Origin of the sequence: Saccharopolyspora sp. 6M (assembly GCF_020176775.1) — a bacterium.
Taxonomy (GTDB): Bacteria; Actinomycetota; Actinomycetes; order Mycobacteriales; family Pseudonocardiaceae; genus Saccharopolyspora_C; species Saccharopolyspora_C gregorii.
The window spans coordinates 1-87,239 of record NZ_JAIUJZ010000038.1 but is presented as its reverse complement, the minus strand read 5'-3'; the positions used below and the strand labels follow the sequence as shown (position 1 = coordinate 87,239).

78 protein-coding genes, 3 pseudogenes and 1 riboswitch are annotated in these 87,239 nt (G+C 74.4%); of the genes and pseudogenes, 48 read left to right on the top strand and 33 right to left on the bottom strand.

Features of this window, described 5'->3' with window-relative positions; genetic code table 11:
- The 5 genes from LCD31_RS07225 to LCD31_RS07205 all read right to left on the bottom strand — a co-directional run.
- A partial coding sequence (locus LCD31_RS07225; RefSeq protein WP_224956800.1) for a phosphatidylserine/phosphatidylglycerophosphate/cardiolipin synthase family protein occupies positions 1 to 1,454 on the bottom strand: 1,454 nt, incomplete at its 3' end.
- Positions 1,455 to 1,458: 4 nt separating this feature from the next.
- Entirely contained in the window at positions 1,459 to 2,793 is a 1,335-nt protein-coding gene (locus tag LCD31_RS07220; RefSeq protein WP_224956798.1) for a cytochrome P450, read from the bottom strand.
- 61 nt (positions 2,794 to 2,854) lie between these two features.
- Complete coding sequence (locus tag LCD31_RS07215; RefSeq protein WP_224956797.1) at positions 2,855 to 3,718, bottom strand: SDR family oxidoreductase; 864 nt, start codon at positions 3,716 to 3,718, stop codon at positions 2,855 to 2,857.
- 31 nt (positions 3,719 to 3,749) lie between these two features.
- Positions 3,750 to 5,771, bottom strand: coding sequence for a CocE/NonD family hydrolase (locus LCD31_RS07210; RefSeq protein ID WP_224956795.1), 2,022 nt, complete (start codon positions 5,769 to 5,771; stop codon positions 3,750 to 3,752).
- Positions 5,768 to 7,054, bottom strand: a complete 1,287-nt coding sequence (locus LCD31_RS07205) for an acetyl-CoA carboxylase biotin carboxylase subunit family protein (protein WP_224956793.1) — start codon at positions 7,052 to 7,054, stop codon at positions 5,768 to 5,770. The genes LCD31_RS07210 and LCD31_RS07205 overlap by 4 nt, the downstream gene beginning before the upstream one ends.
- Positions 7,055 to 7,382: 328 nt before the next feature.
- Here LCD31_RS07205 and LCD31_RS07200 point away from each other — a divergent pair, with 328 nt between their 5' ends.
- Entirely contained in the window at positions 7,383 to 8,282 is a 900-nt protein-coding gene (locus LCD31_RS07200; RefSeq protein WP_224956792.1) for a glycosyltransferase, read from the top strand.
- Positions 8,283 to 8,304: 22 nt separating this feature from the next.
- On the opposite strand, the gene LCD31_RS07195 is transcribed toward LCD31_RS07200, so the two are convergent.
- Genes LCD31_RS07195 through LCD31_RS07185 form a run of 3 tightly spaced genes read right to left on the bottom strand, consistent with a single transcriptional unit; the run spans position 8,305 to position 10,547 of the window.
- Positions 8,305 to 9,171, bottom strand: a complete 867-nt coding sequence (locus LCD31_RS07195; protein WP_224956791.1) for a glycosyltransferase family 2 protein — start codon at positions 9,169 to 9,171, stop codon at positions 8,305 to 8,307.
- Positions 9,168 to 9,626 carry a GAF domain-containing protein gene (locus LCD31_RS07190; protein WP_224956790.1) on the bottom strand — a complete coding sequence of 153 codons (459 nt, stop codon included), beginning with the start codon at positions 9,624 to 9,626 and terminating at the stop codon, positions 9,168 to 9,170. Before LCD31_RS07190 ends, LCD31_RS07195 begins: the two co-directional genes overlap by 4 nt.
- 3 nt (positions 9,627 to 9,629) lie before the next feature.
- A complete protein-coding gene (locus tag LCD31_RS07185) occupies positions 9,630 to 10,547 on the bottom strand; it encodes a polysaccharide pyruvyl transferase family protein (RefSeq protein ID WP_224956789.1) in 918 nt (305 codons plus the stop codon).
- Positions 10,548 to 10,760: 213 nt separating this feature from the next.
- Between LCD31_RS07185 and LCD31_RS07180 the strand changes: the two genes are divergently transcribed.
- The 14 genes from LCD31_RS07180 (at position 10,761) to LCD31_RS07115 (ending at position 26,562) form a co-directional block, all read left to right on the top strand.
- Positions 10,761 to 11,750: an NAD-dependent epimerase/dehydratase family protein gene (locus LCD31_RS07180; protein WP_224956788.1), complete on the top strand. Its 990-nt coding sequence runs from the start codon at positions 10,761 to 10,763 to the stop codon at positions 11,748 to 11,750.
- A gap of 118 nt (positions 11,751 to 11,868) precedes the next feature.
- On the top strand, positions 11,869 to 12,777 hold the full coding sequence (locus tag LCD31_RS07175; protein WP_224956787.1) for an alpha/beta hydrolase: 909 nt from the start codon (positions 11,869 to 11,871) through the stop codon (positions 12,775 to 12,777).
- Positions 12,778 to 12,976: 199 nt separating this feature from the next.
- Positions 12,977 to 14,608 carry a carbamoyltransferase C-terminal domain-containing protein gene (locus LCD31_RS07170; RefSeq protein ID WP_224956786.1) on the top strand — a complete coding sequence of 544 codons (1,632 nt, stop codon included), beginning with the start codon at positions 12,977 to 12,979 and terminating at the stop codon, positions 14,606 to 14,608.
- Positions 14,605 to 16,095, top strand: coding sequence for an HAD-IIIA family hydrolase (locus LCD31_RS07165; RefSeq protein WP_224956785.1), 1,491 nt, complete (start codon positions 14,605 to 14,607; stop codon positions 16,093 to 16,095). Before LCD31_RS07170 ends, LCD31_RS07165 begins: the two co-directional genes overlap by 4 nt.
- Entirely contained in the window at positions 16,092 to 17,117 is a 1,026-nt protein-coding gene (locus LCD31_RS07160; protein WP_224956784.1) for a glycosyltransferase family 9 protein, read from the top strand. Before LCD31_RS07165 ends, LCD31_RS07160 begins: the two co-directional genes overlap by 4 nt.
- Complete coding sequence (locus tag LCD31_RS07155) at positions 17,105 to 18,070, top strand: glycosyltransferase (RefSeq protein ID WP_224956783.1); 966 nt, start codon at positions 17,105 to 17,107, stop codon at positions 18,068 to 18,070. The genes LCD31_RS07160 and LCD31_RS07155 overlap by 13 nt, the downstream gene beginning before the upstream one ends.
- On the top strand, positions 18,067 to 19,284 hold the full coding sequence (locus LCD31_RS07150) for a glycosyltransferase (protein ID WP_224956782.1): 1,218 nt from the start codon (positions 18,067 to 18,069) through the stop codon (positions 19,282 to 19,284). Before LCD31_RS07155 ends, LCD31_RS07150 begins: the two co-directional genes overlap by 4 nt.
- Complete coding sequence (locus LCD31_RS07145) at positions 19,281 to 19,856, top strand: SIS domain-containing protein (RefSeq protein ID WP_224956781.1); 576 nt, start codon at positions 19,281 to 19,283, stop codon at positions 19,854 to 19,856. Before LCD31_RS07150 ends, LCD31_RS07145 begins: the two co-directional genes overlap by 4 nt.
- Before the next feature lie 2 nt (positions 19,857 to 19,858).
- Entirely contained in the window at positions 19,859 to 21,220 is a 1,362-nt protein-coding gene (locus tag LCD31_RS07140) for a PfkB family carbohydrate kinase (protein ID WP_224956780.1), read from the top strand.
- A gap of 18 nt (positions 21,221 to 21,238) precedes the next feature.
- A complete protein-coding gene (locus tag LCD31_RS07135; RefSeq protein WP_224956779.1) occupies positions 21,239 to 21,928 on the top strand; it encodes an SDR family oxidoreductase in 690 nt (229 codons plus the stop codon).
- A complete protein-coding gene (locus tag LCD31_RS07130) occupies positions 21,925 to 22,869 on the top strand; it encodes a glycosyltransferase family 9 protein (RefSeq protein ID WP_224956802.1) in 945 nt (314 codons plus the stop codon). The genes LCD31_RS07135 and LCD31_RS07130 overlap by 4 nt, the downstream gene beginning before the upstream one ends.
- Positions 22,866 to 23,513 (top strand): UDP-glucose 6-dehydrogenase, encoded by a 648-nt coding sequence (locus tag LCD31_RS07125; RefSeq protein ID WP_224956778.1) that lies wholly within the window; start codon positions 22,866 to 22,868, stop codon positions 23,511 to 23,513. Before LCD31_RS07130 ends, LCD31_RS07125 begins: the two co-directional genes overlap by 4 nt.
- A 15-nt stretch (positions 23,514 to 23,528) precedes the next feature.
- Positions 23,529 to 24,845, top strand: a complete 1,317-nt coding sequence (locus LCD31_RS07120) for a UDP-glucose/GDP-mannose dehydrogenase family protein (RefSeq protein WP_224956777.1) — start codon at positions 23,529 to 23,531, stop codon at positions 24,843 to 24,845.
- 286 nt (positions 24,846 to 25,131) lie between these two features.
- Positions 25,132 to 26,562 carry an MFS transporter gene (locus LCD31_RS07115; protein ID WP_224956774.1) on the top strand — a complete coding sequence of 477 codons (1,431 nt, stop codon included), beginning with the start codon at positions 25,132 to 25,134 and terminating at the stop codon, positions 26,560 to 26,562.
- Between the two features lie 3 nt (positions 26,563 to 26,565).
- Here the strand turns inward: LCD31_RS07115 and LCD31_RS07110 are convergent, their stop codons facing one another.
- The 3 genes from LCD31_RS07110 to LCD31_RS07100 all read right to left on the bottom strand — a co-directional run bounded on the left by LCD31_RS07110 (position 26,566) and on the right by LCD31_RS07100 (position 28,189).
- The gene (locus tag LCD31_RS07110) at positions 26,566 to 26,814 is read right to left on the bottom strand and encodes a DUF6480 family protein (RefSeq protein ID WP_224956772.1); all 249 of its coding nucleotides are present in this window, start codon (positions 26,812 to 26,814) and stop codon (positions 26,566 to 26,568) included.
- 44 nt (positions 26,815 to 26,858) lie between these two features.
- Complete coding sequence (locus LCD31_RS07105; protein ID WP_224956769.1) at positions 26,859 to 27,056, bottom strand: DUF2188 domain-containing protein; 198 nt, start codon at positions 27,054 to 27,056, stop codon at positions 26,859 to 26,861.
- Positions 27,057 to 27,118: 62 nt separating this feature from the next.
- Positions 27,119 to 28,189 carry an NAD-dependent epimerase/dehydratase family protein gene (locus tag LCD31_RS07100; protein ID WP_224956768.1) on the bottom strand — a complete coding sequence of 357 codons (1,071 nt, stop codon included), beginning with the start codon at positions 28,187 to 28,189 and terminating at the stop codon, positions 27,119 to 27,121.
- Positions 28,190 to 28,327: 138 nt separating this feature from the next.
- Between LCD31_RS07100 and LCD31_RS07095 the strand changes: the two genes are divergently transcribed.
- From LCD31_RS07095 to LCD31_RS07085, 3 genes are all read left to right on the top strand, one after another.
- Positions 28,328 to 29,212, top strand: coding sequence for an MBL fold metallo-hydrolase (locus tag LCD31_RS07095; RefSeq protein ID WP_224956767.1), 885 nt, complete (start codon positions 28,328 to 28,330; stop codon positions 29,210 to 29,212).
- 87 nt (positions 29,213 to 29,299) lie between these two features.
- Positions 29,300 to 30,451 (top strand): glutamate--cysteine ligase, encoded by a 1,152-nt coding sequence (locus LCD31_RS07090; RefSeq protein ID WP_224956766.1) that lies wholly within the window; start codon positions 29,300 to 29,302, stop codon positions 30,449 to 30,451.
- Entirely contained in the window at positions 30,448 to 31,464 is a 1,017-nt protein-coding gene (locus tag LCD31_RS07085; protein WP_224956765.1) for an iron-containing redox enzyme family protein, read from the top strand. The genes LCD31_RS07090 and LCD31_RS07085 overlap by 4 nt, the downstream gene beginning before the upstream one ends.
- A gap of 167 nt (positions 31,465 to 31,631) precedes the next feature.
- Here LCD31_RS07085 and LCD31_RS07080 read toward each other — a convergent pair whose 3' ends face one another.
- From LCD31_RS07080 to LCD31_RS07060, 5 genes are all read right to left on the bottom strand, one after another.
- A complete protein-coding gene (locus LCD31_RS07080; protein WP_224956764.1) occupies positions 31,632 to 31,838 on the bottom strand; it encodes a CDGSH iron-sulfur domain-containing protein in 207 nt (68 codons plus the stop codon).
- Positions 31,825 to 32,511 (bottom strand): HemK2/MTQ2 family protein methyltransferase, encoded by a 687-nt coding sequence (locus LCD31_RS07075; RefSeq protein ID WP_224956763.1) that lies wholly within the window; start codon positions 32,509 to 32,511, stop codon positions 31,825 to 31,827. The genes LCD31_RS07080 and LCD31_RS07075 overlap by 14 nt, the downstream gene beginning before the upstream one ends.
- Entirely contained in the window at positions 32,508 to 32,960 is a 453-nt protein-coding gene (locus LCD31_RS07070) for an SPW repeat protein (protein ID WP_224956762.1), read from the bottom strand. The genes LCD31_RS07075 and LCD31_RS07070 overlap by 4 nt, the downstream gene beginning before the upstream one ends.
- A gap of 134 nt (positions 32,961 to 33,094) precedes the next feature.
- The gene (locus tag LCD31_RS07065) at positions 33,095 to 33,793 is read right to left on the bottom strand and encodes a TetR/AcrR family transcriptional regulator (protein ID WP_224956760.1); all 699 of its coding nucleotides are present in this window, start codon (positions 33,791 to 33,793) and stop codon (positions 33,095 to 33,097) included.
- Positions 33,786 to 35,045, bottom strand: coding sequence for an FAD-dependent monooxygenase (locus LCD31_RS07060; RefSeq protein WP_224956758.1), 1,260 nt, complete (start codon positions 35,043 to 35,045; stop codon positions 33,786 to 33,788). The genes LCD31_RS07065 and LCD31_RS07060 overlap by 8 nt, the downstream gene beginning before the upstream one ends.
- A gap of 139 nt (positions 35,046 to 35,184) precedes the next feature.
- Between LCD31_RS07060 and LCD31_RS07055 the strand changes: the two genes are divergently transcribed.
- Both LCD31_RS07055 and LCD31_RS07050 read left to right on the top strand, forming a co-directional pair.
- A complete protein-coding gene (locus tag LCD31_RS07055; RefSeq protein WP_224956757.1) occupies positions 35,185 to 36,363 on the top strand; it encodes an aromatic acid exporter family protein in 1,179 nt (392 codons plus the stop codon).
- Between the two features lie 3 nt (positions 36,364 to 36,366).
- Positions 36,367 to 36,541: pseudogene (locus tag LCD31_RS07050) on the top strand (manganese catalase family protein); the annotation flags it as partial.
- 269 nt (positions 36,542 to 36,810) lie between these two features.
- Here the strand turns inward: LCD31_RS07050 and LCD31_RS07045 are convergent.
- Positions 36,811 to 37,704, bottom strand: coding sequence for a hypothetical protein (locus LCD31_RS07045; RefSeq protein WP_224956756.1), 894 nt, complete (start codon positions 37,702 to 37,704; stop codon positions 36,811 to 36,813).
- 196 nt (positions 37,705 to 37,900) lie between these two features.
- Between LCD31_RS07045 and LCD31_RS07040 the strand changes: the two genes are divergently transcribed.
- The 10 genes from LCD31_RS07040 to LCD31_RS06995 all read left to right on the top strand — a co-directional run bounded on the left by LCD31_RS07040 (position 37,901) and on the right by LCD31_RS06995 (position 48,328).
- Positions 37,901 to 39,235, top strand: a complete 1,335-nt coding sequence (locus LCD31_RS07040; protein WP_224956755.1) for an MFS transporter — start codon at positions 37,901 to 37,903, stop codon at positions 39,233 to 39,235.
- Entirely contained in the window at positions 39,232 to 40,272 is a 1,041-nt protein-coding gene (locus LCD31_RS07035; RefSeq protein WP_224956754.1) for an Ldh family oxidoreductase, read from the top strand. Before LCD31_RS07040 ends, LCD31_RS07035 begins: the two co-directional genes overlap by 4 nt.
- Positions 40,273 to 40,295: 23 nt before the next feature.
- On the top strand, positions 40,296 to 41,171 hold the full coding sequence (locus LCD31_RS07030; RefSeq protein WP_224956753.1) for a dihydrodipicolinate synthase family protein: 876 nt from the start codon (positions 40,296 to 40,298) through the stop codon (positions 41,169 to 41,171).
- The gene (locus LCD31_RS07025; RefSeq protein WP_224956752.1) at positions 41,164 to 42,072 is read left to right on the top strand and encodes a ribokinase; all 909 of its coding nucleotides are present in this window, start codon (positions 41,164 to 41,166) and stop codon (positions 42,070 to 42,072) included. The genes LCD31_RS07030 and LCD31_RS07025 overlap by 8 nt, the downstream gene beginning before the upstream one ends.
- Positions 42,073 to 42,094: 22 nt before the next feature.
- Positions 42,095 to 42,766, top strand: coding sequence for a GntR family transcriptional regulator (locus tag LCD31_RS07020; RefSeq protein WP_224956751.1), 672 nt, complete (start codon positions 42,095 to 42,097; stop codon positions 42,764 to 42,766).
- 76 nt (positions 42,767 to 42,842) lie between these two features.
- The gene (locus LCD31_RS07015; RefSeq protein WP_224956749.1) at positions 42,843 to 43,817 is read left to right on the top strand and encodes a 2-hydroxyacid dehydrogenase; all 975 of its coding nucleotides are present in this window, start codon (positions 42,843 to 42,845) and stop codon (positions 43,815 to 43,817) included.
- A 242-nt stretch (positions 43,818 to 44,059) separates the two neighbouring features.
- Positions 44,060 to 44,584 carry a DUF3558 family protein gene (locus tag LCD31_RS07010; RefSeq protein WP_224956747.1) on the top strand — a complete coding sequence of 175 codons (525 nt, stop codon included), beginning with the start codon at positions 44,060 to 44,062 and terminating at the stop codon, positions 44,582 to 44,584.
- 194 nt (positions 44,585 to 44,778) lie between these two features.
- Positions 44,779 to 44,964: riboswitch (cobalamin riboswitch) on the top strand.
- Between the two features lie 153 nt (positions 44,965 to 45,117).
- Entirely contained in the window at positions 45,118 to 45,975 is an 858-nt protein-coding gene (locus LCD31_RS07005; protein WP_224956746.1) for a hypothetical protein, read from the top strand.
- Positions 45,972 to 47,075 (top strand): PLP-dependent cysteine synthase family protein, encoded by a 1,104-nt coding sequence (locus LCD31_RS07000; RefSeq protein WP_224956745.1) that lies wholly within the window; start codon positions 45,972 to 45,974, stop codon positions 47,073 to 47,075. Before LCD31_RS07005 ends, LCD31_RS07000 begins: the two co-directional genes overlap by 4 nt.
- On the top strand, positions 47,072 to 48,328 hold the full coding sequence (locus LCD31_RS06995; RefSeq protein WP_224956744.1) for an MFS transporter: 1,257 nt from the start codon (positions 47,072 to 47,074) through the stop codon (positions 48,326 to 48,328). The genes LCD31_RS07000 and LCD31_RS06995 overlap by 4 nt, the downstream gene beginning before the upstream one ends.
- Before the next feature lie 128 nt (positions 48,329 to 48,456).
- On the opposite strand, the gene LCD31_RS06990 is transcribed toward LCD31_RS06995, so the two are convergent.
- The 5 genes and pseudogenes from LCD31_RS06990 to LCD31_RS06975 all read right to left on the bottom strand — a co-directional run bounded on the left by LCD31_RS06990 (position 48,457) and on the right by LCD31_RS06975 (position 53,599).
- Positions 48,457 to 49,938 (bottom strand): CoA transferase, encoded by a 1,482-nt coding sequence (locus LCD31_RS06990; RefSeq protein WP_224956743.1) that lies wholly within the window; start codon positions 49,936 to 49,938, stop codon positions 48,457 to 48,459.
- Positions 49,925 to 51,718, bottom strand: coding sequence for an acyclic terpene utilization AtuA family protein (locus LCD31_RS06985; RefSeq protein WP_224956742.1), 1,794 nt, complete (start codon positions 51,716 to 51,718; stop codon positions 49,925 to 49,927). Before LCD31_RS06985 ends, LCD31_RS06990 begins: the two co-directional genes overlap by 14 nt.
- 272 nt (positions 51,719 to 51,990) lie before the next feature.
- Positions 51,991 to 52,407, bottom strand: a complete 417-nt coding sequence (locus LCD31_RS28940; RefSeq protein ID WP_308015825.1) for an SMP-30/gluconolactonase/LRE family protein — start codon at positions 52,405 to 52,407, stop codon at positions 51,991 to 51,993.
- A 109-nt stretch (positions 52,408 to 52,516) separates the two neighbouring features.
- Positions 52,517 to 52,894, bottom strand: a pseudogene (locus LCD31_RS28935) (SMP-30/gluconolactonase/LRE family protein); the annotation flags it as partial.
- Between the two features lie 150 nt (positions 52,895 to 53,044).
- The gene (locus tag LCD31_RS06975) at positions 53,045 to 53,599 is read right to left on the bottom strand and encodes an ABATE domain-containing protein (RefSeq protein WP_224956741.1); all 555 of its coding nucleotides are present in this window, start codon (positions 53,597 to 53,599) and stop codon (positions 53,045 to 53,047) included.
- An 83-nt stretch (positions 53,600 to 53,682) separates the two neighbouring features.
- Between LCD31_RS06975 and LCD31_RS06970 the strand changes: the two genes are divergently transcribed.
- The 3 genes from LCD31_RS06970 (at position 53,683) to LCD31_RS06960 (ending at position 57,396) form a co-directional block, all read left to right on the top strand.
- A complete protein-coding gene (locus LCD31_RS06970; protein ID WP_224956740.1) occupies positions 53,683 to 54,804 on the top strand; it encodes an epoxide hydrolase family protein in 1,122 nt (373 codons plus the stop codon).
- Between the two features lie 189 nt (positions 54,805 to 54,993).
- Positions 54,994 to 56,205 carry an AGE family epimerase/isomerase gene (locus tag LCD31_RS06965; RefSeq protein WP_224956738.1) on the top strand — a complete coding sequence of 404 codons (1,212 nt, stop codon included), beginning with the start codon at positions 54,994 to 54,996 and terminating at the stop codon, positions 56,203 to 56,205.
- Between the two features lie 174 nt (positions 56,206 to 56,379).
- The gene (locus LCD31_RS06960) at positions 56,380 to 57,396 is read left to right on the top strand and encodes an NAD-dependent formate dehydrogenase (protein ID WP_224956736.1); all 1,017 of its coding nucleotides are present in this window, start codon (positions 56,380 to 56,382) and stop codon (positions 57,394 to 57,396) included.
- Positions 57,397 to 57,436: 40 nt separating this feature from the next.
- On the opposite strand, the gene LCD31_RS06955 is transcribed toward LCD31_RS06960, so the two are convergent.
- The 3 genes from LCD31_RS06955 to LCD31_RS06945 all read right to left on the bottom strand — a co-directional run bounded on the left by LCD31_RS06955 (position 57,437) and on the right by LCD31_RS06945 (position 61,476).
- A complete protein-coding gene (locus LCD31_RS06955; RefSeq protein ID WP_224956734.1) occupies positions 57,437 to 58,912 on the bottom strand; it encodes an aldehyde dehydrogenase family protein in 1,476 nt (491 codons plus the stop codon).
- 6 nt (positions 58,913 to 58,918) lie between these two features.
- Positions 58,919 to 60,061: an acyl-CoA dehydrogenase family protein gene (locus LCD31_RS06950; RefSeq protein WP_224956733.1), complete on the bottom strand. Its 1,143-nt coding sequence runs from the start codon at positions 60,059 to 60,061 to the stop codon at positions 58,919 to 58,921.
- Between the two features lie 215 nt (positions 60,062 to 60,276).
- Positions 60,277 to 61,476: a TetR/AcrR family transcriptional regulator gene (locus LCD31_RS06945; RefSeq protein ID WP_224956732.1), complete on the bottom strand. Its 1,200-nt coding sequence runs from the start codon at positions 61,474 to 61,476 to the stop codon at positions 60,277 to 60,279.
- Positions 61,477 to 61,537: 61 nt separating this feature from the next.
- On the opposite strand from LCD31_RS06945, the gene LCD31_RS06940 reads away from it, so the two are divergent.
- Positions 61,538 to 62,371, top strand: a complete 834-nt coding sequence (locus LCD31_RS06940) for an RNA polymerase sigma factor (protein WP_224956731.1) — start codon at positions 61,538 to 61,540, stop codon at positions 62,369 to 62,371.
- 405 nt (positions 62,372 to 62,776) lie between these two features.
- Here LCD31_RS06940 and LCD31_RS06935 read toward each other — a convergent pair whose 3' ends face one another.
- Together LCD31_RS06935 and LCD31_RS06930 are read right to left on the bottom strand one after the other, a co-directional pair.
- On the bottom strand, positions 62,777 to 63,817 hold the full coding sequence (locus LCD31_RS06935; RefSeq protein WP_224956730.1) for an aldo/keto reductase: 1,041 nt from the start codon (positions 63,815 to 63,817) through the stop codon (positions 62,777 to 62,779).
- Positions 63,818 to 63,920: 103 nt separating this feature from the next.
- Positions 63,921 to 64,146, bottom strand: a pseudogene (locus tag LCD31_RS06930) (Atu4866 domain-containing protein).
- A 261-nt stretch (positions 64,147 to 64,407) separates the two neighbouring features.
- Here LCD31_RS06930 and hpnC point away from each other — a divergent pair.
- The 8 genes from hpnC to LCD31_RS06890 all read left to right on the top strand — a co-directional run bounded on the left by hpnC (position 64,408) and on the right by LCD31_RS06890 (position 72,900).
- Positions 64,408 to 65,307, top strand: a complete 900-nt coding sequence (gene hpnC, locus LCD31_RS06925) for a squalene synthase HpnC (protein ID WP_224956729.1) — start codon at positions 64,408 to 64,410, stop codon at positions 65,305 to 65,307.
- Positions 65,304 to 66,167, top strand: coding sequence for a presqualene diphosphate synthase HpnD (gene hpnD / locus LCD31_RS06920; RefSeq protein ID WP_224956728.1), 864 nt, complete (start codon positions 65,304 to 65,306; stop codon positions 66,165 to 66,167). Before hpnC ends, hpnD begins: the two co-directional genes overlap by 4 nt.
- Positions 66,164 to 67,528, top strand: coding sequence for a hydroxysqualene dehydroxylase HpnE (gene hpnE / locus LCD31_RS06915; protein WP_224956727.1), 1,365 nt, complete (start codon positions 66,164 to 66,166; stop codon positions 67,526 to 67,528). The genes hpnD and hpnE overlap by 4 nt, the downstream gene beginning before the upstream one ends.
- Positions 67,525 to 68,538, top strand: a complete 1,014-nt coding sequence (locus tag LCD31_RS06910; protein ID WP_224956726.1) for a polyprenyl synthetase family protein — start codon at positions 67,525 to 67,527, stop codon at positions 68,536 to 68,538. Before hpnE ends, LCD31_RS06910 begins: the two co-directional genes overlap by 4 nt.
- Positions 68,532 to 70,469 carry a squalene--hopene cyclase gene (shc, locus tag LCD31_RS06905; RefSeq protein WP_374201644.1) on the top strand — a complete coding sequence of 646 codons (1,938 nt, stop codon included), beginning with the start codon at positions 68,532 to 68,534 and terminating at the stop codon, positions 70,467 to 70,469. The genes LCD31_RS06910 and shc overlap by 7 nt, the downstream gene beginning before the upstream one ends.
- A 13-nt stretch (positions 70,470 to 70,482) precedes the next feature.
- The gene (locus LCD31_RS06900) at positions 70,483 to 71,124 is read left to right on the top strand and encodes a hypothetical protein (RefSeq protein ID WP_224956724.1); all 642 of its coding nucleotides are present in this window, start codon (positions 70,483 to 70,485) and stop codon (positions 71,122 to 71,124) included.
- 41 nt (positions 71,125 to 71,165) lie between these two features.
- A complete protein-coding gene (gene hpnH, locus LCD31_RS06895) occupies positions 71,166 to 72,167 on the top strand; it encodes an adenosyl-hopene transferase HpnH (RefSeq protein ID WP_224956723.1) in 1,002 nt (333 codons plus the stop codon).
- 82 nt (positions 72,168 to 72,249) lie between these two features.
- The gene (locus LCD31_RS06890) at positions 72,250 to 72,900 is read left to right on the top strand and encodes a VC0807 family protein (protein WP_224956722.1); all 651 of its coding nucleotides are present in this window, start codon (positions 72,250 to 72,252) and stop codon (positions 72,898 to 72,900) included.
- Positions 72,901 to 72,967: 67 nt separating this feature from the next.
- On the opposite strand, the gene LCD31_RS06885 is transcribed toward LCD31_RS06890, so the two are convergent.
- Genes LCD31_RS06885 through LCD31_RS06875 form a run of 3 tightly spaced genes read right to left on the bottom strand, consistent with a single transcriptional unit; the run spans position 72,968 to position 76,949 of the window.
- A complete protein-coding gene (locus LCD31_RS06885) occupies positions 72,968 to 73,681 on the bottom strand; it encodes an SDR family oxidoreductase (RefSeq protein ID WP_224956721.1) in 714 nt (237 codons plus the stop codon).
- Entirely contained in the window at positions 73,678 to 74,577 is a 900-nt protein-coding gene (locus tag LCD31_RS06880) for a DMT family transporter (RefSeq protein WP_224956720.1), read from the bottom strand. The genes LCD31_RS06885 and LCD31_RS06880 overlap by 4 nt, the downstream gene beginning before the upstream one ends.
- Positions 74,574 to 76,949 carry a WS/DGAT domain-containing protein gene (locus LCD31_RS06875; RefSeq protein WP_224956719.1) on the bottom strand — a complete coding sequence of 792 codons (2,376 nt, stop codon included), beginning with the start codon at positions 76,947 to 76,949 and terminating at the stop codon, positions 74,574 to 74,576. The genes LCD31_RS06880 and LCD31_RS06875 overlap by 4 nt, the downstream gene beginning before the upstream one ends.
- Positions 76,950 to 77,124: 175 nt before the next feature.
- Here LCD31_RS06875 and cynS point away from each other — a divergent pair, with 175 nt between their 5' ends.
- Entirely contained in the window at positions 77,125 to 77,568 is a 444-nt protein-coding gene (gene cynS, locus LCD31_RS06870) for a cyanase (RefSeq protein WP_224956718.1), read from the top strand.
- Positions 77,569 to 77,593: 25 nt separating this feature from the next.
- On the opposite strand, the gene LCD31_RS06865 is transcribed toward cynS, so the two are convergent.
- From LCD31_RS06865 to LCD31_RS06855, 3 genes are all read right to left on the bottom strand, one after another.
- On the bottom strand, positions 77,594 to 78,466 hold the full coding sequence (locus LCD31_RS06865) for a LysR substrate-binding domain-containing protein (protein ID WP_224956717.1): 873 nt from the start codon (positions 78,464 to 78,466) through the stop codon (positions 77,594 to 77,596).
- A gap of 108 nt (positions 78,467 to 78,574) precedes the next feature.
- A complete protein-coding gene (locus LCD31_RS06860) occupies positions 78,575 to 79,330 on the bottom strand; it encodes an SDR family oxidoreductase (protein WP_224956715.1) in 756 nt (251 codons plus the stop codon).
- A gap of 148 nt (positions 79,331 to 79,478) precedes the next feature.
- Entirely contained in the window at positions 79,479 to 80,060 is a 582-nt protein-coding gene (locus LCD31_RS06855; protein ID WP_224956713.1) for a chorismate mutase, read from the bottom strand.
- Positions 80,061 to 80,494: 434 nt separating this feature from the next.
- Here LCD31_RS06855 and LCD31_RS06850 point away from each other — a divergent pair, with 434 nt between their 5' ends.
- From LCD31_RS06850 to LCD31_RS06830, 5 genes are all read left to right on the top strand, one after another.
- On the top strand, positions 80,495 to 82,129 hold the full coding sequence (locus LCD31_RS06850; protein WP_224956711.1) for an AMP-binding protein: 1,635 nt from the start codon (positions 80,495 to 80,497) through the stop codon (positions 82,127 to 82,129).
- A 149-nt stretch (positions 82,130 to 82,278) separates the two neighbouring features.
- Positions 82,279 to 83,751: an NAD(P)/FAD-dependent oxidoreductase gene (locus tag LCD31_RS06845; protein WP_224956709.1), complete on the top strand. Its 1,473-nt coding sequence runs from the start codon at positions 82,279 to 82,281 to the stop codon at positions 83,749 to 83,751.
- 73 nt (positions 83,752 to 83,824) lie between these two features.
- Positions 83,825 to 85,513, top strand: coding sequence for a GMC family oxidoreductase N-terminal domain-containing protein (locus LCD31_RS06840; RefSeq protein WP_224956707.1), 1,689 nt, complete (start codon positions 83,825 to 83,827; stop codon positions 85,511 to 85,513).
- Positions 85,514 to 85,568: 55 nt separating this feature from the next.
- Positions 85,569 to 86,174: an acetoacetate decarboxylase family protein gene (locus LCD31_RS06835; RefSeq protein ID WP_224956706.1), complete on the top strand. Its 606-nt coding sequence runs from the start codon at positions 85,569 to 85,571 to the stop codon at positions 86,172 to 86,174.
- A gap of 80 nt (positions 86,175 to 86,254) precedes the next feature.
- The gene (locus LCD31_RS06830; protein ID WP_224956705.1) at positions 86,255 to 86,935 is read left to right on the top strand and encodes a transcriptional regulator; all 681 of its coding nucleotides are present in this window, start codon (positions 86,255 to 86,257) and stop codon (positions 86,933 to 86,935) included.
- Positions 86,936 to 87,239: the final 304 nt, after the last annotated feature.

Genomic DNA, 87,239 nt, shown 5'->3' with positions numbered 1-87,239 from the left:
GTCGCCCGGCCCTGCGCGTGCCAGCGGTCGAGCGCGGCGGCTGACTCGCGCAGCACGGCGGCGCCGCGCACCGAGTCGGCGAGCTCCGCGGTGTCGCCGGGGGAGCGGCCGAGGTGTTCGGACCACAGGCGCACCCGCAGGTCCCGGGCGAACCCGGGGTGCGCGCCCTCGTCCACGACGGCCGCGGTCAGCTCCGAGTCGTAGGCCCAGGAGCGGCGGTTGAGGTTCGCCGAGCCGACCGCCGCCCAGCGGTCGTCGATGACGCAGACCTTCGAGTGCAGGTAGATCGGCAGCCCGGCGGTGTTCTCCAGGTCGTGCACGTCGACCCGGTCACCGCCGGCCGCGCGCAGCAGGTCCAGCGCCTCGCGGTGCGCCACGTCGTTGGTCGCCGCCTCCACGACGCCGCCGTTCTCCGGGCGGTGCGGCACCACCGCGACCAGGCGCAGCCGGGGTTCCCGGCGCAGTGCCGCCGCGAACGCCTCGGCCACCACCGGGGACCACAGGAACTGGTCCTCGACGTGGACGAGCCGCCGGGCGTGGCGCAGCGCCTTCGCGTAGCCGCGCGCGACGCTGCGCTCGCCGTCCGGCGCGAACGGGTAGCGCGGGCGCTTCGCCGGGTAGGTGCGCAGCAGCTGGACCGCCTGCTCCCCGGACCGCGGTGGCGGCGGGAGCCGGTCGGGCAGCGGGTCGGCGCGCCGGGCGAACAACCGGCGCGTCCGCGAGATCGGGCCGCGCCGGGACGCGGTGGCGTCGGCCCACCGCTCCCGGAAGCAGTGCTCCACGTCCTGCACCGCCGGGCCGCGCACCTCCAGGTGGGCGTCGTGCCAGGCCGGTCGCGCGCCGTAGCGGTCGTCGATGGAGGTCTGCACGTCCGGGTCGCCGTGGTGCTCGTGGTCGTCGCGGCGGCTCGCGCACGGGTCGATCCCGCCGAGGAAGGCCACGTCGGTGTCCGGCCGCTCGGGACGGCGGACCACCAGGAACTTCTGGTGGTGGCAGCCGATCGGCCGCACCCGCTGGTCCAGCAGCGCGGCCCCGCCGTGGCGGCGCAGCGCGGTGGCGAACCGGCGGTTGTCCGGCACCAGGTCCCGCCGCAGCGTCAGGAACGGCCACCAGAACAGCGCGTGCACCGAGGCGCCGCGGCGCAGCGCCCGCAGCAGCAGCTCGCCGAGGGTGATGCCCTCGGCGTCGAGCGGCTTGCCCCGGGTGCCGATCCAGGCGGAGAAGAAGATCCGGTCCCCGGCACCGACGTCGCGCAGCGCGGGGACGAGCCGGTCGAAGTACTCGGTGCCGTCGACCAGCGGGCGCACCGAGTTGCCGGTGGACCACGCGATCCCGCCGGGGTGCCGTTCGTCGAGGCCGGTGGCCGGGTTGCCGCGTTCGGCCGCGGTCAGCAGCCAGTGCGCGGGCAGGTCCGCGCGGCTGCGGGGCGCCGCGGTCGCGCTCTCCTCCAGCACCGGCTCACCGCGTCCCGGAGGCCGCGCGGGCCGCGACGCGGAACTCCAGCTCGAAGTTGTCCAGCGTGTGCGGCAGCGGCCCGTCGGGTCCCAGCTCGTGCTCGCCGTCCAGCCGGAACTCGTGGCCGCGCAGCAGGGCGGCGAGCAGGGTGCTCGCGGTGAGCAGCACCAGGTTCTCCCCGGGGCAGCGGCCGGGGCCCGCGCTGAACGGGACGAGACCCGGGTGCTGCTGGGCGGCACCGTCCAACCAGGACTCGGGGGCGAACCGGTCCGCGTCGGGGACGGTGCGCCGGTCCCGGTGGAACAGCGGGGTGTAGATGAACAGGCCGCTGCCGCGGGGGATCGTGCGGCCGCCCCAGCTCGCCTCGGTGACGGCGTCGCGCAGCAGCGCGGGCGTGGTCGGCCACAGCCGCACCGATTCGAGCACGCAGGACCGCAGCAGCGGCAGCATCGGCGAGTCCGCGCCGTCGACCTCCTCGCGCACGGCGCGCAGCCGCTCCGGCTGCGCGGTGAGCACCGCCAGCGCGCGGTACGCCACCATGGCGGCGGCGTCGAAGGCGAACAGCCAGTGCGGCACCTGATCCGCTCCGTCCACATCGGACGAATCACGGGCGATCACCCCGGCGAGGCTGCCGGGTTCCGCCCGGGACAGGTGCGCGCGCAGCCGCCGGTCGAACTCGCGGCGGCGGGCGGTGCGGCGCGGGTGCAGGAACCCCCAGTTCGCGTCCGAGCGCAGGCCGTTGAGCAGCTCGATCAGCCGCCGGTCGTCCCGGGCGCCGGCACCGAGCACGATGCGGCGCACGGCGCGCCACCACCCGGCGGCGAACGCGTCCCAGTCGAGCCGCCCGCCCGCCTGCTCGGCGAGCCGAGCGCCTTCCTCCGCGGTGATCTCCACGATGCGCGGGCCCAGTTCGTGCACCGGCCGGTCGATCTCCAGCACGTCCTCGTTGAACTCGCGCCGCCGCGCCCGCGCCCGCCCGCGCGAGATCAGCACCGCGTGCGGCTGGAAGTGCCGCAGCGCGGTGCGCTTCTCCAGGTTCGCGGGGGTGAATCGGTCCGCCGAGTCGCGCAGCACGTCCCGCACCTGGGCGGGATCGAGCACCACGGCGAACTCCCGGCCGGGGATCGGCAGCCGCAGCGGGCCGTCCCCGTACCGGGAGCGGAGTTCGGCGAGCAGCCGGATCGCGGACCGGTCGAGCCGCCTGCGCTCCGCGAACGCCATCACCCGCGGCCTGCGGACGATCACACCGGCGGCCAAGGTCGGCAGCAGCACGCGGGCGGCGATCCGGGCGGTGTCCGGGACCGACGCCCGCGGTGCACGGGATGCGGGATCGAGCACGATCTCCCTCCTGTCCTGTGCGGGGCCACCCGGATACCCGCCGCAAGATCGGCTCACACGTTCACCCAGGGTGCGTTTCCCCGCCCACCGGGGCGAGGACCTCCCCGGTGTAGTAGCTGGAGAGCTGGTCGGCGGCGAAGAAGACGTACGACGGGGCGATCTCGTCCGGCTGGCCCATCCGCCCCATCGGCACGTGCTCGCCGAAGCCCTCCACCGACTCCTCCGGCAGCGTGGACGGGATCAGCGGTGTCCACACCGGACCGGGCGCCACGCAGTTCACCCGGATTCCCTGCTGCGCCAAGGATTGCGCGAGGGACATGGTGAGCACGTGCACCGCGCCCTTGCTCGCCGCGTAGTCGATGAGGGTCTTGTTGCCGCGCAACCCGTTGACCGATCCGGTGTTCACGATCGCCGACCCCGCCGGCAGGTGCGCGAGGGCGGCGCGGGTGAGCCAGAACGGCGCGTAGACGTTCACCTTGAAGGTGCGGTCGAACTGCTCGGTGGTGGTGTCGGTGAACCGCTCCACCGGCGCCTGCGTCCCGGCGTGGTTGACGAGCACGTCGAGCCCGCCGAGCTCGGCGGCGACCTCGTCGACGAGCCGCTGGCAGGCCGCTTCGTCACCGAGGTCGGTCTTGTGCAGCTCGCACTGCCGCTGCTGGGCGCGGACGAGTTCGGCGGTGTGCTCGGCGTCGGCGTCCTCCAGATCGGCGTGGTAGGCGATGGCCACGTCGGCGCCCTCCTTGGCGAACGCCACCGAAACCGCCCGTCCGATGCCGGAATCGCCACCGGTGACCAGGGCCCGCTTGCCGTCGAGCAACCCGCGTCCGCGGTACTCGGTCATCTCGTCGCGGGGAGCGGGAACCATCCCCTCGGTCGCCCCGGGCGCGGTCTGCTGCTGGGCCGGGGGAGAGTTGCGTGCGGACATGGTGCTCCTCCTTCGTCGTGCGTTCGCGTGCTCACACGTGGTCGCGGGGGATGGAGTGCCGCCAGTTCTTCGACAGCACCCGCTCGTCGTCCTCGTAGGCGTCGAGCTGGGCGTGCAGCTGGAACTCCTCCGGCGTGGAGGTGAGCACGGTGCGGGTCACGGTCCGCACGTCCCAGCCGTCGCGCCGGAAACCCATCCGCCACACGTTCTCGCCGCGCACCGAGTCGAAGTCGTCGCCGGTCCAGCTGTAGCGCTCCCACGCGTCGCGGGCCAGTTCGAGGTCGATGTCGTCGAGCCGGACCACGCCGAGGTCCTTGACCACCTCCAACGCCGACTCGTAGCCGACGAGGTCGCGGGACACCGTCCAGCGCTCCTCCCCGGGTGACAGCGGGGTGGAGGAGACCGGTGGCGCCCCTTCCGGTTCCTCGAACGGCCGCACCTCCGGTTCGTCGGCGCCGCCGGGCCGCCACGGCAGCAGCACGCTGCTGCGTCCGGTGTGGACGGTGAGCCGCACCGGACGCGGCGGCGGCCAGGCCAGCGGCCAGTAGGACGTGGACAGCGAGATCCGCAGCCGGTGCCCGGGCGGGAAGGCCTGCGCCACCCCGTTGAGCGCCACCGACACCCGGTACCGCCGCCCCGGCACCAGTTCCGCCGGTTCGTCGTGCGAATCGCGGTGGGTGAGGTTCAGCAGGCCGTAGGTGACGCGGGTCGCCGAACCGTCCGGCCGCACGTCGGAGAGCCGGGCGGCGAGCATCGCGACCGGTTCGCTCACCTCCACGTCCAGGTCCAGCACCGGTGCGCCGAGGAGTTCGGCGCGCTCGGTGAACTCGTCGGTGTCGAACACCAGCGAGCCGCCGTCCTCCTCCCGCTGGTCGTAGGGCAGGTCCGGGGGAGCGTTGTAGGAGCACCACTTCCCGGCGAACTGGCCCACCGACAGCGGCGACTGCACCACCAGCTCGGCCTCCTCCGGTTCCGCGCCGGGCAGCCCGACGTGGTGCGGGCGCAGCGGGTGCCGCGCCGGTTCCACCAGCGGCGACGGCCATTCCGGGTCGCCCACCCACCGGCCGGGCCGTTCGGCGTAGGCGGTGGACGGCGGCACGCTGTCCTGCATCCAGGTGGTGAGCATCGGCCCGTCCAGCACGTCGTTGTCGACGTCCTTGAGCCAGCGGTCCCACCAGCGCACCAGTTCCTGCAGGAAGCCGACGGCGGGGCCGGGCTGGCCCAGGTGCGGGTACTTGTGCGACCACGGGCCGATCAGGCCCTTGCGCGGGACGTCGAGGTTCTCCAGCGTGCGGAACACCGCGTTCGAATATCCGTCGGCCCAGCCGCTGACCGCGAGCACCGGGCACCGCACCGACGAGTAGTCCTCGCACACCGAGCCGTGCCGCCAGTAGTCGTCGCGGCGCTGGTGCTCCAGCCACTCCCGCAGCCACAGGCCGCTGCCCTCCAGCCGCTCGTGCCACATCTCCCGCCAGCGGTCGCCGACCAGCGCCGGGTCGGGCGGGCAGGAGTTGTAGGCGAACATCGTCGACGCCCAGGACAGGTTGTCGCTGAGCAGGCAACCGCCCATGTAGTGCACGTCGTCGGCGTAGCGGTCGTCGGTGAAGCACACCGCGGCGATCGCGCCGAGGCTCTCCGGCCCGCGCGCGGCCAGCTGCAGCGCGTTGAAGCCGCCCCAGGAGATGCCCATCATCCCGGTGCGGCCGGTGCACCAGGGCTGCTTCGCGATCCACGCGAGCACGTCCTCGCCGTCGCGCAGCTCCTGCTCCAGGTACTCGTCGGTGAGCACGCCCTCGGATTCACCGCTGCCGCGCAGGTCCACGCGCAGGCACGCGTAGCCGTGCCCGGCCAGGTACGGGTGGTGAATCGAGTCGCGCAGCGCGGTCAGGTCGCGCTTGCGGTACGGGATGAACTCCAGCACGGCGGGGCACGGCTCGTCGTCGGAGGACACCGGCCGCCAGATCTTCGCGGCCAGCCGGGTCCCGTCCGGCAACGGGATCCACACGTGCTCCTCGGCGCGGACCTCGTGCGGGAGGTTCGTCACCGCCCTCATGCGGTTCCTCCTGTTCGATCGATGTCGAAGGGCAGGTCGTGGACGCAGCGCTCGTACTTCTTCCGGAGCTCCTGCGGGTCGGCGGCACCGATGTAGAGGTGGGCCAGTTCGTAGCTGTAGCTGTCCTGGTCGGGCAGCTCGGACAGCCGGACGCCCTGCTCGGCCATCAGGTGCACCCGGACGCCGGGGTGGTCGCGCTCCACCGCGGCGACCTCCTCGGCGGTGGGGGCGCGGCGCACCACGCCGTCCTCGAACGTCCGGTAGAACCACTTGCCGGCGACCGCGTGCTCCCCGCGGCGGTGCGGGAAGTCCGGGTCCCGGCCGAGGCCGAGCTGCACCAGGATCTGGTGGTTCGGCGCACCGTCCACGTCCTCGAACAGCGGCGCGTGCGACTGGGAGTGCCGGGCGTTGATCTCCAGCAGGTGCACGGCGCCGGACTCCTCGTCCCAGAAGAACTCCACGTTGAACGGGACGTGGCGGAGTCCGATGTGCTCGATGACGCGCCTGGTGGCGTCGGTGATCCGCCGGATCACCTCGTCCGGCAGCGAGGACGGGTACTGGTAGCGCAGGAAGCTCGACGTGCCGGGGTACTGCACGGAGTCGATGACGCCGTGGACCCGCACCCCGTCGCCCGGGTCGTAGCCCTCCACGGTGACCTGCCGCCCGCTGACCGCCTCCTCCGCGACGCAGGAGCGCCCGCCCGCGTCGGCGATCTCGGCCGGGAGGTCGATGCGGGCCAGGACGTCCTCGAAGGGCTTGCCGACCTTGTCGATGCCCTCCCGGATCTCGCCGAGCGCGGCGCGGAACTCCTCGTCGTCGGTGACGCGGTAGGCCATCTGCGAGGAGAAGGACTTCACCGGCTTGACCCACATCGGGTAGCGCACGCCCGCCGGGGGCGCGGTGTCCTCGTCGACGTCGACGAGGCCGAAGCGCGGCACCTCGTCGATGACCTCCGACTGCACCACGCGGCTCCAGTACTTGTGCTCGCACTGCACGACGGCCCGCAGGTCGGCGCCGGGCAGGCCGCGCCGTTCGCACAGCATCGGCACCAGCGAGCTGACCGGGAAGTCCCAGTAGCCGACGATCGCGTCCACCGGCCCGCCGGAGGCGTCCAGTTCGCGATCGGCCTCCTCCAGCAGCGCGGGCAGGTCGATCTCGTCGACGTGCACGAGCCGGTCGACGTCCAGCAGCGGGTGCAATCGGCAGTCGGAGAGTGCGGGCAGGCCGCGCAACGTGTCCAGGTTGCGCTCGTCGAGACCGAGTACGAAGACGTGGGAGACCATGCTTTCCTCACCGTGCGGGGACTTCGCACCCGCCTACCCCGCGTGGTCCGCCCGCAATCATCGCGGGCGTCCAGCGGTGATCGTCGGCACCGGCCGGTGTGCGCGACCGGGCGCGCGGGTAGTCCTCGGCTCCGAGCGGACGCCGAGCGATCGGAGAGGCGATGCTGCAGCAGGTCCCGCGACGCGAACCCCCGCCCGCCGAAGAACCCGACGCCCCCGAGGTCCCGGACCCGCCGACCGCTCCCGCACCGGAACCACCCCGGGAGCCGGCGAAACCGGACGCGCCGGAGACGCCCGCGAAACCGGAACTTCCCGACCCGCCGGTCGGGTGAGCACCGGAGCCCGCTCGACGGTCGTGGTGATCACCCACGACCGCCGGGAAGAACTGCTGCGGACGCTGGAACACATGACCGCGCTGCCCGAACGGGCGCCCGTGATCGTCGTCGACAACGCCTCCGGCGACGGCAGCGCGGAAGCCGTCCGGGCCCGCTTCCCCGAGGTGACCGTGCTGGTGGAGCCGGTCAACGCCGGTGCGGTCGCGCGCAACCACGCGGTGCGCTGCGCGACCACCCCGTACGTGACGTTCTGCGACGACGACGTGCGCTGGCAGCCGGGGGCGATCCGCACCGCGGTCGACCTGCTGGACCGGCACCCGGACATCGGCGCGGTGATGGGCCGCTGCCTGGTGGAACCCGATCTCGTCGAGGATCCGCTGACCCCGGAGCTGCGCGACTCGCCGGTGCCCGCGCCGCCGTGGCTGCCGGGCACCGCGCTGCTGAGCGTGATGGCCGGGCTGACCACCGTGCGGGTGAGCGCGTTCCGCGCGGCGGGCGGGTTCTCGGAGCGGTTGTGGCTGGGCGGCGAGGAGGAGCTGCTGGCGATCGACCTGGTGCGCACCGGTTGGTGGCTGTGCTGGGCCGAGGAGGTCGTGGTGCACCACCGCCCGTCCGGGCGCCGCGACTCGCGCGGGCGGCGCAGGCTCGGCATCCGCAACACCCTGCTGACGACCTGGGCGCGGCGACCGCTCGGCGCGGCGCTGCGGCGCAGCGCGAGCGTGCTGGCCGGCTGCCCGAAGGACCGGCACACGATCGCGGCGGTCGGCGGGGTGCTGCGGGCGCTGCCGTGGCTGCTGCGGGAACGGCGGTGCGTCCCACCGGAGCTGGAAGCGCAGCTGCGGCTGCTGGAAGAACCGCAGCGCACCTCGGTGGCGCGCCGCTACGTCGGCTGAGCCGCCAACCCGCGAGCAGGGCTCAGTGGCCGAGCAGGCGGACGGCCGCTTCGACTCGACGGGGCAGCCGCTGCCGCCGGGCCAGCGCTTCCGGCAGGCGCCGCAGCGCGCCGGGCAGCGCCGCCCGCGCCACCGGGTCGCGCACCGCGTCGCGCAGCAATCGGACCGACTCCGCGGCGGCCGTCCGAAGTGGACGGCGCAACCAGCTGATCAGCACCCCGTTCCGCCGCTCGGTGGCGTCCCGCCGGTGCGAGCTCTGCCGGTGCGGCGACGGGTGGTGGTGGGCCACGACCGACGCCACGAACGCCAGGTCCCAGCCCGCGGCGGCCAGGTCGTAGGACAGCAGCTTCTCCTCGCCGACGAAGAACAGCAGCGGGCTGAACCCGCCCACCGCCGCGAACGCCTCCCGGCGCACCACCGCCGAGCAGGCCGTGAACCCGAGCAGCGCCGGGCCGGGCACCGGGTGCGCGCCGCGCAGCGGGCTGCGCGCCATCTCGGCGACCACCGGGTCCGGCCGCTCTTCCGGGCCCACCAGGGTCGTGGCCGCCACCAGCGCCAGGTGCGGGTGCGCGTCGAGCACGTCCTCGGCGGCGGCCAGCGCGCCCGGCGCCCACCACGAGTCGTCGTCGCTGAACGCCACGTACGTCGTGCCCGCGTGTCGCACGCCGAAGTTCCGCGCCACCGGGCCCAGGTTGCGCGGCGAGGTCAGCACCCGGACGTCCGGGAACTCGCGGTGCACCGCGGGGGCCAGCGGCACCGCGGATCCGTTGTCCACCACGACGACCGGGGTGCCCGGGTGGGACCGCGCGTGCGCGCCGAGCGTGCGCAGCAGTTCCCGCTCCCGGTCCCGGGTGGCGATCACGATCGTCGTGTCCGTCGCGGTGCTCATCGGAGCGTTCTCCGCCGCCGCGGCGGTGCGAGGGGAGCGGCACCGCGGCGCAACGCGGCGGTGGCGGCCCCGGCCAGCCCGGCCATCCGGTGCTCGTCGATCCGGTCGAACGCGTACGAGCGGTCGCCGTAGAGGTCGAGCGTGGCGACCACCTCGTCGTCGAGCAGCAGCGGCGCGCACAGAAAGCTGTGCACGTGCAGGGTGCGCGCGCACAGCGCGAAATCCGGCCAGTGCGTGCGGATCTCGGTGGTGTTGGCGCGGGCGGTGCGGCCCCGCGCCGCCTCGACGCACGGCCCGCTGCCGAGCAGGAACTGCACCAGGTCCAGCTGGCGCGCCCGCCGATCGGTGCAGCACCGCAGGTCCGGCTCCCCGCCGGTCACGACCACGACCCCGGCGCTGGCCGCCTCGGGCGCGGCGGCGCGCAGCAGCGCCGAGCAGTCGACGACGGCCGCCACCGCTCAGCGCCCGGCGCTCGGCGCGGGCACCGCCGGGGCGGCGGCCCGCAGCTCGTCCAGCACGGCGGCGATCCCCGCGCGCCGAACCCCGGTGGCGAGTTCGCCCGCGCGTCGCGCACCGTCCGCGGAGGTGCACCACGCCCACCGCGCGTCGAGCACGCCACCGTCGGCGAGCACCTCCTCGGCAACGGCCACCGCGGGCCATCCCCAGGCGGCCGCCTGCGCCGCCACCTTCCCGCCGCCGCGCACCGGATCGACCGCCAGCGCGGGCACCCCGGCGCCGAGCGCGAACACCAGGCCGTGCAACCGGGTCGTGACCACCACGTCGGTGCGCGCCACGAGCGCCGCGAACCGCTCCGGAGTGCCGCAGTGGCGCCACGAACCCGGATCCAGCCGGGTGTCCAGCTCGACCGGCGCGCACGCGACCCCGGCCAGCCAGGACCGCAGCACCCGGTGCACGTCCTCGTGCCGACCGCGCCCGCCGTACTCCGGTTGGCCACCGGCGAGCACGATCCCCGCCACCGGGACCTCGGCGCGCCCCACCTCCGCGGCCAGGTCGACCACGGGCGGGCTGCCGGGTGCGTCGCGCGGCAGCACCCGGTGGAAGCCGGTCACGACCGGGTCCGACCAGTCGAGCACGGACGCGCCCACCGCGATGCGCCGGGCGCGCGGGAACAGCCGGTGGACCTCGCGCACCTGCGCGCCGTGCAGCGGTCCGCACGCGAACACCACGACCTCGTAGTCGCGCCGCGCCGCCTCCGCCACGGTCAGCTCCCCGGGCCGGAAACCGGGGCTCCAGGCGACGTCGCAGCGGAACCCGGCCGAGGCGGCGGCACCGGCAACCGCCTCGGCGGCGGCGACATCACCCGCAGTCGCCTCCCCGTGCAGGAAGCTCGCCCAGCCGAGGACCAGGACCCGCATGCGCACTCCCTCCGGTTCGACCCCCACGTGGGCCTACCCGGTCGCGGGCGGCGCTACCCCCGGGTTTCGTCGCGGCGCGCGCGGGGGTACTCGGCTCATCGGGTCGGGGCTCATCGGGTCGGGGCTCATCGGGTCGGGCTCACTGGGCTGGGGGCTCACCGGGTCGAGGACTCATCGGGCTCGGTTCGCACCCGGCCCGGGGAGGAGGAACCGTTGTCCCACAGGCACTTCCGCCGCGCGGTGGTCACCGGCGGCGCGGGATTCCTCGGCGCGCACCTGTGCCGATCACTGGTCGAGACCGGCACCGACGTGCTCTGCGTGGACGACTTCAGCACCGGCGACCCGCGCAACGTCGCCGACCTCGCCGGGTCCGACCGCTTCCGGGCGGTGCGCCACGACGTCACCGAGCCGTGGGAGGTCCCCGGCCCGGTGGACCTGGTGGCGCACCTGGCCTCGCTCGCCTCACCCGAGCACTACCAGCGCCTGCCGGTCGAGACCATCCTCGTCGGCGGCAGCGGATGCCGGAACGCGCTGGAACTGGCGGCGGCCAAGGGGGCGCGCTTCGTGCTCACCTCCACCAGCGAGGTCTACGGCGACCCGCGCGAGCACCCGCAGCGGGAGAGCTACTGGGGCAACGTCAACCCGATCGGCCCGCGCGCGGTGTACGACGAGGGCAAGCGCTACGCCGAGGCGTTGACGCTCGCGTTCGCGCGGCAGCGCGGCGTGGACGCCGGGATCGTGCGCCTGTTCAACACCTACGGGCCGGGCATGGCCGAGGACGACGGGCGCATGGTGCCGTCGTTCATCCGCAGCGCCCTGCGCGGCGATCCGCTGGTGGTCCTCGGTTCCGGCGAGCAGACCCGATCGCTGTGCTGGGTCGGCGACACCGTGCGCGGCATCCTCGACCTCGCGCGCCACGGCGGCACCGGCCCGATCAACATCGGCAACCCGGACGAGCGGACCGTTCTCGACGTCGCCGAGCTCGTCCGCGAGCTCACCGGAACCCGCTCGGCGATCGAGCACCGCAGCGCCGCCACCGACGACCCGGCACGCCGCTGCCCGGACATCGCACTGGCCGCGACGCTGCTGGGCTGGACGCCGCGCGTCGAGCTGCGCACCGGTCTGCGGTGGGCCGTCGAGGGGCTCGCCGCGGAGTGGGGGCTACCGCTGCCCGCCGCCGGACGCAGCGCGGTCGGCCGGTGACGCGGCCGTCGACCGGACCGCCCGGCGACCGGGTGCGGCCGGCCGGTTTTGCCGCGGCTCGGCCGGGAAACCCCGCGCGGCGGACGGTTCCACGACCACGACCGGAGGAAGTTCGGCGATGGTGAGCTGGCAGAGCAGGCTGACGATCGGCAAGTACCGGCTGACCCGGCGCAAGCGCGTGTTCGCCGACCCGGCACTGCTGCGCCGCAGCGCCGAGAGCCACGAATCCGAGCACGCGCAGCTGCCGGCGTCGTTCCGCGACCGGTTCGAGGTCACCGAGCTCGACGTGGACGGCCACTCCTGCTACACGATCGCGCCGCTGGAACCCCGCAGCCCGCGGCACGTGCTGTACCTGCACGGCGGCGCCTACGTGCACCAGATCGAGGGCGCCCACTGGGATTTCATCGATCGCCTGATCGCCCGCACCGGCGCGACGGTGTCGGTGCCGATCTACCCGCTCGCACCGGCGCACCGGTACTCGGAGACCCTGCCGATGGTGTGGTCGTCGTTCCAGCGCACCGCCGCCACCGCCGCGCCGGAGGACCAGGTGGTGATGGGCGATTCGGTCGGCGGCGCGCTGAGCCTGCACCTCGCGCAGCGCTGCGCCGAGCTCGGTCTCCCCCAACCCGGTCGCCTCGTGCTCATCTCGCCGTGGCTGGACATCGCGGTGAGTCACCCGTCGATGCCCGCGCTCGACCGACAGGACCCGTACCTGGCCATCGCCGGGCTGCGCGAGGCCGGGCTGCTCTACGCGGGAGATCTCGACCCGCACGACCCGCGGGTGAGCCCGCTGTACGGGCGGCTCGGCGGCCTGGCGCCGATGCGGGTGCTCAGCGGCACCCGGGATGTGCTGCTGTCCGACGCGCGGCGGCTGGAGGCCCTCGCCCGCGCGAACGGTGCCGCGATCGACTACGAGGAGTACGAGGGCATGTTCCACGGCTGGATCCTGCAACGGCTTCCGGAGGCGCGGCACGCCCTCGACCGGACCGTGGACTTCCTGCGCGACGGGGCGGCGAACTCCCGCTGATCCCGGCTCCGCGCCTGGTCGGGACGCGACGCCGCGGATCCGGAACGCGGCATTTCCGCTCTGTGCGGGGAAAAATGGCGGTGCCGGGCCGGAGGCCGCGGTTTGGGAGAGCCGCTTCGTTGGGTAGCGATGTGGTGCGGGTCCTTCGACTTCCGGAGGAACGCGGCAGGAATCCTTCCGAAGTCCCGGAGGTCCGATCGTGCGCGTCCTCGGCATCAACGCGGTCTTCCACGACCCGTCCGCCGCGCTCGTGGTGGACGGGGAAGTCGTCGCGGCGGCGGAGGAGGAGCGCTTCTCCCGCCGCAAGCACGGGAAGGAACCGGTGCCGTTCGCGGCCTGGGAACAACCGGTGCGGGCCGCCGCCTGGTGCCTGCGGGACGCGGGCCTCGAACCCGGTGAGCTCGACGCGGTCGCGTGCTCCTACGACCCGTCGCTGGTCGACCGGGACGCGCCGGACATCTACCCGGCCTGGGAGTGGCTGCGCACGACCTACGCCGAGCACGCGCCCCGGTTCCTCGCGACGGCGCTGCCCGGGTTGCCGCCCGAGCGGGTGCGGTTCGTGCTGCACCACGTGGCGCACGCCGCGTCCGCCGGACTCGCCGCGCCGTGGCCGGACTGCGCGGTGCTCACCGTCGACGGCAGGGGCGAGAGCACGTCGATGCTCGCCGGGCACTACCGCGGCGGTCGGCTGGAAGTGCTGGCGCAGCAACGACTTCCGCACTCGCTCGGCCTGATGTACGAGGACCTGACCGAACACCTCGGGTTCCGCCGCTCCAGCGACGAGTACAAGGTGATGGCGCTGGCCGCCTACGCCGAACCCGAGTTCCTCCCCGAACTCACCGAGCGGATCCGTTGCGGCGGCGGAGGTTTCGAGGTCGACCCCGTCGACTGGAACCGCTGGGCGCCGCGCCGCGCACCGGGGGCCGAACTGTCCGAAGTGCACGCGAAGCTCGCCGCCAGCGCGCAGGCCCGCGTCGAGGAAGTGCTGCTGGACCTGGCGAACTGGCTGGGGGAGCGCACCGGTGCCGACGCCCTCGCGCTCGCCGGTGGGGTGGCGCTGAACTGCGTGGCGAACACCCGGATCGCCGCCGACGGACCGTTCGAGCACGTGTGGGTGCAGCCCGCCGCCGGGGACGCGGGCACCGCGCTCGGCGCCGCGCTGCACGTCGCCGCCGAACGCGGACCGGTCGCGCCGATGGCCGGCGCCGACCTCGGCCGCGGCTTCACCGACGCCGAACTGCAGGCCTGCCTGGAGGCGGCGCGGCTGCCGTACGAGAAGCCCGACGACGTCGGGGCCGAAGTCGCCGCCGCGTTGGCGCGCAACGAGGTCGTCGCCTGGTTCCAGGGGCGGTCGGAGTTCGGACCGCGCGCGCTGGGCCACCGCTCGCTGCTGGCGCACCCGGGCCACGCGGACAACCTCGAACGGCTCAACGAGATCAAGGGGCGCGAGCAGTTCCGGCCGGTCGCCCCGATGGTCCGGGCCGAACGGGCCGGGGAGCTGTTCGCCCGCGGGCCGATCCCCAGTCCGCACATGCTGTTCGTGCACGACGTCGTCGAGCGCTGGCGGGACCGCATCCCGGCCGTGGTGCACGTGGACGGCACCGCGCGGATCCAGACCGTCGACGGCGACCGGGAACCGCTGCTCGCGCGGATGCTGAGCGCGTTCGAGGCCGAGACCGGGCTGCCGGTGGTGGTCAACACCAGCTTCAACACGGCGGGCCGCCCGATGGTGGACGGCCCGGTGGACGCGCTGGAGTGCTTCGGTTCCTCGCCGATCGACGTGCTCGCGCTCGGCCCGTTCGTGGTGCACCGCGGGAGGTGGGCGCGATGAGCGAGGCGGTGTACTCCGTGGTCGTCCCCACCGTGGGGCGGCCGAGCCTGCGCACCCTGCTGCACGCGTTGGAAGCCGCCGACGGCGTCCCACCGCGGGAGATCGTCGTCGTCGACGACCGCGCGAACCCCGCGCCACCGCTGGCGCAGGGCGTGGGCGTCACCACGCTGCGGGTCGTCCGCACCGGCGGTCGGGGGCCGGCCGGGGCCCGCAACGCGGGATGGCGGGCGACCGGCACCGAATGGGTGGTGTTCCTGGACGACGACGTCGTGCCGGACGAGGACTGGAAGCGGCGGTTGCAGCACGACCTCGCCGCGCTGCCCCCGGAGGTCGCGGCCTCGCAGGCGCGCATCGAGGTCCCGCTCCCGCGGGACCGGCGGCCGACGGACTGGGAGCGCAACGTCGCGGGGCTCGCCGGGGCGTGGTGGATCACCGCGGACATGGCCTACCGCCGGGACGCGCTGGTGCGGTCCGGCGGGTTCGACGAGGACTTCCCGCGCGCCTACCGGGAGGACGCCGATCTGGCGCTGCGGGTGCGCGCCACCGGCAGGCGGCTGGTCGCCGGGAGCCGCACCACCCGCCACCCGGTCCCGCCCGCCGGGTTCACCGCCAGCGTGCGGGCGCAGCGCGGCAACGCCGACGACGTGCTGATGCGGCGCAAGCACGGGCGCGGCTGGCGCACCAGGATCGGTGAAGGACCCGGCAGGTTGCCCGCGCACCTGCTGACCACGGGCGCCGCGGTGCTGGCGCTGCTCACCGCCAAGCACCCGCTGCCGAGCCGCACCGCCGCCGCCGTCTGGGCGCTGGCGACCGCCGAGTTCGCGCTGCGGCGCATCCTCCCCGGGCCGCGCACCGCGGCGGAGATCACCCGCATGGTGGTGACGAGCGCGCTGATCCCGCCGGTCGCGGTCCGGCACCGCGCCCGCGGCGAGCTGGCGCGGTCGCGGCCCCGGCGGAGCACGCCCGCCGCGGTGCTGTTCGACCGCGACGACACCCTCATCCGGGACGTGCCGTACAACGGTGAACCCGCGCTGGTCGAACCGGTGGCCGGGGCGGAGGCGGCGCTGCGGCGGCTGCGCGAGCGGGGGCTGCGGATCGGCGTGATCAGCAACCAGTCCGGCATCGCCCGGGGCCTGCTGGACGAGGCGCAGGTCGCCGCCGTCAACGACGCGGTGGAGCGGCGCCTCGGCCCGTTCGGCACCTGGCAGGTGTGCCCGCACGACGACGCGGCGCGCTGCACCTGCCGCAAACCGGAGCCGGGCATGGTCGAAGAAGCCGCTGCGGCGATCGACGTGGCGCCCGCGGACTGCGTCGTCGTCGGTGACACGGGAGCCGACGTGGAAGCGGCGCTCGCCGCCGGGGCCCGCGCCATCCTGGTGCCGACCGCGCGCACCCTGCCCGCCGAGATCCGCTCCGCCCACCGGCGCGCCGAGGTCGCCGCCACCCTCGGCGAGGCCGTGGACCGGGTCCTGGGGGCCGCGCGATGAGCGCCCCCGTCCTGCTCGTGCGCTCCGACAACGTCGGCGACGTGCTGCTGGCCGGACCCGCCGTGCGGGCCGTGGCCGCGCACGAACGGGAGGTCGTGCTGCTCGCCGGGCCGCGCGGCCGGGCCGGCGCCGAACTGCTGCCCGGCGTGGACCGGGTGGTCGAGTGGTGCGTCCCGTGGATCGACCCGGAGCCCGGCGCGGTCGACCCGGCGCAGGTGCGGCGGTTCGTCGAGCTGATCGGTTCCATCGGTCCGCGCGCCGCGCTCGTGTTCACCTCCTTCCACCAGTCGGCGCTGCCGCTGGCGCTGCTGCTGCGGATGGCGGGCGTCGGCTGGATCGGCGCGATCAGCGAGGACTACCCGGGTTCGCTGCTGGACCTGCGCCACCGCGTCGAGGGCGATCCGCCGGAGTCCGAGCGGGCCCTGTCGCTGGCGCGGGCCGCCGGGTACGCGCCGCCGCCCGGCGACGACGGCGGGCTCGCGGTGCGGCGGCCGCTGCCGGACGTCTCCGGGCTGGTGGGCGAACCGGGCTACGTGGTGCTGCACCCCGGCGCGACCGCGCCCGCGCGGCAGTGGCCCACCGAGCACTGCGCCGCCGCCGTGCGCGCGCTGGCCGCCGCCGGGCACCGGGTCGTGGTGACCGGGGCGCCGCAGGAGAAAGCCCGCACCGCGCTGGTGGCGGGCGAGGACGGGCTGGACCTGGGCGGTCGCACCGACCTCGCCGGGTTGGGCGCGGTGCTGGACGGCGCCGACGTCGTGGTCGCGCCCAACACCGGGCCCGCGCACCTGGCGGCCGCGGTCGGCACGCCGGTGGTGTCCCTGTTCGCGCCCGTGGTGCCCGCCGAGCGCTGGGCGCCGCACGGGGTGCCGGTGGAGCTGCTCGGCGACCAGGGCGCGCCGTGCCGCGGCACCCGGGCCCGGGACTGCCCGGTGCCCGGGCACCCCTGCCTGTCCGGGGTCGGCCCCGACGAGGTGCTGCGGGCCGTGGAGCGGTTGCGGGGGGCGGTGCGGTGCGAATCCTGATCTGGCACGTGCACGGCGCGTGGACCACGTCGTTCGTGCAGGGCGACCACACCTACCTGGTGCCGGTGACGCCGCGGCGGGACGCCGACGGCCGCGGCCGCGCGCGGACCTACCGGTGGCCGGAGCGGGCCGTCGAGGTCGCCCCGGAGCAGCTGCGCACCGCCGAGGTCGACGTGGTGGTGCTGCAACGGCCCCGCGACCTGGAGCTCACCGAGCGGTGGCTCGGGCGCAAGCCCGGCGTGGACGTCCCGGCGGTGTACGTGGAGCACGACACCCCGCGCGGCGCCCCCGTCGACTCCGCGCACCCGGTGGCCGGGCGCGCGGACATCCCGCTCGTGCACGTCACCCACTTCAACTCGGTGTTCTGGGACAACGGCCGCGCACCCACCACCGTCATCGAGCACGGCGTCGTCGACCCCGGACCCCGCTACACCGGCGAGGAACCGCGGGCGGGCGTCGTCGTCAACGACCCGGTGCGGCGGGCCCGGATCACCGGCGCCGACCTGCTGCCGCGGTTCGCGGCGGCCGCACCGCTCGACGTGTTCGGCATGCGCGTCACCGAGCTCCCCGGGCACCTGGGCCTGGACCCGGAGCGCGTGCGCGCGCACGAGGACCCGCCGCAGCGGGAGATGCACCGCGCGCTGGCCCGCCGCCGCCTCTACCTGCACCCGTACCGGTGGACGTCGCTCGGGCTGGCGCTGGTCGAAGCGATGCACCTCGGCATGCCGGTCGTCGCGCTGGCCACCACCGAGGCGGTCGAGGCGGTCCCGGCCGACGCCGGGGTGCTCTCCACCGATCCGGGGGCGCTCGTGGTCGCGGTGCGGGCGTTGCTCGCGGACGCGGACCTGGCGCGCGAGATGGGCGGGGCCGCCCGCCGCGCGGCGCTCCGCCGCTACCCGCTCAGCCGGTTCCTGGCCGACTGGGACGTGCTCCTCAAGGAGGTGACGGCATGAGGTTCGACCTGGTCTCCGAGCACGCGAGCCCGCTGGCCGCGCTCGGCGGCGCCGACGCGGGCGGGCAGAACGTGCAGGTGGCGGCGCTCGCCGCGGAACTGGGGCGCCGCGGCCACGAGGTCGTGGTGCACACCAGGCGGGACTCCCCGGAGCAGCCGCCGAACGTGCGCGCCGCCGCCGGGGTGACCGTCGCGCACGTGGACGCCGGCCCGCCCCGCCCGCTGCCGAAGGACGAACTCCTGCCGCACATGGCCGAGTTCGGCGACCGTCTCGCCGACCGCTGGGCGGTGCGGCCACCGGACCTGGTGCACGCGCACTTCTGGATGAGCGGGGTGGCGGCGCACCGCGGTGCCGCCGGGCTCGACGTCCCGGTGCTGCAGACCTTCCACGCGCTGGGCTGGGTCAAGCGCGCCCACCAGGGTGCCGAGGACACCAGCCCCCCGGAGCGGGAGGCCGTCGAGGCCCGGCTCGCCCGGGACGCGGACCTGGTGCTGGCGACCTGCTCGGACGAGGTCCGGGAGCTGGTGGCGATGGGCGCGCCGCGGCACCGGCTGCGGGTGGTGCCCTGCGGCATCGACCTGGACGTGTTCGCCCCCGGCCCGCGGCCCGAGCGCGGCGGGCGCCCCCGCATCCTCAGCATCGGCCGCCTGGTGGAGCGCAAGGGCGTGGACACCGCGATCCGCGCGCTCGCCGAGATCCCCGACGCCGAGCTCGTCGTCGTCGGCGGGCCGGGCGCCGCCGAGTGGGACGCCGACCCGGAGGTGGCGCGGCTGCGCGACGTCGCCGCGCGGCACGGGGTGCGCGACCGGGTCCGCTTCGCCGGTCAGGTGCCGCACGACGAGACGCCGGACTGGTACCGCTCGGCGGACGTGGTGGTCAGCGTCCCCTGGTACGAGCCGTTCGGGACGGTGCCGCTGGAGGCGATGGCCTGCGGCACGCCGATCGTGGTCACCTCGGTCGGCGGGCACCTGGACACCGTGGTGCAGGACGGCACCGGCCTGTTCGTCCCACCGCGCGACCACCACGGGCTGGCGCGCGAGCTGCGGTCCCTGCTCGCCGACCGGGGTCGCCGGGACCGGCTCGGCGCGGCCGGTGCGGCGCGGGTCCGGGAACGCTACGGCTGGGCGGGCCTCGCCGACGAGGTGGAGACCGCCTATCGGGGGGCGGTGCGCCGCCGGGCGCCGCTGCCCGCGCGGACGGGAGGCGCGCGATGATCGAACGGCACTTCGCGGACCTGGCCGACGCCGCTGCGCGCACCAGCGCCTCGGCGGCCACGATCGAGCAGTGGGGGCGGCGGCTCGCCGACGTCCTCGGCTCCGGCGGCAGGCTGCTCGCCTGCGGGAACGGGGGCAGCGCCGCCGAGGCCCAGCACCTCACCGGCGAGTTCGTGGGCCGGTTCCTGCACGAGCGCAGGCCGTACTCGGCGATCTCGCTGCACGCCGAGACCTCCGCGCTCACCGCCGTGCTCAACGACTACGGCGAGCAGGAGATGTTCGCCCGCGGGGTCCGGGCGCACGGCCGCCGCGGTGACGTGCTCATCGCGCTGTCCACCAGCGGCCGCAGCCAGAACGTGCTGGCCGCGGTCAAGAGCGCGCACGAGATCGGCATGACCACCTGGGCGTTGACCGGGCCCGCGCCGAACACGCTCGCCGCGATCTGCGACGGGGCCGTGGCGGTGGAGTCGCCGAGCACCGCCACCGTGCAGGAGCTGCACCTGGCCCTGGTCCACGCGCTGTGCTCGGTGTTCGACGAGGTGACCGGGGTGACCGCGGGAGGGGGGCGTTGACCGTGCGGCGAGGACCTCTGGTGGTGGTCGGCGACGTGCTGCTGGACGTCGACGTGCACGGCAGCGCCCGGCGCACCTGCCCGGACGCGTCCGCGCCGGTCGTCGACGTGGCGAGCCGCGAGCGGCGTCCGGGCGGTGCCGGGCTGGCGGCCTCGATCGCCGCCCGCGCGAACGCGGAGGTCGTGCTGGTCACCGGCGTCGGCGGGCAGGCGGGTGCGGACGTGGTGCGGCTGCTCGGGGACCGGGTGCGGCTGGCCGGTCTGCCGTTCTCCGGGGAGACCCCGGGCAAGACCCGCATCCGCTCCGGCGGGCGGACGTTGCTGCGCGCCGATTCCGGCGACGGGCGGGTCCTGGACGGGCCGCTGGACCCGGAGCTGCCGGGGCTGCTCCGCTCCGCGGGCGCGGTGCTGGTCTCCGACTACGGGCGCGGTGCCACCGCGAACCCGTTCCTGCGGCGGGCGCTGCGGCAGCTGCCCGCGGACGTCCCGCTGGTGTGGGACCCGCACCCGCGCGGTGGCGTGCCGGTCGGCCGCGCCGACCTCGTCGTACCGGACCTGGCCGAGGCCGTCGCGTTCACCGGCGGGTCCGATGTGGACGATCCCGCGCTGCTCGCCCGCGCCCTGCTGCGGCGGTGGGGGTGCGGCGGGGTCGCGGTCACGCTCGGCGCCGCCGGAGCGGTGGTGGTGCCGCAGGCGGTCACCGGCCGGATCCCGGTGCAGCCGGCCCCGCCCGGCGCGGACGCGTGCGGCTCGGGGGACTGCTTCGCGGTGATCACCGCGCTCGCCCTCGCCGACGGGGCCGATCCGGTGGAGGCGGTGACCGAGGGGGTGCGGCGGGCCGGCCGGTTCGTCGCCTCCGGCGGTGCCGCGCAGCTGTCCGAACCGGAACCGCGCCCCGGCAACGGCGGCACCGGCACCGCGTTCGAGGTGGCGGAGCGGGTGCGGCGCGACGGCGGGCGGCTCGTCGTCACCGGCGGCTGCTTCGACCTGCTGCACCCGGGGCACGTGCGGCTGCTGGAACGCGCGCGGGAGCTCGGCGACGCGCTGGTGGTCTGCCTCAACTCGGACGACTCGGTGCGGCGGATCAAAGGGGCGCACCGCCCGCTGGTCGGCCACGCCGACCGCAAACGGCTGCTGGAGGCGCTCGAATCGGTCACCGCGGTCGTCGTGTTCGACGAGAGCTCGCCGTGCGCGCTGCTGGAACGGCTGCGGCCCGACGTGTGGGTCAAGGGCGACGACTACGACGTGGCGACGCTGCCCGAAGCCGAGGTGGTGCACCGCCACGGCGGGCGCACGGTCCTGGTGCCGCAGATCGCCGGGTATTCGACGAGCCGGCTGCTGACCTCGCTGCGGTCGGCCGGGTGAACGACGGGAGGAGGATCGATGGAACCGGTGGGGAACGTGCTCATCACCGGTGGGGCGTCCGGCTTGGGCGCCGCCACCGCGCAGGAGGTCCGTGACCAGGGCGGCACGCCGCTCGTGCTCGACCGCGTCGAGCCGGAGCTGGACGTGCCGCACGTCCGGGCCGACCTCGCCGACCGGGCGGCGACCGAACGGGCCGTGCACCGGCTGGTGGAACTCGCCGGGGGCCGCCTGGACGGGGTGTTCACCGCCGCGGGCATCGACTCGTGCGGCGCGCTGGACGCGGTGCCCGCCGCGGAGTGGGAGCGCGTCGTCCAGGTCAACCTGCTGGGCACGGTCGCGGTGGTGCGCTGCGCGCTGCCGCACCTGAAGGAGAGCGCGGGCCGGGTGGTCACCTGCTCGTCGACGCTCGGGCTCAAGGCGGTGCCGGACGCGACGGCGTACTGCGCCTCGAAGTTCGGCGTGCTCGGGTTCTCGCGGGCGTTGGCCGCGGAGACCGCGGGCGCGGTCGGGGTCACCACGCTGGTGCCGGGCGGGATGCACACCTCGTTCTTCGACGGACGCGACGAGCAGTACAAGCCGCCGCCGGACGCGAAGCTCAACCGGCCGGAGGACGTGGCCCGCACCGTGCTGTTCGCGCTGCGCCAACCGGCCGGCTGCGAGGTGCGGGAGCTGGTGGTGTGCTCCTCGGAGGAGGGCTCGTGGCCGTGACGGGGACCGCGCTGGTGCTGCGCGCGCTGGGGCTCGGCGACCTGCTCACCGCCGTCCCCGCGCTGCGCGCGCTGCGCCGGGCCCACCCCGGCCACCACCTGGTGCTGGCGGCACCGCGCTGGCTGGCCGGGCTGGCGCACCGCACCGGAGCCGTCGACGAGGTGCACCCGACCGGTTCCCCGGAGGCGTTCTGCTGGGGCCGGCCGCCGCCGGACCTCGCGGTGAACCTGCACGGCCACGGGCCGGGGAGCATCGACGCGCTGCTGTCCAGCGGAGCCCGCCGGGTGCTGACCCACCGGCACCGCGCGCACCCGGAACTGGACGGCCCCCGCTGGCTGGACGAGCAGCACGAGGTGCACCGGTGGTGCCGGTTGCTGCGCCACGGCGGTGTGCCCGCCGACCCGGACGACCTGCTGCTGCCGGTCCCCGGCGGGGCGCGGCGCGACGTCGTGCTCGTGCACCCCGGGGCCTCCCACGGCGCCCGCCGCTCGCCGCCGGAGCGGTTCAGCGCGGTCGCGGGCGAACTGGCCGGGCGGGTGCCGGAAGTGCTGATCACCGGCAGCGGGGCGGAGCGGTCGCTGGCGCTGGAGGTCGCCCGCCGCGCCGGGCTCCCGGACTCCGCGGCCGTCGCCGGGCGGACCGACCTGCTCGAACTGGCCGCGCTGGTGGGCCGCGCCCGGCTCGTGGTGTGCGGCGACACCGGGATGGCGCACCTGGCCACCGCGTCCGGCACGCCCTCGGTGGTGCTGTTCGGCCCGGTCCCGCCGCGCCGCTGGGGCCCGCCCGAGCAGGGGCCGCACACGGCGCTGTGGGCCGGGACGACGGGGGACACGTTCGCGGAGCAACCCGACCCCGGCCTGCTCCGGATCCCGGTGGGCGAGGTGCTGGCGGCCGCGGACGCGCGCCTGGCTCCCGCTCCCGTCGCGGAGGCCGGCCGATGAGCGCCCGCGTCCTGCTGGCGGGCGGCGGCGCGCCAGCCGCAGCCACCGCAGACGCCCTGACCGCCCTCGGCCACCACGTCACCGGTCCGTTCGACGCGGACCCGCCGCCGGAGGGACCGGCGCCGGACCTCGGAGTGGTGTGCGGCGCACGGGCGGGCATCGACGTGCTGCGGCGGCGCCTGCCGCGCGGCGCGGTCGTGCTGAACTGCTGCGCCCCGCCGTGGGAATCGACCGCCCGGCTGGCGTCCCGGCTGGGCCGGGCGGACCTGCTCGCCGTGAGCAACCCGCCCCGCGCCGCCGAATCGGCCGCCGAGTTCCTGCACCCGGAGCTGGTGGTGCTCGGCGCCGCCACCGCGGCCGCGGCCGATGTGGCCGACGAGCTGTACCGGGGCGTGGCCGCGCCGCGGTTGCGCACCGACGCGGCCACCGCGGACCTGCTGCCGCAGGCGGTGGACGGGTACCTCGCGGTCCGGCGAGCCTTCACCGACGAGCTCACCGCGCTCTGCTCGGCGCTCGGCGCCGACATCGGCAGCGTCGCGGAGGCGTTGTCCTACGACGCCCGCACCGGCCGGGCGCCCTTGACGCCCGCGGTGGACGACGGCGCTGCGCTCGCCGAGCGCGCGTACCGCCGCCCGGCGAGCTGAGCGGGGCGGGAACCGTTGCGCGGCAAGCGGATCCTCGTCGTCGGCACCGGTTACGTCGGGCTGACCACCGGCGCGTGCCTGGCCTCGCTGGGGCACCGCGTGGTGTGCAGCGACGTGGACGCGGCGAAGGTCGAGCGGTCCTCCCGCGGGGAGATCGACCTGCTCGAACCCGGCCTGGCCGACCTGGTGCGCGACGGGGTCGCCGCGGGCCGGCTGGAGTTCGCCGTCGGTTCGGCGCGCGCGGCCGCCCGGTCCGAGGTGGTGTTCCTGTGCGTGCCCACCCCGATGGGCGCGGGCGGCGCCGCCGACCTGCGCGCGGTCGAGGCGGTGGTCGCGGAGATCGGCGACCGGGTGCCGCGCGGCGGGCTGCTGGTGGCGAAGTCGACGGTCCCGGTGGGCACCTCGGCGCGGGTGGCCCGGCTGCTCGGCCGGGACGACGTGGGGGTGGTCAGCAACCCCGAGTTCCTCCGCGAGGGGTCCGCGGTGCGCGACTTCCTGCACCCGGACCGGATCGTGCTCGGCTCCGACGACCCGGCCGCCGTGGAGCGGGTCGCCGCGCTGTACGCGGCGGTGGACACACCGGTGGTGCGCACCGGCGCGGCCAGCGCGGAACTCGTCAAGTACGCGGCGAACTGCTTCCTGGCGACGAGGCTGTCCTACGTGAACGCGCTCGCCGCCCGGTGCGAGCGCGCCGGCGCGGACATCGCCGACCTCACCGCGGCGATGGGACGGGACCACCGCATCGGCCCGGAGTTCCTGCGCCCGGGGCCGGGCTGGGGCGGGTCCTGCCTGCCGAAGGACGCGGCGGCGCTGCTGCGGCTCGCGGAGGCCGCGGGCACCGGTTTTCCCGCGCTGCGCGCGGCGATCGACGCCAACGCGCGGCAGCGGGCGCGCATGGTGCGCAAGGTCGCCGCCGCGTGCGGGTCCGGCTCGGCGCGGTCGCTGCGCGGGGTGCGGCTGGGGCTGCTCGGGCTCACCTTCAAGGCGGGCACGAACGACCTGCGGGACTCGCCGGCCCTGGCGGTGGCGCGGGCGCTGGCCGCCGAGGGCGCCGAACTCGTCGCCTGCGACCCGGCGCTGCGGCCCGGCGCGGCCGAGGTCGGTGCGGACGTGCGGCTGGTCGCCGACCCGTACCGGGCCGCGGCGGGCGCGGCGGGGCTGGTGCTGCTCACCGAATGGCCCGAGTTCCGCTCGCTCGACTGGCGGCGGCTCGCGGCATCGCTGGCGCGCCCGGTGGTCGTCGACACCCGGGACCACCTCGATCCGGCGGTGCTGCGGCGGGCGGGGCTGCGCTGGCGCGGTGTGGGGCGTCCGCCGGTGGATCCGGGCTGAACGCGGGCCGCGCGGGCTGAACGCAGGTGGCCGATCCGGGCTGAGCGCAGGCCGTGCGGCTCCGGGCTGAGCGCGCGCCGCAGTCGAACACGCCCAGTGCTCAATTCTCCCCGCCAGCGTCCCGCTTCACCCTTTCGAGCAGGGAATTCGGGAGAGCGCGAACACAAATTGTGCCGATCTCGGGAGTCGCCTCGTCACGGTGGAGCGCGGTCCAGGTGCCTGCTCACCCCCGGTGACGTCGAGCCCCTGGCCGGAGTTGACCCCCGATCGGCCCGAGGACTGGATCGTGCGCTCTGCACTGACGACGATGTTCCAAGCGCTGCGCCACCGCAACTACCGCCGCTGGGCGACCGCCGACTTCGTGTCGGTCACCGGTGCGTGGATGCAGAACCTCGGCCTGAACTGGCTGGTGCTGACCAAGACCGGGTCGGCGAGCCTGCTCGGGCTCTCCCTGCTGTTCCAGGCCGTTCCGGCGCTGCTGCTGGGCCCGTGGGCCGGCACCGTCGCCGACCGCTGGCCCGCGCGCCGCGTCCTGGTGGTCACCCAATCGCTGCACGTGCTGCTGGCGCTGGCGCTGGCGGGCGCGGCGATGTGGGACGCGCCGCTGGCGGTGATCTACGGCAGCGCCGTGCTCACCGGGCTGGTCACCGTGTTCGACGGTCCGGCGCTGGGGCGGTTCGGTTCCCAGCTGGTGCCGCGCGACACCTTGGGCAACGCGCTCGGCCTCGGCTCGATCCTGAGCTCCGGCGGCCGGATCCTCGGCATGAGCCTGGCGGGCGCGCTGGTCGCGTTCACGGGGGAACCGATGCTGTTCGTGCTCAACGCAGCGAGCTTCGCCGGGGTGATCGCGGTGATCTGCCTCGTGCGCGAGGAGGAGATGTTCTCGCTCGCGGAGAGCCCGCCGGAGCGCAGCGGCGTCAAGGAGGGCGCCCGCTACGTGCTCGGCAGCGGACCGCTGCTGGTGCTGTTCGCGCTGACCTTCGTGCTCTCCAGCCTGGGCCGGAACTACCAGGTCACGATGGCGGCGATGAGCGAAGGACCGCTCGGCGCCGGGCCCGTCGGCTACAGCGTGCTGTCCGTGGTGTTCGCGGTGGGCACGGTCATCGGCGGTTTCCTGGCCGCCTCCCGGCAGGAGCTGACGTTGCGGCTGCTGCTGGTCATGGCGGTGGCGACGAGCGTGCTGCAGGCGGTGGCGGGTTCCGCGTCGAACCTGGTGGTGTTCGCGCTGGTGCTGCTGCCGATCGCTGCGGGCGCGGTGGTGATCGACACCGCGGCCAGCACCCGCATGCAGCTGGACTCCGCGGAGGAGATGCGCGGTCGCGTCCTCGCCGCCAAGGGCATGGTGACCGCGGCCTCCGGCGCCGTCGGTGGCCCGGTGCTGGGCTGGCTGTCCGAGCACGCCGGGCCCGGGCGGGCGCTGGAGGTCGCCGGGCTGGCGACCGTCGCGGCCACCGCCCTGGCCTGGTCCCGGTTCGCGAAGATGCGCGAGCGCCGCGAGCTGCCCGCCCACGTCAAGTGGGTGCGGCTGGTGGACGTGCGCACCGAGGACCCCGCCCCCGGGCGCACCCCCGAACCGGCGGCGGGCACCGGTCCGCCCCGCGGACCGCGGAACCCGCGGCCGGTGCATCGGCGCAGCGCGGGTGGCCTACGGGCGGGCGGCCGACGGGCGCGGACCGGCTCCGCGGAACCGGCGGTCCCGGCGGCCGCCGAGCGCTGAGGCTCACCACAGCAGCAGGTCCAGCGCCCTGGTCACGAAGAATCCCGCCAAGAGCAGCACCACCAGCAGGATGACGGCCCACCACACCCACTTCGCGGGCCGGGCCGTCGCCTTCTCGGTGTGCGCGAGCCCGCGGGTGGCCTCCCCGGATTCCGGCGGCGTCTCCCCGGCGGGCACGCCGCCGCCCGGTTCCAGACCGGGCGTGCGGTCCGGGTCGGGATCCGGCGGTGGGGTGGTCTCGTCGTGCGGCATCCTCTCCGGCTAGCCGCGCGGCGCGGACGCGAAACGGTGCGCGGTCAACCCGGCCGGACGGTGCGCTTGTCGCGGACCCGCCCGCGCAGGTCGTGGATGACGACTTCGCCGCCCTCGTAGCGCAGTTCCAGGCAGGCGTCCTCGACCGCGTCGGCCTGGCACGGAACGTGGCGTTCGGCGGCGCCGCCTCCGACGACCTTCCAGCCGTCGCGTTCGGCGGGGACGACGTGCAGCACGCTCATGTGATCCTCTCGTCGTGGTCGCCCTCCAGGCCTTGCCGCCCGCACCGGACGCCAAACCCCGATCACTGGCGCGATCCCACCCCGGTCGTGAGCTCCCGCCACCGGCCGCCGGGGGTGCGGGCGGCCAGTTGCGGAGTCGCCGTGCCGGTGCCGCGCCGCAGGCCGTCCAGCATCTCCAGCACCGCTTCGAGACCGGAGCGGGACGGGCACCACCCCAGCTCCGCCCGGGCGCGGGAGACGTCCATCAGCGGCAGCCGCAGCACCGCGTCGAACAGGTCCGGCGAGGCGGGGACCAGGTGCAGCCGCCAGGCCGCGGCGAGCGCCGCCCGCACCGCTCGCGCCGGGATCCGCACCGGGCGCGTGCCGAAGTGCTCCGCCAGCAGCCGCGGGTCCACCACCGGGTCGGCCGCGACGTTGAACGCGCCGCGGACCGGGTTCCGCACCGCCGCGCGGAACGCCTCGGCGAGGTCCGCGCTGTGCACCGCCTGGAAGCGGAGGCCCGGGACGTCCGGGAAGGCGGGGAACGCGGCGGGGCGGACCAGCCGGCCCGGCACCAGCGGGCCGCCGAACAACCGCCGCTGCTCGGCCGCGGCCCCCGCCTTGAACACGAAACCGGGCCGGAACCGCACGATCCGGGTGTCGCCGCCGCGGTGCTCGAACGCGTCCAGGCAGCGCTCCAGGTACGCCTTCTCCCTGGTGTAGGCCGCACCCGGCCAGCCGTCGGTGGGCCAGTCCTCGTCGACGGTGCGGCCCGGACCGGGGGAGTAGGCGCCCACCGAAGAGGCGTACAGCAGCGCGGGCACCCGCTCCGCCGCGACGGCCTCGAACAACCGCAACCGGCCCAGCACGTTGTTGCGCCACGTCGTGACCGGGTCGTGCGTCGGCTGGAAGATCCACGCCAGGTCGATCACCGCATCGGCGTGGCGCACCCGGCGAGCCAGGTCGTCGCGGGTGATGTCGCACCGCGCGAAGTCCACCCCCGGCAGCCCCCGCGCGGGGACGCGGCGCGCGAGCCCGGTGATCCGGCCGACGCCCGGGTCGGCGGCGAGGGCCGCGACGACGCTCGTGCCGATGTTGCCGGTGGCGCCGACGACGACCACGTGCGGGCCGTCGCGGCGGGGTGACGTGGTCATCGCGGTCTCCACGGTCGTCGATTCCGGTCCCGTCCCGCGTACCCGGCCCCCGCCGGGCACATGCGCCGCGGTTTGCGACGGTGGTCCGCGGGGCAAGCCGGGAGCAGGACGCGGCCGCGGCGAGACGGGAGGCCGGCCATGGACGCCGATCCGACCGGCGGGCAGGACTGCACGATCACCTTCGTGGGCACGGCGACGGTGCTGCTGCGCCTCGGCGAGTTCGCCTTGCTCAGCGACCCGAACTTCGTGCGCCGGGGGCAGTGGGTGCACATCGGGCACGGGCTGCTCACGCGGCGGCGCACCGAACCGGCGATGACGATCGACGAACTGCCCCCGCTGGACGGGCTCGTGCTGTCCCACCTGCACGGCGACCACTTCGACCGGGTCGCCGCGCGCGAGCTGCCCCGCGACCTGCCGATCTTCACCACCCACCACGCGGCGCGACGGCTCGGCCGGACCGGGTTCACCGAACCGGTGCCGCTGCCGCGCTGGGGGCGGGAGACGATGACCAAGGGCGGTGCGCGGCTGACCATCACCTCCCTGCCCGGCAAGCACGCGCGGGGCGTGCTGAGCGCCGTGGTGCCCCCGGTGATGGGCACCCTGGTGGACTACGAGCCGCCGGTGGGGCGCGGGCTCCGGCTCTACCTGACCGGCGACACCCTCGTGCACGACGACCTCGCCGCGATCGGGGAGCGGTTCCCCGGGATCGACGTGGCGCTGGTGCACCTCGGCGGAACCCGGGTGCTCGGGCAGCTGCTCACCATGGACGGGCCGGAAGGGGCCGATCTGCTGGAGCTGCTGCGCCCGAGCAAGGCCGTTCCCATCCACTACGACGACTACGGGCTGTTCAAGTCGCCGCTGTCGGAGTTCGAGCGCGAGGTCCGCCGCCGCGGCATCGCCGGCGTCGAGCACGTGGTGCGCGGGGACTCGCTCGCCCTGTTCGCCCCGGGCGAGGAACCGGGCCCCACCGCCGATCCGGCGCGGGTGACCGTGCGGCGGCGCGCACCGCTCGGCGGGCGGTGACGGGGCGGGACGCGTTCGAGGTGTGTCGATCCCGCGGCCGCGGGTACGCGTGGGTCGGCCCGCGGCGACGACAGGGGGCGCAGCCGGATGAACGAACCTCGGACCTCGATCCCCGGCGTGACGATGGGCGTGGAGGAGGAGTTCCTGCTGCTCGACGCCCGTTCGGCGCGCCCGGTCCCGCGTGCGGGCGACGTGCTCGCGGACGCGGGCGCGCTGCCGGGCCGCGCCGAGGGCGCCACGTTCCAGCCGGAACTGCACCGCAGCCAGGTGGAGGCCGCGACCGGCCGGTGCACGACCGCGGAGGCGCTGCGCGCCCAGCTGGTGGACGACCGCCGCCGCCTGGCCACCGCGGCGGCCGGGCGGGACGCGATGCTGGTGTCCGCCGGTACGCCGGTGCTGGACGGCCCGCCGCCCGGGATCACCGATGAGGCCCGCTTCGCCCGCATCGCGGACGCCTACGCGACCGTGATGACCGAGTACCAGGCGTGCGGGTGCCACGTGCACGTGGCGGTCCCGGACGAGGAGGCGGCGGTCGGGGTGGTGAACCACCTGCGGCCGTGGCTGCCGACCTTGCTGGCGCTGACGGTGAACTCGCCGTTCCACCGGGGCCGGGACACCGGCTGCGCGAGCTGGCGGATGGTGCAGCAGCTGGGCTTCCCCGGTTCGGGCGTCCCACCGCGGTTCGACTCCGCCGCGGCCCACCGCGACGAGGTCGCGCGGCTGGTGGACTGCGGGAGCCTGGTGGATCCGGAGATGTCCTTCTGGCTGGCCCGCCCGTCACCCCGGTTGCCGACCGTGGAGCTGCGGGTCGCCGACGCGCTGACCACCGCCGAGGAGGCCGTGTTCCACGCGGTGCTGGCTCGGGCGGCGGTGCGGACCGCGCTGCTGGCGGTGACGGCGGGCGTGCGGCCACCCGCGGTCCGGGACCAGGTCGCGGCGGCCGCGGTGTGGGCGGCGGCGCGGCACGGCATCGGCGGTTCGCTCGTTGACCCGGTCCGCGAGGCCCGCGCGCCCGCCGCCGTCCTGCTGCGGCGGTTGCTGGAGTGGATCGAGCCCGCGCTGCGCGCCGCGGGGGACGCCGCGGTCGTGCACGAGGGGATCGCGAACCTGGTGCGCCGGGGCGCGGGCGCCGACCGGCAGCGCCGCGCCGCGGTCGGGGGACCCCGCGCCGTGGCGTTCGCGCTGGCGCGCCGCACCGCTGAACCGAGCGCCGAGCACGTCCGAGAGGAGAGCAGATGAGCGCCCCCGCCACCGGCACCACCTCGGCCCGCCTGCCGAGCCCGCGCGGGCCGCTGTCCGAGGCGGTCATCGCCGCCCTCGGGTCCGCGCCGCCCGCTCCGCCGCTGCCCGAGCCGGACGGCGCCGACCCGTTCGGCGAGGACGTGGCGCTCGCGCTGCACACCTGCTACGAGCTGCACTACCGCGGTTTCCGCGGCGTGGCACCGGACTGGGAGTGGAACGCCGGGTTGCTGCACTGGCGCGCGAGCCTGGAACACCTGTTCCACGACGCGCTGCGCGCGCACGTCGCGGGCGGGGACGACGTGGCGGGCGAGCTCGACGGGCTGCTGACCGAGGTGGTGCCCGGGGACGGCGTCTCGCACCACCTCCGCGACCACGGGACGTGGGAGCAGATGCGCGAGTACTTCGCGCACCGGTCGATCTACCACCTGAAGGAGGCCGACCCGCACGCCTGGGTCATCCCGCGCCTGCAGGGCCGGGCGAAGGCGGCGCTGGTCGCCGTCGAGTTCGACGAGTTCGGCGGCGGGCGCGGCGAGGACGTGCACGCGCAGCTGTTCGCCGACCTGCTGGACGCGGCCGCGATGGATTCCGGCTACCTGCGGTACCTGGACGTGGTGCCCGCGCCGCAGCTCGCGATCGTGAACCTGATGTCGATGCTCGGCCTGCACCGCTCGTCGCGGGGGGCGCTCGTCGGCCACTTCGCGGCCGCGGAGATCAGCACCGCGCCGAGCGCGCAGGGGCTGGCGACCGCGCTGGAGCGGCTGGACGCACCGGCGCCCTGCCTGCGGTTCTTCACCGAGCACATCGAGGCCGACGCCGTGCACGAGCAGATCATGCGCCACGACGTGGTCGGGGACCTGCTCGACCGGGAACCGGAGCTGGCAGGCGACGTCGTCTTCGGCGTCCAGGCGACGGAGTTCCTGGAAGGCGCACTCGCCGAGCGGCTGCTCGGGTCGTGGCGCGCGGAGGTGAGCTCGTTGCGGCGACCGCTGGATCAGCCGACGGTCCGGTGACCGCTGAGCCGGCGGGCGTCCGGTGACCGCTGGAGCAGCGGCAGTCCGGCGTCCGCTGAACCAGCGGCGGCCCGGCGAGCGCTGGATCAGCCCGCGGCCCGGTGGCCGCTGGGCCAGCCAGTTTCCCGGTGATCACTGGGCCGGCCGACGTCCCCGCGGATGCCGGACTAACCGGCGTCCCGCCGGGTGCGGCGCCGGTGGCTGGTGTCGCACAGCGGGAACCGGCGGCTGCGCCGGCAGGCGCACACGGCCACCACGAACCGGTCGCAGCGCACGGTGGTGCCGTCGGGCGCGACCAGCTCCACCGGCCCGTCGACGAGCACCGGGCCGTCCGGTACGACGCGCACCCGGCGCGCCGGGTCACGTCCGGGCACCGCGGATCACCACCAGTTCTTCGCAGCGCTGCCCGGGTTCGATCAGCCCGCGCTCGGCCAGGAAACCGGCGCGGCGGCGCAGCACCGGACCGAACGGCTGGGTGCGGCGCGCCGGGATCGACACGTCCAGCCCGGCGGTGCCGAGCCGCCGCACCGTTTCGTCCACATCGGACACCGAGGACTGCACGAGCAGCAGCACCCCGGCGGGCCGCAGCATCCCGGGCACCGCGGCGCACAGCGCGTCCAGCACCGCCCGCCCGTCGGGGCCGGCGTCCCAGGCCAGCGCGGCGCGGTGCCGCGGCGGGTGCTCCCGCGCCGAGGGCACGTACGGCGGGTTGGACAGCACCAGGTCGAACCGCTCGTGCGCCGAGAGTTCCAGCGAGCGCACCCGCCGGGCCCGCACCGGCAACCGGTGCAGGCGCGCGTGCGCGCGGGCGGTGAGCACCGCCCGCGCGGACACGTCGATCGCGGTGACATCCCCGGCACCGGCGCGTGCCGCCGCGATCGCGAGCGCCCCGGTGCCGGTCCCGACGTCGAGCACCCGGGTTCCGGCGTCCACCGCCTCCTGCCGCAGCGCCCGTTCCAGCAGCCGCGTGTCGCCCTGCGGCCGGTAGACGCCCGGTGCGCTGAGCCAGCGTGGGGCGGCGGTGGGCCCGGGTGCGGTGCGCGTCATCGCGCCCGGCCGCCGCGGCCGCCCATCAGGGTCGTGCCCAGCGCCCCGGCCCCGGCGAGGATCAGCAGCGCACCGGCGATGACGTTGCTCCACACCATGCCCGCCGAGGGCGTGGCGGTCGGAACGATCCAGGTGGACACGATCAGCCAGGCGCCCAGCGGCACCAGCACCCAGCTCAGCCCGCCGCCGCGCTCGAACAAGCCGGTGAGCCCGAGTCCGATGGCGACCGCGACCAGACCGATGATCAGGTTGTGCGTGCGCATGCCCGGTTGGGCCAGGTCGAAGCCGAGGACCCAGGGGGAGATCGCCGCCCACAGCCCGGCCAGCGCGACCACGCCGTCGGCGACGACGGTCTGCGGCGAGCCGAGAGCGCCGCCGTACTGCTGCTGCAACGACACCACGTCGGGGTGATCGCGCATCGATGCTTCGCGCGACGTCCGCTCGGTCATGATGGACCCCTTTCGCGAGGAGTTTCCTTCGCCTTCCAGGGGTCGCCGCCGGGCGGGCCGGGGAAACGTGCCTCCGCGGATCCGCGCACCGCCGATCTCCGGAACGGGTCCCCGGCGGGCCCGGCGTGCCGCGATCAGGCGCCGGGGGAGATGACCTCCAGCGCGAGGGCGCGCCCGGCGACGAGGTGCCGGATCCCCTCGGCGGCGGCCGACGCGACCTGCTCCGGGCCGGCCTGCTCCGGGCCGAGCAGCGCGGTGACGGCCGCGGCGAGCACCCGTTCGGGGTCGTCGACCGGCAGCTGCGGCGGGCGGACGGCCGCGGCGGCGAACCCGGTGGTCAGCGCGTGCAGCGCCAACGCCTGCTCGGCCAGCGGCCAGTCGGTGCGCGCGAGCCCGTGGTCCCGCCAGATCGGCAGCACGTCGGCCATCACCGCGTCCGGCCCCAGCGCGGCGAGCAGCTCCGCCGACCGGGGATCGTCGGCCAGCACGCCGAGCAGGTGGTCGTCCCCGCTGCGCAGTCCGCTGACGAACCGGCGTTCGGTGGCGGTGCGCAGCATCCGCGGGCACAGCCGGGACGGCCGTGCCAGGTCCGGGTCGGCGGTGACCGCGGCGATCGCTTCGTCGGCCATCGCGAGGAAGTCCCGGCACACCAGGCCGAGCAGCAGGTCCTCCTTCGTCTTCCAGTACAGGTAGACGGTTCCCTTGCCGATGTGGGCCCGCTTGGCGACCTCGGCGATCGTGACGCCCTTGCTCCCGCGGTCGAGCAGCAGCTCGCCTGCGGCGGCGAGGATGCGCGCCGCTTTCGGCGAAGCGTGCTCGGGCAGGTCAGCCAACGGGTGCCTCCTGTTCCGGTGCGGGTTCCCCCAGGACGTCGCCCACGATATCGACGCTCGCTCCCGTGACCGCGTCGTCCTGGCGCATCAGCCGTTGCACCAGGCGCTTGCCCGGCCGGGTCTTCGCCAGCTTCGGCATCGCCCGGCGCAGCAGGATCTGGCGCCGGGAGTCCGCGACGAAGATCTTGCGCTGCTCGAAGGCGTTGCGCTGGAACCGCTCGATGTGCGGGCGGAGCATCGTCTCCCACTCGCCCAGGGCCCGTTCGACGTCGTCCGGGTGCCGTTCGAGCACGGCGCCGAGCAGGTCCGCGCCGGTGAACCCGGCCGAGACGCCCATCCCGGCGTAGAGCGTGACGCACCAGGCCGAGTCGCCGACGAGGACGACCCGGCCGCGGTGCCAGGTGTCGAGCCGCACCTGCTCGACCGAGTCGAACAGCAGCCGGTCCGAGGATTCGGCCGTGGCCACCACGTCGCCGAGGGTGCCGCCGAGCGGCCGGGGTCTGAAGGCGGCCCGGATGCTCTCGCCGGGCGGCCGGGCGAACTCGGCGTCGACGTCGTCGGTGCGGTAGGTCAGCAGGACGGTGGGGTCGTGGTCGGTGAACGCGAAGACCCACATCGAGCGGTCCGGTTCGAGCAGCGTGGCGCCTTGGCCGGGCAGGAGTCCCGGGGGCGTGCCCGGGTATTCGCACGCGGCGATCATGTAGTCCAGCCGGTGCAGGTGCTCCTCGTGCGGGCCGAAGACGAGGGAGCGCACGGTGGAGCGCAGCCCGTCCGCGCCGACGACCAGGTCGTAGCGCTCGGTGGTCGTGGTGTCCGTCGCGGTGTCGAGCAGGGTCACGTCCACTCCGCCCGGCTCCTGCTCGATCGCGGTCGGCACCGTCGAGTACCGGACTTCCGCGTCCGCGGGCAGCGCCGAGAACGCGGCCCGCTCCGCGTCGCCGCGCAGCATGACCCACGGCTTGCCGGGGATGTCGGCGAACGAGGTGCCGGGCCGGCGCCGACCCTTCCGATCGAGGTCGAGGTGCTGCGCGGTGCCGGACCGGTCGTGCATCGCGTCGAGGATCCCGAGCCGCCGCGCGGCGTGCCTGCCCGCGCCGAACAACGCGACGAAGTAGCCGCCGGAGCGGCGCGCGGGCGCCCGTTCGACGAGCACCGGTGTCCAGCCCGCCCGGTGCAGCCGCGCCGCCGTGGCGAGTCCGCTGATGCCCGCTCCGATCACGAGCGCGCGGCCCGCGGTGGTGTCGTTGCCCATGCCTCAGACCATACTGACCAAAATGTTCATTCGGTCAGTCAGTGATGTGGGTCTCACCATCACGTGTGCGCGGAGCCCGCGTCCGGGTATGGCCGGTGAACGCGTGCTCGTCGATCGCGCCGTCGGGAGGAGGCGGAGGGTGACGTCCCAGGAGCCCGGACCTGGAGGTGCCGCAGGCGGGCCGGAACTGCTCCGGCGCTGGCTGCGCTCGCTCTCCGAGCACGTCCGGGACCACGCCGACACCTGGCTGCTGCTGCTCAAGGGCGTGGTGGCCGCGACCCTGTCCTGGTGGATCGCGGCCGGGGCCCTGGGGGCGCAGGCCGCGTCCTTCGCCCCGTTCTCGGCGGTGCTGCTGGTGCACTCGACGGTCTCGCGGTCGTTGAACCACTCGGTGCGGTACCTGGCCGCGATGGTCGCGGGCATCGTGCTGGCCGGGGTGGTCATCACGCTGGGCGGCGCGGGCATCGCGGTGTTCGCGCTCGTGGTGGCGCTGGCCCTGCTCATCGGGCAGTGGCGCCGGTTGGGCAGCCAGGGCTGGCAGGTGGCGGTCGCGGTGATGTTCGCCTACCAGTACTTCGTGCAGTCCGAGGACCAGCAGGCCAGCTGGGCGCAGCTCGGCGCCCTGTGCGGGTTGGTGCTGCTCGGCTCGGTCGTCGGCGTCGGCACGAACCTGCTGCTGGTCCCGCCGTTGCGCTACCGGTCGGCCGAGCACGGCGTGCGCGCGCTGAGCCGGTCGGTCGCGAACTGCCTCGACGAGTTCGCCGAGGCCGTGGACGACGGCCTGCCGTCCCGGGACCGGGCCCAGGAGCTGTGGTCTCGCGCGCAGGACCTGCAAGGGCTCGCGGCGAGCGCGCGGCACGGCCTCGACGACGCCGCCGAGACCCAGCGGTTCAACCCGCGCAAGCTGCTGGCCGGGGCGCCGCGGTCGTTCACCGGGCACCACTACACGGTCAACGCGCTCACCCGGGTGATCAACGAGTTGCAATCGGTCGCGCGCTCGCTGGACACCGACGACGAGGCCGAGGACGAGCCGCAGCGGCGGTGGACCTCGTCCTTCGGGGAGCTGCTGTCCGCGGTCGGCGAAGCGTGCCGCAGCCTCGGCGAGGTGCACTCCGCGGCCGACCTGCGCGACGGCGGGGAACTCGCCGACCGCGTCGAACGCGCCCGGCGGTGCGGGGCGGAACTCGCCGAGCGGCGAGTGGCGGAGGGGATCGACGCGGCGACGCCGTGGCCGATCTTCCGCGCGCTCACCACCGACGCCCGCCGCCTGGTCGACGACCTGATCAGCGCCCACGACGACCTGAAGCGCCTCGGCTGACGCGGGGTGCCGGTCAGGGGCGCGTTCATCACGGCGAGCGGGAACCTGCTGGTGGACTTCACCTCCAACGCCGACGCGGAGATGCAGGGACGGGCGCAGGTCGCGCGGCTCCACCACATGACCGACGACAAGGGTGTTCGCGACCTGCCGTCCTTCTTGCCGGCCCGCGACACCACGCGCCCGTCGCGAATCGCGATCAGCGGTGGACGCCGCACGCCGGCTGCGGAACGCGTCGTCGTCCTGCCGGTTGTGCGGCGCTGTTCGCGTGGGGGTGCCGCCGGGCCTGGACGCGTCGGGGCGTCGCCCGCTGCGGCGACCAGGGGGCCGAGTCCGAAGTGGACCGCCGGAATTCCTCGGCGTGGCGGCGGAACCGCGTCGAGGGACCGGAAACCGGGCGGGATGGAGGAAGGCGGGACGGACGGCCCGCGGGCGGCCGCCGGATCCGGCTCAGCCGACCAGTCCGCTGATGGTCTGCTCCCAGGTGGTGGCGAGGGCCGGGGTGGTGAGGCCGAGTTGGGCGAGGACGGCGACGCAGCGGCCGTCGGCGGCGTGCAGCCGGACCACGGAGGTGGGACCGCGCACGCCGTGCGGCCGGGTGATGCGGGCCTCGGCGAGGTCGGCGGGGTGGAAGGCGGCGTTGCAGCCGCCGGAGACCATCGTGATCATGTTGCCGCGGTGCTCGACGAGGTCGAGCGCGCCGGTGTGCAGCTGGAGGCAGCCGCGGTTGAGCACGCCGATGCTCAGCGGCACCCCGGTGTCGCACAGGTGGCAGAGCAGGTCGACGACCTGCGCCGGTTCGACCGCGACCCCCGCGTCGGCTCCGGAGGTGGCGTCGGCGAGCAGCCCGTCGAGGGTGCCGAGCTGGTCGGAGGAGTCGCCCGCCGGTTCGGCGCGGGATTCCTCCGCCGCGGCGGGCCGCGCCATCCGCAGCAGGTCCATGGCGAAGGTTCCGCGGTGCGACACCAGGTAGCCGCGGTGCACCACGCGGTGCAGGTGGTCGAACATCCACAGCCCCGGTGGTTCGTGGCGCCCCTCGTCGGCGTCCATCGCGACGAACGCCCGCACCGACGGCCGGTGCAGCCGCAGCAGCACCGCGTCCGGGACGAGCGGCAGCGGGTCCCCGGTGAAGCTGGGCGGGGCGTAGGTGCCGAGGTCGCTGATCAGCGCGGTGCCGTTGGCGGTCATGGCGACGCACTCGTCGAGCAGCGGCAGGTGCGCGGCGAGCGCGTCCACGTCGAGGTCGAGCCGTGCGCCGTGCGAGCCGGGCCGGTTCAGCAGCAGGTCGAGGTCGGTCCGGGAGCCGGTGCCCGCGGCGCCGCGGGACGGATCAGGTGGGTGCAACGTCGAGGTCCTCACTGGTCGGCGGGGACGGAACTGAATCTTAGGCGAGCCTAACCTAATATCGACGCTCCGGGGTGCTCGCCCGGTCGTCGATCCCCGCCGGGAAGCGGTTCTTGCGGGGTCTTCGTTAACGGTTTACGGTTCACGAACCCGGTGGCGACGCGGCCACCGGTTCGGTTTCGAAGGAGAACCGTTCATGGAATCCGACTCGCTGACCTCCGGCGGCGAGCGCGCGCCCGGCCGCGCCACCCCCGGCTCGAAGGTCGGCCGGTACCGCTACCTGGTGCTCGCCGCGGTGACGCTGGGCATCGCGGTCAACTACCTCGACCGCGCCACGATCAGCGTCGCGCTGCCGGACATGGAAGCCGACCTCGGCATGTCCGACGCGCTGGCCGGCGTGCTGCTGTCCTCGTTCTTCTGGACCTACTCGGCCGCCCAGCTGCCCGCCGGGTTCCTCGCGGGCAGGCTCGGGCCGCGGAAGCTCATCGCGCTGTCCGCGCTGGTCTTCGGCGCGGTCACGATGCTGATGGGCCTCGCCTGGGGCGTCGGCTCGCTGGTCGTGCTGCGGCTGCTGCTGGGAATCGGGGAGGCGCCCGCGTTCCCGGCCGCCGCCCAGGTGGTCTCCGAGTGGTTCCCGAAGGGGGAGCGCAGCTTCGCCTCCGGCACCTTCAACAACGGCAACCCGATCGGCTCGACGCTGTGCATCCCGCTGGTCGCGCTGCTCGTCGCGAGCTTCGGCTGGCGGGCCTCGTTCCTGGTGACCGGCGGCCTCGCCGTCGCCTACGCCGTCGGGTGGTGGTTCTTCTACCGCTCGCCGCGCGAATCCCGGCGGGTCGGCGACGCCGAACTCGCGCACATCCGCTCCGGGCAGGAGGAACGCGCGGACGCCGAGCAGCCGGTGGCGGTGTCCTGGAAGTCGCTGTTCCGCCACCGCGCCGTGTGGTCGATGATGATCGGCTTCTTCTGCATCAACTTCGTCGCGTACTTCTTCATCACCTGGTTCCCGACGTACCTGGTGAACACCTACGACCTGACGCTGCTCAACTTCGGGTTCCTCGGGATGGTCCCCGGCATCGCCTCGATGCTCGGCGGCTGGACGGGCGGGCTCGTGTCGGACTGGCTGGTGCGCCGCGGCACCGACCTCACGACGGCGCGCAAGGGCTGCCTCGTCGGCGGGCTGCTCGGCACCTCGGTGATCGCGCTGGCCGTGGTCTCGCCCGGGGTGGGCACGGCGCTGGTGGCGCTGTCGGTGTCGTACTTCTCCAGCACGTTCGCCGCCGCGTCCGTGTGGTGCCTGCCCGCGGACGTGGCGCCCACCGCCGCGCACGTCGGCTCGCTCGGCGGGATCCAGAACGCCGCCGCCAACTGCGCCGGGATCGTTTCGCCGATCCTGATCGGCGTGATCACCGGGATCACCTCGTCGTTCGCGGTGCCGCTGCTGATCGCGGGCGGGGTGGCCGTGCTCGGCGCGCTGAACTACGCGTTCTTCATGCCGCGGCTGCGGCCGCTCGCCACCGAGGAGACCGCGTGATCGAGATCAGCGAGCTGACCGACCGGGTGCGCGGCGTCGTGCGCGCGCTCGGCGCCCCCGCGGAGGTCGCCACCGAGGTCGCCGACCACCTGGTGCGGGCCGAGCTCTCCGGGCACGCCAGCCACGGCGTGCTGCGGTTGCCGCAGTACGCCGCCGAGATCGAGCGCGGGCTGATCGTCGCCGGGGCGCGCGCGGAAGTCGTCAGCGCGACACCCGCGGCGATCGTCGTCGACGGCCACCACGGCTTCGGCCACCACGCCGCCGCGCTGGCCACCGAGGAGGCCGCCGTCGCCGCCGAACGCCTCGGCGTCGCCGCCGCCACCGTCCGCCGCAGCACCCACATCGGCCGCCTCGGCGAGTACGCCGAACGGCTCGCCGCGCGCGGGCTCGTCGCGCTCGTGCAGGTCGGCGCCGCCGGACCCGGCGTGGGCAGCATGGCGCCGTTCGGGAGCGGCAGCGGCAGGCCCTTCCTCAACACCAACCCGTGGTCGGTCGGCGTCCCCGCCGCCGACGGCGCGATCGTGTTCGACGGTTCGATGTCGACCATCGCCGAGGGCAAGGTGCACGCCGCGAAGCGCACCGGTGATCCGTTGCCGGAGGGCGCCGTGCTGACCGCGGACGGCCTGCCGGGCACCGACCCGGAGGACTTCTACGCCGACGGCACGCTGACCCCGCTCGGTGGCGCGCTCGCCGGGCACAAGGGCTACGGGCTGGCCCTGGCCGCCGCGCTGCTCGGCGGCCTCGCGCACGCCGACGGGTCCGCCGCCTCGCTGCGCGGCCTGGCGCGGCTGCGCGGACCCGACGAGGACCCGGCGGGCCTCGGCGGTGTCACGATCATCGCGCTCGACCCGGGCGCGTTCGGCGAGCGGGACGCCTACGCCGCGACCACCGGCCGGGTCGCCGCCGCGCTGCGCGCCGACGGGGTGCTGGTGCCCGGCGACCTGGAACGGCGCAGCCGCGCCGAAGCCGGTACCTCCGTCGCGCTGCCGCCCGGAACCCTCGCCGAACTCGCCGCCCTCGAAACCAGCCTGTTGTGACCGACCACCCCGAAAGGACCGACATGACCGCGCCGAACCGGCCGATCATCCTCACCGCCGCCCCCGTCGGCTTCGCCGCGGACGGGTCGGTGGACCTGGCGGCCTCGCGCCGCATCCTCGAGTTCATCGCCGCCTCCGGCACCGACGGGGCTTTCGTGCTCGGCACCACCGGCGAGTTCCCCTCGCTGACCGAGCGGGAGCGGCACGACCTCGCACGGCTCAGCCTGGAAGTGCTGCGCGGCAAGCGGGTCGTCGTGCACGTCGGCGCGCCCAGCGCGTTCCAGGTGCGGGGGCTGATCGCCGACGCCCGCGAGCTCGGGGCCACCTCGGTCGCGGTGCTCACCCCGTACTACCTGCCCGCCGGGGACGAGGCGATCGTGGAGTTCTTCCGGTCCGCCACCGCCGACGCCGACGGGCTCGACGTGTACGCGTACCTGTTCACCGACCGCACCGGCAACGCCGTCCGGCCGGAGCTGCTGGGCCGGATCGCGGCGCTGCCCGCGGTCGTCGGCGCCAAGATCAGCGGTGAGTCGCTGGACGCGGTCGCCGCCTACCGGGACGCGGTCCCGGCGGACTTCCAGATCTTCACCGGTGGTGATCGGGACATCGCGCAGGTGACCGCGCGCGGCATCGACGGCGTGGTCTCCGGGGTCGCCTCGGTGCTGCCCAAGCCGTTCGTGGCGGCCGCCGACGCCGGCGCCGCCGGGGACCCGGCCGCGGTGTCCCGGGCGCAGGACGGCGTCGACCTCGCGGTGGACGCGGTGCGCGGCGACCCGGAGCGGATGAAGGCCGGCCTGGCGCTGCAGGGCGTCGAGGCGGGCACCAGCCGGATGGCGCTCGACCCGGTGGACGCCGCCGGGCGCGCCGAACTGGAACGCGCGGTCGCCGCCCATGGCTGAGCGCGGCGGGCGCGTGTGCGTGCTCGGCAGCGCCAACGTGGACACCGTGGTCCGGGTCGAGCGCAGGCCGCTGCCGGGGGAGACGGTGCGCGGCCTCGGCCGGGACCGCTTCGCCGGCGGCAAGGGGCTGAACCAGGCGGTGGCGGCCGCCCGGATGGGCGCGACCGTCGACTTCCGCGCGCGCGTCGGCGCGGACGGCGAAGCGGACTTCCTCGCCCGGCGGCTGGCGGCCGACGGGCTCGACCTGTCCGGCGTGCTGCGCACCTCGGCGCCGACCGGCACCGCCGACATCGCCGTGGACGCCGCCGGGGAGAACACGATCGTCTTCTGCGGCGGCGCGAACGACGAGTTCACCGAGCTCAGCGCCGCGGACGGGGCGGCGATCGCGACCGCGGACGTGCTGCTGCTGCAAGGCGAGGTTCCGGTGCCGGTGCTCGTCGAAGCCGCCGGGCTCGGCCGCACCGTCGTGCTCACCCCGGCCCCGGTGCGGGCGTTCCCCGCCGCACTGCTCGACGCGGTGGACGTGCTGGTGCCCAACGAGCACGAGGCCGCCGAGCTCACCGGTGAGCGGGACCCGGCCGCCGCGGCGCGCGCGCTGTCCACCGGCGGACGGTCGGTGCTGGTCACGGTCGGGGAGCGCGGAGTGGAGCTCGCCGCCGACGGCCGCTCGCTCGGGCGCGTGCCCGCCGTGCCGGTGTCCACCGTGGACACCACCGGCGCCGGGGACACCTTCGCCGGGGCGCTCGGCGCGCTGCTCGCGGAAGGGGCCGCGCTGCCCGAAGCCGCCCGGGTCGCCGCCGCGGCCGCCGCGCTCAGCGTCACCAGGACGGGCGCGGGCGGCATGCCGCACCGGCACGAGGTGACCGAGCTGCTGGCGGCGACCACTATTGTCCACGGTTGACGATGTGATCGAGGGAGGATGCATGTCCGACTCGCTCGTCCGCGCGGATTCGCTCGGGGAGCGGCTGGCCCGCACGCTCCGGGACCGGATCGTGCGCGGGGAGATCTCGCCGGGCACGCACCTCGTCGAGGACTCCGTGGCGGAGAGCTTCGACGTCAGCCGGGGCCCGGTCCGCGACGCGCTGAAGCTGCTGCGGCTGGAGAACCTGGTCGAACCGCAGCGCCGCGGGGTGCACGTGGTCGGGCTGAGCGCCGCGGACGTCCGCGAGCTCTACGCGATCCGGCAGGCCATCGAGACGCTCGCCGTGACCAGCGCCATCGGTCTCGGCGAGCAGCGCTCGGAGACGGGCATGCTCCGCGGGCTGCGCGGCATGTCCGAGACGGCCACGCCGCCCCGGGCCGCCGAGTTCGCCGAGCACGACCTGCGGTTCCACCGCGGCATCTACGAGGCCAGCGGCAACCGCAGGCTGCTGACGATCTGGCTGCAGATCGAGCCGCTGTTCGCCAGCATGCTTGCGGTCACCAACAGCGAGGACGAGGACCTGGGCCCGGTGTGCACCGCGCACGAGCAGCTGCGGTCCTCGATCGCCGACGGCGACGCGGCGCGCGCCACCTCGCTGCTCACCGCGCACCTGGCGGGCTCCGAGGAGCGGATGCTCGCCGCGCTCCAGCGCATCTGGGCCGCCACTTCCTGACACCACGCGGAACCCGGCTCCTCGCCACCGGCGGGGAGCGGGTTCCGCGCGCCCGGAACACCCCGAGAGAGGAACCATGACCGGTCACATCGTCAGCTTCTACGACCTCAACGACATCACCGAGGCGTCGTTGCGCGAGCACCTGCCGGACCTGCCCGGGCTGCGGATCACCGAGATCGGGCCGGAGCAGGACCCCGCCGCCCACCTGGACGCGCTGGCCACCGCGACGATCGTGCTGGCCCCGCTGGAGAAGGAGCGGCGGATCGGCGCCGAGCTGCTGGACGCGATGCCGCGCTGCGAGCTCGTGCAGTCCGTCGCGGTCGGCTTCGACGGCGTGGACCACCTCGCCGCGGCCGAGCGCGGCATCCCGGTGGCGAACCTGCCCGGGTTCAACGCCGACGCGGTCGCCGACTGGACGGTCGGTTCGCTGCTGTACCTGCTGCGGCACTACGCGGCCGGGCACCGCAAGGTGGAATCCGGCGGCTGGGGACCGGAGGGGTTGCGCGGCCGCGACCTGGCGGCGCTGACGGTCGGCATCCTCGGCTTCGGCAACATCGGGCGCGCGGTGGCCCGTCGCCTGGACGGCTTCGGCGCCCGGGTGGTGGTGCACGACCCGGTGCCGTCCGAGCCGGGCCGGGAGTACCTGCCGCTGGCCGAGGCGGTGGCCGCCTCGGACGTGCTGAGCCTGCACCTGCCGCTGAACACCGCCACCCACGGCCTGGTCGGTGACGAGCTGCTGGCGCGGATGCGGCGCGGCGGCTACGTGCTCAACGCGGGGCGTGGCGGCGTCCTGGACGAGCGGGCGCTGGTGCGGGCCCTGGATTCCGGGCAGCTGGCGGGCGCGGCGCTGGACGTGTTCGAGCAGGAACCGCTGCCCGCGGACTCGCCGCTGCGGGGCCGCTCGGACGTGCTGCTCAATCCGCACACCGCGGGCGTGACCTGGGACGCCTACCACAACCTCCGCGGGAGGTTGTTCGCGAAGCTCGCCGCCGTGCTGACCGGGGAGCGGCCCGCCGACGTGGTCAACGGGGTCGAGCCGCGCCCCCGCTGAAGTTGGCGGGTTCTCGTCATCGGGGGCTGTTTTCGGGGGTGGGAGCGCCGGTGGTCCTGGTCCGCTCGGGGCAGCCGGTGCGCCGGGCCGGTCGCTCGATTCTTGGGCGCTACGGCCGAAACCGCGTTGCTGCCGGAGCCGCCCGCTGGACGCACGGGACATGATCAGCGCGTCCAGCGGGGAGGGCGCGAGTTCTCCGGATCGACCCGATCCGGACCGGATCAACGGCAGGCGTGATGAGTGTGAACGAGAAGGTTGCGGTGCCCCGCATCGGCGCGGTTCGGCTCGGCTCGGTCGGCTTGGCCGTCGTCGCCGCGCTGTCGCTGGCGGGATGCGGCGGCGTGCAGGTCGACTCCCCGAAGGACGCGAGCGGGGAGAAGCCCTGCGACCTGGTGCCCGAGCAGACGGTGCACGAGCTGGGATTCCACCTGGGCGGCAAGGAGAGCGCGGGCGCGTGCACCTGGAGCACCCCGCGGGACAGCGTGCGGCTGGAGGTCGGTGTGGTCGCGGACCGGTCGCTGCAGGACTTCCAGGACGCGGCCGAGGAGTACTCCGACTTCGGCGAGCTGACCATCGGCGGGCACCCGGCGGTGCGCGCGAACTCCGGTGACCCGAAGGCCGACGGCACCTGCGAACTGGTCGTGGCCGCCGACTCGGACCAGGCGGTGTCGGCGAAGTCGAAGATCCCCAGCGGTGCCACCGCCGACCCGTGCGAGCTGGTGGAGCGGGCCCTCGACGCGGCCGTCCCCTCCTGGCCCGCCGCCTAGCCGCCGGGCGCACGGCGAGGTCGCGGTGATCCCGCGTCCGGTGAGGTGGCAGCACCGGGCGCGGGAGCCGGAGTCGCCGATGTCATATTCGCGAACGGCGATGCGTGCGCCGGTGTCCGCCACCTGCGGCGACACCGGTTCCGCCGACCGCGGTGCGGGTTCCGGGCGGTGGCCGCGGCCTTGACATCGGCCACCGGGGCTGCGAACTTCTGAGCCGTTCGAACGACGGTGTGCAGGAAGCCGGTGCGAATCCGGCGCGGTCCCGCCACTGTGAGTGGGGAGTCGTCCTCCACCCGAGCCACTGCCGGTCCCCGGCGGGAAGGCCGGAGGCCGGTGCCGATCCGCGAGCCAGGAGACTGGCACCGTCGTGCCGATTCGTGCGGGGTCGCGGAGCCCCGGAGGAGGTACGTGGTGTCGCGCATCGCCGCATCGCGCCGGGAAGTCCGGCAAACCGTCCACATCGGACACTAGTCGTCCCCGCGGGTTCGTCCCGCCGCTGTGCGTTCCGTTCCGGTTCCAGCTCGGGGAGACACGTGCGTCCTGCCACCACCACTGATCAGTCCTACGTGGACTCGCTGGTCGAGTCCGCGCTGTCCGGCCACGTCCGCGATGCGGACGGGAACGGCCCGGCGGAGCTCTCCGCCGCCGTCGCGTTCCTGACCGTGCAGGCCGCCCGGCACACCGGGCGCGGCACCGGCTACACCAACACCGTGCTCAGCGTCCGGATCGCCGACGCCGTCGGCTCGTGCGCCGTCGAACCCGGCGCCCTGGACGAGGACGCGGTGCGCGCCGCCGTGGGCCGCACCGCGGCCGAGCTGCTGCGGCACCCGCTGCTGCCGGTGCGGGTCGCGGCGCTGGACGCCTACCTCGCCGCGCTCACCCCGCACGCCGCGCACCCGCTGTCCCGGCAGGTGGTGATCCCGACGGGCGACTCGCTGGTCAAGTCCACCGCCCGCGCCCGCGCGGTCGCCGCGATCACCGCGGTCCCCGATGGCGGCCGGGTCGCGGTGATCGGCGTGGTGAACTCGCTGCTCGACGCGCTGCGGGACCGCGGGCTCGACTACGTGCCCTGCGACCTCAAGGGCGGCCGCACCGAGTGGGACGAGCCGATCCGCACCGACCACGCCGCCGCGATCGACGGCGCGGACGCGGTGCTGGCCTCCGGCATGGTCCTCGGCAACGGCACCTTCGACGACATCGCCGCGACCTGCGCGGCCCGCGACCTGCCGCTGACCCTGTTCGCGCAGACCGGATCCGCTGTGCTGCGGGAACTGCTCGGCGGCCCGGTGCGCGCGCTGTCGGCGGAGCCCTACCCGTTCTTCTGGCTCTCCGGCGAGGACACCACGATCCACACCTACGAGGCCGCCCGCGCCACCGAGGTCGTGCGGTGACGGGTCGCGCGCCCGCCCGCTGCGACTCGGCCCTGGACCTGATCGGAGGCACCCCGCTGCTGCGGGTCGCCGCACCGATCGCGTTCCCGCACCCGGGTTTCTGGGCGAAGCTGGAGAGCACCGCGCCGGGCGGCATGAAGGCCCGCGCCGCGCACGCCATGCTCACCGCGGCCCGGGCCCGCGGAGAACTGCGCCCCGGCGGGACGGTCGTCGAGTCCACCAGCGGCACCCTGGGCATCGGCCTGGCATACGTGGGGACCGCGCTGGGCCACCCGGTCGTCGTGGTCGCCGACGCGGAGCTCGATGGGCAGACCCGCGCGCTGCTCACCGCGCACGGGGTGCGGGTGGAGCTGGTGCGCGACCCGCACCCGGTGGGCGGCTGGCAGCGCGCGCGGCTGGACCGGGTGCGGGAGCTGCTGGCCGAGCTGCCCGGGGCGTACTGGCCGGACCAGTACAACAACCCGGACAACGTCACCGGCTACCGCGCGCTCGGCCACGAACTGCTGGACCAGCTGCCGGACGCGCAGGTCGTGGTGTGCAGCGTCGGCACCGGCGGGCACAGCGCCGGCATCGCGCGGGCGCTGCGCGAGCGCGCCCCCAGGGTGCGGCTGGTCGGGGTGGACGCGGCGGGGTCCGCGGTGTTCGGCGACCCGGTGGCGAAGCGCCTGATGCGCGGCCTCGGCAGCAGCATCCACCCCGGCAACGTGGACTACGCGGCGTTCGACGAGGTGCACCTGGTCGGCGCGGCGGAGTCCGTCGCGGCCTGCCACCGGCTCGGGGCCGGCGCGTTCGTCACCGGCGGCTGGAGCACCGGCGCGGTGGCGCTGGTGGCGTCCTGGTGCGCCCGGGAGCTCGGCGCGGACCAGGTGGCCGCGGTGTTCCCGGACGGGCCGCACCGCTACTGGGGGACGATCTACGACCCGGACTTCCTCGCCGCGCAGGACTTCCCGGAACCCGCCGCCGAACCGGTGGACGCGGACGGCATACCGTCCGAAGTGGACAGCAGAACGACGTGGAGGAGGTCGCGCAAGGTGGTCGATCCGTGTGCCCGGCGAGCCGACGGCCCGGCGGAATGCCCGGTCTGCGAGGTGCGGCCGTGAACCGCGCCGCGTTCGCCCGGTTGTCCCCGGCGGCGAAGCTGCTGGTGATCAACCAGTTCGGCATCAACGTCGGCTTCTACATGCTGATGCCGTTCCTGGCCGCGTACATGAGCGGGAACCTCGGCTACGGCGCCGCCGTGGTCGGGCTCGTGCTCGGCGTCCGCAACTTGAGCCAGCAGGGCATGTTCCTGCTCGGCGGCACCGCGGCGGACCGCCTCGGCTGCCGGCCGATGATCATCGCCGGTTGCGCGTTGCGCGTGGTGTCGTTCGGCCTGTTCGCCGTGTTCACCACGCTGCCCGGCCTGTTCGCCGCCGCGATCCTCACCGGCCTGGCGGGGGCGCTGTTCAACCCGGCGGTGCGGACCTACCTGATGCACGAGGCGGGGGAGCGGCGCGCCGAGGTCTTCGCCGTGTTCAACGTGTTCCAGCACGCGGGCACCCTGGTGGGGCCGCTGCTGGGCGCGGCGCTGCTGACGGTGGACTTCCGGGTCATCGCACTGGTGGCGTGCGTGGCCTTCGCGGTGCTCACCGGCGCGCAGCTGCTGGTGCTGCCGCACCGCGAGGTCGAGCCGCAGCGCCAGAGCGTGCTGGGCAGCTGGCGGGAAGTGGTGCTGAACCGCCGGTTCCTCGGCTTCACCCTGGCGCTGTCGGCGTACTTCGCGCTCTACAACCAGCTCTACCTGACGCTGCCGCTGGAGGCGCAGCGCGTGTCCGGGGTGGCGTGGTCCATCGCCGTCGTGTTCGGGGTGTCCACGCTGATCGGCGTGTTCGGGCAGGTGCGGATCACCGAGTGGTGCCGGGCGCGGTGGAGCTCCGGCCGGTCCATCGTGGTCGGCCTGGCCTGCATGGGCGGCTCGTTCGTGCCGATCCTGCTGGCCGCACCCGTGCTGCCGGAACGGCTACCCGTCGGCGGCATCGCCGGGACGGTGCTGGCGTTCGTGCCCGTGGTGCTCGCGATCGTGCTGTTCACCGTCGGGCAGGCGATGACGAACCCGTTCGCGATGGAACTGCTTCCCGCGGTCGGCAGCGAACGCCTCGCCGGCACCTACTACGGCTTCTACTACCTGGTCTCCAGCCTGGTCGCGGCCGCGGTCAGCTGGCTGGCGGGCGCGCTGCTGGACGCCTTCGCCGAGCCGGGGATGCGCTGGCTGCCGTGGGCGGTGCTGCTGCTGGTGGGCTTGGCCGGCAGCGCGGGCACCCGCCTGCTGGAACGCCGGGGAGCGCTCACCCCCACCACCCCGGCCGAGGCCTGACCGCCCGAGGACCAAGCGAATCTCGGCCCTCTCCTGTCAGCGGCGAAGCCGCTGAGCCGCCGACCACGTACGCAGGTCGACCACCCGCCACCCGAGTGCTGAGCAACCCGAGTTCGACCACCCGCAGCTCAGCGGTCTAGCCATTCCGGACGGGAAGAGCCTCGGGGAACCAGAACGGTGCGGTAGTGGCCGGGGGTCGCGGACATCCGGACCTGGTCGGTGACGCCCTGGTAGTGGCCCAGCGGCGTCTCGGCGGTGAACGTCTCCGGGTCGAGGTAGGCGTGCCGGGCGTCGCTGCCCGCGGTGGCCGCCGCGTACTCCTTGTCGAACACGCCGAGGCTCAGGATCCAGAGCGCGGCGCGGGTCAGCGACACGTGCACCCGGTAGCTGCCGCCGTCGACGGCGCGGCGGGCCAGCGCCTCGGCCACCCCGGTCGCCATCAGCCAGGACACGATGTAGTCGTTGACCACCAGGATCGGCGGCAGCGCCGGCGTCTCCCCGTCGCCCTCCAGGTTCATCATGCCGGTGAGGCTGCCCGCGGTCTGGTCGAAGCCGACGCGCCCCGCCCACGGCCCGCGCTCGCCGTTGAGGGTGGTGGTGGCGTGGACGATGCCGGGCCGGGCCTCGGCGGCCTGCTCGGCGGAGAGCCCGATGGAGTCGAGGAAACCGGGCCTGCGGTTGGCGAAGAACACGTCCGCTCCGGCCAGCAGCTCCCGGATGCGCCGCGACCCGTCTGCGCCGTAGGGGTCGACGGTCGCGGAGCGGGTGCCGACGTTCGCGGTCACGTAGGTGGTGTCGTGCTCCATCTCGCCGGGCCGCCACAGGTTCAGCACGTCGGCCCCGTGCAGGGCGAGGGCGCGCCCCACCCCGGCTCCGGCGATGACGTGGCCCATGCCGAGCGCGCGGATGCCGTCCAGCGGCGAGCCACCGCCGGTGAGCGGTTCCGGTTCGCTCTCGCCGATCTTGGTGATCTCGATCAGCGGCAGGTCGGCGAGGGCGTCGCGGTAGTGCGGTTCGGCGAGCAGTTCCTCGGTGCTGCGCAGCATCGGCAGCACGGTGCCCGCTTCGACGGCCGCGTTCTCCAGGTCGAGCGCGTTCCAGCCGGAGATCGCCTTCGCGACGGCCTGCGCGTCGTCCGGGACACCCAGCAGCTTCTGCGCCGCGATCTTGATCTTCGGGTAGGGGTTGAGCGGCATCACCCAGCGGTCGTCGGCGGTGCGGTAGAAGGCGAACCCGAGCGCGTTCGACGGGTTCGCCGCCGAGGCCGCCGGGTAGCCGTTGACCAGCTCCCACCGGCGGTCGTAGAACGGGCACAGCCGGTGCGGCGCGGACCGCAGGTCCACCTCGATGTCCTGGCCCTCGCCGCCGCGCAGCCGCCACAGCTTCGCGATCGCCGCCGACTTCGCGGCCAGTGCGATCGCCGAACCCCCGCCGAGGCGCAGGGTGCTGGGCACCACCGGGTCCGCGCCGTGGAAGGTGATGGAGCCGCCGGTGTCCGCGGCGCTCATGCCGACGCCGCCGAGCACCTCCGCCAGCTCGCCCGCCGGATCGAACTCGTCCGAAGTGGACGGTTCGGCCACCGCCTTGGTGACGCGGTCAGTCAGCGACATGGTTCCCTCCTCCGTCCGGTAGCAGTTCCACCGGGATGAGCACGTGCTTGGCCCGCAGGTATTCGCCCACGGCCTTGCCTACCTGGTCGACGCGCAGGTTCGACGAGCCACCGGTGCCAAGCAGTCCGCGCAGCACGAAGTGCACGGCCCGCAACTCCGGGAACTCGTGGCGCACCACGTCCAGCCCGGCGCACTCGGGCAGCAGCTCGCGCAGCGCGGCGGTGGACAGGGTGTCCCGCAGCCACGGCCACGCCCGCTCCTCGGCGACCCAGACGCCGACGTTGCTGTTGCCGCCCTTGTCACCGCTGCGCGCGTGCGCCAGCGTCCCCAGCGGTGCCGACCGGGTCTCGCCGAGCTCCGGCGCGGCCGGTTCCGGGTGGACGGGCTGGGCGCCCGCGGCTTCGGTGCGGACGGGCGGCTTCACGTCCACTTCGGACCCGTCGGCGAACCGGACCCGGTGCGGCACCTCGGACATCGGCAGCAGCGCCGGCCAGTGGTCGATGCGCGGCCGCGGCGTCGAGGTGAGCCCGGCGGCGCCGTCGTGGAAGAAACCGGGCAGGCCCTGCAAGTACAGCGACCCGAGCCGCGCCGCCGCGTCGAACCGCTCCAGCGGTTCCCGCTCGGCCGCCGTCGCCATCACCCGCACCGGGACGGTCGCCGCCCACTGCGTCGCCGGATCGGCGGCGGGGGTGCCGAGCGGGGTGACGTCCAGCTCGGTGATGCCCTCGGGCAGGTCGCGGGCGAGCTGGGTGCGCAGCAGCTCGACCTTCGCGGCCACGTCCAGGCCGGTCACGAACGCGGTGTTCACCACCTGGTACCCGATCCCGCCGAACACGGCGACCTTCGTCGTCGGCGGCGGGGGAGAACCGGTGGCACCGGTGACCCGCACCCGGTCCGGGCCGTCCGGCGTCAGCGCGACCGCGTCGAGGTGCGTGGTGACGTCCGGGTTCAGGTAGGTCGGGCCCTGGATCTCGTAGACCAGCTGCGCGGTGACGGTGTCGGTGGTGACCGCGCCGCCGTCGCGGGCGTGCTTGGTGATGGTGCTGGACCCGTCGGCGGCGACCTCGGCGATCGGGAACCCGGGCACCGCCATCCCGGGGATGCGGGTGAAGCCGGAGAAGTTGCCGCCGGTGGCGTGCGCGCCGCACTCGATGACGTGCCCGGCCAGCACCGCTCCGGCCAGCTCGTCCCAGTCCTCGCGGCCCCAGCCGTGCCACCAGGCGGCGGGGCCCGCGGTCAACGAGGCGTCGGTGACCCTCCCGCACACCACCACGTCGGCCCCGGCGGCGAGCGCTTCGGCGATGCCCCACCCGCCGAGGTAGGCGTTCGCGGCCATCGGCGCCGCCGCCCACCCGGCCAGGTCCCGCCCGGTGTCCAGGTGTTCCAGCCGGTGCCCGGCCCGCTGCAGCTCCGGCAACCGGTCGAGCACGTCGTCGCCGGCCACGTGCGCGACCCGCAGGTCGGCGCCGTCGGTCGCGATCACCTCGCGCAGCGCCGCGGCCAGCCCGGCCGGGTGGAAACCGCCCGCGTTGGTGACGACCTTGGCGCCGCGTTCGGCGAGCACCCCCAGGTGCGGGCGCAGCTGGTCGAGGAAGTGCTCCACGTACCCGCGCGCCGGGTCGCGCCGGTAGCGCACCGACAGCGCGGCGAGGGTGATCTCCGCGAGGTAGTCGCCGATCAGCACGTCCACCGGATCTCCGGCCAGCACCTCGGCCACTCCGGTGAACCGGTCCCCGAGGTAGCCGGAGAACCCGCCGATGCGGATCGCGCGTTCGGACATGGCAGTGCACCTCGCTGTTCGTCGGTTTCCACGCTACGACTGACCCCGGGCCGCGGCCACGACCGTTCGGCGAAGGCCGCCGTGATCGCCTCGGTCACGCCGCCGGGTCGGCACGCCGCCCGCCCGGCCGCCTGCGCCGCGAGCCCGGTGGTCCCCGGTCGGCGGCGACGCCGCTGCCCGCCTGCCGCTGAGCGGGCGAGCGGACTGGCGCACCAGGAATCCATCCCGGCCCGGGGGGGCAGCTGGTGCTGCGCGGCGGGAGCGGCGGAGCATCAAGCGGTGAAGTGCGGAGGCAGGCCCGGGCGCGGCCACTCGGTCTCGTACAGCACGCCCCGGCCCGAGGAGGTGATGTAGGCGGTGCGCAGGTCCGGTCCGCCGAAGCAGATGTTGGTGACCAGCGGGTCCGGCACGGGGACCGGCACCTGCTCGACGAGCTCGCCGTCCGGGCTGAGCACGCTGATCTCGCCGGTGTTCAGCGTCGCCACGCACACGTTGCCCGCCGAGTCCACCGCGAGCGAATCCAGCATCCGCGCCCCGGAGAACCCGTGCAGCAGCTCAGCACCGCGGCGCACCCGGCCCGGTCCCAGCACCTCCCAGCTCCACACCCGGCCCGACCCGGTTTCGGCGACGTGCACCCGATCTCCGTCCGGGGACAGGCCGACGCCGTTCGGCTGGTGCAGCGGGAACACCAGTTCCTCCACCCCGGGAGCCGTCCGGCAGCGCGTAGTACAGCCCGCCCAGGTCCATCTCCCGCGCGCGGGTCTTGCCGAAGTCGGTGAAGTAGCAGCCGCCGTCGGCGTCGAACACGAGGTCGTTCGGCCCGCGCAGCGGTCGTCCGTCCACTTCGGTGCGCACGTCGGTGACCTCGCCGTCGAGGGTGACGCGCTGCAGGCGCCCGCCGGAGTAGTCGTCGGGTTGGCCGCCGGGCACGCTCAGCCCGTCCCGGTCGTGCCAGCGGAACCCGCCGTTGTCGCACACGTACACGGCGCCGTCGGGGCCGATGGCCGCGCCGTTGGGTCCACCGCCGCAGTCCGCGACGACCGAGATCGCGCCGTCCGGGGCCACCCGGGACAGCGTGCCGCGGCGGATCTCCACGACCAGCACGGAGCCGTCGGCGAGGGCGACGGGGCCTTCGGGGAACCGCAGGCCTTCGGCGATGGTGCGCAGTTCGGGCATGGGGCGGGACTCCTCTTCTCCTGGTGGCCGATCACCACGCTCCCAGACTCGCGCCGTGTCCTCGACCGCGACGGCGGAGGTTCCGCGGCGCTCCGCACGCCCGCCCCTGCTCACCTCGGCCGGAAGCCGGATCCGATCCGCCGCCGGTGCTCAGCCCCGGCCTTGCCGGCTCCGGTAGGCCGCGACGCCGGCCCGGTGCGCGCAGTTCCGGGTGCAGTACCGCTTCGAGCCGTTGCGCGACAGGTCGACGAACACGGCCCGGCAGCGCAGCCCGGCGCACGCGCCGAGGCGGGCCGATCCGTGCGCGGCGATCACGGCGGCCAGTGCGCTGAGCGTGGTCGCGGCCAGGTGCGCCGCGCAGCGGTCGGTGTCGGAGGTCGTCTCGGTCCACCAGCGGCCCTGCTCGTGGCGCAGTGCCGGGGTGGCTCGGCTGCGGCGCAGGCCGTCGTTGATCAGGGCCGCGGTTCCGGCCGCGTCGGTGCTCGCCCGTTCCAGCACGGCGCGCACCGTCCCGCGCAGCGCGCGGACCTCCGCCAGGTCGGCGCGGGTGGGGCGGCGCGGGCCTGGCGCGGCCGGGGCGTGCCGGTCGAGGAAGTCCGCGAGCTGCTGCACGGTCTCCAGCTCGTCCGCGCCCGTGATCGGCTTGACCGTGTTGGCGAGGTCGACGGCCGTCCGGATCGCCGGATCGTGCTGCCCATCGAGCATCTGGCGTGCCTCCTCGCGACGCCCTAATGTTACACGCGTCATCGCTTTCACCTGTCACGCAGCATCCGGGGAGGGAGCCCGCCGTGGCCGCCGAGCCGTTCAGGGCCAGCATCACCGAAGCCGAGATCGACGATCTGCGCGACCGGTTGCGCCGGACGCGGTGGCCCGAACCCGAGCCGGTGCACGACTGGTCGCAGGGAGTGCCGCTGGCCCGTGCCCAGGAGCTCTGCCGGAGCTGGGCCGAGGACTACGACTTCGGGTTCGCCGAGCGGCTGAACGCCTTCCCGCAGTACCGCGACGTGGTCGACGGGCTGGGCATCCACTTCCTGCACGTCCGCTCGCCGGAGCCGGACGCGTTCCCGCTGGTGCTCACGCACGGGTGGCCGGGCTCGGTGCTCGAGTTCCTGGACGTCCTCGGCCCGCTGACCGACCCCCGCGCGCACGGCGGGGACCCGGCGGATGCGTTCCACGTGGTCGCGCCGTCGTTGCCCGGGTACGGCTGGAGCGACAAGCCGTCGACGACCGGGTGGGGCATCACGCGCATCGCACGCGCCTGGGACGCGTTGATGGTGTCGCTGGGGTACGGCCGGTATGGCGCGCAGGGCGGCGACTGGGGTTCGGCGGTGTCCGGCGCGCTGGGGGAGGTGGCGCCCGAGCGGGTCGCCGGCGTCCACCTGAACATGGGGTCCGTGGCGGCGGGCGCGTTCGACGACCCGACACCCGCGGAGCTGGCGAACCTCGCCGCCGCGGAGGAGTTCCAGCGCACCGGCCGGGGGTACTCGGCGCTCCAGTCGACCCGGCCGCAGACCCTCGGCTACGCGCTCACCGACTCCCCGGCGGGCCAGGCGGCCTGGATCGCCGAGAAGTTCTGGGCGTGGACGGACAACAGCGGCGACATCGAGGACGCGGTGCCGCTGCAGAAGCTCCTCGACGAGATCTCGGTCTACTGGTTCACCGCGTCGGCCGCGTCCTCGGCGCGCCTGTACTGGGAGGGTTTCGCCCGTTTCCGGGACGTGGTCACGGCGCCGTCCGGGCTGTCGGTCTACCCGCGCGACCTCGCCCGCCCGTCGCGGCGGGAGGCCGAACTGCGGTTCACCGACTTGCGCTGGTTCGAGGAACTGCCGCGAGGCGGCCACTTCGCCGCACTGGAGCAGCCGGAGTCGCTGGTCGAGCAGGTGCGCGGCTTCTTCCGCCTCGTCCGCTGACCGCCCGTCGCCACCCGGCCGCGACTCACTAATCCACTGTGGACAGAACGCGTCCGCCGCCGGAGGTGGCGTGGTGCCGCGGTGTTTCGCTGTGCGAAGCTGGTGGTTCGGACCACCGACCGCCCGGCGGAACCCGGGACCGGTCGGATCGAACGGGCCCCGCGCCCGAAACGTCGGAAGGTAGGCGTCGTGACCGAACAATCGCAGGCGTTCGTGCCGGAGTGGGTGCGCGTCGAGCCGGAGCGGGTGCTCGCCTTCGCCGAGGCCGCCGCGCACCCCGACGGCGGCTTCGCCTGGCTGGACTCCGCGGGCGCGCCGGTGCCGGAGCGGCCGGTGGAGACCTGGATCACCTGCCGCACCACGCACGTGCTCGCCCTCGCCGTCGCGCAGGGCCGGGACGACCTGCGGCCGCGGGTCGAGCACGGCGTGGCGGCGCTGCGCGGGCTGCTGCACGACGACGAGCACGGCGGCTGGTTCGCCTCGGCCACCGCCGCCGGTCCGGTCGCCGACCACAAGGGCGCCTACGAGCACGCGTTCGTGCTGCTCGCCGCCGCCAGCGCCGCCGCGATCGGCGCGGACGGCGGGCGGAAGCTGCTGGACGACGCGCTCGCGGTGCAGGACGCGCACTTCTGGGAGGACGAGCACGGCCTGGTCGCCGACTCCTGGAACCGTTCCTGGACCGAGCTGGAGCCCTACCGCGGCGTCAACGCGAACATGCACACCGTGGAGGCGCTGCTGGCCGCCGCCGACGTCACCGGCGACCGCCGCTGGTCCGACCGCGCGGCCCGCATCGTCGAGAACGTGGTGCACGGTTTCGCCCGCGACGGCGGCTGGCGGCTGCCGGAGCACTTCGACCCGAGCTGGAACGTGCGGCTGGACTACAACCGGGACAAGCCCGCCGACCAGTTCCGCCCGTACGGGGTGACCATCGGCCACCTGCTGGAGTGGTCCCGGCTGGCCCTGCACGTGCGGCACGCGCTGGGGGAGCGGGCGCCCGCCTGGCTGCTCGACGACGCGCGGGAGCTGTTCGCCACCGCCGTCCGCGACGGCTGGGACGTGGACGGGGCGGCGGGCTTCGTCTACACCACCGACTTCGACGGCGCCCCGGTGGTGCGCAACCGGCTGCACTGGGTGATCGCGGAGGCGCTGGCCACCGCGTGGGCGCTGCACCAGGCCACCGGCGACGAGGAGTACGCCCGCTGGTTCACCACCTGGGCCGAGCACGCCGAGCGCCACTTCGTGGACCGCGAGCTCGGGTCCTGGCGCCACGAGCTCGACGAGCACAACCGGCCGGCCGCCACGGTCTGGGAGGGCAAGCCCGACCTGTACCACGCGTACCAGGCGACGCTGCTGCCGCGGCTGCGGCCTGCCGCGTCGTTCATCGGCGCGCTGACCGGCTGATCGCCTGCTGAACGCCCTGCCCGTGCGGCAGGGCGTTCTTCTCGGCCGAAGATCTCTGCGATCCGAATTCGTTCAGTGTCAACTGAAATCAAATCCGCAGGCGGCCGGTGTCGATCCGCGCGCAGCGGGTAGCCGGGAGGGCGCGATGACGTCCACCCCGCGAAGGAGGCGGCCGTGAAGATCGTTGCCGTCCTGTACCCCGGCCCCACCGAGCAGCACGTCGACCACTCCGGGCTGGAAGTGCTCGGCAGCACCGAAGGCGCGCTGGGGCTGCGCAAGCAGCTCGAATCCGAAGGCCACGAGTACGTCGTGCTCAGCGATCGGGACGAGGCGCTGCGCGAGCACCTGCCCGACGCCGACGTGTTCATCACGACCCCGTTCTGGCCGACCTACCTCTCCGGCGACGACCTCCGCCGCGCGCCGCGGCTGAAGCTGGTGCTGACCGCGGGCGTCGGCTCCGACCACGTCGACTCGGACACCGCGGCCGAACTCGGCATCACCGTCGCCGAGGTCACCGGCAGCAACGTGGTCAGCGTCGCCGAGCACGCCGTGATGCAGCTGCTGACCCTGGTGCGCAACTACATCCCGGCCTACCAGCAGGTGGTCGACGGCCGCTGGGACATCGCCGACATCGCCGCCCGGTCGCACGACATCGAGGACAAGACCGTCGGCATCATCGGCATGGGCCAGATCGGGCAGCGGATCGCGTTGCGGCTCAAGGGGTTCGACGTGCGGATGCTGTACAACACCCGGCACCGCCGCAGCAGCACCGAAGAAGCCGTGTTCGGCGCCCGGTTCAAGCACCTCGACGACCTGGTGGCGCAGTCGGACGCGATCGTGCTGTCCTGCCCGCTGACGTCCGAGACCAAGGGGATGTTCGGCGAGGAGCGGTTGCGCTCGATGCGGCCCGGCGCGTGGCTGGTGAACATCGCGCGCGGCCAGATCGTCGACACCGACGCGCTGGTGAGGGTGCTGGAGGACGGGCACCTCGGCGGCTACGCGGGCGACGTCTGGTACCCGCAGCCCGCCCCCGCCGACCACCCGTGGCGCAGCATGCCGGGGCACGCGCTGACCCCGCACGTCTCGGGCACCAGCCTCGAAGCGCAGCAGCGCTACGCGGCCGGCGTGCGGGACTCGGTGCGCCGGTTCCTCGCGGGCGAGCCCATCCAGGACGATTACGTCGTCGCCTGAGCCCATCGGGTGGACGGCCCGTCCTGAACGGGCCGTCCGCTCAGCGCGCTCGGCCGTGGCGCCAGCGGACGATCCGCTCCACCAGGCGCATCGTCCGGGCCGTGCGCTCGAAGCTCATCAGCGCCATGCCCGGGAGCGCGAACCGCTGCCGGGTCAGCGAGTGCGATCGGCTGAACTCCAGCAGGCCCTCCGCGCCGTGGATGCGGCCGAACCCGGAGGCGCCGACCCCGCCGAACGGCAGCGCCGCCACCGCCGCGAAGCCCAGCACCGCGTTCACCGAGGTCGCCCCGGCGCGGATCCGCCGCGCGATCTCCATGCCGCGCCCGCGGGAGAACACGGTGGCCGCCAGCCCGAAGTCGGTGGCGTTGGCCAGCCGCACCGCCTCGTCGACCGACTCCACGGTGCGGACCGTGACCGTCGGGCCGAAGGTCTCCTCGCGGACGGCGGCGGAATCCTCGTCGGCGTCCACCAGCAGCACCGGATCCACGTACGGCGGGCTCACCGACTCCGCGCCGCCGACCCGGGCCGTGGCGCCGTGCTCGAGCGCGTCCGCGACGTGCCCGCGCACGATCTCCACCTGCGCGGGCACCGTCATCGGCCCGTAGTGCACCCCGGCCCGCACCCGGCGCAGCCTGTGCTCCAGCTCGGCGAGGAACCGATCCCGCACCTCGCGGACCACGTAGATCCGCTCCACGCCCACGCAGGTCTGCCCGCTGTTGGACATCGCGCCCCACGCGGCGGCGTCCGCGGCCGCGGTCAGGTCGGCATCGGCGGCGACGATCAGCGCGTCCTTGCCGCCGCACTCGACGAGCACCGGGGTCAGCGTCTCCGCGCAGGTCGCCATGATCTTCTTACCGGTGGCGGTGGAGCCGGTGAACGCGAGCTTGTCCACTCCGGCCCGGCACAGCGCCGCCCCGGTCTCCCCACCGCCTTGCACCGCGCTCAGCACGCCGGCGGGCGCGTCCGGGTTCGCCGCCGCGAACGCCTCGACGTACCAGCGGCCGACGGCGGGCGTGTGCTCGCTGGGCTTGAACACGACCGCGTTGCCCGCGGCGAGCGCGTAGGCGATGGAGCCGTTCGGGGTGAACAGCGGGTAGTTCCACGGCCCGATCACGCCGACCACGCCCAGTGGACGCTGCTCGACCCGCGCCGCGTGGTTGGCCATCAGCGGGCCGGGAGAGACCGACCGGGGACGCAGCACCGAGCGGGCGTGGCGCGCGGCCCAGCGGATGTGCTCCAGGGTGAGGGTGAGTTCGAGGAACACGTCGTCGCGGGGCTTGCCGTTCTCGGCGCGGACGAGCGCGGTGATCTCCTCGGCGTGCCGGGTCAGGTGCGCGGCCCAGCGCAGCAGGCGGCGTTCCCGGTCGGCGGAGCCGAGGCCCGCCCACCAGGTCGAGGCCTCGCGGGCGCGGGCGACGGCGGCGGCGACCTGCTCGGGGCCGTCGACGTCGAACTCGGCGACCAGGCCGCCATCAGCGGGATCGGTGGACCGCAGCCGCGGTGTCGGGTCGGTCATGGTCGCTCACAGCCCGTAGGTCTTGCCGATGATGTCGCGCTGGATCTCGCTGGTGCCGCCGTACACGGTGGACACGACGGTGGAGCGCAGCAACGCCTCCATCCCGTACTCGGTGGCGTAGCCGTAGCCGCCGAGCATCTGCATCCCTTCCAAGGACACGTGCTTGGCCAGCTCGGTGCACTTGAGCTTCGCCATCGACGCCTCGCGCGGAAAGGTGCGCTCCGGTGCCTCGTCGATCTGCCGCGCCACGTCGTCGACGAGCAGCCGGGCGCATTCCAGTTCCGTGGCCATGTCGGCGATCCGGTGCCGCAGCGCCTGGAAGGTGCCGATGGGGCGGCCGAACTGCTCGCGTTCCTTCACGTAGGCCACGGTGTCGTCGAACGCGCGGCGCGCGGTGCCGAGCATCAGCGCGGCGAGGATCATCCGCTCCAGGTTCAGCCCGGCCATCAGCTGCTTCCAGCCCTGGTCCACGGTGCCGACCACGGCGTCGTCGGGCAGGAAGCAGTCGGTGAAGTACAGGTCGTTGACCTCGCGCCCGCCCATGGTGTCGATGCCCTGGATCTGGAGGCCGGGGGTGCCGGTGGGCACCACGAACTGGGTCAGTCCCTCGTGCTTGGTGCCGCCGGATCCGGTGCGGGCGATGAGCAGCACGTGGTCGGCGAGGTGCGCGTTGGAGCACCACGTCTTCTGCCCGTTGACCACCCAGCCGCCGTCGCGCCGCTCGGCCTTGCAGGTGAGCGCGCCGACGTCGGATCCGGCGCCCGGCTCGGACATGGAGATCGCTTCGACCCGGCCGCGCACGACGCCTTCGAGGATGGTGCGCTTCTGCTCCGGCGTGCCGAACTTCGCGTAGGCGGCGGCGGAGATGATGGTGGTGGCGAAACCGCCGATGGGTGCGCGGCCGTAGGCGGTCTCCTCCAGGAACAGGCACAGGTCGGTCATGCCGAGCCCCGCGCCGCCGTGCTCCTCGGGGATGTGGACGCCCAGCCAGCCCAGATCGGCCATCTTGGCGTAGAGCTCCTGGTTGTGCAGGTGCGTCCCGCCGTCGGTGAGCTCGTCGCGCTGCTGCTTGCTGCCGCATTCGCGGCGGCAGAACTCGGAGATCGCCTGGACGAAGTCGCGTCGCTCGTCGCTGAGGACTCGGGGCATGGTCGTTTCCTTCCGGGATGGCCGGACGTGATCCCTCGGAGAGTGGTCGGCCGCGGCGGGCCGGACCTCCGGTGAACTGTAAATCCCGATTAACTTAGTGGCAAGGACGTGCCGATCTACCTGCTGCGACGGGGAAAAACCAGCTGGAGGAGCAATGCGCGTGCGATTCACGGTTCACCCGAGCGGGCGCTCCGGTTGCGCCGGACGCGGTGCGGTCAGACGCGGTGCAGCACGTCCAGCGCGAGGTGCGCGGCCTGCTCCGGGGTGGCCGGCTGCGCGCTCGCCATCGCCAGGTCGTTGATCATGTTCAACGCGGCCTGCGCGGTCACCTGCGCGTGCTGGGCGTCCGGGCGCACCCGCTCGGCCACCAGCGTCCACTGCCGCACGTGGTCGCGCTGCGCCCGCCGCAGCTCGTGCCGGTCCCCGGTGGGCAGGTTCTTGTACTCCGAGAGGTAGACGGCGAGCAGGTCCCGGTTGCGGAACGCGAAGTCCACGTAGGCCGCGACCAGCCCGCGCCGCGCGGCCTCGGCGTCCGGGGCGTCGGCCACCGCCTGCCCGCACGCCGAGGTGAGCCGGTCGGCGGCCCGGTAGTACACCGCGGCCAGCAGGTCGGCCTTGCCGCTGAAGTGGCGGTACACGCTGGAAGCGTTGATGCCCGCCGCGGTGCCGATCTCCTCCATGCTCACGGCGTGGAAGCCGCGCCGCCGGAACAGCGGCACGGCCGCGGCCAGCAGCTTCTCCCGCCGCGCGGCCAGGTCGGGGACCCCGTTCCCGGCCGGTGCGGCCGAGGTGGGGGAGTCGGCGGGCGGATCGGCGGCCAGCAGCACCGCCGCGATCGAGCACAACCTCGCCTGGGCCACCTTGTCGCCGAGCGCGACGCGGTGCGTGGACCAGCCGGCGATGCCGCTGAGCGAAGCCGAGGCCAGCAGCCGTGCGGTGGCCGCGGGCAGTTCCGGGCGCACCGCGGCGAGCCGGTGCGCGAGCACCGAGATCAGGTCGCCCAGGCAGCGGGCCACGTGCCTGCGGTCCTCGTCGTCGAGGTGGCGCGCTTCCCACTGGTAGAGCCGGATGCTGCGGCGGCGGTGCACGACCAGTTCGGCGACCGCCCGCACGACCGCGTCCAGCTTGTCCCGGTCGCTGCCGGGTTCGGCGTCGGCCCGCCGCGCGCATTCGGTGAGCGCCGCGGCGAACTCGCGGGCCGCGTGGGCGAGGATGCCCTGCTTGTTGGGGAAGTGGCGGTAGATCGCCGGTCCGGTGATCCCGGCGGCGGAGGCGATCTCGCCGAGGCCGACGCCGTGGTAGCCGCGTTCGCTGAACAGCTCCGCGGCGATGGCGGAGATCTGCGCCCGCCGGTCGCCGGTGCGCAGGCGCGAGGTGCCGCGGGTGCCGGTGCCGCGCGTGCCCGGAGATGCCATGAGTGATACCTCCGTTGCTCGCCGCACCGTCGCGCGCCGACTTTACACTTCGGCGCTCTCGGTGGCAGAGCTGGCGGTCGTGGCCTTGACGGTCTTCGACGACGACACCTATGTTAATCGTAATTCGCATCGTGCCCGGGTTCCCGACCCGCACGTGGAGGAGCCACCGCGCCCGGTGCGCCGACCCTTCCCCGGATCACCGTCGATCGTGGAGGCGCCCAGTGAACGACACCGCAGGCAGCAGGCGACCACCCGGCGCGACCCCGGTGCCCCGGCGTTCCGGGCGGGCGGCATGACCGCCGCGGTGCGCGTCCCGCAACCGCTGACCGGGGACGCGGCGTGGGAACTGGTCGAACGGGCCCAGCGCGGTGACCGGATCGCGTTCGGCAGGCTCTACGAGCGGTACCGCCCGCTGGTCAGCAACTTCCTGTGCGCGCGGATCCGCGACTTCAGCACCGTCGAGGACCTCGTGCACGAGACGTTCGCGCGAGCGCTGCACAACATCCGCACCGTCCGGCGCGGCAGCGACGATCCGGGCGCGTGGTTCGTCACCATCGCCCGCCACCTGCTGCTGGATCACCTCAAGTCCGCGCGCAACCGCCGCGAGGTCGTCACCGCCGACTTCGACCCGGACCGGCGCAGCGCCGACGCGCTGGAGGACCTGGTGCTGGACCGGTTGATGGCCGACCGGCTGTGGTCCCGAGCCGGTGACCTCAGCGACGACCAGCACCGCTGCCTGGTGCTGCGGTTCGCACTGGGCCTGACCGTGGAGCAGACCGCCAGCCGGATGGGGCGCGATGGCGGCGCGGTGCGCGCCCTGCAGTACCGGGCGGTCCGGCGGCTCGGCGCGCTGCTGCGCGAGGACTCCTGGGAGCACGTCCCGCATCCCCGGTGACCGCATCGCCCCGGCTCGCTTCCGGCCAGACCGGGAGGCCGCGGCGGTGTTCCGCGGAGATCCGGTGACCTTCGAACCGGCCCGGTCCCATCCGCATGCTCGATGTGCTCCGCCATCGGCGGGGTGGCCTGCCGCGGCGCGCGGGAACCCGCCGCCGACCGGTGCGCTGGACGGCGCGCAACAGGATCGACGTGCCGGCGCCTCCCGGTCGTCGGCTGCGGCGACAGCGCGCCCGCCCGGTCGGCCCCCGGTCGGCCCCCGGTCGGCCCCGGCCGACGCCGGGCGGGCCCGCAACGCGGTGGCGGCCGCCGTCGAACACCTCGACGGCGGCCGCACCGAACCGCGTCCCTCAGCGGCCGCGCCGCGCCTGCGTTCGACGACGACGGCACCGGCGGGCCGGGTGGCTCAGCCGTGCAGCGCCCGGTCCGGAACGCCGAACCGCTCGGAGGCGCTCAGCTCCTGGTGCCAGTGCGGGTAGATCAGGTACGGCTTGCTGATCTCTTCGAGCTTCCGGAACTCGTCGTCGCTGAGCCGCACCTCGGTCGCCCCGAGGTTGTCCCGCAGCTGCTCGTCCTTGCGGGCGCCGATGACCAGCGAGGTGACCCCCGGCTTGCGCAGCAGGTAGGCCAGCGAGATCTGCGCCGGGGACACCCCGTGCGAGGAGGCGATGTCCACCACTTCCTCGATGGTGTCGTAGAGCTTCTCGGCGTCGCGCACCGGTGGCTCGTTCCAGTCCTCCTCCAGGTGCCTGCCGTCGGCGGCCTGCTGGCCGCGCCGGTACTTGCCGGAGAGCAGCCCGCCGGCCAACGGGCTCCACACCAGCACGCCCAGGCCCTGGTCGATCGAGGCCGGGATCAGCTCGTACTCGGCATCGCGGCTCTCCAGCGAGTAGTAGATCTGGTTCGCCACGAACCGCTGGTAGCCGAGCCGGTCCGCCAGGCCCAGCGCCTTGAGCAGCTGCCAGCCCGCGTAGTTGGACACCCCCAGGTAGCGGACCTTGCCGGAGCGGACCAGCGTGTCCAGCGCTTCGAGGGTCTCCTCCAGCGGCGTCTGCCCGTCCCACTCGTGCACGTGGTAGAGGTCGACGTGGTCGGTGTCGAGCCGGCGCAAGCTGGCCTCCGCCTGCGAGATGATGTGGTGCCGGGAGAGCCCGGCGTCGTTCGGGCCGTCGCCCATGACCATCCGGACCTTCGTGGAGATCAGCACGTCGTCGCGCTTGCCCGCGATGGCCTTGCCGACGATCTGCTCGGCGACGCCGGTCGAGTACATGTTCGCCGTGTCGATCAGGTTGACCCCGGCGTCGAGGCACATGTCGATCTGCCGCTTGGCGCCGTCGACGTCCACGTTGCCGAGCTTGGCGAAGTTGCCCTCGCCGCCGTACGTCATCGTGCCCAAGGTCAGCGTCGAGACACGCAGTCCGGATCGTCCCAGCTGGCGGTACTCCACTGTTGTTCCTCCTGTCGGCGTGCGCGGCGGACCGGTCGCGGTCCCCAGGATCAACGATCAGCGGAAGGGTGTAGTTCCCGGTCCCGACCGCGCCCGGACGCGTTCACCCTTCCCGGTGGAGCGGCAGGTGCTCGTGGTGGACTACGCCGTCCCGGATGTCACCGGTCGCGGTGAACCCGGTGTCGTCGACGTCGTCGAGGTGACTCCCGGTGACGGTGCAGCCGTCGGTGCGGGCGCTCGCCCGGTTCGTGCGGGCCTCGTCGTAGCGCCCGTCGGCCCGCGGCTCCTGGCGGATGTGGCCCGTCGGCGGTCACCCACGTGCCGGCCACGCCCACCGGCCGGTCCTGTTCGGGTTCCCGATCGCGTTCGTGCCGAGCCGAGCATGCGGCCGGGCGGTAGGTGGCGGGGAGGCGGCGCGGTTCCCGGCTTTCTTGCGCCCGCCACCGGTTGAGTACACAGTGGACTGAGTCCGGTAACGCGAATTCCCTTCACCACACGAAGGTGTTCCTCCATCCTGCGTGGCGACCGGTGCCGGTCCTAGTCTTGCCGGACCACCCAGGTCGCAGGCGGGTGAGGGGGCCATTGTGGACATGTCACGGGCTCGTGGACGACCTGCCCACGAGCGCACCACCGCGCGGGTACCGGACTTCGCGGCGCAGCTGCCCGACAGCGCGGCCGTGCTCGCGCGGGCCGACGGCGAGAACTTCCCCGTCGCGGCGCGAGTGCTGCCGCGGGGCCCGCGCACCCACCTGATGGCGCTCTACGGCTACTTCCGGCTCGTCGACTACGCCGGGGACGACGCGCCCGGCAACCGCGAAGTCCTGCTCGACCACCTCGAAACCGACCTCGGCCACGCCTACCGCGGCACCCCGCGGCTCCCGCTGCTCAAAGCACTCGCACCCACCATCCGCGCCTGCGGCCTGCCGCAGGAGGTGCTGGTGCGGCTGATCGACGCGAACCGGCGGGACCAGCACGTGCACCGCTACCGCACCTTCACCGAGCTCGTCGACTACTGCGCGCTCTCGGCGAACCCCGTCGGCGAATCCGTGCTGCACGTCTTCGGCTGCGCCCGTCCCGACCTGGTCGCCCTCTCCGACCGCATCTGCACCGCGCTGCAGATCCTGGAGCACTGCCAGGACGTGCTCGAAGACCACCGCGCGGGCCGCGTCTACCTGCCCGAAGCGGACCTGCGCCACTACGGCTGCGCGCCCGAGGAACTGGAATCGGGCCGGGTCCCCGCGCATTGGCGGGCGCTGCTGCGCTTCCAGGTCGTGCGCGCGCACCGGATGCTCGAATCCGGCGCGCCCCTGGTCGGCAAGCTGCCGATGCCCGCCCGGCTCGCCGTCGCCGGGTACGTGGCGGGTGGACGCGCCACCGTCCACGCGTTCACCGCCGCCCGGTTCGACCCGATCAGCGGGGACGTGACCCCCGCCCGCGCCCGCACCGCCGCCGAATCGGTGCGCTTGCTGCTGTCAGGAGGTACCTGGTGACCACTTCGGTTCCGGAGGCGTACCGGGAGTGCGAGCGGATCACCCGCGAGCGCGCGCGCAACTTCTCCTACGGGATCAGGTTGCTGCCGGGGCCGAAGCGGCGGGCGCTGTCCGCGGTGTACGCGTTCGCCCGCCGCGTCGACGACATCGGCGACGGCGAGCTGCCCGCCGCCGAGAAGCTGCGGCTGCTGGCCGAAGCCCGCACCGCGCTGCACCACGCGAGCCCGCGGTCCGCGGACCCGGTGCTGGTGGCGCTGGCCGACGCCGAATCGCGGCTGGCACTGCCGATGTCCGCCTTCGACGAGCTCATCGACGGCTGCGAAGCGGACGTGCGCGGCACCAAGTACCTGACCTTCGAGGACCTGCTGCACTACTGCCGCTGCGTCGCCGGATCGATCGGCAGGCTCTCGCTCGGGGTGTTCGGCACCACCGACCGGGCCGTGGCCGAACGCCGTGCCGACTCCCTCGGCGTCGCGCTGCAGCTCACCAACATCCTGCGCGACGTGCGCGAGGACCACGGCAACGGGCGCGTCTACCTGCCCGCGGAGGATCTGCAGCGCTTCGGCGTGCACCTCGTCCCCGGCGAACCCGGCCCGGTCGCGAGCGACGCCGACGGGCTCGCCCGGCTCGTGCGGTTCGAGGTCGCCCGCGCCGAGCAGTGGTACCGGGAGGGCTTCGGGCTGCTGCCGATGCTCGACCGCCGCAGCCGGGCCTGCTGCGCGTCCATGTCCGGGATCTACCACGAGGTGCTGCAGGCCATCGCCGCCGCGCCCTCGCGGGCGATGCGGCGGCGCACCTCGCTGCCCGCCTGGCGCAAGGCCGGCGTGGCGGCCCGCTCGTTGGCGGGGATGGCGCCGTGAACCGCGCCGTGCTCGTCGTCGGCGGCGGCCTCGCCGGGCTCACCGCGGCGCTGCGCTGCGCCGACCAGGGCTTCGAGGTGACGTTGCTGGAAGCGCGGTCCCGGCTCGGCGGCGCCGCGGGATCGTTCCGCCGCGGCGACCTCGACGTCGACACCGGGCAGCACGTGATCCTGCGCTGCTACACCGCCTACCGCGCGCTGCTGCGCCGGTTCGGCGCCGCCGACGGGATCCACGTGCAGCCGAAGCTGCGGATCCCGGTGCTGCGACCCGGCGCGCCGCCGAGCGTGCTGCGGCGCTGGCAGGCGCCCGCCCCGCTGCACCTGGCACCCGCGCTGCTCGGCTACCGGGCCCTGACGCCCGCCGAACGGCTCGGCGCCGCGCGGACCGCGCTCGCGCTGCGCGCGCTGGACCCGGCCGACCCGGAGCTCGACGAGCACAGCTTCGGGGACTGGCTGCGCTCCCGCGGCGAATCGGCGCGAGCCGTGGACGCGCTGTGGGGGCTGCTGTCGGTGGCCGCGCTCAACGCCCAGCCCGACCGCTCCTCGCTGGCGCTGGCGGTGAAGGTCTTCCGCACCGGCGTGCTCGACGGCACCGACTCCGCCGACATCGGCATCCCGCGCCGCCCGCTCGGCGCGCTGCACGACACCGCGGCGCACCGGGCGCTGCACGCCGCCGGGGTGCGGGTCCTGCTGCGCACCAAGGCGGTCGGGCTGCGCCGGGACGCGCTCGGCTGGCGCGTGCCCGTGCGCGGGCGCGGCGGTGAGGACGTGCTCAACGCCGACTCCGTGGTCGTGGCCGTGCCGCACCAGCACGCCACCGCGCTGCTGACCGGGCTGCCGCTGCCCGCGGTACCGCGCTGGTCCGGGCTCTCGGCGGCGCCCATCGTCAACGTGCACGTGCACTACGACCGGGCGGTGCTGGCCGAGCCGATGGCCGCGGTGCTCGACTCGCCGGTGCAGTGGCTGTTCGACCGGACCGCGATCGCGGGCGCGCGGCACGGCCAGTACCTGGCCCTCTCGTTGTCCGCCGCGCAGGACCTGCTCGACCGGCGCACCGACGAGCTGCGCGAGCTGTTCCTGCCCGCCCTGCGGGATCTGCTGCCCGCGGCCCGGCAGGCCCGCGTCGACGACTTCTTCGTCACCCGCGAACCGCGCGCGACTTTCGACCAGGCCCCCGGCACGCGGGCGATGCGTCCCGCGGCGGACACCGGGCTCACCGGGCTGGTGCTGGCAGGCGCGTGGACCGCCACCGGCTGGCCCGACACCCTCGAAGGCGCTGTGCGCAGCGGAGAACGGGCCGCGCGCGTCGTGCGAGCGGCCACCGGCGACGCCCGGCAGACGGGCGTGGAGGTGTCCCGATGACCATTGCCGTCCCCAGCGCGCTGACCACCTCGCGACGGCAGGTGGAGCCCGCACTCCGGGCCGCGGTCGGCGAGCTCGACGAGCACACCCGGCTGGTCTGCGAGTACCACTTCGGCTGGGTGCACGCCGACGGCAGCCCCGACGGGCGCACCGGCAAGGCGCTGCGGCCCGCGCTGGTGCTGCTCGCCGCTGCCGCCGCCGTCGAGGACGCCCCCGCCCCGTTCCGGGAAGCGGCCGCGGTGGAACTGGTGCACAACTTCTCGCTGCTGCACGACGACCTGATGGACGACGACACCTCCCGGCGGCACCGGCCCACCGCGTGGACGGTGTTCGGCAGGCCCGCCGCGCTGCTGGCCGGGGACGCGCTGCTCGCGCTCGGCACCAGCGTGCTCGTCGACCCGCCGGCCCCGCACGCCGCCGACGCGGTGCGGATGCTCGGCTCGGCGACCGGGCGGCTCATCGTCGGGCAGGCCGCCGACCTCGACTTCGAGCGGCGGCACGACGTGGGGCTCGGCGAGTGCCTGCGGATGGTCGAGGGCAAGACCGCGGCGCTGCTCGGGTGCGCCTGCGGGCTCGGCGCGCTGGCCGCGGGCGCGGATCCGGCCGTCGTGTCGCGGCTGCGGACCTTCGGCGAGGAGCTGGGGATGGCCTTCCAGCTCGTCGACGACCTGCTCGGCCTGTGGGGAGATCCGGCGACCACCGGGAAACCGGTGCTCTCCGACGTGCGGGCGCGGAAGAAGACGGCGCCCGTCGTGCACGCCCTCACCTCCGGGACCGCGGCGGGAGAGCGGCTGCACCGGCTCTACCAGGACCCCGAGCAGCTCGTCGGCGACCGCGCCGAACTCGCCGCCGACCTGGTGCGCCAGGCCGGTTCGAAGGAGTGGGCCGAGAACGAATGCGAACGCAGGCTGACCGCCGCGCTCGCGCAGCTGCCCACCGGCGGCCGGACCGGCCCCGCGGTGGACGCCCTGACCGAACTCGCGGAATTCATCGTGCGGAGGCAATGGTGACCGAACAGCTGACCCGATCCGGGACCGAGGAGCAGACCCTGCCGGACCTGCCGCTGGGCAGCGGTGTCCGCGCGCACGCGGCGCTGCTGTCGGCCCAGGAGCACCTGCTGTCCCTGCAGGACACCGACGGCTGGTGGAAGGGGGAGTTGCAGACCAACGTCACCATGGACGCCGAAGACCTGCTGATGCGCCAGTTCCTCGGCATCCGCACCCCCGCCGAGACCGAGCGCGGCGCGCGCTGGATCCGCTCCCAGCAGCGCGAGGACGGCACCTGGGCGACTTACTTCGGCGGCCCCGGAGACCTGTCCACCACCGTCGAGGCCTACACCGCGCTCAAGCTCGCGGGCGACGACCCCGAGGCCGAGCACATGGCGGCGGCCCGTTCCTGGATCCTCGCCCGGGGCGGCATCGAGGAGACCCGGGTGTTCACCCGGATCTGGCTGGCGCTGTTCGGCGAGTGGTCCTGGGACGAGCTGCCCGCGATGCCGCCGGAAGTGGTGCTGCTGGGCAAGTCGGTGCCGCTGAACCTGGCGGACTGGGCGTGCTGGGCCCGGCAGACCGTGGTGCCGCTGACCGTCGTGTGCACGCTGCGGCCGAGTCGCGACCTGGGCGTGGGCGTCGGGGAACTGCGCACCGGGCGGGTCCCGCAGCGCTCCACCGGCGCGTGGGACCGGGCGTTCCACGCGCTCGACGCGGTCCTGCACCGCTACCAGCGCCGTCCGCTGCGGTCGCTGCGGGAGCTGGCGATGCGCCGGGCCGCCGAGTGGATCGTCGCGCGGCAGGAGGCCGACGGGTCCTGGGGCGGCATCCAGCCGCCGTGGGTGTACTCGCTGCTGGCGCTGCACCTGCTCGGCTACCCGCTGGAGCACCCCGTGCTGCGGGAGGGCATCGCCGGGCTCGACGGGTTCACCGTCCACGAGCAGACGGCGGACGGGCCGGTGCGCAGGCTGGAGGCGTGCCAGTCGCCGGTGTGGGACACCGTGCTGACCGTGCAGGCGCTGCGCGACTCCGGGCTGCCCGCCGACCACCCGGCGCTGCGCTGCGCAGCGGACTACCTGCTCGACGAGGAGGTGCGGGTGACCGGTGACTGGGCGGTGCGCAGGCCGAACCTGGCGCCCGGCGGGTGGGCCTTCGAGTTCGAGAACGACGGGTACCCCGACACCGACGACACCGCCGTCGCGCTGCTGGCGCTCAACCGGATCCAGCACACGAAGCCGGCCGAGGTCCGCCGCGCCATCGACCGCGGGGTGCACTGGCTGCGCGGCATGCAGTCCCGCGACGGCGGCTGGGGCGCGTTCGACGCGGACAACACCCGCAAGCTCGTCACCCGGCTCCCGTTCTGCGACTTCGGCGAGGTCATCGACCCGCCGTCGGCGGACGTCACCGCCCACGTGGTGGAGGCGCTGTCCGCGGTCGGGCACCGCGACGACCCGGCGGTGCGCGCCGGGGTCCGCTGGCTGCTGGAGAACCAGGAGTCCGGCGGTTCCTGGTTCGGCCGCTGGGGCGCCAACCACGTCTACGGCACCGGAGCGGTGGTGCCCGCGCTGGTCGAGGCCGGGGTGCCCGCGAACCACCCGTCGCTGCGGCGCGCGGCGCGCTGGCTGGAGCAGCACCAGAACGCCGACGGCGGCTGGGGCGAGGACATGCGCTCCTACACCGACGAGCGCTGGATCGGCGTGGGCACCTCCACCGCCTCGCAGACCGGGTGGGCGCTGATGGCGCTGCTCGCGCTGGGCAGGCACACCACCGAGGCGGTGCGCAACGGGGTCGAGCACCTGGCGGCCACCCAGCGCGCGGACGGCACCTGGGACGAGCCGCACTACACCGGCACCGGGTTCCCCGGCGACTTCTCGATCAACTACCACCTGTACCGGCTGATCTTCCCGCTCACCGCGCTCGGCCGGTACGAGCGCGCGGTCGCCGAGCGGTGATCGGGGCGCGGCGGTGAGCGCGGCGGCGCGACGGCGGACCGGTGGTGCAGCCACCGGTTCCCGGGTGCTGCTGTGCGCGCCGCTGCGCTGCGAGGCGGTCGCGCTGCGCGGCGCGACCGGTTCACCGGTGCTGCGCACCGGGCTCGGGCCGTGGCGCAGCGCGCGCCGCGTCGCCGGGGTTCCGCTCGGTCCCGAGGACGCGCCGGTCCTGCTCGGCCTGGGCGGGGGAGTGGGGGATACCGGTCCCGGCGCGGTCGTGGTCGTCGACGAGGACCGCGACGAGGCGGGCAGCGTGCGGCTGCCCGGGGCGGCCGGGCTGGCCGAGCTCCTCCGCGGCGCCGGGTTCCCGGTGCTGGTCGGTCCCGTCGCCAGCGCGGACCACCTGGTCGGCGGCGTCGAGCGCGCCGCGCAGGCCACCACGGGCGTGGTGGCGGTGGACATGGAATCGGCCGCGGTGGCGCGCTCGGCCGGGGACCGGTTGTGCGCCGTGGTGCGGGTCGTCGTCGACACCGCGCGGACTCCGCTGCTGCACCCGCGCACCGCCGACCGGGGGCTGCGCGCCCTGCTGCGGCTGCGGCGGCTCGCTCCCGCGGTGACCGCGTGGGCCGCCTCGTCACGGCGATGTCGGCCCGCGACGACCGACCACCCGCGGTGACGACCCGCCGTCCCGACCCCACCCGAGCTGGAGGTACTGACATGGGAATTCCGCTGCGCCAAGCCGTCCGCGTCGGCTCCTACCTCGTGCGGCAGAAGCTCGCGCGACGCGAGAAGTTCGCCCTCACCCTGGAGCTCGAACCGCTGTTCGCCTGCAACCTGGCCTGCGCCGGCTGCGGCAAGATCCAGCACCCGGCCAGCGTGCTCAAGCAGCGCATGCCGGTGGACCGGGCGCTGGCCGCCGTCGAGGAGTGCGGCGCCCCGGTCGTGTCCATCGCCGGTGGCGAACCGCTGATGCACCCCGAGATCGAGGTGATGGTCGCCGAGCTGGTGCGGCGCAAGAAGTTCGTCTACCTGTGCACGAACGCGCTGCTGATGCCCCGCAAGATCGATAAGTTCACGCCGTCGCCGTACTTCTCCTGGGCGGTGCACATCGACGGGCTGCAGGAGCGCCACGACGCCTCGGTGTGCAAGCAGGGCGTGTTCGACCAGGCGGTGGAGAACGTGCGCGAGGCGCAGCGCCGCGGCTTCCGGGTCACCACCAACAGCACGTTCTTCAGCACCGACACGCCCGCGTCGGTGATCGAGGTGCTCGACTACCTCAACGACGAGCTCCAGGTCGACCAGATGATGCTCTCGCCCGCCTACGCCTACGACAAGGCGCCCGACCAGGAGCACTTCCTCGGCGTCACCGAGACCCGCGAGCTGTTCGCGAAGGTCTTCGCCGACGGCAGGCGCAAGAAGTGGCGGTTCAACCACTCGCCGCGGTTCCTGGACTTCCTGGAGGGCAAGGTCGACTTCGGCTGCACCGCGTGGGCGATCCCGTCCTTCTCGCTGCACGGCTGGCAGCGGCCCTGCTACCTGATGGGTGACGGGTACGCGCAGAGCTACCGGGAGCTGATCGACGAGACCGACTGGGAGTCCTACGGGCGCGGCCGGGATCCGCGGTGCGCCAACTGCATGGCTCATTGCGGTTATGAGCCCACCGCGGTACTGGCCACGATGGGTTCACTACGCGAATCGATTCGTGCCCTGAAGGGGTGAGGGATACCACCCGAACCACTGTTGATCAGCAACGATGCGGTTACCCTTGTGGTCCCGCCCCCGACGACGGACACCGATACGCATGAAGCAGCCATCGCAGGTCGTGCACCTCGACGCGCTCCCATCGCACCTGTGGCACGCCGCCAAGCACCTGGGCGAAACGGTCGTCGCACCGCTGGTGCTGTTCTACGTCCTGTTCACCTTCACCGGTCTGACCGGTGGACTGATCGCCGCACTCGTGTGGGGCGTCGGCGCCGTCGCCGTCCGCCTCGTGCTCCGGCTGCGGGTGCCGCTGGTGCTGATGCTGACCACCGGGGTGCTGGTGGTGCGGACCGTCGTCGGGTTCGCCACGAACAGCTCGTTCCTGTACTTCCTGGAACCGAGCCTGCAGAACTTCCTGGTGGCCGTGCTGTTCCTCGGGTCGCTGCTGTTCGAACGGACGCTCATCGCCAAGCTCGCCGACGACTTCTGCATCCTGCCGCCGTCGCTGATCGGCAACGCCCGGGTGCAGCGGTTCTTCCGGCGGGTGTCGCTGCTGTGGGCGCTGGTGTTCACGATCAACGGCTTCACCACGCTGTGGGCGCTCGCCCAGGCCACCATCGGGCACTTCCTGCTGGCCAGCACGGCAGGCTCGTTCAGCCTGGTCGCGGTGGCCGCGGTCGCCTCGATCTGGTGGCTGCGCCGCGAGCTGCGCGGTGAGGGGATCACGCTGCGCTTCGCCCGCGCGGCCTGAGCATCCGCGGTCGCACGGCCCACCGATCCGGTCCAGCCGGGTCGGTGGGCCGTTCTCGTGAGCGCCCTCAGCCGAAGCGGTGGGCGAGGCGGTGGAAGGTCGCGGGCAGCGCGCCCTGCGCCCGGGCGGCGAGACCCAGCCAGCTCGGCACGAACACCTCCGCCGTGTCCTCCTCCAGCGCGCGCACCAGCACCCGCGCCACCCGCTCCGGCGGTACCGGCCGCGGGAAGCGGCGCTCCGGGGCACCCCGGCGGTCGAAGAAGCGGGTGGCGACCAAGCCCGGGAACACGGTGGTCACCGGCACGCCCTCGTGCGCCACGCTCGCCGCGAACGCCCGCAGCCCCGCCTTCGTCGCCGAGTACACCGCCTCCCCGCGCACCCCGGTCGCGGCTATCGACGAGACGAACCCCACCTGGCCGCCCCGAGCGACCAGCCCGGGCAGCGCCGCGCGCGTCAGCTGCAGCGGGGCCGTGAGGTTGAGCGCCACCAGCTCCGCCACCCGCGCCTCCGGCATCTCCGGCAACGGACCCGCGCACCCGGCCCCGGCGTTGTTGATCAGCAGGTCGGTGTCGGCGGCGACCTCGGCGACCCGGCGCACCGCATCCGGATCCGCCAGGTCCGCCACCAGCGCGCGCCCGCCGCTGCGCCGCGCCACCGCCGCCAGCCGCTCCCGGTTCCGGCCCACCAGCACCGGATCGCACCCGAGCGCCCCCAGCTCCAGCGCGAGCGCCGCGCCGATGCCGGAGGACGCGCCGGTGACCAGCGCGGAGCGCCACCTCACCCGGCACCTTCCTCGATGGCCCGCCGCAGGTGCTCGCCGCGGTGCGTGAGCACCCAGATGCCCGCCATCAGCACCAGGCCCGCCAGCACCTGCCCGGCCACCGCGCCCGGCGCCGTCTCCACGCGCTCGCCGAGCCAGCTCACCCCGATCGCCATCCCCACCAGCGGATCCGCCGCGGTGATCACCGCGAGGGCCGGGGAGATGAACCGGCCCTGCTGGAACGTGTTCTGGCTCAGCAGGAACCCCACCGGCCCCAGTGCGCACACCACGTACAGCGTCGGATGCGTGAACGGTTCGGCGATGCCGCCGTGCCGCAGCTGCTCGGCCACCACCTTGATCAGACCGGCGGTGACCCCGTAGAGCACGCCCGTCGCCAGCGCCAGCGCCAGCACCCGCACCTCACCGGGGAAGCGGTTCGCGGTGAGCACGCAGGCCAGCACCACCAAGGCCAGCACCACCGCCAGCGGCCGCACGTCCGTCGCCCCCGTGAATCCCGTCCCCTCGCCGACGGGCCGCGCCAGCAGCAGGAACGCGGCGAGCCCCGCCATCACCGCCAGCGCGCCCAGCACCAGCACCCGGTCCAGCCTGCGGTGCGCCATCCCCGCCGCGAACACCGCCCCGAACAGCACCGAGGTCACCAGCAGCGGCTGCACCAGCACCAGCGGTCCGAACGCCAGCGCCACCATCTGCAGCGACAGCCCGGCCAGCACCGTCCCGATGCTGAGCAGCCAGACCGGCTTGCGCACCAGGTCCCACAGCAGCCGCGGGTCGAGCGTGCGGCTGGTGGGCACCTGCTTGGTGGCGCGCTGCTGCACCGCGCTGGCCAGCCCGAACCCGGCCGCGCCGAGGACGGCGGCCGGTACCGCGATCCCCAGCATCGTGCCCGTGGAACTCACGAGCCGACGCCCACCGGTGCGGGGTCGCCCAGCGCGGCGAACGCCTGCCGGAACCGGTCGGCGAACTCGGCCACGTCCGGGAACGACCCGGGGTCGGTGGTGATGCCGACGCCCGTGTGCTCGGCCCAGTGGATCACTCCGAGCGCCAGGCCCACCCCGGCGGCCAGTGGCAGCACCGGGTGCACGGTGTGCAACCGCGCGCCCGCGATCCGCGGCGGTTCGGCCCGACCGGGCATGACCGAGACGATGGCCTGGAAGAAACGTCCCCGGTACATCGACCGGACCGCTCGCGCGTGCAGCGGGGCCGGGAGCTTGCCCAGCGCCCCCACCACCGCGGCAGCGGCGACCGGCATGCCGCCGCGTTGCGCCCGGTCCAGGCGGGCGGCGATCTCGGAGAGGCGTCGGCGCGGCGCCATCGGACCCAGCGGCAGGTCCACCGCGATCCCCGCCGCGTGGTTGCCGAACCAGGACGTCCCGCCACCGGTGCCCCGGGGCACCATCGCGCGCAGCGAGCGCTGCGTGGTGTCGTTCTCGTCCACCAGGTGCAGCGCTTCGGCCAGCACCGCCAGCAGCAGCGCGGTCCGGCTGACCCGGTGGGCGGCGGCGGTGCGGCGCACCTGCTCGGTGGGGAGCTCCACCCACGCGTAGCGGCGGGCCGAGGTGCTGCGCCGCGCCGGCCCCGCCGCGGGCAGCGCGTTCGCCGCGGCCAGGCCCAGCACACCGCGCAGCACCACCAGCGCCCGGCGCGCCCCCGACAGCTCCGGGGCGGCGGGCGGCGGCTCCTCCTGCGGGTCGTCGGAGAGCAACCGCAGCAGCGTCGCGGTCATCACCAGCCCGTCACCCAGCGCGTGGTGCATCGACACCAGCAGCACGACCTGCGCCGAGCCGGGTTCGCGCAGCACCTTCAACGCCCATGGCGGCCGGTCGGCGCGCAGCGGGGCGGTGAAGAACTCCCGCTCGACCCGTTCCCGCTCGCCGGGAGCGCCGCTCAGCTCGTGGTGGCCGAGGTGCTCGGGCACCGAGATCTCCCGCACGGGGATCCAGCGCCCGCCGCTGAGCCGGTGGTGCAGCATCGGCAGCCGCGGCGCCCGGCTGGTGATCAGGGCGCCGAGGTGGTCGATCCAGTCCGCGGTCGTCATCACCCGGTCCGGGTCGCTCAGCGTCAGCACCGCGCCGGTGCGCTGCGGTACCTCCGGGGTGGCGGCGTGCACGAAGAACGCGTCCTGCCCGCGCAGCCGCCGCGGGCGCGGCGGGGGGCGCAGGTCGGCGAGCTCGGGCACCTGGTCGGCGAACCGGCCGGTGACCCGCAGGTGCTCGTGCACGCGCTGCTCGACCGCGTGCAGCTCGTCCGGGTCGGTGAGCAGGCGGTCCAGCGCCCCGGCCAGCGCGTCGGCGTCCTCGCACAGCAAGGCGAGCCCGGCGTCGGCCATCAGTTCGGCGTTGGCGCGGCCGTGCCCGGCGATCGGTTCCACCATGAGCACCGGCCGTGCGCAGGCGAGCGCCTCCAGCGCGGTCGCACCACCCGCGTTGGTCACCACCACGTCGGCGGCCGTGGTGTAGGCGGGCACGTTCCGCACCCAGCTCAGCGGCACCAGCCGGGGGTCCTGCTCGGCGCGGTCCCGCAGGCGCCGCAGCAGCGCCTCGTTGTGCCCGCACAGCACCACCACCCGGTCGATCCCGGTGCGCAGCGCGGCATCGGCGGCGCGCTCCACGGAACCGAAGCCGAGCGAACCGCAGGAGATCAGCAGCATCCGCCCCTCGGCGGGCAGCCCGCAGTCCCGGCGGGCCTCGGCCTTGTCCCGCGGCCGGAACCGGGACTCCACCGGCGGGGCGCTCACCGCGTGCACCGAGCGGGGCTGGGCACGCCGTGCGGCCCGCAGCCCGTTCTCGCTCATCACGTAGTGCAGGTCGATCCGCGAGTACACCCAGAACGGGTGCGGCGCGAAGTCGGAGATCACCGCCGCGATCGGCACGTCGAGCTCGCCGCGCCCGCGCAGCCAGTCGAGGCCCGCGGTACCCAGCGGGTAGGTCGAGACGATCAGGTCCGGGCGGTGCTCGGCCAGCACCGGCCGCAGCCGCCGCCCGCACCAGGACCCGACGAAGCGGCGGCAACCGTCGGCGAACCAGCGCTGCCGCCACAGCGCGGCGTAGAAGAAGTCGTACAGCCACGGGGTGCTCTCGACGTTGGTGACGTAGATGCGCTGGAACGCGCCCGGCACCCACGAACCCATGACCTGCAGCGCGTCCACCCAGGTGACGGCGCATCCCGGCCAGCGGGCGCGGGCGGCCTCCTCCACGGCCCGCGCCGTGGCGTTGTGGCCTTCCCCGATGGTGGCGCTGACCAGCAGGAGTCGGTGCGGTGGCTGAGTCACGAGGCGAGCTCCCCCCCTCCGAGAACGGCTCGTGGTCCGGAGGCTAACGGCGTCCCGGAGGCCCGGCCGGATGAGCGAACGTCGCGCAGCCGGATGACTCGGCGGCCGGTTCCGGGTGAGGATGGCCGTGGTGGATCAGCTGAGGCCCGGGCGACCGGGCGGGACGGGAGTGGGCATGACCAGCAAGCAGGAGGCGGCGGCCGCGGTCCGGGCGAAGAAGGTGGAGCTCGGCATCACGTGGGCGCAGCTGGCGGAGGCCGTGGGGCGCCCGGTGGCGTGGACGACGGCGGCGCTGCTGGGCCAGCACCCGATGCCGGAGGCGGAGGCGCGCGCGGCGGGGGAGCTGCTGGAACTGGGACCGGACGTGCTGCACGCGCTGCGGCTGCAACCCACCAGGGGCGCGTTGGACCAGCCGGTGCCCACCGACCCGACGATGTACCGGTTCTACGAGGTGCTGCAGGTCTACGGGCCGACGATCAAGGAGCTGATCCACGAGGAGTTCGGCGACGGCATCATGAGCGCGATCAACTTCCGGCTCGACGTGAGCCGCGCGGAAGATCCGCAGGGCGACCGGGTGGTGGTGACGCTGGACGGCAAGTTCCTGCCGTACCAGTGGTGACCTCGCCGCGCCCCTGAGCGGGCGTTCAGCCGGTGGCCGCGAGGAACGCGTCGCGCAGGTCGTGGGTGATGTGCGCGGGCCACAGCGCGTGCAGCGGCGCGAACAGCGCCGGGCGCAGCTCCACCACCCGGGTCCGCCCGCCCGCGGTGGGCCCGGGCGGGGCGGTCACCAGGGCCACGTGCCGGGTGCCGATCACCGCGGTGACCGGCGGGGTGCCCTGGATCGGATTGCGCAGGTGCTCCGGTTCGAACCCGGCGCGGCGGCAGTGCTCCAGCAGCAGGTCGGTGTAGCCGGACCGCCCCGGATCGCCCCAGACCACGAGCCGTTCCCCGGCTAGTTCGGTGAGCTCGACGTGGTCCCGGCCGGCCAGGTGGTGGTCCGCGGCGACGGCGAGCGACAGCCGGTCCTGGCTGAGGGTGCTGCGGGTCAGCCCGTGCTGGGGGCGCATGCCGCGGCAGAGCCCGAGGTCGAGTTCGCCGCCGAGCAGGTCCTCGGTGAGCTGCTGCGGGTAGTGCTGGTGCACTTCGGTGCCGAGCGCGGGCAGCTCGGCGAGCGCGGTGTGCACCAAGGTGGTGACTTCGTCGCTGGTCACGGCCGGGGTGTGCCCGATCCGCAGGGTCTCGGCGCCGCCGCGTCCGATGCGGCGGGCGCGGTGCAGCGCGGCGCGGGCGATGCCGTGCAGGACCCGCGCGTCTTCGATGAGCGCCTGCCCGGCGGGCAGCGGGGTGACCCCGCCGGTGTCGCGGCGCAGCAGCGGGACGCCGACCTCGCGTTCGAGGCTGCGCACCGAGGTGCTCAGCGCCTGCTGGGTGAGGTGCAGCCGGGCCGCGGCCCTGGTGAATCCGCCTTCTTCGGCCACGGCGACGAGGTGCTCCAGCTTGCGCAGGTCCAGTCCCACGTCGGTCCTCCATCTCCTCGTCGGCTGCCGCGTCCCGCACTCGCCGGGGCGGCCGGCCCCCCGCTCCGGCCGCCCCGGCATCCTGCTCCACCCTGGCGGGCGGTCCGGTCAGCGGGTGGTGTACCCGCCGTTGGCGAAGATCGTCTGCCCGGTGATCCACCAGCCGTCGGTGGCCAGGAAGCGGACCAGCGGTTCGATGTCCTCGATCTTGGTGAGCTGGTTGCCGAGGGCCTGCGACTTGTGGAACTCGACCCGTTCGGGGGTCTCCTGCGGATAGAAGAACGGGGTGTCCATCGGCCCGGGGGCGATGTTGTTCACCGAGATGCCGCGGTCGGCGAACTCCTTGGCCGCGGCCCGGGTGAAGTGCTCCAGCGGCGCCTTGCCGCCCGCGTAGGTGGAGTAGCCGTCGGTGAACGCCGCCAGCAGCGAGGTCACCAAGCTGATGATCTTGCCGTTGTCGTTGAGCCGGCGGCCCGCCTCCTGCAGGAAGAAGTACGCGGCCTTGGCGTTGATGCCGAACATCCGGTCGTACTCCTCCTCGGAGGTCTCCACGATCGGTTTGCGCAGCACCATGCCGGTGGTGTTGACGGCGACGTCGACGCCGCCGAACTCGTCGACGGCCGCGTCGAACAGCCGCCGCACGTCCTCGACCCGGGTCAGGTCACCCGCGACGGTGATCGCCTGCGAACCCGCCGCGCGAACGGCCTCGGCGGTGCGCTCGGCGTCGTCCTTCGAGGACTCGGAGTGGTGGTGGACCACGACCTTGGCGCCGGCTTCGGCGAGCTTGGTGCTGATCAGCCCACCGAGGTTCTTGCCGCCACCCGCGACCACCGCGACCTTGCCGTTCAGCGTGTGCTCGGTCATCTCGCCCTCCTTGCCGGGATCGGTCGACCGGCGCGTTCCGCCGGCCCGGCCCCGACGCTAGGGGCCGTAGCCCGGATCCGGGAAACACGCGCTTCGCGTGCGCCGACAAGGAACGCTGATGGCCGCAGGCCGCGGCGGGTTCAGCAGGTCATCCGCAGATCTTCCCGGCGGCCGCGGTGAGGGCGTCCCGGTGCAGCGCGTCCAGCCGGTGCCCGAAGACCGCGGTGACCGCGGAGGCGGCGAGGTCCAGCCGGCATTCGTCGGTGGGTTCCCGCACCACTTCGGTCTCCCGCAGCTCGCGCACCGCCTCCGCGCTGATCCGGTCCAGCTCGGGCCGCACCTCCGCGCCGAGGTCGGGCCGGTGGCCGGGTCGCAGCTCCGGGTGCGCGTCCCACTCGGCGAACAGCCCGCGCTGCACGTCCTTGCCCGCCTCGATCTGGTCCCGGAAGAACCGGACCCCATCGGCGGGGTCGAGCCCCGCTTCGGTGGAGAGCTCGGCGACGGTGTCGAGCACTTCCCGCTCCCGCGCCGGGTCCTCGATGGGGGAGTCGGTGCCGTACTTGGCGGCGGCGACCTCGTCGGCCAGCAGCAGCCGTTGGGCGGCGAGGTCGACCAGCGCGATCAGCCGGGGCTCGGCGCGGTCCGGTGCCGGTGCCGCGATGCCGGTGGCCGGGGCCGTCGTCGCGATCAGCGCGCTCAGCGCGAGTCCCGTGAGCATCCTTCGTCGCATGTCCGCTCCTCGTCGGTCGGTGTCGTGGAGGAGTCTGCCCGGCCCGGGCCCGCGCACCACGTCCGACATGCCTCGGCGTGTCGGCCCGCCTCGGGCGCAGCCGCGGTTCCGGACGGAGGACGGTCCACTGTGAAGACACTGTGGACCGTCTGAAAACCGGAGTTGAACCGCGCGGGAACTGTTTTCTCCCGACGACGAGCACGCCGCGCCGCCGTGCGGCGATCGAGAACGGTCCTCAGTGGTCCGATCGGCCGCTCCGCAGCGGATCTCCGGGGTGCGCCGATTACGCCTTTCGGCGGAACCCGGGTTCTCGGTTTGTCATCGGCATGACAAGAAAATTCTCATGGCGAACCGCCAGCTTGACGTGCTCTGCGCGAAGTCGATAGGTGTTCCCGATCTTTACCGGTTTCAGCGCGCAGTGGTGAGGGAGCGGCATGGTTCGAGACGGTCGAACGGACGGCGCGGGCGGGGCCCGGCACGGTACGCACGCGTTGCGGGTGCTGGCCAGAGCGGGCATGGCCTCGCCCACCTCGCCGCGGCGCGCGCTGCGCGGGCTCGCCGAGGTCCGCACCTGGGGCCCGCTGGTCGGGGCGCTGCGGCACATCACGCGGACCCGGCCCGCCGACGTGGGCCTGGTCGACGAACTCGGCGAGGTCACCTACGGGGAGCTGGACCGCGCCTCCGACCTGCTGGCGGTCGCGCTGCGGGACCGCGGGTTCGACGACCGGCACACCGTCGCGGTGTGCTGCCGCGACCACCGCTGGTTGGTCCTGTCGTTGCTGGCCTGCGGGAAGCTCGGTGTGCACGTGGTGCTGGTGAACACCGGTTTCGCCGCTCCCGAACTCGCCGACGTCGTCGAGCGCGAGCAGGTTGCCGCGCTCATCGCCGACGGCGAGTCCGCCCCGCTGGTGGCCGGGGCTCGGCTGCGGGTCCCGTGCTTCGAGGCGTGGCCCGCGGCGGCCGCGCCGGGAACCACCACCCTGAAGGACCTGCTCGCGGAGGCCGAGCAGTCCCCGGAGGAACCCGTCATCCCCCGGCCCCGCCGCCCCGCCGGCACCGTGCTGCTCACCGGCGGCACCACCGGCCGCCCCAAGGGGGCCCGCAGGCAGGTGCGCTCCGCGTTGAGCGCCGCCGAGTTCCTGGACCGCATCCCGCTGCGCGCCGGGGAACCCACCTTCATCGCCTCCCCGCTGTTCCACGCCATCGGCTACTCGCAGCTGACCGTGGCGTTCGGCCTCGGCAGCACCGTGGTGGTGCGGAGCCGGTTCGACGCCGCGCGGCTCGCGACGGCCGTGCGCGAGCACGGGTGCCGTGCGGTGGTGCTGGTGCCGACGATGCTGCGACGGCTGCTCGACCTCGACCCGGAGTTCCTGCGCGCGAACCTGTCCGGGCTGCGCGCGGTGGTCGTGTCCGGCTCGGTGCTCGCCCCGGAGCTGGCGCGGGCCACCGCGCAGCGGCTCGGCGACGTGCTCTACAACCTGTACGGCTCCACCGAGGCCGCGGTCGCCGCGGTCGCCACCCCCGCGGAGCTGCGCCGCGCACCGGGCACCGCGGGGCGCAGCCCGCACGGCTGCGCGGTGCGGCTCTACGACGGGGCGAACCGGCGGATCACCCGGTCCGACGTGCTGGGCCGGATCTTCGCGGGTGGCACGCTGACCTCCGCCGGCTACACCACCGGCGCCGGGCGGCCGCAGATCGGCGGGCTGGTGGATACCGGCGACCTGGGCCACTTCGACGAGTCCGGGTTGCTGTTCGTGGACGGCCGCGCCGACGACATGATCATCTCGGGTGGGGAGAACGTCTTCCCGGCCGAAGTGGAGAACGTCATCGCCACCCACCAGGCGGTGAAGGACGTCGCGGTCCTCGGCATCTCCGACCCCGAGTTCGGGCAGCGGCTGCACGCGTTCGTGGTGCCCATCCCCGGTGCCGCGCTGCACCCGCTGGAGGTCGTCGACTTCGTCCGCCAGCGGCTCGCCCGGCACAAGGTCCCGCGGCAGGTGGACCTGGTGCGGGCGGTTCCGCGCAGCGCCACCGGCAAGGTCCAGCGCACGGCCCTGCCCGCGGGCTGACGCCCGGGCGCGGACCGGAGCGGGGCGGAGAACCCGGTGGTCGGCGCCCTGTCCGAAAGTATCAATGATCTGGCCGTCGGCGTCAGACCGGACGGGCGAACCCGGCATAACGTGATCGTGTCCCCAGCGCACGACCACGAGGAGCCCGCATGTCGCCGATCCGCCAACCCCATGTCGCCATCATCGGCAGCGGGTTCGCGGGCATCGCGGTGGCCGCGCAGCTCAAGCGGGCCGGCCACACCTCGTTCACGATCTTCGAACGCGCCCCCGGCGTGGGCGGGGTGTGGCGGGACAACACCTACCCGGGGGCCGCGTGCGACGTGCCCTCGCACCTGTACTCCTACTCGTTCCAACCGGAACCGACGTGGCGGCGCCGGTTCGCCGAGCAGCCGGAGATCCTGCGGTACCTGCGGCGCTGCGTGGAGCAGAACCGGCTGACCCGGCACCTGCGGCTGAACACCTCCATCGAATCCGCCGCCTACGACGAGAAGGCGCGGAAGTGGCGGCTGCGCACGGGATCCGGCGACCTCGTCGAGGCCGACGTGCTGGTGCCCGCGGTGGGCCAGCTCAGCGAACCGGTCGTGCCGAACCTGCCCGGGCTGGACGAGTTCGACGGCCCGGCCTTCCACTCCGCCCGCTGGGACCACCAGCTCGACCTGCGCGACAAGCGGGTCGCGGTGATCGGCACGGGCGCCAGCGCGGTGCAGTTCGTGCCCGCGATCGCCGACCGGGTGCGGGAGATGACGGTGTTCCAGCGCTCGGCGCCGCACATCGTTCCCCGGCCGGACCGCGCCTACCAGTCCTGGCACCGGTTCGCGTTCCGCCACATCCCCGGCGCGCAGGCCGTCGGCCGGTTCGGCGTCTGGCTGTTCTTCGAGGCGGCCGGTCGCGGGCTGACCACCGCGCAGGGCATCGGCAGGCTGTTCACCGTGGTCGCGGGTGGCCACCGGCGCAGGCAGGTGCCCGCGGAGCCGCTGCGCGCGGACCTCGCGCCCGACCACCGGATCGGCTGCAAGCGGGTGCTGTTCTCCAGCGAGTACTACCCGGCGTTCTCCCGCGAGGGCGTCCGGCTGGAGCGCGGAGCGATCGAACGGGTCACGTCGAACGGCGTGCGGACCGCGGACGGGGTCGAGCACCCCGCGGATGTGATCATCTTCGGGACCGGGTTCGACGCGAGCAACTTCCTGTCCACACTGGACATCACCGGCGCCGGTGGCGCCCGGCTGGACGAGGTGTGGAAGCGGGGTGCGCGCGCCTACCTGGGCATGGCGGTGCCCGGCTTCCCGAACATGTTCGTGATGTACGGCCCGAACACCAACCTCGGATCCGGATCGGTGGTGCACGTGCTGGAGAGCCAGGCCAGGTACGTGGTGCGCCTCGTGCGCAGGCTCGCCCGGAGACCCGGTGCCGCGCTGGACGTGCTCCCGGACGCCGCCGAGCGGTTCGACCACGAGATGCAGCGGCGGCTGCGCGACAGCGTGTGGGCCTCCTGCCGCAGCTGGTACCGGGACGCCGACGGGCGGGTCAGCACCAACTGGCCCGGATCCATGACCGAGTACCGCAGGCGCACCCGCTGCCCCGACCTGAACGACTTCCAGGTGCTGACGGCCTCCACCACGTGACCACCGTCCCCACCTGAACTGCACAGCGACCGAGCGGGCCGACGGCGGCCCGGACCCCCTGAGAGGTGCGCACATGCCCGACCACGACTACGACGTGCTCGTCATCGGATCCGGCTTCGGCGGCGGAGTGTCCGCGCTGCGGCTGACCGAGAAGGGCTACCGGGTCGGGGTGGTGGAGGCGGGCAAGCGGTTCCGCGACGAGGACTTCCCGAAGACCTCGTGGCGGCTGCGCGACTACCTGTACCTGCCGAAGCTCGGCTGCTACGGCATCTTCCGGTTCGACCTGCTCAAGGACGTGCTGATCCTCAGCGGCGCCGGGGTCGGCGGCGGATCCCTGGTGTACGCCAACACCCTCTACGAACCGCCGGAGGAGTTCTACGCGCACCCGCAGTGGGCCGGCATCACCGACTGGCGCCGCGAACTCGCGCCCTACTACGACCAGGCGAAGCGGATGCTCGGCGTCGCCGAGAACCCGCGGGACACCCCGGCCGACGAGGCGATGCGCGCCGCCGCCGAAGACCTCGGCATCGCGGGCACCTTCCACCGCGCGCAGGTCGGCGTGTACTTCGGCGAACCCGGTGCCACCGCTGAGGATCCGTACTTCGGCGGCGCCGGGCCGCAGCGGCAGGGCTGCCTGCACTGCGGCGAGTGCATGACCGGGTGCAGGCACGGCGCGAAGAACACCGTCGCGAAGAACTACCTGCACCTGGCCGAGAACGCCGGCGCCGAAGTGCACCCGCTGACCACGGTGACGGAGGTGCGCCCGCTGCCCGGCGGCGGCTACGCGGTCTCCACGGTGCGCACCGGCCGCCGGCTGCGCAAGCGGCGCCGCACGTTCACCGCGCGGGAGGTGGTGTTCTCCGCGTCGGCCCTGGGCACCCAGAAGCTGCTGCACCGGATGCGGGACACCGGTGCGCTGCCCGGGATCTCGCCCCGGCTGGGCCTGCTGAGCCGCACGAACTCCGAGCAGATCCTCGCCGCCCGCGCCCGCGGCGACGACCGCGACTACAGCGAAGGCGTCACCATCACGTCCTCGCTGCACCCGGACCCGACGACGCACATCGAACCGGTCCGCTACGGCAAGGGCAGCAACCTGCTGGCGCTGCTGGAGGCCGCGCTGGTCGACCCGAAGCCCGGCCGCAACCGGTTCCTGCTGGGGCTGCGGCACATGCTGCGCCACTGGCGCGACCTGCCGACGCTGCACCGGCCGCGCCGCTGGTCGCAACAGACGATCGTGCTGCTGGTGATGCAGGCGGTGGACAACTCGCTGACGTTGCGCACCAAGCGCGGCCTGTTCGGCCGCAAGCTCAGCAGCGAGCAGGGCGACGGGGAACCGAACCCGACGTGGATCCCCGCCGGGCACGCCGCGGCCCGCTCGGTCGCCGAGAAGATCGGCGGGGTGCCCGCGGGCAGCTGGGCGGACCTGGCGAACATCCCCATCACCGGGCACTTCATCGGCGGCTGCGCCATCGGCTCCGACGCCGAGCACGGCGTGGTCGACGCCTACCACCGGCTCTACGGGCACCCGGGGCTGCACGTGGTCGACGGCTCGACGATCTCGGCGAACCTGGGGGTGAACCCGTCGCTGACCATCACCGCGCAGGCGGAGCGGGCGATGGCGATGTGGCCGAACAAGGGCGAACCGGACCGCCGCCCCGAGCTGGGTGAGCCGTACCGGCCGGTCGAGCCCAGCGTCCCGTCGGCCCCCGTGGTGCCCGCGGCGGCACCGGGGGCGCTGCGGCTGCCGCTGAGCCCGATCTGATGTGCTGGGGCGGGAGATCCCGCCCGTGGAAGTCCTTGCCCGAACAGGAGAACGGATGACCTATCCACCAGAACCGTGGGAGCTGCACGGCGACCTGCACCTGTCGCTGTGGTCGCTGCCGGAGGTGGAGCTGCCGGGAGTGCCGCTGGAGACGCCACCGGTGCTGATCGGCGACCGCGGTCTCGTCGGCACCGCGTGGGTGCGCTACGGGCCGGGCAGCGTCCTGGAGTACGACGAGCTGCTCGTGGCCGTCCTGGTGCGCGACGGCGCGGTGCCGCGGGTGCACATCAGCCAGATCTGGGTGGACAGCCCGGAATCCTTGCGGGGCGGGCGCGAGCTGTGGGGGATCCCCAAGGAGAGCGCGGAGTTCCGCAGGCGCACCGGCGCGCGGGTCACCTCGTGCGCGGCCGGGGGCATCGCCTCCGCCGGTTTCTCCCGGTTGGCCCGGGTGCCCGGTCGCTGGCCGTTCGCCTACCGCGTCGCCCAGGACCTGCACGAGTTCCAGCAGTCCCCGGTGCGCGGATCGGCCGGGCTGACGTGGTGCTCGGCGGTGTGGCGGTTCGATCCGGACGGGCCGCTGGCGTGGCTGGACGGGCGGCGGCCGGTGGCGAGCGCGGCGCTCACCGACTTCTCGATGAGCTTCGGCGCGGCGTCCGGCTGATCCGCTTCCTCCCGGTTCTTCCGTTGCGGGCACGGGATTCTGGGTTCGCGGTGCGGGGCGTTCGTGGGATCATGGGAGCCATGACCGGTTCCGCACGCGCCCTGCTGGACTCGATTCACCGCGAACTCGCCCCGAGGGAGGGGGAGAACCGGCTGGTGCCGCTGGTGCGGGACGGTGCCGCGCCGAGGTCGGTGCTGGCCGCGCTGGCGGCGGAGGAGTCCCGCATCGTGCCGTGCGACTGGCGCAGCTTCCTCACCCTGTCCGCGCGCGCCGCGGACCGGCCCACCCGCGAGTTCTTCGCCGGGCTCGCCGCGGGGGAGGGGGCGGCGCTGGGCGCGCTGCCGAAGCTGTCGGCGGCGCTGGGCTGGAGCGAGCAGGACGTCGCCGACTACCGGCCGAAGGCGGGTTGCCAGGCCTACCCCGCGTACATGTCGTGGCTCGCGCTGCACGCCGAGCCCGGGGACGCCGCGGTGGCGATCGTGTCGAACTTCGCCGCGTTCGGCGCCTACTGCGCGGAGGTGGCCCAGGCGCTGCGCAGCAGGTACGGACTGTCCGATGCGGACTGCGAGTTCTTCGACCTGTTCGGCACCCCGGTGCCGGGCGCCGACGAGCAGGCGGAGGCGGCGGTGCAGGCCGAGCTCGACGCGGGCCGCATCACCGAGTCCCGCGCCCGCGAGCACGCGCGACTGTTCCAGGACTACGAGCTCATGTTCTGGAACACCCTCCCCGACGAACTCCGAACCGCTCCGCCGAACGAGTGATCACCGTCCGGCGTGGACACCCGCCGATCCGCAGTCGCTACGGCCGTGCCCCGAACCGGCCCGGGCGGGTTCCGATGGGGCGAGCCGAAATCGCTGCATGGTTCCCGCTCCCGAGGATCGCCACCTCGGTGACGTGACATTGCAGTGCGACCAGGTGGTGAACGGTTGGCGCACCGTCATCGTGCACTTCCGGCAGGCCAATGCCGAGGCGACCGTGTACTTCAAGGGCGGAGGCGAGAACCTCGACGGCCCCCCCCCCCCCCCCCCCCCCCCCCCACAAACACACCCCCCCCCCCCCCCCCAA

Coding starts and splice junctions, on each gene's coding strand:
- LCD31_RS07135 (WP_224956779.1), top strand. CDS start 21,239: ATGGAACCGGTGGGGAACGTGCTCATCACCGGTGGGGCGTCCGGCTTG.
- LCD31_RS06950 (WP_224956733.1), bottom strand. CDS start 60,061: ATGCCCCGAGTCCTCAGCGACGAGCGACGCGACTTCGTCCAGGCGATC.
- LCD31_RS06845 (WP_224956709.1), top strand. CDS start 82,279: ATGTCGCCGATCCGCCAACCCCATGTCGCCATCATCGGCAGCGGGTTC.
- LCD31_RS07025 (WP_224956752.1), top strand. CDS start 41,164: ATGGCTGAGCGCGGCGGGCGCGTGTGCGTGCTCGGCAGCGCCAACGTG.
- LCD31_RS07125 (WP_224956778.1), top strand. CDS start 22,866: ATGAGCGCCCGCGTCCTGCTGGCGGGCGGCGGCGCGCCAGCCGCAGCC.
- hpnH (WP_224956723.1), top strand. CDS start 71,166: ATGGGAATTCCGCTGCGCCAAGCCGTCCGCGTCGGCTCCTACCTCGTG.
- LCD31_RS07145 (WP_224956781.1), top strand. CDS start 19,281: ATGATCGAACGGCACTTCGCGGACCTGGCCGACGCCGCTGCGCGCACC.
- LCD31_RS06955 (WP_224956734.1), bottom strand. CDS start 58,912: ATGACCGACCCGACACCGCGGCTGCGGTCCACCGATCCCGCTGATGGC.
- LCD31_RS07020 (WP_224956751.1), top strand. CDS start 42,095: ATGTCCGACTCGCTCGTCCGCGCGGATTCGCTCGGGGAGCGGCTGGCC.
- LCD31_RS07210 (WP_224956795.1), bottom strand. CDS start 5,771: ATGAGGGCGGTGACGAACCTCCCGCACGAGGTCCGCGCCGAGGAGCAC.
- LCD31_RS07160 (WP_224956784.1), top strand. CDS start 16,092: ATGAGCGCCCCCGTCCTGCTCGTGCGCTCCGACAACGTCGGCGACGTG.
- LCD31_RS07205 (WP_224956793.1), bottom strand. CDS start 7,054: ATGGTCTCCCACGTCTTCGTACTCGGTCTCGACGAGCGCAACCTGGAC.
- LCD31_RS07095 (WP_224956767.1), top strand. CDS start 28,328: ATGGACGCCGATCCGACCGGCGGGCAGGACTGCACGATCACCTTCGTG.
- LCD31_RS07185 (WP_224956789.1), bottom strand. CDS start 10,547: ATGCGGGTCCTGGTCCTCGGCTGGGCGAGCTTCCTGCACGGGGAGGCG.
- LCD31_RS07015 (WP_224956749.1), top strand. CDS start 42,843: ATGACCGGTCACATCGTCAGCTTCTACGACCTCAACGACATCACCGAG.
- LCD31_RS06855 (WP_224956713.1), bottom strand. CDS start 80,060: ATGCGACGAAGGATGCTCACGGGACTCGCGCTGAGCGCGCTGATCGCG.
- shc (WP_374201644.1), top strand. CDS start 68,532: ATGGTGACCGAACAGCTGACCCGATCCGGGACCGAGGAGCAGACCCTG.
- LCD31_RS07040 (WP_224956755.1), top strand. CDS start 37,901: ATGGAATCCGACTCGCTGACCTCCGGCGGCGAGCGCGCGCCCGGCCGC.
- LCD31_RS06975 (WP_224956741.1), bottom strand. CDS start 53,599: ATGCTCGATGGGCAGCACGATCCGGCGATCCGGACGGCCGTCGACCTC.
- LCD31_RS06830 (WP_224956705.1), top strand. CDS start 86,255: ATGACCGGTTCCGCACGCGCCCTGCTGGACTCGATTCACCGCGAACTC.
- LCD31_RS07165 (WP_224956785.1), top strand. CDS start 14,605: ATGAGCGAGGCGGTGTACTCCGTGGTCGTCCCCACCGTGGGGCGGCCG.
- LCD31_RS07100 (WP_224956768.1), bottom strand. CDS start 28,189: ATGACCACGTCACCCCGCCGCGACGGCCCGCACGTGGTCGTCGTCGGC.
- LCD31_RS06890 (WP_224956722.1), top strand. CDS start 72,250: ATGAAGCAGCCATCGCAGGTCGTGCACCTCGACGCGCTCCCATCGCAC.
- LCD31_RS06945 (WP_224956732.1), bottom strand. CDS start 61,476: ATGGCATCTCCGGGCACGCGCGGCACCGGCACCCGCGGCACCTCGCGC.
- LCD31_RS07105 (WP_224956769.1), bottom strand. CDS start 27,056: ATGAGCGTGCTGCACGTCGTCCCCGCCGAACGCGACGGCTGGAAGGTC.
- LCD31_RS07075 (WP_224956763.1), bottom strand. CDS start 32,511: ATGACGCGCACCGCACCCGGGCCCACCGCCGCCCCACGCTGGCTCAGC.
- LCD31_RS07030 (WP_224956753.1), top strand. CDS start 40,296: ATGACCGCGCCGAACCGGCCGATCATCCTCACCGCCGCCCCCGTCGGC.
- hpnC (WP_224956729.1), top strand. CDS start 64,408: ATGTCACGGGCTCGTGGACGACCTGCCCACGAGCGCACCACCGCGCGG.
- LCD31_RS07175 (WP_224956787.1), top strand. CDS start 11,869: ATGGTGAGCTGGCAGAGCAGGCTGACGATCGGCAAGTACCGGCTGACC.
- LCD31_RS07090 (WP_224956766.1), top strand. CDS start 29,300: ATGAACGAACCTCGGACCTCGATCCCCGGCGTGACGATGGGCGTGGAG.
- LCD31_RS06990 (WP_224956743.1), bottom strand. CDS start 49,938: ATGTCGCTGACTGACCGCGTCACCAAGGCGGTGGCCGAACCGTCCACT.
- LCD31_RS07070 (WP_224956762.1), bottom strand. CDS start 32,960: ATGACCGAGCGGACGTCGCGCGAAGCATCGATGCGCGATCACCCCGAC.
- LCD31_RS06850 (WP_224956711.1), top strand. CDS start 80,495: ATGGTTCGAGACGGTCGAACGGACGGCGCGGGCGGGGCCCGGCACGGT.
- LCD31_RS07150 (WP_224956782.1), top strand. CDS start 18,067: ATGAGGTTCGACCTGGTCTCCGAGCACGCGAGCCCGCTGGCCGCGCTC.
- LCD31_RS07110 (WP_224956772.1), bottom strand. CDS start 26,814: ATGCCGCACGACGAGACCACCCCACCGCCGGATCCCGACCCGGACCGC.
- LCD31_RS06985 (WP_224956742.1), bottom strand. CDS start 51,718: ATGTCCGAACGCGCGATCCGCATCGGCGGGTTCTCCGGCTACCTCGGG.
- LCD31_RS06840 (WP_224956707.1), top strand. CDS start 83,825: ATGCCCGACCACGACTACGACGTGCTCGTCATCGGATCCGGCTTCGGC.
- LCD31_RS07060 (WP_224956758.1), bottom strand. CDS start 35,045: ATGGGCAACGACACCACCGCGGGCCGCGCGCTCGTGATCGGAGCGGGC.
- LCD31_RS06910 (WP_224956726.1), top strand. CDS start 67,525: ATGACCATTGCCGTCCCCAGCGCGCTGACCACCTCGCGACGGCAGGTG.
- LCD31_RS07195 (WP_224956791.1), bottom strand. CDS start 9,171: ATGAGCACCGCGACGGACACGACGATCGTGATCGCCACCCGGGACCGG.
- LCD31_RS07085 (WP_224956765.1), top strand. CDS start 30,448: ATGAGCGCCCCCGCCACCGGCACCACCTCGGCCCGCCTGCCGAGCCCG.
- cynS (WP_224956718.1), top strand. CDS start 77,125: ATGACCAGCAAGCAGGAGGCGGCGGCCGCGGTCCGGGCGAAGAAGGTG.
- LCD31_RS06860 (WP_224956715.1), bottom strand. CDS start 79,330: ATGACCGAGCACACGCTGAACGGCAAGGTCGCGGTGGTCGCGGGTGGC.
- LCD31_RS07215 (WP_224956797.1), bottom strand. CDS start 3,718: ATGTCCGCACGCAACTCTCCCCCGGCCCAGCAGCAGACCGCGCCCGGG.
- LCD31_RS06835 (WP_224956706.1), top strand. CDS start 85,569: ATGACCTATCCACCAGAACCGTGGGAGCTGCACGGCGACCTGCACCTG.